This window comes from Stenotrophomonas sp. 169 (genome assembly GCF_014621775.1).
In the GTDB taxonomy this organism is placed as follows: Bacteria; Pseudomonadota; Gammaproteobacteria; order Xanthomonadales; family Xanthomonadaceae; genus Stenotrophomonas.
In genome coordinates, this window is sequence record NZ_CP061204.1 from 3,543,694 (window position 1) to 3,659,036 (window position 115,343).

Genomic DNA, 115,343 nt, shown 5'->3' on the forward strand with positions numbered 1-115,343 from the left:
TGACGGCCGCTGGCCGTCAATCCCGAGCTGACGGCCAGCGGCCGTCACTACCTGACCTGCGGCCGGCATTACCGGAAATCGCGCGAGGGGGCGTTCAGCCCTGCCAGTAGATGGCTGTAATCGCGCAGGTCGCCGGCAATCAGATGGCGGACACCGTCCACGCATTCCCAGCGTCCGCGCACGCCCAGCAGCCGTGATCCCAGCAACGCCTTGCGGCGCCGTAGGGCCAGGTGGGACCACACCACCACGTTGACCATGCCGTGCTCGTCTTCCAGCGTGACGAACACCGTCCCGTTGGCCGTGCCCGGCTTCTGCCGCTGGGTGACCAGCCCGATGGTGTGCACGCCGCGCCCGTGCGCCAGCCCGCGCAACTGGCGCGAGTCCAGCGCGCGTTCCTGCTGCAGGCGGGTACGCAGCAAGGCCAGCGGATGTTCGCCCAAGGTCAGCCCGCTGCTGCGGTAATCGGACAGCATCTCTTCGGCCACGTTCGGGGCCGGCAACACGATGTCCTGCTCATCCGGGCTGCCCTGCAGCAGCGGCATGGCCCGCTCGATGCCGGCCACGGCCCAGCGCGCGGCATTGCGGTTGCCCGCCAGCGCGGCCAGCGCCCCGCCATCGGCCAGCACCTGGCGCGCCTTGCCATCCAGCCGCGCGCGGCGGCACAGGTCGGCCACATCGGCGAACGGGGCCTGTGCACGGGCCGCCATCACCGCCTGCGCCGCCGCTTCGCTGCAGCCGGTCATCTGCCGCAGCCCCAGCCGTATCGCCGGCTGCGTGCGGGCATCACCGCCCTCCAGGGTGTTGTCCCAGTCGCTGATGCAGACGTCCACCGGCAGCACCTGCACGCCCGCCCGCTCGGCACTGCCACGGCGGGCGTCCTGCACGATCTGGCTGGCCGAATAGAAGCCCATCGGCTGTGCGTTGAGCAGGGCACAGGCGAACGCGGCCGGCTCGTGCCGTTTCAGGAAACAGCTGATGTACACCAGCTTGGCAAACGAAGCGGCGTGGCTCTGCGGGAATCCGTAGGCACCGAAGCCCTTGATCTGCTCGAAGATCTGGTCGATGAATTCCGAACTGTAATTCTTCTTTTCCATCAGGCCGCGGATGCGTTCCCGGTGGGAATCCATGTCGCCCCCGCTGCGCCATGCCGCCATCGAACGGCGCAGCTGGTCCGCCTCATGCGGCTTGTAGCCGGCATGGATCACCAGCTCCATCACCTGTTCCTGGAACAGCGGAATTCCCAGCGTCATGCCCAGGATCTCCTCGATGCCTTCGGACGGGTACGTCACCGCCTCATGGCCCTGCCGACGGCGCAGGAAGGGATGCACCATGCCGCCCTGGATCGGCCCGGGGCGCACGATCGCCACCTGGATCACCAGGTCGTAGAAACACCGGGGTTTCAGCCGCGGCAGCATGCTCATCTGCGCGCGCGACTCGATCTGGAACACGCCGACGGTATCGGCGGCCTTGATCATCGCGAACGTGGGCGGGTCATCCACCGGCAGGCGGGCCAGGTCGATACGATGGCCCCGGTGCTGCGCCACCAGCTGCACTGCCTTGCGGATGCAGGTCAGCATGCCCAGCGCCAGGCAGTCCACCTTCAGCATCCTCATCGTTTCCAGATCGTCCTTGTCCCACTGGATGATGGTGCGGTCGGCCATCGCCGCGTTTTCCACGGGCACCACCGTGCTCAACGACGCATCGCTGATGACGAACCCGCCCACATGCTGGGACAGATGCCGCGGGTGGTCGCGCAGCTGTTCCGTCACCGCCATCACCTGCTGCAGCAGCGGATTGGCCGCATCGAAACCGGCCTCGGCCAGCCGCTGCTCCATAGGCGTCTCGCCGTTGCCCCAGCCGAAGCATTCCGCCAGCAGGGCCACTTGGTCCGGCGGCAGGCCAAACGCCTTGGCCACATCGCGCACCGCACTCTTGCCCCGGTAACGGATGACGGTCGCAGCAAGTGCTGCGCGCTCGCGCCCGTATTTCCCGTACACATACTGCAGCACTTCCTCGCGCCGCTCGTGCTCGAAATCCACATCGATATCCGGCGGCTCATCGCGTTCGCGCGACAGGAAACGCGCCATCAACAATCGACTCTCGGCGGGGTTCACCACGGTGATGCCCAGCGCGAAGCACACCGCCGAATTCGCCGACGAGCCGCGCCCCTGGCACAGGATGTCGCGGGAGCGGGCGAAACGCACGATGTCTTCCACGGTGAGGAAGAAGGCCTCGTACTTCATGTCGGCGATCAGCAGCAGTTCGCTGTCGATCTGCGTGGCCACCGCTGCGGGCACGCCATCCGGCCAGCGCTCGTGCATGCCACGCAGCGTCAGCGCGCGCAGCCAGCTGCTGGGCGTATGGCCTGCGGGCACCAGTTCAGCGGGGTACTGGTAGCGCACCTCGTCCAGGCGGAACTGGCAGCGCCGTGCCAGCGCTACGGCCGCATGCAGCAAGGCAGGGGGATGGATGTTGCCCAGCGCGCGCCGCGTGCGCAGGTGATGTTCGCCATTGCGGAACAGGAAGCCACCGCACTCGGACAACGGCAGCACGTGGCGGATCGCCGTCATGGTGTCCTGCAGTACACGGCGACGCCGCACGTCCATGTGCACATCGCCGCAGGCCAGCGCCTCCATCCCGAGCTGCGCGGAAACCGCCAGCAGCTGCGCAAGCCTCGCCGCATCGTCGCGTTCGCGGTGCAGGTGCACGGCCAACCACGTGCGCTGCACGAACACCTTCTGCATCCATCGTGCCTGTTCGGCATCGGGCTGCGCGCCCGGCACCCACAGCGCGAACAGCCCCAGTTCGGCATCGGCTGCACCGCCCAATACCCGCTCCACATCCTGCCGCGCCAACCGATAGCGGCCCTTCCCTGCCGCACGTCGTCCGGCGGTGATCAGCTCGCACAGGCGCACATAGCCACGCTGATTTTCCACCAGCAGCACCAGCTTCAGCCCGCACTCCAGCACGAACTCGCTACCGACGATCAACGCCACGCCGGTGGCACGTGAGGCTTCCAGCCCGCGCACGATGCCGGCCAGCGAGCATTCGTCGGTGATGGCCAGTGCTTCATAACCACACTGCTTCGCGCGCACGAACAGGGCTTCGGCACTGGCCGCGCCACGCAGGAACGAAAAATCGGACAGGCAGTGCAGCTCGGCATAGGCCGGCAGGTCCTGCTCGCGCGGCAGGTCATCATTGGCCGCGGCCAGACGCTCACGGGTTTCCCACGCACGCGGCATGCGTTTGCACGGCGCATCGTCGTGTTGTTCGATACGGCTCATGCGAACCAGCCGTGCAGCATCCAGTCGCCCTGCTGGCCCGGCAAGGCGAAGGCCCAGGCCTGCTGGCCCTGCGAAGTCTCCAGCACGTAATAGTCGCGGCGTGCCTCCTGCCCATCCCACCAGCCGCTTTCCAGCCGCTCCGGGCCCGACACGATGCGCGCACGCGCATCACGCAGCGGCACCGGCGTGGGCAGCAGCCAACACGGACGTGGCGGCCGCGCAGGCGCTTGGGCGATGGCCATGCCATCCCCTTCCACGCGCTGCCAGGCCCGTTCCGGGCGCGGGTCACCGGCCGGGCCCACGCGGAAGACCGATGCATCGCCCAACCGGGCACGCAGGCGCTCGCGCAGCTGCGGCCAGGGCAGCTGCTGCTGGTTGCGGGTATCGAACAGATCACGGCTGGCCGGTACGAAGGTCGGCAGTTCACGCGCCAACAGGCGCACCGCGACCACCGGCCGGTCGATGCTGGCGCGTTCCAGTCGGTTGCGGGTGAGTTCGAACAACAAGGTCGCATCGCGCTCGGCAGCCAACAGGCCCACCTCCACGTCGGTATGGCCCTCCTCATGCTCCAGCCGCAGCACGAAGCGCTGCACGCCCCCATCGCGGATGGACAGGCTGGTGCACAGATCGCCGATCAAGCGCCGCAACGGGAACAGCAGCGCCATGTGGTTTTCCACCTCATAGCCGAGCTCCACGCGCGAATCGAAATGGTCCGGCGGCGCATACCAGGCCAGGGCTTCATCGGCCTGCCCGTACAGCCGGTCCAGATGGTCCAGCAGCGGCAGGCCGAAGCGCCGGCGCAGGCCATCGCGGGGCAGCGCACGCAGGGCGCGCAACGTAGTCACGCCCATATGCTGCAGCCGTGCACCGTGGTCATCGGGCAGCCGCGCGCGGCGCACCGGCACGCGATCCAGCAGGGCATGCATGGCCGCGATGTCTTCCACGGCCATGCCATCGCGGATACCAGCCAATACCATCGCCGCCCGTGCGGTGGGGGCCATTGCGATGCGGTGCTGGAAACCCAGCGCCTGCAGTTCCTCGCGCAGGCGCGCCTGCAATACCGGCCACGGCCCCAGCAGCTGGAAGCTGGCGCGCACTTCCAGCACGATGCAGCCCGGCCACTGGGCACTCACCAGGGAACTGTGCCGATACGCCCAGCCGGCGAGGAAGCGCTGCCAGCGCGCATCCGCCTGCGCATCGTGCTCCACCATCTGGAAATCCGGCAGCAACGCCAGCGCGGCGGTCAGCCGCATGCCGACCTGCAGCCCGGCCTGGACGGCGGCGACATTGACCGCGTGCAGGGTGCGTAGCTGCGCCGATCCACCAATCAACGCCAGCGGCGTGTCCGGATCAGGGTGACGGCGAAGGACGGCATCCAGCGCCAGCTGCGGCAGCACGATACAGGCCCAGAGCATCGGCGTACCTCACCCGGCCCTCAAGGCAAAGGCCTGCGATGGCGCAGGGCCACCCCGGCACTTGCGCACCTGCCACTGCGTGGCGTGGCCTTCGCGCACCGCTTCCAGCCGCAAGGCCGCCGGCGATGGATTGGCTGCGTGCTTGCGGTCGCGCAGCGCGAAGCCCAGGCACTGGCCGGTATCGGCGGCCACCTGCAGGCGGCGCAGTGCCTGCGCATCGGCCTGCTTCGGCCAGCCCAGCACCGCGCCGCAGGCACCGCTGCGCAGGCATTGTTCGAATGCCCACAGGGCATCGCGTGGCGAAGCCTCGATCAACTGCAGGTGCTGCAATGAAACGCCTGCGGCCTGCCACGCCGGGGCATAGGGCAGGTAGGGCGGTGCAATCACCGCCACCGCCGCGCCGGTCTGGCTCAGCCGCGCCAAGGTAGGCAGCAGCAACTGCAGCTCCCCCACCCCATCGGCCGGCAACAGCAGTTCAGTCAGCGCGCGGCGTGGCCAGCCGCGCTGCGGCAGCAACGCATCCAGTGCCGCATGCCCGGTGGACTCGCCTTCCACGCCCTCCTTTGCACTGCCTCGCCCTGCATGCCACAGGGTCTGGCTGGACAGCATCTGCTGCAGGTCGGGCGCGGTGTTCATCTCAGCCCTGCCGGACCAGGCCGCAGTAAACGCCTTCCACGGCGAAATCCTGCCCGGCTTCGATCACGATCGGCGCATGTGCAGGATTGCGCGGCAGCAGGCGCACGCCATCTGCATCCTGTTGCAGACGCTTGATGGTGAGCTCGCCATCGATGCGCGCGACCACCGTCTGCCCATCGCGGGCGCTCGGCGTGCGGTGTACACCGACCAGGTCGCCATCCAGGATGCCGTCATCGATCATCGAATCGCCCTGCACTTTCAGCAGGTAGTCCGGACGCGGCGAGAACATCCGCCGGTCCAGCCAGAGCTGCTGGTCCAGGCCGATATCCGCGCCGATGGGTTGGCCCGCGGCCACCCGCCCCAGCACCGCCAGCGGAAGCAGCTCGGCCGGCTCGCCGGGCAAGGCCAGGCCACGCTTGCGACCCGCCGCCTGCGCCAGCAACCCGGCCTCGACCAGCGCCTGCACGTGTTTCTGCGCGGCATTGCGCGAGGCAAAACCGAAGGCATGGGCGATATCGGCCAATGACGGCGACTGGCCGGAAGCCAGCGCCTGTCGCAACCAGGCCAGTACGGCGGCACGTTGGGGAGGGAGGTCGTTGAGGTCCATGGTGTACATTTGTACACCCTCGCTTTCAGAAAAGCGACAGCCCGATTGTTCAGCCTGACAACCGCTGTCGCTTACGACATGGATCGCGACGCCTGCGTCAGATTATCAAAGCAAGCTATTGATTGAATTATAAAAAACAATTGTTCTTCGGCGTATTCCAGCAGGGATGATCCTGACTCGTTTCCCGGAGTCTTTCCCTATGCGCCATGCCTGCCTGCTGGTAGCTGCCCTGCTCATTCCCGCTGCCCCGTTACTCGCACAGACCACGCTGACCCGCGACAACGGCGCCCCGGTGGGCGACAACCAGAACTCCCAGACCGCCGGTGCCACCGGCCCGGCATTGCTGCAGGACGTACAGCTGATCCAGAAGCTGCAGCGCTTTGATCGTGAGCGCATTCCGGAGCGCGTGGTGCATGCACGCGGCACGGGCGTGCGCGGCGAGTTCACCGCCAGTGCCGATGTTTCCGCATTGACCCGCGCCCTGCTGTTCACCCCGGGCGAAACCACCCCGGTGTTCGTCCGTTTTTCCTCGGTGGTGCACGGCAATCACTCGCCGGAAACCCTGCGCGACCCGCGCGGCTTCGCTACCAAGTTCTATACCCGCGAAGGCAACTGGGACCTGGTCGGCAACAACTTCCCGACCTTCTTCATCCGCGACGCCATCAAGTTCCCGGACATGGTGCATTCCTTCAAACCCGATCCGCGTACCAACCTGGATGACGACGCCCGTCGTTTCGATTTCTTCTCGCACGTGCCTGAAGCCACCCGCACGCTGACCCAGTTGTATTCCAACGAGGGCACACCGGCGGGCTACCGCTTCATGGACGGCAACGGCGTGCATGCGTACAAGCTGGTCAATGCTGCCGGTGTGGTGCACTACGTCAAGTTCAACTGGAAAAGCCTGCAAGGCACCCGCAACCTCGATCCGACACAGGTAGAGGAGGTGCAGGGCAAGGACTACAGCCACATGACCCGTGATCTGGTAGACGCCATCAAGCGGGGCGACTACCCACGCTGGGACCTGTACATCCAGGTGCTGGCACCGGAACAGCTGGCCACCTTCGATTTCGATCCGCTGGACGCCACCAAGATCTGGCCTGACGTGCCGGAACAGAAGATCGGCCAGATGGTGCTGAACCAGAACGTCGACAACGTCTTCCAGGAAACCGAACAGGTGGCCATGGCGCCGTCGAACCTGGTGCCCGGCATCGAACCGTCTGAAGATCGTCTGCTGCAGGGCCGCGTGTTTTCCTATGCCGATACGCAGATGTACCGCATCGGCGCCAATGCCCTGCAGTTGCCGGTAAATCGGCCCCGTGTGGCCGTCAACGACGTCAACCAGGACGGCGCCCTGAATGCCGGCCACAGCAACAGCGGCGTGAACTACGAGCCCAGCCGGCTGCAGCCGCGTCCGCAGAGCGCGCATGCGCTGTACAGCAACCTGCCGCTGTCAGGCACTACCCAGCAGAAAGGCATCGCGCGTGAGCAGAATTTCAAGCAGGCCGGTGATCTGTACCGGTCCTACAGCCGACGCGAGCAATTGGACCTGGTGCACAGCTTTGGCCAGTCGCTGGCCGGCGCGGACAATGAAAGCAAGCACATCATGCTGTCCTTCCTGTACAAGGCAGACCCGGATTACGGCACACGGGTAGCCCGCGTGGCCGGCGGTGACCTGGACCGCGTGATGCAGCTCGCCAGCGAGTTGCAGGACTGACCGTCAACGCCAAGGCCGGGCCCTTTCATCAAAGGGCCCGGCCCCAAGGACAGCCACAATGCGCTACTACCTGACCGGTCTGCTGACCCTTCTGCTGGCAACACCCACCTGGGCCGTTCCACCCACGGCCCCACCGTCGGCCGCCGACGCGCAGGCGCAACTGCGCACCTATTACTTCGATGCCGCACGCAGCGGACAGCAAGCGATGCTGGCCGAGTTCATCCGCGCCGGCTACGACCTGCAGACCCGCGATGAAAAGGGCTATACCGCCTTGATCCTCGCCGCCTACCACGGTCATGCCGAAGCGGTGGATCAATTGCTGGCCGCCGGTGCGGATCCCTGCGCCCAGGACAAACGCGGCAACACTGCGCTGATGGGGGCCATCTTCAAAGGGGAGCTGCGCATCGCCCAGCGCCTGATGCGTGCCGCCTGCTCACCCGACCAGCGCAACCATGCCGGCCAGACCGCCGCCATGTATGCGGCCCTGTTCCAGCGCCGCGACATCCTGCAGCAGCTGGCTGCCCACGGCGCCGACCTGGATCTCAAGGATGCCGCCGGCAACAGTGCAGAGCAGTTGCAACGCGGCGAATTCGCCCGCTGATGAAGCACCCCCACACGGCAACCTGAAACAGCCGGAGACCGCTTACCGCCGCACCCACAATGCCAGCGCGCTGGTACCGCAGGCCAGCAACACCACCGCATGCCATCCGCCCTGTGCCAAGGCCACCGCGCCCAGGCCCCCCCCGCCGCCATGCCCACGAACACGCCGGTGAACAACAGGGCGTTCAAGCGGCTGCGCGCTTCCGGCTGCAGGCCGTAGACCAGCGTCTGGTGCGAAACCAGCGCTGCCTGGAAGCCGAAGTCGAAGATCACCGCACTCACTGCCAGCAGCACCAGGCGCAGCGACGTGGGCAGCACGCCATCCAGCAGCAGGCTGGCAAAGCCGATCAACGCGATGCCAATGGCCAAGCGTGCCACGCGCTGGGTGCCCAGGCGATCAGCGAAGCGACCTGCAAACGGCGCCGCCAGTGCACCGGCCGCACCGGCAATACCGAACGCCCCTGCCCCCGCACTGCCGATACCAAACCGGGCATGCAGCATCAGCGCCAAGGTGGACCAGAACGCACTGAAGCCCATCGCCAGCAGCGCCTGCGCCAAGACCGCACGGCGCAGCGGCGGCAGCTGCATCCACAGTGCGCCCATCGATCGCAGCAGCGCGCCGTAGCCCAAGGTCGTGGTCGGCGCGAAACGTGGCAAGGTGATGCGCAACAGCACCCCCATCAGCACCACTGACCCGGCGGCAGCGAGGAACATCACCCGCCAGCCCCATTGTTCGGCGACTACGCCGCTGACCACGCGCGACAGCAGGATGCCCAGCAGCAGGCCGGTCATCACCTTGCCCACCAGCGCGCCGCGATGTTCCGGCGCGGCCAGCGTAGCGGCTGCCGGCACCACGTCCTGCGCCACCGTGGCCATCAAGCCGACCAGCAGACTGGCGATCAACACACCCGGCAGGTGGCCGGACAGGCCCGCCGCCAGCAGCGCGGCACCCAGCAGCAGCGACTTCACCAGGATGATCCGCCGCCGTTCGAAGCGATCACCCAGTGGCGCCAGCAACGCAATACCTGCAGCGTAGCCGAGCTGGGTAACCGTCGGCACCAGACCGATGGCCGCATCTCCTGCGCCCAGGGAGGCCCCCATCGCGCCCAACATCGGCTGCGCGTAGTACAGCGACGCCACGCTGAAACCGGCGCCGGCGGCCATCACCGGGACCAGCATGGCAGGCAAGGCAGCCGGTGCAACGGAGCCCAGGGTGGGAGCAGGAATGTCATGCGCAGTGGACATGGGAAGATGCCTTGGAGGGGATGCCGCGCAGTCTCCTCCTGCCTCGATGCGACGTGTAGTAGGCTTTGCCGCATCAGCCCCATACGCCAGACGCATGACCAAGCCGGTAACCACCCTCAACGCCGACCGCATCGATCTGCTGCGCACCTTCGTGCGCATCGTCGATGCCGGCAGCCTTTCCGCAGCGGCCAGCCAACTCGGCACCACCCAGCCGACCATCAGCCGCCGCCTGCAGGCACTGGAGCGGCATTTCGGCCTGCGCCTGCTGCAGCGTTCCACCCATGGCATGCAACTGACCCATGACGGCGAGCGTTGCCTGCAGCACGCGCGCCAGTTGCTGGACAGCTGGGAGGGCATCGAGCAGGACCTGCGTGGCGCGGCCCAGCAGCCCAGTGGACGCCTGCGGGTGATGGTCCCGCATGCATTCGGCCAGGCCCAGTTGATGCCGCCGATGCTGGCGTTCCTGCGCCGGTACCCGCAGATCAGCCTGGAATGGCGGCTGCACGATGGTCCGTCCGATCTGGTTGCCGAAGGCATGGACTGCGCCATCCGCGTAGGCCCCCTCGAGCAGCAGGACGTGGTGGCCGTCCATGTGGCCGATGTACCGCGCATCGTGGTCTGCGCTGCATCGCAGATGCCGGACCCGCTGCCAACGCACCCCGCCGCCCTTGCCGCCCTGCCGTGGGTATCACTCACCAGTTTCTATCGCGAGAGCGTGCAACTGCAGCGCTGCCAGGGCGCAGGCACCGGCAAGACCAGCGAACGCATCGCCATCCAGCCCCGCCTGCTGACCGACAACCTGTTCGTCCTGCACCAGGCCGTTCGCGAAGGACTGGGCGTGGGCATCGGCTCGGCCTGGCTGATGGCCGACGATCTGCGCAGCGGCCGCCTGCAGCAGTTACTGCCCGGCTGGGAAGCCGCACCGCTGCCGGTGCATCTGGTGTTTCCCGCGGGTCGCCATCGTCCGGCGCGCCTGCAACTGTTCCTGGATGCCATCCGCGAGAGCATTCCGGGCATCGAAGGCATGCGCCTGCGGTAGCGCCGAGCCATGCTCGGCGGCGCTCTTCTCACAGCCCTCGAAACATATCCATGCGCACCTCGGTGCGCTGCATCTCGCCACGCATCCGCAGGTTCTCGCGCACCTCTTCATCGTAGCCCCTGCCGTTGCACACCAGCCCGGAAAGACACATCTCATCCGCCATGGCAGATTCCGGCCCGCACTCCAGCCCACGCTCGCAGGCGAGCAAGCTGACCGCATAGGCGTCCTGCTCGGACAGTTTCATGCCCACATCGGGATCAATCTCTTTCACAAGCAGACTGGACAACAGCACCCCCATCTCCTTCAGGGCTTCACCGTCCCCACCCGCCAGCGCCTCGTCGAGTAGCCCGGTCACCGCCTCACCGCGCCCTGTGGCAGTCCGCTCGATGATGCGTGCAGAGAGATCGCCGGCCTCTGCTGCCTGCCTACGCCACTGATGCGCGATGGCCTGCATCTGATCCGGGGCGAGCCGCAACGCGTCGCACTGCAGCTTCAGACGCCCGGCGGCGGCGCGGTACTGCGCTGCGGTGACCTGATCACCACGTGCAAGGTTCGCCGACACCGAATCCACCGTGCTGTCGAACCTTGACCGTGCGTAGCCCATTCCCACGCAGCGCGCACCGATCCCCGCCAGCTGCCGCATGGCCGCAGCATCACCGGCTTGCGCTGAGCGCTTCAGGGCGCTGACCGTGTGAACCTGTGCCTGGGCTTCCGGCATCGGCACCTGATGCACAGCCGGGTCCACAGATGGCACAGATGCAGGGATTGGTGTTCTGTCCGGCCGACTTGTCTCCGGCGAGCCGACCACGTCCATGACTGTCCGCTCCTGCCTCCCCATGATCAGCAGAATCACGATTACCAAGGCGGCACACCAGGCGATCACGCTGCTTCTTCGCGCACTTCGTTTGCGCATTGCTACATCCGGCCCGTCATCAAGTACGTTCACCACCGGATGCTAGCATCGGGCGCTCATCCTCAAGGACGATCACCATGGGAAGTTTCAGCATCTGGCACATCCTGATCCTGTTGAGCCTGCTTTTGATCCCGGTCGGTATCGCGCTGGTCGTCTGGTTCATCGTGCGCATCTCGAACAAGCGCTCGCCGGTGAGTCAGTTGCCACCGCGTACGCCCACTGACGACAACCCGCCGTAACGCCGAACGAGCCCGCCCAGCTGAATTGGGTAGTGACGGCCGCTGGCCGCCAGTTTCTGCATGACGCCATCCGCGACCGGCGGCAGCCTTCAAGCACCCGCCCGCCCATCGACCGGCTTGACCAGCTCGCGACTCGCCACCAGCAGTCCCTCAACCAGTTCCTGCCCAAGAATCGGCTCACTGCCGCCGTCGTGCAGACTCAGGTGTTCGGCGTGGAGTATTTCGAGAATGGCCGACAGCCCATGCAGCCGGCGCTGTTCCACTGTCGAGTTCGCACGCCGGTTTGATGCGGCAAGCAGCCACGCAGCGCGCGCCGCCGGATCGCACAGACACGCCAGCACCGGGTGATCGGCAAGCAGCGCCTCAAGTTTTTCGACGGCACGCGCAGGCAGGTCGAGTACGGCGTCGCCGATCAGCGCATGCAGGCGGTGGGCGGGCGGATAGTGACGTGACATGGCAGGCTCTCGCAGCACGGAAGCGCCACCCGCGCCGAAGCGCAGGGTGGCAGGCGATGCGGGTTGACGTACCGGCCAAGTTGTCGCCGAAAAACCGGCGGATCGGGTGATCCCCGCGCACCGCCTGCCGCAGAACCGGCATGGCAGTACATTCTCCGCCGTACCCGGAGGGCCACAACAGAGGTAAGCGACAACAACTTGATTCGGAACGTCAATTCCGGCTGGAGCGAAGGCCCCAGCCCCGTTATCGTGCACAGCCGCTGCGGCTTTTCGCTATCAGGCTTCCTGCAATCTTGAGATCGATCGCCGATATCTCACTGCCCTGACCCGCCATCCCGACCTGATCCGTCGCTTCGACGGCGTTTCCCCCATAGCGACCACAGCTTCAAAAGCTCGCCAAGGGCCATCAAGACCATCAGCAATGCGGGCGAAAAACCGGCCCAACCCATGTGTGCCAGGAAAAATACCGACGGCATCACGAGCAGTATTCTGAAAGGCAGTTGGGCAATGACGACGTAACGCCCCAGCCTGGAACGCTTCACCAGCAAGATGCCAGATAGCAGCATCGACAGCAGCAGGGTGGCATCAAGAATCGACACAAGTAACGGCAGCATGCTGCCGTGGCGCTGCTGTATCGCCATGCCCGACGCGATGTCATGAGCCACCGGGATCCCTCCCTGGTAAACGCTGCTCACCGCATATAAAAGGAGAGCAGCAAGGTCCATCGCTCCCCAGAGCATCATCCATCGATTGTCAGCGACACGGCCCATTCCCTTGCTCACAGTTTCTCCTTCCCACATACATTCCATGGATGATCCAACACAAGACGGACCGACACCGGTAGCGCCGAGCCATGCTCGGCGGCAGCGCGCGCTCCGCATCAGTGCCCCGAATGCATCTCATCAAGCAGTCTGCGCAACCACTCAAGGCGCTCATTCACCCGCTCCATTTCACCCTCCCCCTGGGCCTGCTTGCGCACCATGCCTTCAAACGTCTCACCGCACATCAAACCTATGAGGCACGTTTCATCGTGGCGAACCGATTCCATCCCGCAGTCCATTCCACGTTCGCAGGCCAAGAGAATCAGCGCCGTGTGGTCGTACGGGGTGCTGCCAATACCAAAGCGGGGAGGCGCCCTCTGCACTGTCGGTAAGTAGATCATCGACAGCTCATACAATGCGCGCGGATCGTCGGAAGCCAGTGCGTCGTCGATGAGGGTGTCCGCATCATCCGGCAATGCCGCCTGCGTCTCCGGCGTAAACGCGCGGCCGCGTTGACGCAAGCGCGCCAGCAGATCACCACTTTCCGCAGCATCAGCAAGAAGCTGACGGTACAGCAGCACGTGCTCCTTTTGGCTGCCAAGCCGGAGGTTCTCGCACTGCGATCCCACGCGGGTGGCGGCAGCGCGCAGCGCGGCCTGATCGACAGGATTCAACCGCGATGCCGTGGACTCAACGCCGCTCCAGAAATCGCTCCCCCGGTTGAGTCCAAAACTACAATTCAGGATCAGCTCGGAAAGCTCGCGCATGGCAACCGGGTCGCCGGCTTCCGCGTCGCGCCGAAGTTCCAGCACACGCGACGCCGCCGTCGCTGGATTGCTGCGCGGTGTCTCCGCCGCACCGCTCTGGCTCCCGGACACTCCAGTCGATCTCGTGACCGCTACGTCCCCGTCATTCGCGGGTTCGACGGAAGATGTGCCCTGCCCTGACCACCAGACGACAGCGGCAACCACACACAGCAGAAGCCCAACGAGGGTGAGCGCGCGTTTGAGCGGCCCCTTTGGCGGTTGATCCCTGCGCATGTGTCGTCCTTGATTCAATCCCTGTCCACTTTACCCGGCAGGCGCGACATGTCATCACCCGCCGCTGGCGGCAGCCCGTATTACAGTGGATTCCACGCTCATCCTGAGGCATGCCCATGCGCGCATCCCACGGCCTGGCCGGCCTGTTCCTGTCCCCCCTGCTGTGGAGTGGCATCGCCGCTGCCGCCGATCCGGTACCACCCGATCAACAGTTGCAGCCGCTGTTTCAACAGGTCCAGGGCGCTCATCTGTTTCCCGACCAGAAGACGTTTGCTGACGCGATACCCCGCCGTGCGCCTGCCGACGTGCTGGGTGCCTGGCATCGTGAGCAGCTCCAACCGGGCTACGCACTGCAGACCTTTGTCAGCGACAACTTTGAGATGCCTGCCGAGGCCAAGGCATACACCCCGCCGGCGGGCGAGACACTGCGCGCGCACATCGACGGTCTGTGGCCGGTGCTGACCCGGCAGACTGGCACGGTGGATCCACACGGCTCGCTGCTGCCCCTGCCCAAGCCGTATGTCGTGCCCGGCGGTCGCTTCCGCGAGGTGTATTACTGGGACAGCTACTTCACGCTGCTTGGGTTGGCGAGCAGCCAGCAGTGGCAGCTGGTACGCGACATGGTGGACAACTTCGCCTACCAGATCGATACCTACGGCCACATTCCCAACGGCAACCGCAGTTACTACCTCAGCCGCTCGCAACCGCCCTTCTTCAGCCTGATGGTGGATCTGCTGGCGACGCACGAAGGCGACGAGGCCTACCGACGCTACCTGCCCCAGCTGCGCGCGGAGCATGCGTTTTGGATGTCCGGCGCTGAGGCCCTGGCGCCCGGCACCGCACAGACCCGCGTGGTGAAACTGGTCGACGGCAGCGTATTGAACCGCTACTACGATGCCCGCGCGGTGCCACGCACCGAATCGTGGACGGATGACTTGGCGACGGCCGCGCAGGCGCCTCAGCGTGCACCGTCACAGGTCTACCGCGATCTGCGGGCCGGCGCTGAATCCGGCTGGGATTTCAGCTCGCGCTGGCTGGATGATCCGTCGGCGCTGTCCAGCATCCGCACCACCGATATCGTGCCAGTGGATCTGAACAGTCTGCTGTACCACCTGGAAGTCACGATCGCGCGTGCCAGTAGCGCGGCCGGTGACCGTGCGGGCCGCCGCGCCTTCAAGCAGAAGGCCGACGACCGTGCCCGCGCCATCAACAGTGCCCTGTGGGACGCGGAACAGGGCTGGTATGTCGACCGTGACCTGCGCAGTGGGCAAACGCGCCCGGCCCTCACGGCGGCGGCACTGTTCCCGCTGTGGCTGAAGGTGGCAACCCGGCCGCAGGCACGCCGCACGGCCGATGCGGTCGAACAGCAGTTGGTGAAACAGGGCGGCCTGCTGACCACGACCATCACCACCGGCCAACAGTGGGATGCGCCCAACGGCTGGGCGCCGCTGCAGTGGGTCGCCGTGGACGGGCTTCAGCACTATGGCCAGGACACGCTGGCGCGGCAGGTCGGTGTGCGCTTCCTGCGGACCGTGCAATCGGTCTACGACGGCGAACAGAAACTGGTGGAGAAATACGTCGTGGATGGGTCCGCCGGCGGTGGTGGTGGCGGCGAATACCCGCTGCAGGATGGCTTCGGCTGGAGCAACGGCGTGACGCTGGCGCTGCTGGATCGGCTGTGTGCACCGAAGAAGCGCTGTGACAGTGCAGCCGACGTGGAAGAAGGCAACGCGCCTTGAAGCCGCACGGTCCCACTCCATGAAACCAGCGTGAAACGGCCCTTCGAAAACTTTCACAACCAAACGCGCAGCCTCATGGCGCACGCTGCATCGGCAGCGCACAGATACGGAGCGTCATCCCATGAATACCCGCAGCGATTACGAAGATCGCAGACCCCTCGGTGCCGATGTGGCAACGGTTGTCAGCACACCGGCGATCGTCGCCCCTACGCACGAAAGCGCCGTCTCCTGGGGCGCCATCCTTGCCGGCGCCATCGGTGCTGCCGCGCTCTCGCTGATCCTGCTGATCCTTGGCGTCGGCCTCGGTCTGTCGTCGGTTTCCCCGTGGTCATTCGATGGCGTGTCGAAGGAAACGTTCGGCTGGACCAGCGTCGCGTGGCTGACCTTCACCGCCATCGCGGCATCGGCGCTCGGTGGCTATCTGGCCGGCCGTCTGCGCACCAAGTGGGCGGGCCTGCACGGTGACGAGACCTACTTCCGCGATACCGCACACGGCTTCGTGTCGTGGGCCGTTGCCACCCTGCTGACCGCTGCGCTGCTGACCTCCGCCATCGGCGGCATCCTCGGTGCCGGGGCAAAGGTTGCCGGTGCGACTGCAGGCGCTGCGGCGTCCACCGTCGGCGTTGCCGCCGCAGGTGCAGGCTCGGCCGCGATGGGCACTCAGGAAGGTGATCTGGACTACTGGGTCGACTCGCTGTTCCGCAACGCATCGACCGATCCGGCAGCGCCGCCGCCGGCTCCGTTGGCACCGGGCGCCATGCCGTCGCCGACCGCAGCGGCCCCTGCTGCACCGGGTAACGTCCCGCCGCCGCCGCGTCCGATGCCGGGCAACGAGCGTGGTGCAGATCGCCGCGAAGTCCGCAGCGAAGTGAACCGCATCATCGTGTCCAGCCTTCGTTCGGAAGGCCTGAATCCGGCCGACACGCAGTATCTGGCCCAGCTGATTGCCCGCGAAACCGGCATGAGCCAGGCTGAAGCACAGGCGCGCGTCACCGACGTGCAGACCCGCATGCGTGCAGCGCTGGAAGAAGCCAAGACCACCGCCATGAAGGCGGCCGATGACGCCCGCAAGGCATCTGCCTATGCCGCACTGTGGCTGTTCATCACCCTGCTGATCGGCGCGTTCTTCGCCAGCCTCAGCGCCACGTGGGGCGGCCGTCGCCGTGACCTGTAACTTCATTTCCCACCAAGGAGAGCTTTCATGAAGACCTTGCTGCTGTGGTTCCTGGGCGTGCCGATTCCGCTCTTGATCCTGTACGCGATCTTCTTCTGAGATCGCAGACCTGCATCGCATCAGGCCACCTTCGGGTGGCCTGATGCGTTTCGGCGGTCAGCTTTCCTGGCTGAGCTGCTGCACCAGATGGCGCGTCAACCGGCGGCGCGCGAAGAAACCCTGCAACTGCCGCGCCTTGATGGTGGTCGGGCGCAGACGGACTCCGTTCCCGGCAGTTTCCTCCACGCGGTAACCGCGTGACGCCGCGCAGAGCTCCGCCCGCGCAGCGGTAATCACCACCACCGTGATTTCCAGTGAGGCCAGCGGCATGTCCGCAGTGATATCCGGATTCTCCGCGCAGGCCCGGTTGATCATCGTAGAGAATCGCCCGATGTCGATCTCCTCGCCACTGCTCAGCGGCCCCACGTTGGTCGCCCGCCGCGCATCGCCCGAATCGGGCTCGTCACCACTGGCCCACTGCTCGTTACGCTCGGGAATGATCGCGCGGATGCGGGTGCCATCGGGCTGGGTGAGGTCGAACATGATGTCCAGAAGGAATACCGGCTCCAGACCAAGGTTGGTGACGAAACAGTGCGCATTCATGCCCCGCCCTGCTCCGGAGGTAATCAGGATCGACGGTCGCCGCTGCCGCCGGTAGCTGGAGAGGAAGACGTTGAGGTAGACGATCCAGATAAGGGCCGTCACGCCTGCCATCACGGCGGTAATCAGGGGTGCGTAGTGGAGCAGGGTCTGGAGCAACGTGGGATCCTCGTGCGTCTGTCAGGGCGCCCGCCGCAGGTGGAGTGAGGCGGCAGCGCGAGCGGCCCAATCTGCAGCGTATGCCGTAAGCACTGCGAGAAGCCAACATGAAATTCCGAGCCGGACCGCTGGAAAATCGGTCCGCCGTTGGGTAACGTCGTGCATCGGAACAGGGCATGCAAGGAGCGACGCCGCGATGGCAAGAGGGTATTCAAAGCAACGGGGCGATGGCACGGTCGCCTACTATGATTCCGAAGAAGCCATGCGGGCCGACGTGCCACCCGCGCCCGGAATGTTCGAGTTTTCCGTTTTCTGGGCCGTCATCGGATTCTTCATGTCCGTGGTCGCCGTGGCCCTGATCAACTACGCCGTGGAGCCGGGCGTGGCCTGGTCCAAACCCATCCGCTTCAGCCTGTCTCTACTGGGCGTAGCAGCAGGCACGTACGTGATAGGTCGTGCAGGTCAGTTCCTGTTACATGCTTGCTGGCTGCTGATGGGCATTCTGATCGTGCTGGGCATCCTGGGCACCGTCGTTGCCACGCTCTGGCATTTCGCCTGAGCCTCCCTTTCCCCATGTGGAGTGCCGACTCATGCTGCAGATGCGCCCCCATTGCGAATGCTGCGATGTTGATCTTCCTGCAACCTCGACAGATGCCTGGATCTGCTCGTTCGAATGCACGTTCTGCACCCATTGCGTGGAGACCGCGCTGAAGCAGCGATGCCCGAACTGCGCCGGCGAACTTTGCATAAGGCCCACACGCGTGGGCGACGCGTTGGCGCGCAATCCAGCCTCAGGGTAGAGCCGACTTCAGTCGGCTGCCGTCCCCTTTTCCTGCCGGACTCACTCCACAGGTGGTTGCCGCGCGGCTTCTTCTTCCCGCACTTCCCTGTACAAGGCCTCGAGCTTTGCCTCACCGGCGGCGCGTGCAAGGGCATCCGCTTCGCTGTTCTGCCGTGCAGTTTCCTGGTATTCCGCCCAGCGGCCAGGCGGCAGGACCTCAAGCTGGTTGTCAGGGCGTAGCTGGAGCGACGCCGGGGTCTTCATCGAGACGGCGAAGTTGTCCAACAGCCACTTCCGCCGCACGTCGGGCGATGCATGAAGCAGGTCGGCCTCGGCGTACGTCTGCATGGGCAGCAGTTGCTCGGCAAGCACCTCATCGGTGGATACCCGCACGAGCCTGACAATCAGCCGCTCTCGATCCGAGTCGTCGTTGTAGAGCGCGACGACGTCGCCCTCTATCCAAAGCACCCACCAGTACCCCGCTATCGGATAGACATGGAACGGCCGCTCGCGCACCAGCAACACATTGCTTGCCTCGTCATAGAGTGTCTGCCAGCCGGGCGCTGTCTCACTCGGGGAGCAGTCAGTCGAGCTTGTCTTGATCCTCTCGACCCTGGCCTTGCCCTTCCCCGCGAGCAGTCGCGTCGTCCAGCAGCGCGTCGAATCGCGATTGTGCGACGCCAGCAATATCGCATCATCGGCGAGCACGACTACATCGCTGTGCACGAACGTATCGTTGGTGGCTTGCGGGTCCTGCAGCAGCGAGGCGAACGCCTTGTCGGACAGCTTTTCGCCATCGAGGTACAGCACGTACGTCGTGTAGTGCCGGTACTCACTGATGTTGATGTCCAATCTGCTCTCGGTAACCGCGACGACCTTCAAGGTGTCGGAGGAGAGCACTGGTTCCTTGCTGGTCCAGGCGCAGCCGGTCGAAAGCAGCAATGCGGCGATGCCCAAGACTCGGATAACTCTGGAGGTCATAGTGTTCCGGTCTGCCAAGACGTGGTGATGAGGTCGCGGCGCGCCAAGAACCGCATGACAGCCTACATCGAAGTCAGGGACGTTAGGAGTGCCCAGCGACCACCATGGCACGTCCTGTCCATGCTCATTGGCAAAGCGCACCCGAGCCGAGGCATGCCCGCCGGGGTAACCTTCACACTCATCGCGGCAAAGCTAGCGACTGAAAGCTGGGCTGGAACGCGTGGCATCGCGGACGCTTCGACCCTGGACAGCGCCAACACCGCGCTCCACCTGGGCTTCCATCACAGCTCACTCCTATGTGTCAGGCCTCGCGACCGTTCCTTTGACCAGCAGACTCTGCATACCACGGCCGGACAATTGCGGACCTACGGCTCGACCTCCATTTGCCGCCTTACCTCAAGAATGAGCTGCTGTGCAGCTGCATTGGCTTTACTTGCATCGGATCGCCTGGCCGCCTCCAAGGCATCAAGCAGCATTGCATGTCGCTTCGCTGCATCGCTCTCACGCCTTGCCGCCAAGACCGTACTTGATGCGTAGAAGTACAGCTCGTTCGAATCACCAAGCTCGCGAGCGGTTGCCTTCCACTTCTCGGCAAGTTCGTCGCTCCCCGAGAGCGCCTCATAGTGCGCGATCAAGCGCCTCACGGATTCGAGATCGCCCTTCTTCGCGGCCGCCTCCACCAATGCACGCTCCTTCTCCGGAATCATGTGCGCATCGCTTGGACTCATGATCTCATTATCGTCGGGGACGCCTCGCTCGCCTTCACAGCCAGCTAGGGCGAATGCAACAGCTATAAGCAACACCACGGGCCAACCTTTGCCGTCTATGTAGTGCCGGATGCCGTTCTGCCGGAAGAAACGCAGCTGGCCATCCCTCCGCGGGCTGCGCGCCATCGCTTTGATCTCGTCGCGTGTCAAGCAGAGCTTTTCTGGCATCAGACTACCGCCTTGTTGGAGCGCCCTATCGGAAGGGGCGAGTCAGGTCGTACTGGAGCCCCGACCGCTTGCCGTAGGACGATGCAAGTGGACTTCGCTGGACGCCTGTAAACGTCAATGTCCCACCAGCAACCAAATAGAAAGCGCATCTTGTTGTTTCTACTTTAATATACATCCGCCAAATAGGAATTCGACTCACTTTCTGACTCACTTTTGAGTCAGAAAGGTTCGGACGTATGCGGACGATGCTGGACATTCTGGGCGCCAAGCGCCCGCAACCAAGTCCCTTCTCGCTGCGCGGTCTTGGATGCGCTTGGAGCACGCAGACGCAGGCTCGGCGGTTGCGACTAGCTTATGGCCTTGCCGCCCCCAGCTTCATACTATATAGATCGCGGCTTTATGGCCTTTTCGAATTCCTCCTTCATTGACTGCGGAAGCTCTCGCCCGGTTATTAATTGGAAGAGCAGTTTTATTTCGCCGTTAGGAAAGTAATTGCAAACTTCCTTGCAGAACTCCGCCGCCATCCTACTAAGTTTTGGGTTGCGCACTTCTGGACCAGACTTCCCGCTTGGAAAGTCTTCATCAAGGACCAGCATCCGACTTGCCCACACATCAGCCAAGCCTATGGCTTTCGACAGGTCGTCACCGATGAAATCTGCGTCAGCCTTGAAGCGCGCCCACCTCATTTGATCCGCCACTCTGGTGTCCTGCAATTTCCCAACACCAGACCCCAACCCACCATCAGTGTCCGCTTTCTCAATCAGCTTGAAAGCAGACCTTGCACAATGTCCGCTCATCAATTTCGACCTGATAGAAGTGCCGAAATCATCGGTAAGACTCCCAGGCAAAACCTCAAGACTCTTCCTGACCTGATCTACGCCCCCAGGAATACTCCCAAGCGCATTTCAGTTGTAAGCAATTTGAAACATCCAATATATTGCAGGGGAAACATCCTTATGCAGGAGTTTGTAACTCCTGTTTAGCTTAAGGTTGGCCAGTGTGATGGGGCATTCCTTGAGGTCATCCTCGTTGAACCAAATGCTCTCCCGCGTGAGTGTCTGCTGGACCGGGAAGTAAAGAATGGTCTGGGCCTTGGGCTCCCTGTCGATATAAGCTTCCTTGATCATTCCTTTCGGAGTGAAGAAGAGTGAGATGAGAGGGGAAAGCCCGTTTTCATTACGCTGAGATTTCAGGAAAGTTGTTTTGATCATGTACTTCCGAATCAAAATGCACTTTTCGAACTTGTCCGGAGCCAGTATGTCCGGGCCATGCTCCTGACGCGCATACCAAAGACCGTACTTCCCAAACGACTCTCGCTGCGACTCGCCCGTGGCCAGCACCTCGGAAATGAGTTCGTGATCCAAGGCAAAAAGCTGCAACGACTCACAGAACTGTACAACAGGCCAATAGTCACCACGCTCCTTTACGGCCAGCGCCACGAGCTGGTTCCGGTCATCGATGCGGCCATAAAGCTGGCGCCCATTTTTTGATCAGGAATAGAAGTGGATCTTGTCCAGAGGGTGAGTATTTTTTCCAATCGATATCTGCGATGCGCCTCATACAGTACCGATTGGGCTGTCCGATGCCTTCACCGCCGTCAAACTCTGTCGCTGGTTTCGTTTTTTCCGCGGCGAAAAGCGGCTGATCTTCTACTGCGAAATAGCTCGGCCCCAAATCGTCGACAGTGAACTTCAGTTTACGGTAGGGGAACGGCTTCCCTTTGTGCGGCGACCCCATTTCGGAATGCCGCCTGACTCTGGCGGTGACTACCGGTGGCACTTCCTGCGACGGCTCCGCACGCAAGGGTTCAACGAATCCATCTTGGGCTGAGCGAGACTTGGCTGCGTTGGATTTCTTGTCGTTCATGTAGGCAAAACGAATGGCAGTGAGCGCTGGTCAGGCGTTGAGGAGGGAGGCAACTTTGCTGGCATCAGCATCCGTCGACTTCATCAGCATGTACTCCATGCCGCTGGCGACGGCGATTTGGTTGGCGAAGTCTTTCTTGGCTTGCACCACGGCATCGTCGATTTGGTAGTCGGCCTTCACTTCGACGATGACGTACTTGGTACTGCCATCATCCTCGACACGCTCGAACAAGAAGTCCGGGTAATAGCTACGGACAGTGTGGCTAACCGGGTCGATGTACTGGATGAAGAAGTCGGACTGCCCGTGGGTCAACATGCCGGTGAAATACACCTTCTTGACCTTGTTGCTGCGGATCAGCTCCCAAAACACCTTCTGCTCGGAGCCAGAGTCGAAACAGTAGGCATCCAGATGGAAGCTCTTGCCCTTGAACTCGTCGGTGACGTTGCTGTCGGCTTGCCGCACAATCTTGTCCTTAGCGGCATTGACCTCATAGTAGCCCTGTGGTGGCAGCTTGATGAGCTCCACCTCGTGCTCCTCGGTTTCCTTTGTTTCGTCCAAGTCGTAGAGCAGCTTGAACAGACGCGGGATGATCTCGTCGTAGAGCAGCTCGTTGAACTCGTTGGTGATGGCGACTAGCTCCTCAGTGCCTTCCTTGGTGGAATCCAGCAGGTCTTCCACATCCAACGGATTGCGGTTGAGGTAGCGAGCAATCTCCGCTACCAAGGTTAGCCGCGAGAACTCGCGCTTCTGGCGGCGGTTGGTCAGGTCGCGGGTTTCGATGTTGCCGGACTGCATGGCATCTTCGAGACTCAGACCCTCCTGCCGAATCTCCAACAGGTGGTATTTCTCAGTCAGATCTTTCCAGGCTTCTGCCTCCGACCGATCCATGCCTAGGGCGACGCCATGCGTTAGCGCCTTCTCAGTAACGTTGAACTGCTTGCGTACGCGCACCAGCTTGATCTGTACCGGCGGAAGCACAACCTTGATCTTCACGCACTCCTTGTTGGTGTCCTTCTTCTGCAATTCGTCGGCGCTGACGCGGAAGTTCTGCAGCAGCTCTTCGTTGAGAATATTCAGGTTGTCCTTGGAGAGGAAGACGTGGCCGGTGTATTGGGCCTGACCGATTTGGCGAAGACAGCGCATGGTGGCTTGCAGAACGAAGACCTTGGACTTCGGTTGACGGAACAATCCGACGCCGAACAGGGAACGGCAGTTCCAGCCTTCGCGGCCTTTGTTTACTAGCAAGATGAACTGCTTCTCGGAGCCTTCGGTGTCAAGTCTGTTGAACTCACGGATGTCGTCGTTTGAGGTGATCTTGTCGTCACCCACATTGACTAGGATGCGTGAGGTGGGGATGCCGTGCTTGATGAGCGCGGCCTCAACGGCAGGCTTCAGCTCGGCGGTCAGCTCGTCCACGGTGGCGGCGAAGAAGGCTAGTTTTGGGCGTAGGCCTTCGGGATTCAGGTCGGTGGTTTGCTTGAGAAACTCCTCTATGGCGATGTCCACGAACTCGTCGGTACGAGTGTTGGTGTAGCCGTGCAGTTCGACATTCTTCAGAAATCCTTTGTCTATGGCTTTCTTCAGGCCATAGGCATACACCACTTCCGGCAGCACTTCGCGTCCGACATAGGGCGTGCCGGTGTAGTTGAAGCAGGCCACGACGTGCGTGCCGGTGTTCTTCAGACTCTTGGCCAGCTCGTCGATCGTGGTGCGTAGGCTGGTGTCGGTTTCCTTCTGACCAACGCCCATGTCCTTGGCCAGGCTCTTGCCAAAGGCGTGGTGGGCCTCGTCCACATAGACGCCCAATTGCTCCAGCCGGCGAAGCTTCTCGAAACGCTGGTTGGTGGTCAGGTCGGCCTCGTCCTCGGGCTGGTCGAAGCCGTAGAGGTCGGCGTTATCGTCGTACACGGTAGACGGCGCGAGGACTTCCGCCGTAGCCCCGAACAGCTTATCGGTGGCATTCTTGTCCTTGTGCTGGCGCTTGAGAATGATCTTCTGTGTGTTGGAGACGATGATGTTGAACTTGGACTTGTCCATCGTGTCCAGCGAGGTGCCGGCTTCTTCCAGGTAGTGGAAGTGCAGGTTCACTGTCATCCACGCAACGTACTCCGGCGGCACAACCAGCGACAGGTCGAACCCTTCGATCTCCTTCAGCGATTGCAGCACCGTCTTGTCCGGGGCAAACACCAGTGCGTTGTGGCAGAAGTGGGCGTCCTTCGGGAATTTGTTGGCGAGCAGGAACTCGTAGAAGATGCACGTCGCCATCAGAATGGTTTTCCCCGTGCCCATTGTCAGAGCGAAGATATAGTTGGGGTACATCCGGCTGTTCTTGCGCATCCGGTCAAACAGGGTCTTGTACGAGGTCAGCTCCAGTTCATCCGAGTCGCCGAACTGGAACATCTCCTGCCCAGCAGTACCACGGAACGAGCCGAACAGGCGGCCTTCAAACTTGCCGCTGCGCTCATACCACGCCTTGAAGATTTCCTCGACCTTGGCGTTGCCCAGGAACTCTTTCAGGAGGACGTAGGTTTCCAAGGCTTCGAACTGCGGTTGGCGCAGGAAGGCCTTGGGGTTCTTCTCCGGGTCGTTGTGGTCGAGGAACTTGCGGGTCAGCTCGCGATAGTTCTGGCGGATCTTGCCCTTGTTGGCTTGGTAGAACTGCCACAGGAAACGGAAGAACGCGAAGTCGAGCGAGGCGGCCACGCTCGTCGTGGTTTCCTTGGCCTTGCGCGTGCCTTTAGCCATTGTCGATGCTTCCTTCCCACGATTCGGACAGCAGGTCGGTGATCTTCACGCGGATGGTGCCCGCGTCGGCCGGCACTTTGTACTTGCCGGAGGCGAGCTCGTTCTTGTCCGGGATATCTACCTCAGCCGGTTGCAGCACCGCGCCGTCGTAGTTCCAGTCGATCAGCACGGATTCGACCAGCTCGCGCCAGTCGCCGGTCGATTCCTTCTGCAAGGACAGCTTTTGCAGCAAGTTCATCGGGTAAAACTTCTCGATGACCAGCTCGCCGTTCTTGATGATGACCTTGGCTTCGGAATCGCGCTTGAACTCAAGGTTGGACTTGTCGCGCAGGATGTCCACCACTTGCACGTCGATCATGTAGGGCTTGGCGGCCAGCACCAGTTGCGCGGCCAGGTCGGGCTCGTGACCCATACAGACCAGCGTGACCTTTTCGACCGGGCGCGTGGGTGCTTCGGCCTTGCGACGTTCCCAGGCCTTGTAGTCGAAGCCGGCGATCAGCTCGTTTAGATCGGCGCGGGTGGCGATACGGTTGACCGGCATGATCTTGATCATGCGGCCGTCCTTCTCGCCGTCGAACACTGTGCTGAACTCAAGCTTCTGAATCTCAAGTGCCTCGATCAAAAGGTCTATCGCTTGAGCGGGGTTGCGAAAAACGTCGTAGTGATTGACGTTGTAGACCTCAAATCCTGCTTGCGAGAACTCATCTTCATCAATGGAGTGCTGTTGACTCTCTTCCTGAACTCTAAGAAGCCGTGCGGATGCCGTTTGAATGGAGCCGAGGTTGATATCTGCACCGATGAACCTTCTGCCCAGCTTCTTGGCAACGGCTTGTGTGGTCCCCGACCCCATAAAGCAATCAAAAACAAGCGCGCCCGGCTTAGTGGAGGCTGAGATTAGCTTGTAAAGGAGCTGCTCTGGCTTTTGAGTCGGGTAGTCAGTTCGGTTGTCTGAGGATTGATTTTCAATGTCAATGAAAAAATAGTCGTTAGCTACTTTGCCCTCACGCAAGTAGTCCCGAACTACCAATTCCGGATGCGAAATTTCCCAATTTTGGTCAACATCCTTGGCGCCCTTAATTGGGCTTTCTTTGAGAAATCGACCGTTTAGCCGATATTTTCCGTTCTCGTCTTCCAGCCTATATTTCTTAATGGTGGCCTCGGACAGAGGCTCAATCACCATCCCATCATCCCAGTTATAGACTGGGTCTTTCCTCTTCTTGTAGAAATGAATGTCGTGATGACTACGCTTCCACGAAGTTTTAATTGAGCTTCTGGTTCCAAACATCCAAACGATTGAATTGAGGAAGTTGTCCTTCCCAAAAACCTCATCCAAAAGACAGCGAAGCTCATGAGATTTCCGGTAATCGCAATGTAAATAGATTGCGCCCTCTTCGGAAAGCAGCTCTCTCAGCAGGATCAAACGCTCGAACATGAACTGGAGGTATTCATCATTACTCCAGATGTCCGTGTATTGTTTTTCCTCAAACGTCGTGTTGCTTGATTCGACATCCTTCTTTCTGACTTTTATTTTTTTCCGATAGTCAGCTTTCGAGTCGAACGGAGGATCGATGTAGATCAGATCGACCTTGCCGCGAAATTGCTTCAGCAGATGGCCCATCACCTGAAGGTTGTCACCCCAGAAAATCTTATTGCGCCAGCCGTCCACCTCCTCGCCGTGGACTTCCTTCAGCTGCGCCGGATAGAACTGCGTCGCTGTAAACGGACGCTTGCCGCGCCAGTTCAACATCGGATAGCCCTTGATCGGCTCGAACTCGTATTTCTCGACGTTAGTGCCGCCGTCCGGCGTGCCCAGTCCAAGATTGCCCTGCTCGGTGGTTGTTATCTTGCTCATGTTCCCGTCTTCCTGAATTTCCAATTCTTGTTGTCGCAATAGGCCCGCATGTCGCACTCGACGCATAACTTGGCCGGCCGCGCCGCCATCTGATAGTCCTGCCGCTCGATGCGTGCCACGATGTCGTCAAACCGCGCGATGGTCTTGCCGATGGCGCGGTCGTCCTTTGGGAAGGAGACGTAAGGGTTGCCGCCTTCTTCGCCGGTGTAATAAAGGTGCATCCGGCTGACCTTCTGTCCGGTGCGCTCCTCGACCAGATGGGCGTACACCTCCAACTGGCTCTGGTATTGCTTCAGCCGTTCCTTGTCCCTCTCCATGTCGGGCTTCTTCTCCGACTTGAAGTCGATGATCTCGACCGTATCGTTCTCGCCTCGGATCAAGTCCACGCTTCCCTTGAGAATGTAGCTGTCCTTGACCAGCGAAATCTCGACCTCGGCCTCCCTGATCCTGTCCCAGTGGCCCTTCTCGCGCTCGAAGTAGCGCAGGATGTGGTTCAGTGCCGCCCGCTGCGAACCAGTTGCCAGGTAGACACGCTCCTTCTTCGAGAGCGTGGCGTAGTTTGCCGAAAACCAGCTTTCGATAATGCCCGCATTCAGCGCAGCCTGCTCGCCGCGCAACACAGTCTTGTGGATGTCCTCGATGGTTTGGTGTACCAACGTACCGAACAGGATCTGGCTCTCGCGGATAGGCGCGAAGTCCAGCTCTTTAAAGAAACGGTATTGCTCGGCGCAGTTCTCGAACACAGTGATGTGCGAGGTGAAGGAATACTCGCGCTTGAGGTTGATCTCTTTTACCGACTCGTAGTCGAGACCCCCCAGGTCCACGTCCCCCCACTTCGGCAACGCATCAAACATGCACTCGAAATACTTCGACGGAGCACGGCGCTGGCCCTTGCCTTCGCGCTGCTGAGCGGCCAGCACCAACAGGTTCTGCGCCCGCGAGAAGGCGGTGTAGAACAGCCGCCAAAAATCGAAGGTCTTGATGCGTTCCAGCGGCTCGAAGGTTGCCTTGGACAAGTAGCCGCCTTCTTCCAGCAGCACATCCATATCGCGATGCTGCTTGCGTGGCGTAGATTCCATCGACCCGCACACCACCACCGGAAATTCCAGTCCCTTGGCCTGGTGGATGGTCAAGAAGCTCACGCAGCCCTTGGGCGCGTAGTCGGCCACGTCCTCGTATTCGCCGATGCCGCCGTCCTTGAGGAAGCGGAAATACTGGTTGAACAGGGCGATCAGGTTCCGATCCAGCCACTCCGGGTTCAACACGCTGACGTGATGCAGATATTCGAATTTTGTCAACAGGCTGGAGAAGCTGGCAAGGTTGCGCGCCGCACGGCCCTTGTCCACGCCTTGCGTGGCCTCCTCGCCCAGATAGCGGGCGAACAGCGGAAACTGCAACAACTGGTAGAACAGCCCGGAGAAGGCGTAGTCCGTACTCTGCGTCAACACGATGTGGCGCTTCGCGATCGGACGTGCCCATTCCAACAGCGCCTTGTTCTCCGGCTTGCGCAGTTCGTCGGTGAAGGGCTTGTAGCACTGGTGGTCGAAGTAGCCCCAGATCGGCAGGGTCGCACCCTCGGCCCACACCCGCACCTTGGAGTACTGCGGAAACAGGAAGATCAGCGCACCGATCATCAGCCGCACTTCTTCGCGCTCGAAGAACATATTGGACCGCGGCGAATACACCGGCACACCTGCGCTTTCGAGGAATCGCGCCAAGTCCTGCGCCCGATCGCTCTTGACCGACTGGTAGAGGAAGGCAACCTGGTTCCAGTCGGTCAGCTTGCCGGCCTCTTTCAGCGCATTGAGGAAAGCCAGCACTTCGCCGTACCAGTTGGCACTGTCGCCCACAGGGTCGGATGCCCTCAGCTTGAGGACGGCCGGCACTTCCGCGAACTCAGCCTCACGCGGCAGGATCTGCTTGTCGTAGCGGAACTGACGTTCGCCATCGCCCCACGCCTGCTCGCGCATCCACTCGTTGTAGAAGCGGATGATGTCCGGGTGTGATCTGTAGTTGACCGCCAGCCTGACCTGCTTGCACTTGCCCTCTGCAAACAGCTTGGGGAATTCGAGGATGTTGCGAATGGTCGCGCCACGGAAGCGGTACAAGCCTTGGTCGTCGTCGCCAACCACACACAGGTTCTGTTTCTCGCCAGCCAGCAGCAACAACAGCCGCTCCTGAATGGTGTTGGTGTCCTGATACTCGTCCACCATCAGGTAGGACAGCTTGGCGCGCACAGCCTCCAATACGTGCGGATGCTGTTCCAGCAGTTTCAGCGCTTCGAACTGGATGCCGGAGAAGTCCAGCGCATTGTTCTCGGCCAGCATTTCCTGATAACGGCGGAACAGCAGCCCCAGCGCCTTCACCTCAACTTCCGGAGCCTCTGCCAGCGCGTCCGAGTCCAGTGGTTCCTCGCTGACCTTGTTGAGCCAGTGCAACAGGTTCTCGGACTGGTTCCAGCGGCCAATGCCGTCGTCGCCCATGACCAGATTGGCGTCCGCGATGGCGCGGAACTCCTTGATGCGTTGATACAGGAAGTATTGCTGGTCGAATTGGTCGAACAGGGTGAAGCTCCGCTTGAGGCGGGTGTATTCCTGATGCTCTTCCAGAAGCCGCAGACAGATGGAGTGGAAGGTGCCGAGGTACATCTCGTTCAGATTGAACTTGATGTCCATTTCGGCCAGTCGGTTTGAGATACGGGTGGTCAGCTCCCGCGCCGCCTTGTCGGTGAAGGTGACGACCAGCAGCGATTCGGGGGCTACCCCCTTCTGGGTGATGAGATAGACGATGCGTTCGACCAAGGTAAAGCTCTTGCCCGACCCTGGCCCCGCTATGATGAGCACCGGGCCTTCCGTAGTCAGGATGGCTTCCCGCTGCCGCGGGTTGGCCTTGCTCAACAGTGTCGCCTCGTCCCCCGGCATCCCCATCCCCTTGATTTTCCTAAAAACCCCGCTGGCAAGACTTTTTCGCCCTTCATGCGGAAACTGCTGCCGATCTACCCTTCTGTGGCCCTCAATGGTCGCATGATATGGCGAGAATGGGTAATGTTCAGCTACCTTGACGGGCGGCAGAACGGGAACGGATTTTAGGGGGAAGACGGTGGCATCAGATTACGAGGAAATTTGCCGGCAGAACCGCGAGGACTACGGCAAGAAGGGGGCGAAAAAGTCCGGCGACCTAGCTGCCGGCCTTTACGATGACGAAACCCATTTCATCTACGAGTTGCTCCAAAACACCGAGGACGCGCTCAAGCGCCGTGACGAGGGCTGGAAGGGCTCCCGGCAGATCAACTTCATCCTGGACGATATCCGGCTGGTGCTGTCCCACTACGGCCACCCGTTCACAGAGAACGACGTGCGCAGCGTGTGTGACATCTCCGAAAGCACCAAGGACGAGAGCTCGATTGGCCGTTTCGGGCTGGGCTTCAAGTCGGTTTACAAGGTTTCGGACTTGCCAGAGATCCATTCCGGCGACGAAGACTTCGTCATCGAGGAATACCTGTTCCCCAAACAGGCCGAGCGGACGCGCCGCGATGCCGACGAAACCCAGATCCTCCTTCCGCTGAAGGCGGATTCCGCCAAGTTCAAGGCGCGTATCGGTGCAGGCCTCAAGGCGCTAGGGGCGAGCTCCTTGCTGTTCCTACGTCACATCCGGGAAATTTCCTGGCGCATCGAGGGCGGCGCATCGGGCTTGTACTTGCGTGACGATCCTGAAGTGTTGGGCAACAACGTCAGCCGGATCAAGCTGATCGGCCAAGCCACCGGCCAAGCGGACATCGACCAAGATTGGCTGGTGTTCCACCGGGACGTGGGCAAAGGCCGCGTCGAACTGGCCTTCTCGGTCATCACCGACAAAGACGACAAATCCAAGTGGGGTGTGCAACCACTACCGGCATCGCCCTTGGTGGTGTTCTTTCCGACGGCTTACCAAACCAACCTCGGCTTCTACCTGCAAGGCCCGTTCCAGAGCACGCCCAGCCGCGACAACATTCGAAACGATGAGCCTTGGAATCACCGGCTGATTGCTGAAGCTGCGTCCCTGCTGGTCGAAGCGATGACTTGGCTGCGCGACAACAACCGATTGGACGTGAATGCTTTGCGCTGTCTGCCGCTGGACAGAGTCAAATTCCCCGATGGCAGGCTGTTCTCGCCGATGTTTGAGGCGACGCTGGAAGCCTTCAAGGCACAGCCCTTCTTGCCGAACAACGATGGCGGCTATTCGCTTGCCGAAGAATCGAAACTAGCTGATTCAGCAGGATTGGCCGAACTTTTCAGTAGCGATCAGATCTCAGCATTGTACGAAATCGAGAATACTCATTGGCTCACTGGGAAAATCACAGATAGGCGCACGGCAGATATCTGGAACTACCTGACTAAAGAGCTTGGAGTCAAGGAAGTTCGCCCCCGCGACATCTTCCCGACGTTGACCAAGCAATTCCTTGAGGCGCAATCCGATGAGTGGATTGCTGGCATGTACGAGTTCTTGAAGGATCAGGGAACAGTCAAGTCGCTACTGTCTAACACACCCATCGTCCGACTCGAGAATGGCTCGCACGTATCAGGTAAAACACCCGGAGGCGAGCCTCGGGCCTTCCTGCCGACAGGATCCCCCACTGGCTTTCCTACGGTTCTGGCTTCAGTTTGCCAATCCGAAGATGCTATCGAATTCCTAAAAGCCCTTGGCATCGGCGAACCTGATCCAGTTGACGACGTAATCCGAAATATCTTGCCGAAATACGAAGCCGAAACCATTGAGATCGACGATGAGGCGTATGCTTCAGACATCGGAAAGATTGCATCCGCGTACCAAATGGCGGACTCCACAATCAAGAAATCCCAGCTCGTTGAGCGACTGAAGCGAACTTCGTTCTTGATGGTAGTAGATTGCGGCGATGGCAACGGGTACAGAGGACTCCCTGGCAATACCTACATAGCCACGGATCGCATGAAGCGGCTCTTTTCAGGGGCCGTAGGTATCTTCGTGGTGGATGACGACTACGATTGCTTGCGAGGTGAAGACGTTCGCAACGTTCTGGTCGCGTCAGGAGCATCGCGCTATCTGCGTCCGAAGGAAATCAGGAATTCGTTGGATTTCACCAAGCGCCGTGAATTGCAGATTGCATCCGGTTATCCAGCATCAACCTGGCGCACGGACAAAGATCAGGACTGGGTAATCGAGGGGCTTGATCAGATTGTTGCGCTTCTTCCGACGCTCCCAGCAGATGAGTGCATCGCGCGTGCGAAATTAATCTGGGAAACGCTGGAGGAGCTTGAATCCAATGCTGCCAAGCACTTCTTTACTGGCACCTATTGGTGGACAAATAGAGCCCCCTATCATGCGAACTTCCCGCCTTCCTTCGTTCGACTTCTGACGGAATCCTCCTGGATTCCCGACAGCAAGGGCGAGCTCTATCAGCCGAAGAACATCGCCTTCGAGGCAACGGGCTGGAAAGCCAATCCCTTCCTGCAATCCAAGATCATCTTTAGACCCGACCTCATTGACCAATTGGCGGAAGAAATCGGCATTGATCCAGGTGAACTGAATTTACTGCTTAAACTGAAACGACAAGGAATTTCCCTTGCATCGCTGGTGGATGACAGCCTAGACGCTGCAACGTCTCCTGAGGGCCGCCCTGCGCCACAAGCACCTGACGCACCTGCGCCCGCCACTGCTGATGATCCTGACCGTCCTGCGCCAGGAGATTCCGTCTATGACAAGAACATCGACTTGTACGGGCCTGATGTGCCTGAAATCCCCGAAGGCACTTACGATCCGGACAGCGGCGATGCTGAAGCCGATCGCCCCACGCATCCCATCAACGAAGGTGCTGGCCGCGGCGCATCGCCGGGCGGCGATAGCCGCTCAGATGGGAATGGAGGTTATCACCCCGGTACGCCTTCTGGTGGCGGCCCGCCCTTCGGCACGCGAGAGCATGGCAAGCGCACTCCCGGCAGTTTGGGCGGTCGGCGTTTCATCTCCTACGTCGGCACTCGTCCCGATGAGGCAGAAGACGATCCTGATGGACTCGACCAGTCGCAACGCATGAGTATCGAAGCCGAGGCAATCAAGCACATCATCGAAGCAGAGCCGCACCTGCACAAAACAGAAGCCGGCAACCCCGGCTTTGACCTGCTGGAGAAGGATGCCAGCAATCTGCCCGTTCGCTGGATAGAGATCAAAGCGATGACCGAATCACTTGAGCATCGCCCGGTCACGTTGTCCCACACTCAGTTCAAGCACGCCCTCCAAAAGCAGAACAGGTATTGGCTGTACGTTGTCGAATTCGCTACGGTCCCGGAACAACGCCGCATCCTGCGCATCCAGAACCCGGCGGGCAATGCCAAGTCCTTCACCTTCGACAAGGGTTGGAAGCACATCGCACTGACCAATCCGCCCACCGAGGGCGCGTGACATGCCGACAACTTCCGCCGAACTGCTCAAGTCCCGCCACCGCTTGATCCGCGACGGACAACCCGAGACTCTGCGTCTACGCATCCACGCTGCCGGGCCTTGTGCGAAGTACCAAAGATTGTCGGGTGTCAGTCGTAGGGATCGACCATGCCACCGCATCGACTGCAGGCCGCGCTTGTGGTGCATCTCATGACACCGGCCAGCACGGCCGTGGCCACGACCATCACGCAGTAAATCAGCTCGACCTTGCTCTTCATCCTCATCCGCTCCCCTGTGGGGCGCTACCCGCGCAGCGCCGTGCGCGAAGCCAGAACCGACCAGCTTCAAGGAGGTAGTATGGTTTTGAAACTAAGTTCAATCGCGAATCCGGCGACTAACTACCTGCAGTCTAGAAACTGAAGACTCGCTGGTTGGCCGTAGTCAGAACATCGCGACCACCAATTGTGCTGGCGCGAAGCCTTCGCGCCCCTGTTGAGGAAGTAATGACAATCTCCTTGTACGACACCAACTGTTCCAGCGCCATTCTGTACTTTGCGCTGTCCGCTGGAGAACTATTGCAGTGGCTGGAAAAAAGTTCCCCAAAGGAGATGCCATCGGGACGCGCATGGACCAAGGGCGATATCTGATTGACTAGGGCATTGACGGTGGCATCACCGGCAGCACCGTCAAAACAGAAGCCAAGCTCGTTCTGGCCTGTGAAGGACTGATCATCACGGGTGCTGTATCCCAACGCACGGAACATATCCAGCCCCGCGCCGCCGTAGTGGATGAAGTGGTTGTTCTTGTTCCAGTGAACGGTGGTCATGACATCGCGGGCGCGCGGATGCTGCGACAGATGTACTAGCCAGTAATCTCCATGCCCGGTGGTGCGAATAAAGAAGACAGTAAAGAACTTGGCACCGCAGCGCTCAACCAAACCCTGGTATAGGCAACTTTGGATGTAGAGCCTGACATCCCTCTCGTTCCGCTTGATGTCTTCGAAAGTTCGCCCCTTGAGGACGTCTGGAAGGTCAAGCTTCTCAAGTTTTCGTTGTGTCGCCGCGGAGTCGCTGGCAAAGTTGATGAAGGCATCCACAGCGAAGGTCAGGATTACCTCGGCGGTAGGTAGCGTCTGGAAGATCGACCGAATTTGCGACGTCGGAACCTGCGCATAGCCGTACTGATCGAGCAGGAAGATGGAGCGCCCCTTTCGCGGGCTCTTCTGCCCGACGAACCCCATGATCTGTTCAACGTTTTTCTCGAACGTACCGTGGATGAGATGGATATCCTTGCCGACACTGTCACCATAACCATGCTCGGTCAACTCTGACGCCAGGAGCTTATGGGCGCTACGGTTCCTCTCGACGAAGAAGTAATCCAGATTCCAATGCAGGGGCTTATTCCGGCCCAGAGCGACCAGTGCCTGAGCTTCCTTCGCAGCTTCGAGAAATACGAAGGGTGATCCCAGGACGAGTTCACGAGTGTCTTCGTGGATGTAAATTCCACCGCCCGCGAAGCCATCAACCAGTGTGACCGTCAGAACATCCTGAGCAGGTGAGACGACAAGGGTCTGAAGGTAAGCGACCAGATACTCTCGCAGCACCTCATGCTTGGCGATACTGTGTTGCTGGATCGTGGCAGGCTTCCCTTCGTCCCAGCGATACTGAGAAATTGCCATCGTGCCTCCCTACATTGGAGCGTGCGCTGGCATTTCGTCCCAGGTACGGCCGTTGAGCAGCCTTCCGTTCTTGGCCTTGGCTCGGCGTTTGCCATCCGCCCCCCAGCCGCCCCACTGCTTGAAGAAGAAGGCCACCCCCTGCTCCTCGCACTGGATGCGAACCACATCGGCCCACTCTGGTTTCATTGGGCGCGCCTTAGGACCTGATTCGCCACCTACAATGACCCAATGGATGTCGTCCAAATCCAGCACACCGACATCCTCCAGCAGGGGCTCCACTGACAGGAATCGGATCCGCGCGTCAACCGAACGAAGGTAGTCAATGCGCGGCACGCCATGGCGACGGTTCTCCACAGACACTCCGAGCCACACGTTCTCGGGCACCGGGCGGGCCTTGAAGTATCTCGCCATGCGAGCCGCACGCTTGGTTAGGATCTGATAGCTGTGCCAATGGGTGCGCGTAATCACGTCCATCACCTGATCGATATAGTCCACAGGGACCTTTTCGTGGAAGAGGTCGGACATCGAGTTGACGAAGTAGATTGTCGGCTTCTTGCGCTTGAGCGGGTCGCTGAGGCGCTCGGGAATAAGCCGCAGGGCGAAGCCGTTCTCATAGCCCGGGGTGCCCATGGCTTGGAGGCGACGGGCCATGAGCTCGGCATAGCAGTGCTTGCACCCCGCGGATATCTTCGTGCAGCCCACAATGGGGTTCCACGTTTGCTCGGTCCATTCGATGCGGGAAGACGTAGTCATAACTGGACTCTCCGGTTGGCGAATATTACTCGCAACTTGGGTACGACGGGGATCGGCGCCAGCTGGTACGCCTTGCGGCAGGAGCAACAACGACCGCAAGTTGCACCCGAACTGACGAAAACGGATCTAAAAATCAAAGCGATGCTGAGCAGTCACATTGCTGACCTTTCCCCAGAAGGCCTGGCCCAAGGCGCTTTTCGATGCCAGCACAAGCCAGTACAGCGGCTGATTCTTGGAGCCCGACACGAGCTCGACATTGTCGCTCACGTCCTGATAGCCCAACTTCTTGATCAGCCCGCACCAATGCCGAAAGACAGCCAGCACGGCAACATCGTTTCGCACGGCGGGATCCACGTGATCACGCCAGCCTGGTGCAAACACGTCCAGCTTCCCATTCGACATTAGCTGCTTGACGTTACGCTGCATGTCCATCGCACTGAAATGAATCAGCAGATCCATTTTGGGCAGCTCTGCCAAGGTCTGAATGACCTCGAATGGCAGAGCTTGGACACTGTAGGGATCCAGAAACGCAAAATGCAGTCCTGAAGGCGATAGCTTTGAGACGACCTGTCGTGCTGTCTCCTCTGCCTTCCCGATGTATGTGGAAATCGGCCCTAGTCCTTCGCCGTTCAGTCGGTCCCGGCAGGCACTGACGTTGACAGCATCAAGGTCGGCGATATGAATCGCTCCAAATGAGGCGTGTCGCGCTGCCTCGGCGCAGGCCGCGATCGCACTGCCAGGGATAACTTCGCCCGTATCCTTGACGGCAGCCCGACCCGGCCCGCAGTACAGGTCAGTAAAGGTCGAATTGCGGCCAAACTTCCGCCTGGCGGCTCGACTGATATCCACGTAATGACGCAGGCGCAGATGCTTCTCCTGCGCCCAACCACCGACGATCTCACGCCGACTGCCGTCGACCGGATCTATGTCGTAACGTTCTTCCGGCCGCTTTGTCGGCATGGACGTTCCTCTCCCACTAGAGGCGTGCGCTGGTCGCGGAGCCAGCCTACCGCATGTCTGGCCAAGAATGGGCCGCGTTGAGTCGGGAGTTGCGCCCCGCCCTAACCAGCCTTTCGCTTGATCGAAACGACCTTTTCCAGGCTTTCTCGAAGCTGATCAAGGTAGTTGGCCCACGCCTGCATCATCTTCTTTCGCTCAGCCAAGTGCGCGGTACGGCTGTAGGCACGCCCAAGCGGATCCCTGACCGCATGCGCCAGTTGATGCTCGATGTAGTCCGGCCGGAATCCCAATACCTCGTCCAGGACCGTTCTCGCCATGACCCTAAAGCCGTGACCAGTAATAGCGTCGCTATCGAAGCCAAGTTTCCGCAACGCCGCATTGATCGTGTTCTCACTCATCGGGCGGCTCGAACTTCTAACCCCCGGAAAGACAAATTCGCTCCGACGGGTGAGAGGCCTCAGGTCCTCGAAGATCTCTTTCGCCTGGGACGAGAGGGGCACGATGTGTGGGGTTCCTGTCTTGCTGGCCACAAAACGCCACTCTGCCTTCTCAAGATCGACATCCTCCCACCGAGCCTTTCGCAATTCCCCGGGCCGCACGAAGAGCATCGGTCCAAGCTTCAGCGCCGCCAAGGTCACGGGCGATCCCTGTTAGGAATACATTGCCCGTAACAGATCGCTGATCTGGGCAGGATCGGTCATGCTGGCGAAGTGCTTGGTCTTGGGTTGCTCCAGCGCTCCGATCAAGCTTTCGGCTGGATTTGATGTCGCCCGTCCAGTGGCAATCGCATAACGAAACACACGACTAGCAAGCGAGCGCGTCCTGTGCGCTGTCTCGGCAACGCCGCGCTTCTCCATCTTGCGCAACGCCGCCAGCAGCACCGGCGCCGTCACATCAGTGATCGGGATATCGCCGATGCTCGCTAGGTCCTTTTCGATAAGGCGGCGCTCGCGCTTTACCGACCCGGGAGTCAGGCCCTCCTTGGTTCGCTTCTCCAGCAGTTCAATGGCGATCGCGCTGACGGTGGATTCAGCTCGCTCGGTCTGCGCGGCGCGCTCGATACGAGCCACCTGGGCTGGGTTGGCTCCGCCCTTAACCAATGCCCGTAACCGGTCCCGCTCGGCTCGCGCCTCGCTGAGCGACATGATCGGATACTCGGCCAGCGTAATCATGCTTGCCTTGCCCGAGTGCCGATAGCGATAGCCGCCACACCTTCGCCCCGGACGGTCGCACTTCGATGCATAGGCCATTTGTGTCGGCGACACGGTAGGCGTCTTCACGTGGTTTCAGGGAGCACAGCTTGGTATCGGTCAGCATGTGAGTCAGGTGATTGTGAGTCATCGAGCATAGCCCACGCCCGTTGACTCACAGCCTGACTCACTTCCGCCCCGGATTTAAGTGGACCAACTTGGACCATGGCGCACAAAACCCCCGAATTTAGCGGGAATCTACGGACTAATTCGGACTGCCTTGGATTGCTAAGTGGTGGGCCCACCAGGATTCGAACCTGGAACCAAAGGATTATGAGTCCTCTGCTCTAACCGTTGAGCTATAGGCCCGCTTGCCGAGCGTCAGTGTAATGCAAGGCCCCTGTCGGGCTCCAGATACCCATGCGTCGCCACGTGTGTCGCCCGCTCCTCTAGCGCACGCCCGCGTGGGTCACCCAGCATGGAGGCCCACCTTCCAGGCTTCGTTCATGCCCCTGTTCCGATGGACACGGTTGCCTGCTGGATCCTCCGTCGTTGACATAGATCAGCGGCTCTCGTGGCCCCACACCGTCATTCTGGGCACGCAGTACTTCACCGTCATGCTGGGGGCCATGGTGGCCGCCCTGCTCATGGGGTTCGATCCCAACCTTTCTCTGCTGATGTGTGGGATTTCCACGCTGCTGTTCTACGTGGTCACGGCCGATCGGGTACCAAGCTTCATCGGCACCAGCGGCGTCTTTGTCGGTGCGGTGATCGCACTTACCGGCTACGACGGCCAGGGTGGCAACGCCCACCTGGGAGCCGTACTGGGCGGCATCCTCTTCTGCGGCGCGGCCACGTTCCTGCTGGGCATCGCCGTCCGCCGTTTCGGCACCCGCTGGATCATGGCGCTGCTTCCGCCGGTGGTGACCGGCACCATACTGCTGCTGCTCGGTACCAGCCTGGCGTCGATCCCGGCGACGATGCACGATGGCACGCCCTTCGGCACGGGGACCCTGCTTGCTACGGCGGCCCTGCTCGCCGTACTGCTGACATCGCATCATCAATTCGTGCGGCGCATCGTGCTGCTGGCGGCTCTGGTCATCGGTACGCTCGTCCATGCCCTGTTCGGCAGCATGCTGGCGCTGGCAGCGCCGATCTCCCTGCAGCCGTTGCGTCAGGCAGCGTGGTTCGGCGTACCTGCCTTCCAGGCTCCACGACTGGACGTGGCGACGTCCATGACGCTGCTGCCATTGGTGCTGGTGCTCGCGGCGGAGACATTGACCCACGTCAAGACGGTCGGCGACATGACCGGACGCGACCTTCAGGGGCAGATGGGAAATGCGCTCATGGCGGATGGTGTGGGCACCCTGCTCAGCGGGAGCAGTGGTGGCCCGCCGATGACGGCCTACGCCGAGAATGTCGGACTGATGGCGACAACCCGTGCCTACTCCACGGCCGTACTTGTGGTGGCGGGCATCTTCGCCGTTGTACTCGGTCTGTCGCCCAAACTGGGGGCCGTGCTGCGCTTGATACCTGCGCCCGTGCTCGGCGGCGTGGTGCTGGTGATGTTCGGGATGATTGCGATTGCCGGTATCCGCATGCTGCACGAGCACGCCGTCGATCTACGCCAGCCACGCAATCAAGTCATCGTACTTGTTCCGCTGATGCTGGGCGCTGGCCACTTCTCGCTGTCACTGGGAGCACTTACCTTTGACGGGGTGTCTGTTGCCTCAGTCGCGGCCATTGCCCTGCAGGCGATGGTGCCACGGCGCGCCGGCCCCTGAGAGACCGGCGCACAGTAGAACCAGATCACGCGACCGCGTAAGGCCCTTGCGACTCGAAGTAACGCCGCAGACGCGTGCACGCTGGCGTCAGCACCGTTTCCAGATCGCGGCTGGCATCCGGCTGCCACCGCAGGTTGACCACCCCCGCCAGCTCAGCCGTACCGCCGTGGCTTTCCACCAGCACCACTCGGTCACCGCCGAGCACACCCAGCAGCACGCCCACTTCCAACAGCACTTCATCGCGCGATGCCGGCCATGCCGCATCACCGGCGGTGCGCGCATCCTCGGTTCCCGCAAGCACGACCGCGAAGTCCACGCCGGCGGCGGTTTCCTGCAAGCGCTGCACCGCCAGCCCACCACTGCGCGCCAGGCCGTCCTGCCACAGGCGCACGGTGAAGCCTTCACTGGCCAATGTTTCCTGCAGCACCTGTGCGGCATCGGTCGACTGCGCCGAGGCAAGCACGAGCACCTTCGTGCGTTCGCGTGCGCTGCCCACGTAGTCATTGCGTTGGAACAGGCGGCGCGCGAGCTCCTGCGCGACATGACGATGGATCAGCGGGAACTGCTGCGCCAGGTCGTCCAGACGGGCCGCACTGAGACGTGCGACCACACTGGGTTCGGCCGCGACCACGGTGGCCGAGCGGATCTGCGTCGGCTGCACGGCGGCCATTTCGCCCACATGCTCGCCCGCTTTGCGGTGCGCTACGCGCTTGCCGTTGACGAAGACATCGAACGAACCGGTAACGATGAGGTAGACGTCATTGTCCACTCCACCCTGATGGATGACGGCGGCACCGACCTGTGCCTCCAACAAGGTCACACTGCTGGCCAATGCCTCGGCAAGTGCGCTGTCACCCCGAACGAGTTTCTGTTCGGACAGCGCATACAGCAGGTTGCGGCGACCTTCGTCGCCGGTGAATCGAGCCAACATTGACGTCCCCCTGTGGACTGCATCCGATATGGATGTCACGCGCAGATTACCCCCAAATATGTGACGCGGAGCACGCATTTTTGGCAAATTAATAGGCACTTGCTGAACAGGATGAACGCGCTCAGCCTCCGAATTGCCTTCCCAAGACGCCCACCCGGCGGGCGTTTTCCGCCGCCAAGTCGCGCACCGTGGATGAGCGTATCAAGTTGGATGCTGCCACGCGCTCCCAGAACTGTCGCGCCAGCGGTGCCGCCCACTGCAGGTGCACCAGATCCCGGCTGCTGGTGGGCGCGGGCGGTTGCAGCCCGGACGCTGGACGCAGGATGCCGGTACGCGAGGGCGCCAACGACATCGGCAGCATGTCGTACGCTGGCGCCAGCAACAGCGGGCCGCTATCGACCAGATGGAAACCCAGGTTTCCTTGATGCATGTCGGTGTTGCCGATGAGGCGGCCGAATGCCTGCAGGCGTCCAATGTCCGCCACGGTGTCGGCCGTCAGCCAGCCTTGGGCCTGCAGCAGGCCGGCAGCACCCGTCCACTCTTGTGATGCCTCACCCGTAAACGCCGAAGACAGCGCCGACAACGACACGAATCCGTGTCGCCCGAGCAGGTTGGGCGTGCGGTCGAAGCGCTCGACTTCCAGGAAGGTGTGCGTGTCTGTGGTCAGCAGCGAAGTGGCCGATGCAGCCACCCCCGCCGCACTTAGCGTATCCAACGCCAGATGCTCGCAGACCAGCAGATCTGCCCAGCGCTCGGCTGCGTCCCCGGCTCCCTGCTGGGCAAATTTCACCAACACGGCGCGACGCATGCCGTCCTGCTCCAGCGTTGCGGTGAACTTGGGTTGCTCACCGCCCGGTGACGACCCGACTTCCTCGCCTTCCAGCGCAGCCAGTGCGCGGCGTGGGTACTCCCGGATGCGCTCACTCACCGCCATTCTGTCAGGTGGCGACTCAAGGACCTGAAGGGCCTGTTGCGCGGCCGTTCCACCGAGCAGCAGATCGCCCGACTGGGTGCCCCCCGCATTGACCAAGGCCAGCAAGGTATCGCTCAGCTGCCAGCGGTTGAGGTCGTTCGGCACGTCAAGCGAGCGCGCCGCGCGGTGTGCGAACGTGTGCCCGAGAAAGCCCTGCGGCCGCAGTTCGTCGAGGTACCACGGCAGACCGGGGAAAAACGCAGGCACGTCGCCGTCAGGCGAGCGGGTGAGGTTGGGCCGCACCGCATTGGCTTGGAAATGGAAGGTATCGCCTGTCAGCGCGTGCAGTTCTCCCAGCGCTTCAAGCGTTGCATCGGCGCGAAGCCGATAAAGCGGCCACTGGCTGCCAGCGGGTGTCACCTGGCGTGCGGCGTACGCCGTGCTCCGGGTCTGGCCGATACGGACGACCTGGTCACCGGCCTTGGCGACCAAGCGGCTCAACGCCATCCGGTTCACACCCAAGCGCTCAGCCAAGGCGCCGGCCGCGATGGGATCACCGGGCGACAGCTGGGCCAAGAGGGTCTGGATGGTCGGGGATGTGGGCGTGGACATGCGTGCAGTGTTACATGATTTGTTACGTAATATTTTGGCTTGGTGGGGGACAGCCTATTGCGGCGCATGGCATTTTCGGAATTTTGTTACGAATAATGTTACGTAATATCGGCTATGGGGCACTGGCACTGGCACTGGACGGTAGAGCCGACTTTAGTCGGCTGCCCCGGAGGGCGGTGCGGACTGAAGTCCGCACTACCAGAGGCGGCTGCCCCGGAGGGCGGTGCGGACCGAAATCCGCATTACCAAGCGCAGGGGCATCAAGCGCAGACGTACCAGAGGCAGCCGGCAGACCATATTCCGCGCAAAGAAAAACCCCGCCGAGGCGGGGTTTTTCAGATCCTCGAGGAACCGACCGGAATCAGTCGATATCGAGGAAGCTGCGCAGCTGTTCGGACCGGCTCGGATGACGCAGCTTGCGCAGCGCCTTCGCTTCGATCTGGCGGATGCGCTCGCGGGTGACGTCGAACTGCTTGCCGACTTCTTCCAGCGTGTGATCGGTGTTCATGTCGATGCCGAAGCGCATGCGCAGCACCTTGGCTTCCCTCGGGGTGAGGCCAGCCAGCACGTCACGCACGGTTTCTGACAAGTTGATGTTGGTGGTGTTCTCGATCGGGGACTCCACATTGGTGTCCTCGATGAAGTCGCCCAGATGCGAATCCTCGTCGTCGCCGATCGGGGTTTCCATCGAGATCGGCTCCTTGGCGATTTTCATCACCTTGCGGATCTTGTCTTCCGGCATGTCCATTTCCTTCGCCAGCTCCTCCGGCGTTGCCTCGCGGCCGTACTGCTGGAGCATCTGACGGGAAATGCGGTTCAACTTGTTGATCGTTTCGATCATGTGCACCGGGATACGGATGGTGCGTGCCTGGTCGGCGATCGAACGCGTGATGGCCTGGCGGATCCACCAGGTCGCATACGTGGAGAACTTGTAACCACGACGGTACTCGAACTTGTCCACGGCCTTCATCAGGCCGATGTTGCCTTCCTGGATCAGATCGAGGAACTGCAGACCACGGTTGGTGTACTTCTTGGCGATGGAGATGACCAGGCGCAGGTTGGCCTCGACCATTTCCTTCTTCGCCTTGCGGGCCCGGGCTTCGCCGTAGGCCATCGCGCGGCTGATTTCCTTCAGGTCATCCAGGCTCAGCAGCGTGCTCTTCTCGATATCGATCGTAGCCTGCTGCTCGGAGATGATCTGGTCCTTGACGTCACGCAGGGCCGAGGACCACTTCTGCTTGCGCTTCAGTGCGTCTTCCACCCACTCCAGGTTGGTCTGGTTGCCTTCCCACGAGCGGATGAAATCCTTGCGCGGCATGCGGGCAGTGACCGTAGCCAGGTTCAGCACGCGACGCTCATGCGACTTGATGCCGGCCATGGTGTCGCGCAGCTGGCGGGTCAGCACGTCGGTCAGCGGCAGCGGCAGCTTCAGGGTGACGAACACCGCCGACATCTCCTCGCGGAGCTTCAGCAGGTGCTTGCCTTCGCCCTTGGCGGCGGCTTTCTTGAAGGCGTTGAAGGCATCGGCCAGGGCCTGCATGCGCGCGGCGACTTCTTCCGGGTCCGGACCGGTCGGGCCGGCTTCTTCCTCGGCGTCGTCGGCGTCGTCTTCTTCGTCCTCATCGGCGTCGTCATCGTCATCGCTGGTGTCTTCCACCACCGCCGGCGCCGGGACTTCGTCGGACAGGTCGTTGAACCCGACGATCACTTCAGCCAGGCGCTTCTTGCCTTCCTTGTGGGCCTCGTAATCGGACAGCAGCGATTCGACCGACACCGGGAACAGACCGAGTGCGGCCTGTACCTGACCGAGGCCTTCTTCGATGCGCTTGGCGATGGCGATTTCGCCTTCGCGGGTCAGCAGTTCCACCGTACCCATTTCGCGCATGTACATGCGCACCGGGTCGGTGGTGCGGCCACCTTCGGTGTCGAGTGCGGTCAGTGCGGCAGCGGCTTCTTCAGCGGCGGTGTCATCCACCTCGCGATTGCCGGTGTTGCCGTCATTGAGCAGCAGGGTTTCCGCATCAGGGGCCACTTCATGGACATCAATGCCCATGCCGTTGATCATGCCGATGATGTCTTCGATCTGCTCCGGATCGACCATGTCGTCGGGCAGGTGATCGTTGACTTCGGCATAGGTCAGGTAGCCCTGTTCCAGGCCCTTGCTGATCAGTTGCTTGATTTCGGATTGGGCAGGACGTTCGTTGGCCATGGATGCTCGCGCCACCGGCTGGAGTAGGAAAAGGGAACGTAGCATTATACCAGCCCCTCGCCCGGCCTGCCCGGGCGGTGGTCCCGGGGGTCAGGGCCTGAGCAGGAAGGTCACGGGACCGTCGTTGACCAGGCTGACGACCATATGGGCACCAAAGCGCCCCGTTTCCACCCCTGTTGCATGCTTTTCACGACAGATCTCGACAAATCGATTGAACCCGCGTTCAGCCTCGGCCGGCGGGGCCGCGCTGGTGAAGCTCGGCCGCATGCCTGATCGCGTGTCGGCAGCGAGGGTGAACTGGCTGACCAGTAACAGCCCGCCGCCGGTGTCGCGCAGCGAGCGGTTCATTTTTCCGTCGTCATCGGCGAACACACGGTAACCCAGCAGCCGATCGGCCATCCGCTGCAACTGCGCGTCGGTATCGCCCGGCTCCATGCCCACCAAGGCCAGCAACCCGGCACCGATCTGCCCGATGGACTGGCCATCGACGTGCACGGCGGCCTGGCTGACGCGCTGGATAAGAACAAGCATGGGGACCTCGATCAGGGGAGCAACGGGCCACCTTAGCAGCGGCCACGCTAGACTTGCCGGGATGAACCCGCACCGCAAAGCCCGGCTGGCCTACCGTGCCGCCAACCTGCTCACCCGCCTGCCCTGGCCCATGTTGCGCGCCCTCGCCAACGGCCTGGCCTGGCTGTGGATGACCTTCAATGCCCGCGAAAGCCGGGTTACCCGCCGCAACCTGGAGCTCGCCTATCCCGCGCTGGACAGCGCCGAGCGCACGCGCCTGCAACGTGACGTGCTGCGCTCCACTGCCTTGCAGGCGCTGGAGACGCTGCGCCTGTGGACCCGCCCGGCGGCCCACAACCTGCGCGACCATCTGCGCGAGCGCCATGGCGAGGCGTTGTACGACGCCGCGCTGGCCTCGGGAAAAGGGGTGATCGTGGCGGCCCCGCATTTCGGCAACTGGGAGCTGTTGAACCAGTGGCTGGCGTCCCGCGGCCAGATCGCGATCGTCTACAAGCCGCCGGAAGATGCCGCCGGCGACGCGTTCCTGCAACTGGTGCGTGGCGGTGACAACGTGCAGCAGGTGCGCGCCGAAGGCACCGCAGTGCGCCAGTTGCTGAAAGTGCTCAAGGACGGCGGTGCGACCGGCATCCTGCCCGACCAGCAGCCCAAGGCCGGCGATGGGGTGTTCGTGCCGTTCTTCGGCATGCAGGCGCTGACCATGACCCTGGTCAACCGACTGGCCGCGCGCACCGGTGCGACCGTGCTGTACGGCTGGTGCGAGCGCACCGGGCCGGGCATGCAGTTCGCCCTGCACATCGAAGCGTCCGCGCCCGCCCTGGCCGACCCGGATCCACTGGTCGCCGGCACCGCATTGAACGCCGGTATCGAGCGCATCGCGCGCCGTGACCCGGCGCAGTACCAGTGGACCTACAAGCGTTTCACCCTGCGTCCGGATGGCAGCGGCGAGGCCGACCCGTACGCCACCGCGACCCATCCGCATTGATTCCGTCGCACTCAACCCCATGTGATTGACCACGATGTCTCCCCTGCCCGGTCCTGCCATGCCTGTTGCTGCCTCCTCCCTGTTCGGTGATCCGGCGGCCATCCGCTGCGAGCGCGCGGTGGCCGAACTGCGTTCCGGGCGGCCGGTCGTGATCACCGATGACACCGGCCAGCGCATGGCCGTGATTGCGCTGGACAGTGCAACCGCGCGCAGTTTCGAGACCTTCGCCGGGCTGGCCGACGACCGCCATTACCTGTTCCTGACTGAAACCCGTGCCCGCGTGCTGGGGGTGGAGGGCATCGAAGCTGCCCAGGGCGTCCGCATTCCGTTGGCGGGCATCCCCTTCGATGCCCTGCCGCAGCTGGGCTACCTGCGTGAGCCCGGCCCGTTGCCACCGCAGTGGAACCCCGGCGATGCACTCGATGCCGGCGCCGTGGAGCTGGCCCGCCTGGGCCTGTTGCTGCCTGCGATGGTCGGCCTGCCCTTGGCCAGCGACGATGCACGTTTCGACGGTGCCGCGCAGGTCGCCCTGTGCGACCTGGCCGAAGGCGCGGCCCACGCCGCCCACGATTACGAGCTGGTGGCACGCTCACCGGTACCGCTGCGCGAGGTGGGGATGACCACCTTCGCGGTGTTCCGCGGCGGCGTGGCCCAGCGCGATCAGGTGGCGATCATCGTGGGCGAGCCCGACCTTGCAGCGGTGGTCCCGGTGCGCGTGCACTCTTCGTGCCTGACCGGCGACCTGTTCGGTTCGTTGAAGTGTGATTGCGGCGACCAGCTGCGCCGTGGTCTGCGCAAGTTGAAAGAGCTCGGTGGCGGGGTGCTGTTGTACCTGGACCAGGAAGGCCGCGGCACCGGCATCGCCGCGAAGATGCGCGCGTATGGCTACCAGCACGATGGGCTGGACACCATCGACGCCGATGCACAGTTGGGCTTCGGCGCGGACGAGCGCCGCTACGGCAGCGCGGTGGCGATGCTGAAAGGGCTGGGCATCGCCCGCATCGCCCTGTTGAGCAACAACCCGACCAAGGTCCAGCGCCTGCGCAATGCGGGAATGGACGTGGTCGACTGCATCCCGGTGACCGGCGACATCACCGTGGAGAACGAACAGTACCTGCGCACCAAGGCCGAACGTGCCGGCCACCTGCTGGACGTGGACGCACTGATCCAGGCCGCGCAGTAACCGGCGGACCAGCGGTAGCGCCGAGCCACGCTCGGCGAGCGCAGCGGGCTTCCCTCCAAAAGCCGACGCACCCTCCGTCCATCCGTAGCGCCGAGCCACGCTCGGCGAGCGCAGCGGGCCCTTCGCGGATCGACCCCACCGGGGCAGGCTTCTGCGCTACACAAGCCACCTGCTACCTTCTGCACATGCCTGACACCCCCATGACCTCATCGCCCTCCCCTGACGCCACGCCGGACGGCTGGCAGCTGTTGCCGGTGCGCGCCGCGCGGCTCGCGGCACTGGGCGGCCTGCCCGCGGGCGCCCTTTTCCCCGGCCTGCCTTTCGCTGCTGCGTGGTGGCTGCTGGACCTGCCTGGCGGCCTGCCCGCCGCTGCAGCGTGGCTGCTGGTCGGCGCACTGATCGGCGCGCGCATCAGCTGGCGCCGCGTGCGGCGCACCTGGTGGCGGCTGGATGACAGCGGGCTGGGCCTGCGCCGCGATCTGTGGTGGCAGCGCGACACCCGCGTGCCGACATCACGCGTGCAGCACCTCGACGTGCGCCGCGGCCCCCTGCAGCGACGCGCGCGGCTGGCGACGCTGGTGGTGCATACCGCGGGCAGTCGCTTCAGTGCGGTGGTGCTGGATGGATTGGACGAGGATGACGCCGAGCGGCTGCGCGATACGCTTGCCCGCCAGCTCGACCAGGACGCCGACGCCCTGTGAGCAGCGTGCCACCGCCGATTCCCGCCACCGATGCCGAACGCCGCCTGCATCCGTGGTCCTGGTTGTTCGTCCTGATCATGCAGCTCCGGCAGTACCTGCTGCCGCTGGCGGCGCTGCTGGTGTTCGGCCAGCGCGGTGACCGCGATCCGTTATGGGCGCAACTGATCCCGCTGATCGTCATCGCCTGCCTGGTGCTGGCGTCGGTGCTGCAGTACCTGAGCTACCGCTACCGCATCGGCGAGGACGGCATCACGATCCGCAGCGGCGTGTTCGCGCGCAACCGGCGCGAAATTCCGTTCGCGCGCATCCACAACGTGGTCGTGCACCAGAACCCGTTGCACCGGCTGTTCGGTGTGGCCGAGCTGCGGCTGGAGTCCGCCGGCGGCAATCGTCCGGAAGCGGAAATGCGGGTGCTTCGGATGGACGAGGCCCTGGCGCTGGAACAGCGCGTGCGCCATCGCGGCCCGGTGATGGCGAACCCCACACCGGACGGCGATCCGGGCACGCCCCCGCCGTTGCCGGAAACCGACACGCGCCACGTGCTGCTGCGCATGAGCAGCATCGAAGTCATCAAGCTGGGCATGCTGTCCAACCGTGGCTGGGTGATGGTGGCCGCCGCGCTCGGCGCGCTGGTGCAGGTGGTACCGCGCGACCGCATGGATACGTTCGTGGAGTACGGCGGGCGTGAGGCCTTCGGCTATGCCAACGGTCTGCAGCCCGGCATCATCGGCATGCTGGTCATTGCGGCGGTGCTGCTTCTCGCCGGCTGGGTAGCACTGCGCGTGCTCTCGGTACTGTTGGCGCTGCTGCGCTATTACGGCTTCGAGTTGAGCGAACAACAACGACGGCTGACGGTCAGTACCGGCCTGCTGAGCAAGGTGCGCAGCAGCGTGGCGCTTCGCCGCATACAAGCCTGGACGCTGAGCGAGACCACGCTGCAGCGCTGGGCCGGGCGGCGCCAGCTCAGCGTGGACAGCGCGGCCAGCCAGGGCAACGATGAGCAACAGCAGCGCGGGCTGCGCGAGCTGGCTCCGTTGGCCGCACCGGCTGACTGCGATGCGCTGGTGCAGCACCTGCTGCCCACCGTGCAGTGGCCGCCAGCGCTCTGGCATCCGGTAGCGCTGCGCGGCAGCTGGCGGCTGTGCGTGACCAGCCTGTGGCTGACCCCGCTGCTGGCGGCGGGCCTGACATGGCGCTGGGGCGGGATGGGCCTGCTGGTGTTGGCCTGGTTGCCGGTTGCGCTGTGGACAGCGCGCTTGCAGATGGCGCGCATCGGCTGGCATCTGGATGATCGCTACGTCGCGCTGCGCGGCGGCTGGTGGCGGCGCTGGTGGCGCTGGGCGGAACTGGACAAGTTGCAGGCGCTGCGGTTGTCACGCTCGCCGTTGGATCGCCTGCTGGGGACCAGCAGCGTGTGGCTGGATACCGCAGGTGCGCGCGGTGATGTGGCGCTGTGCCTGCGCTACCTGCCGCAGGCGCAGGCCGCCGAAGTATTGGAGCAGTTGGGCCGTGCGCTGGCGCGGCGGCAGTTGCGTTGGTAAGGGAGCGGGTAACGCGCCGGCCGCTGCGCTCGCCGACCATGGGTCGGCGCTACCGGGATGATCGCCGTAGCGCCGAGCCGTGCTCGGCGGGATGCAGGGATCGCGCGGGGTGCGGAGCAGCCGACTGAAGTCGGCTCTACCCTGCCTTGGGCGTCAGCCCTTCGGGCCCCAATAGCCCAGGTCCTTGCGGATCTGCAGATTGCGCAGCCAGCTGCCCAGCGGCTTGCGTGCCAGCGTCCCCAACGCGCCGGACACGAACGCATCAGTGGCTGCGATCACCCGCTCGCTGGATCGTCCGTCCCGCCACGGGTGGATCGCATCGGCATACCGCGTGATCTCGGCCTGCAGCGCGGCCGTGGGGTGCAGCGCCTGCTCCAGCATGGCCGGCAACTGCGCCGCATCATCGAAGTCGATCATGTGCGGCTGCGGCACGCGGTTGCGGAAGGTCACCACCGGCTTGTGCTGGACGATGAACTCCGAAACGATCGACGAGGTATCAGACACCAGCACGTCGGCTGCACGCTGCGCAGCCATCACCTGCTCCGGCTCGACGAAGCAGGCATTCGCGCCGGCCAGCGCGCGGTACTGCGCGAACAGCTCCGGGGCGCACTTGGGATGCAGCGTCAGCAGCCAGTAGCGCTGGCCCGCCGCGATGTCGGCGGCGATCTGCGGGTACAGATGCGGGGCTGCGCTCAGGCGCTCGGTGAAGGTGGAGCCGAACAGCACCACCGGTCGCCCGGCCGCCGGAGCACGCAGTGCGGCGCTGGCTCCACCGTCGTCGCGGAACAGGGGGTCCAGCTTCGGCCAGCCGGTTTCCACCACGGTGAAATGACCCTGCTCCGCGGCCATCGCCTGGAATGGCGCGGTGGTCGCCGGGCCCTGTGTGCAGTACAGATCGAACATGCCGCGCACCCGGAAGTGCCCCCGCGCACTGTCCCGCTTCTGCACGTTGAAGCCATGGAACAGCTGCACCTTGGCACCGGACAGGAAGGTCGGCACCCAGTTGGCGGCACTGAACACGGCCTGCGGGCGCATCGCCAAGGCCTCGCGCAGGCCGACGCTGGCCACCCCCGGCAACCGGCTACCGGCGGCGCCATCTTCGAACCAGGCGGCAACCTCATGCCCGGATGCGTGCAAGGCCTCGGCCAACGGGGCGAGAATAGGCAGCGCGTAACGCTCCGTCGCAAACAACAGGTACCCGGCCATATGTCCTCCACGACCGCCCACAACGAACGGCCTCGCATTTCGGCCTGCATTATCGCGTTCAACGAGGCGGGGCGCATCGGCGACTGCCTGGCCTCGCTGGCATTCTGCGATGAGGTGGTGGTGGTCGACTCGCAGTCCACCGACAACACGGTGGCCCTTGCCGAGGCGGCCGGGGCCCGCGTGCTGCAGCGCCCGTTCCAGGGTTTCCGCAGCCAGAAGGCCTTCGCCGTAGAGCAGGCACGCCATGACTGGGTGCTGTGCCTGGACGCCGACGAGCGGGTCAGCGATGCCTTGCGCGCGGCCATCGAGCAGGCCCGCGACGGCGGGTTCGCGGAGCACCACGGTTACCGCTTCGCCCGCCTGTCGGAGTACTTCGGCCGCTTCCTGCGGCATGGCAATGCCTATCCCGACCGCGTGTTGCGACTGTTCGACCGTCGCCATGGCGGCTGGCGCGGCAAGCGCGAGATCCACGAAGCCGCCAGCGTGGACGGCCGCGTCGGCACCCTGCGTGGCGACCTCATCCACTACCCTTATCGCTCCCTGCAACAGCAGCTGGCGAAAACAGAAAAGTACGCGCGGATGATGGCCGAGCATGAGTTCGCGCGCGGCAAACGGGCCACCCTGCCCAAGCTGGTGCTCGCACCCGCTTGGCGTTTCTGGCGTGGTTTTGTGTTTCGAGGGGGCTTCCGCGATGGCTGGCACGGGCTGGTCTACGCCTACGTGCGCGCCAACTACGTGCGACAGAAGACCATCATGCTGTGGATGCTGCAGCACGGCCAGCCGGTGGCCGACCCGCCGACACCGTAGCGGGATCGCCACTCCGCAGGACGCCTGACGCTTGGCCGCATTGCCGCAACGCGTCGCCATGCGCACGCCACTGTCAGCAACACCCCGCCTTTTTGCAACATTCCTCATAGAAGAGGATCGCAGCGGGCCATAGCATGCCCGCCCCATGACCCCATCGACTGCCCTCGTCCGCGATGCGCGTTCGCGGCTGCTCGTTGCAGGCCGTGGCTGCGTGGTACTGGCCCTGTTCTGCGTCCCGCTCAACAAGCCACTGACCTCCTGCTTCATCGTCCTGGCCGGCTTGGCGTCGCTGGCCGGCGCCGAAACGCGCGCGCGCTGGCGACAGGCCTGGCATGACCCCATCGCCAAGGGGATGCTGGTGTGGGCCGCCGTGCTGCTGGCCAGTGCGCTGCACGCGCTCGCGGCCGGCCATGGTGGCAGCGCGCTGCGGGGCTCGTCGCTGTGGACGTTCCTGCTGCCGATGGTGGTCGCTTCCCTGCTGCAGACACCGCAGCAGCGGTGGCGCGCGCTGTACGGCTTCGCTGCGGGGACGACGCTGGTGTTACTGGCGTCCTGGTTGATGGCTGCCGGGCTGCTGCCCCAGCGCGCCATCGCCGAACAGATGGCCAGCATGCGCAACACCGTGTTCAAGGAATACACCCAGCAAGGCCTGGCCACGCTGTTGCTGGCCGCGTTCGCGCTCTCACGCCTGCCGCGTGCCGCCACCCGGCCGCGGCACTGGCTGGCCATCGCCATCGCCGTGCTCGCCCTGCTCAATGTCGCCCTGCTGCTGGGTAGTCGCACCAGCTACCTCGCGGCCGTGCCCCTGCTGCTGTACTGGCTGTGGGTCGTGTGTCGTGCGACCGCGTGGCGGTGGCGCCTGCACCTGCCGGTCATTGGCCTGTGCCTGGTAGTCGGCGGCAGTGCCATTGCCGTGTCGGACATCGGCGAGCGGTTGCTGCGCTCGGTATCCACCGAAGTGAGCCGTTACGCGCAGCACGGGGATGCGACGTCCAGCGGCACCCGGCTCTGGTTGTGGCAGCACACCGTCGACATGGTCAGCGAGGCCCCGATGCTCGGGCGGGGGCTGGGCCAATGGCGGCCGCAATACCAGACGCGGATGGACGACATCCAAGGTGCAGCGCCGTTCATTGTCGCCCACCCGCATCAGGAATACCTGTTGGTGCTGGCCGAAGAAGGCGCGCTGGGTTTCGCTGCCCTGCTGATCCTGCTGGTGCTGCTGGCCCGCGTGATCCAGCGGCTGCCAGCACCGCAGCGTCACTTCTTCAACAGTGTGCTGATCCTCTACCTGGTGGCCGGGCTGGGCAATGGGCTGGTTTCGGACTACACCCACCGCAACACGTTCGTGCTGCTGCTGTCGTGCATGCCCGCCGTCGCCGTGTGGGCGCGACGAAACGCCCGGGTCGACCGCCATGACTGACCCGACGCTCACGCGCGTGACCGTTGTCTGTGTCACCTACAACAGCGCGCCGGTCCTGCCCGCCCTGGCCGTCACCCTGGCGCGCTTCCGCAACGTGGTGGTCATCGACAACGGCAGCCGCGACGACACGTTGCACCAGTTGCGCGACCGCGTGCCGCATGCACGGGTGATCGCCCGCACCGACAACGCCGGCTTCGGCGTCGCCAACAACCAGGCGATGCAGCAGGTTGAAACCGAGTACGCGCTGCTGCTGAATCCGGATTGCCAGATCGAACCGCACGCCGTGGACCTGCTGGAGCAGACTCTGGATTCACATCCCGATGCAGGCATCGTCGCTCCACAGGGCTGGCGCAGCCTGACCGTGCCACAGAAATCATGGCGGCCCGCCTTCTTCAGGTCGCAGCCTCCCGGTCAGTACTGTGTGCCGGATCAACTGGTGGCAGCCGAGTGGCTGCACGGCAGTTGTCAGTTGGTGCGCACGCGTGCGTTCGCCGCGATCGGCGGGTTCGATCCTGCGTTCTTCCTGTACTACGAAGACGATGACCTGTGCCTGCGCATGCAGCAGGCGGGGTGGCGCTGCCTGCTGCAACCGGCCGCACGTGCCTTGCATCCCGGTGGCGCCTCGTCCGCGCCCAGCGTGCGCACGACCTTCATCAAGCAGTTCCACTACGCCCGCTCACGACAGATCGCCCTGCAGCGTTATGTCAGTGGCGGCGCAGCGTTTGCGCATCGCGCGCGCCTGCTGGTGGCCTGGCTGCCGGCCACTGTCCTGTATGCGCTGATCCTGCAGCGCCAGCACGCCAGCAAATGGTTTGGCTGGGGCTTGGCCGGGCTTTGCGCTGCGTTCCACCTCGACGGTATCGCCAACCGGATCCGTTGAGACGCTGTTACGCCCGGTTGCGCTGGTGACGCAGGCCTTCCACGCGTGACAGGCCGGCCAGCACGCCGACGATGGACGCATAGAAGCTGGCGGTGATCTGGTGCGCGAACATCGACTGGGTCAGGCCGCACAACACGTAGCAGACCACGATCATCACGCCTGCGGCCGCCGGGCCGCGGAAGGTCGCCCGTCCGCTGTGCCGATGCAGCCCCAGGAACAGCCACAGCGGCACGCCATAGACCGCCAGCAGCAACAGTGCGCCCAGGACACCCTGGGTTGCGCCCCACTCGGCCAGATCGTTGTGCGCGTGCCCAAGGTGGCAGCGTGCCTCGAGTGGATCGTCACGGCACACCGGCAGGCGCTGCATCGCGTTGTCGAAATGGCCAACGCCGACGCCGGTCAGCGGGTGGTCCAGGAACGTGTCCCACGCCACCTGCAACCGCTCCACGCGCGCCCCTGCGGAGGAATCCGCATCGCCGCGCTCCAGCCGCTGCACATCACTGTGCAGCTCTGTCAGGCGCACCTGGTGGCGCAGCTCCGGCACACTCACCACTGCCACGACCGACAGGCCCAGCAGCGCCGCCAGGATCAGCAGGCGCCGCTGCAGCGATCCCCAGCGCAGGGTCAGCGCCATCACCAGGAACACTGCTAGCAGTGCCAACAGCGCCCCGCGGCTGCCGGTGAGCACCAGCGTGGCGCAGCCCAGCGCCGCCGCTGGCAGGCCCCACGCCCAGCCCCGCACGCCGTGCGGACGACAGAACAAGGCCAGCACCAGCAGCATCACCACCATGTCGGCGAGCACGATGGCATTGGTGAACAGGTCAGCACGCGGCGCACCGCCCAGCACCTGCCGCAGCGACAGCCCGAACACGAGCAGCAGGCCCACCACGGCACCGCGCCACAGCCAGCGCAGGCGCAGTTCCAGCGCGCACACCCACAGCGCGATCCATGGCATCACGAAGAAACGCGAGCGGTTGTCCACGTCGCGGAATCCATGCTCGAACAGCACGACCGACAGCACACCGGCCGCCAGCACGGCCAGCATCAGCCAGGCCAGCACGCGGATGCTGCGCCCCGCATCGGCGCGGGCGCGCCACAACAGGTCAGGCACCATCACCGTGCTGACCAGCAGCAGCAACCCGAACGGCAGCAGGTTGGCCGGGGTGGAGACCACCAACGCCGGCAACAGCAGCAGCCCCAGGTGGCCGAGCCCCTGGGCGAAGCGCACGCGCGGCGGCTGCGGCAACCGCGCACGGGGGGTGGAGGAATCGTAGGGCGGCAGGCTCACGGCAGGATCATCGGATCAGGTCGGCAACGGAAAGGGATACTGCACAGTGAACGCCCAACACGCGCTGTCCAGCAGTACCAGCGGTCAGCGCGGCGGCGTCAGCGGTCGCCTTCACTCGTTGGCCTGCCGCGACTGCATGGCGTGCTCACGCACCAGGTCCTCGGCGGTCGCCTCGCAGGGCGCGGTCACCGCTTCGGCCCGCACCAGCCACCAACGACGCCGATTGGCGATACCGGCCAGCTCGGCTCGACTACGGTCCACGCAGGCCAGCAGGGCATCTTCCTGCACCAGCAGCCAGCGCGTGGCCGGTGCCTGCGCCTGCCACGCCACGCCTTCGCGCAACTGCAGGTCCCATTTTTTCTGGAAGCCGAACGTCGCGGCGGGTCGGTCGGCCATCAGCAGGTTCTGTTCTTTCCATGCCACCAGGCCCAGCTCGGCGTCGACACCGATGCGCTCACCGACACGGTGCATGAGTCCGCGTGCCGAACTGGAATCGTTCAGATGCGGGTAGCCGACCAGGCTGTACAGCACCCAGATCACCGTCAGCGCCGATACCACGCCGATGTGGGCGCGCGGCCCCCGCCATACCAGCAGGCTGGCCAGTGCCCAGCAGCCCATCGCTACCGCCGCCCAGGCCAGCGACGCGGTCACTGAACTGTCGATGCCGCGCGACCCCATCAGCTTCGTTTCAAAGCCCGGCTGGCCCGTCAGCATGGCGATGCCCGCGCCCAGCGTCAGCACGGCAAGCAGTGCGGTGAAGCCGGTCAGCATCCACTGCACGCTGCGCTTGCGCAGCAGGCCGGGCACCAGCGGTGCCAAGGCCAGGCAGAACATCGGCAGCGACGGCAGGATGTAGACATCGCGCTTGCCATCGGGAATGGAGAAGAACAACACGATCAGCGCCCACCAGCCCAGCAGCACCAGATAACGGGGGTCGCGCCGACGCAGGCGCCGCCACCAGGCCGGGATCGCCCATGGCACCGCCAGGAACGCCGGAATCCACATGGACGGCATCGTGGCGAGGAAGTACCACCATGGCTGGTGGTGGTCCCACGACTGCGAATACCGCTTGGCCGTCTGCCGGAACAGGATGTCGTCCATGTAGGCGCGGTACTCGGCCGAGCCGGTGGACAGCGCGGTGACCACCATCGGCACCAGCCACAGGGCGATCGCCAGCAGGAACACCAGCGGTGCCACCCAGAACTGCCAGCGGCGCACGCTCAGGCCCACGCCTCGCCAGCCCCACACCGATGCCAGCGCGGCCGGCACGATCATCAGCAACGCGACCACGCCCACGCCCTTGGTGATCACCCCCAGGCCGGCGGCGAACCAGCCCAGCCACCACCAGCGCCACGCCGGGCCCAGCAACAGGTGCCGGATGAGGCCATAGTTGGCCAGGGTGATGAAAAACACGATCAACGGATCGATCTGTGCCTTCTTCGCCTGGAAGGTGAAGTGCAACGCGAACAGCAGGGTCCACGCGGCATACAGGCCGACCCGGCGGGTCCACAGCCGGCGCCCCAGGTCATGCACGCACCAGAGCGTGCCCAGCGCAGCCAGCAGGGACGGCAGCAGGAAGGCGATGCGCCAGTTGCCGATCAGCGAATACAGCGTGGCCTGCCACCACATCAGCATCGGCGGCTTGTCGGAGTACAGCTCCAGGCCGCGATGCGGGAACAGCCAGTCGCCGCTTTCCACCATCTGCCGTGCCACCAGCGCGAAACGCGGTTCGTCCGAGGGCCACGGATCGCGCAGGCCCAGGCCGGCACCGAGCACCAGCAGGGCCATGACGATCAACAACCAGGATTCGCGGGAAGCGCGTGTCTTCAGCATGGGCACGGCAGTGATAAGGAAAGGGTCAGGCGTTTTTTAACAGACGCGCGTAGAAAAAGCCGTCGCCGCCATCATCACCCGGCAGCCGCTGGCGACCAACCCCTGCGCAGTCCATGCCGAACCCGTCATCGAGCGCGTCTGCAGTGGCGTCTGCGTGCCACTTCAGGAAGGCCTGCACCTGATCCACGTTTTCGGCGCGCAGGATCGAGCACGTGGCATACACCAGCACGCCACCCGGGCGCAGCATCGTCCAGCACGCTTCAAGCAGGCGGGCCTGGATACCGACCAACACGTCGATGTCTTCGGCACGACGGTGGAACATCACATCCGGCTGGCGGCGGATGATGCCGGTCGCCGAACAGGGCGCATCCAACAGGATCGCGTCGAACGGCGTTCCGTCCCACCACGAACGCGGATCACTGGCATCGGCGGCACGCACCTGTGCCTCGGCGCCGACGCCGGTGCGGGTGAATGTGTCCTTGACCCGCGCCAGCCGACGCGCGTCGATATCCAACGCCAACAGGCGCAGCGACGGATCGCGTTCAAGCAGGTGCGCCGACTTGCCACCCGGCGCGGCACAGGCATCCAACACCCGGGCGCCGGCAGGCGGGGCCAGCGCATCGGCCGCGCACTGGGCCGAAAGGTCCTGCACCGACAGTGCGCCTTCGGCAAAGCCGGGCAGCTGGTTGACCGGCGTGGACGCGGCCAGGCGCACGGCATCGGCGCTGACAGGACTGGGTTCGGCCTCGATGCCGACGGCGGCCAGCGCGGCCAGCGTCTGCGCACGGTCACCCTGCTGCCGGTTGACGCGCAGCCACAAGGGGGCCGGCTGCAGGCTGGCGGCGAAGATGGCATCGGCCTGGCCGGGCCAATCCGCTTCGATGCTGTCGGCCAGCCACGCGGGGAACGCATCGCGCGGCGGCTGCGGTGCGAAGCCTTCGCGCTGCGCACGGCGCAGGATCGCATTGACCAGGCCGGCCTGGCGCTCACGGCCGAGTGCACGTGCCGCATCGACCGTGGCCGACAGCGCCGCGTGGGCGGGCAGCTCCAGCACATCCAGCTGGGCGAAGCCCACCATCAGCAGGGTGCGCAGGTCGGCATCGCGTGCGGACAGGGGCTTCTGCATCCAGCTCGCCAAGGCGGCATCGTAGGTGCTGCGTCGACGCAGCACGGCGAAACACAGCGCCTCCAGCAGCGCGCGGTCGCGCGTGTCGGCCAGCTTGGGCAGCGCCCAGTTGAGCTCGGCCTTCAGTGAACGGCCGCGGGTGAAGACCTGGGCCAGCACGCGCGCAGCGAGCATGCGCGTGGCAGCGCCCGGCGCGGCGTTGGACACAGACAGATCAGCTTGCTTGCTCACCGGCTCAGGCTCCCGCACGCAGGTCGCGTCGTGCGTTGAGGTAGTCGGCGGCGGTGATCGCCTTGCCGCCTTCGCGCTGCAGCACACGCAGTCGCAGCGCGCCGTGGCCGCACGCGATGTCGATGCCCTCGCGTGCAGCGGCGATCACCGTACCCGGGGCATGGCCGCCGTTGTCCTCCAGTGCGACCGCGCCGTGGATGCGCACGCGCTCACCCGCCAGCTGCGCTTCGGCGATGGGCCACGGATTGAACGCACGCACCGTGCGCGCCAACACGTCGGCATCGGCCGTCCAGTCCAGCCGGGCTTCGGCCTTGTCCAGCTTGTGCGCATAGGTCACGCCTTCGGCCGGTTGCGGCTGCTTGACCGGGATCAGGCCTGCGCGCAGCAGGCCCAGGCCGTCGGACAGCACCTGCTCGCCCAGTGCGGCCAGCTTGTCGTGCAGCTGTCCGCCCGTGTCGGTGGGGCTGATCGGCAGCGCCTGCTGCAACAACACCGGGCCGGTATCCAGGCCCGCTTCCATCTGCATCAGGCAGACACCGGTCTGTGCATCGCCGGCCTGGATGGCGCGCTGGATCGGCGCGGCACCGCGCCAGCGCGGCAGCAGCGAGGCATGCACGTTCCAACCGCCATGGGTCGGGATGGCCAGCACGGCCTTCGGCAGGATCAGCCCGTAAGCCACCACCACCATCAGGTCCGGCTGCAGGTCACGCAGTTGCTGCTGGGCCGCCTCGTCCTTCAGCGATTCCGGCTGGTATACCGGAATCCCACGCGCCACCGCTTCCAGCTTCACCGGCGAAGGCGCCAGGCCACGGCCACGGCCGGCTGGACGGTCCGGCTGGGTGTAAACGGCCACCACTTCGTGATGGCGTGCAGCCGCGCGCAGCGACGACACCGCGAACTCCGGCGTACCGGCAAAGACAATCCTCATGGTCACCCCGTTATGCAGGTGGAAACCTGCAGGCAGAAAATGGGCGCCGATGTGCGGCGCCCCTGGGTCCGTCCGCGCACGCCACTGGCAGGCAGGCGGACAGTGGGCACCACCGCGGGTGGCGCCCCGTTGTTACGGTCAGGCGACGTGCCGGCGCTGCTTGGCCAGCTTCTTGCGCACCATCTCGCGCTTCAGCGGCGACAGATAGTCGATGAACAGCTTGCCGTCCAGGTGATCCATTTCGTGCTGCACGCAGACCGCCAGCAGACCCTCGGTGGTCAGCTCCTGCGGCTGGCCCTGGCGATCCAGGAAGCGCACGGTGATCTGGTTGGCGCGGGTGACGTCGGCAAAGATGCCGGGCACCGACAGGCAGCCTTCCTGGTACACCTGGCCACCGTCGTGGGCGACGATCTCCGGGTTGATGAAGACCATCGGCTGGTTCTTCTCTTCGCTGACGTCGATCACCATGAAGCGCTGGTGCACGTCGACCTGGCTGGCGGCAAGGCCGATGCCCGGGGCGTCGTACATGGTGTCGAACATATCCGACAGCAGGGTCTGGAAGGCCGGCGTGGTGACCTCGGCGGCATCGATCAACACGGCCTTGGTGCGCAGGCGCGGATCGGGGAACTCGAGAATGGGAAGCAGTGCCATGGCTGTAATCGTCTGGTGGGGGCCGGTCAACGCCGGGCTGCGTTGCAATTCTATCGCCAACGCTTGCCCTGCGCCCCGGTTTCTGGACTATAGTGCGGCAACCTGTTGGGGAATCAGGGCTGACCACTCTTATGTTGCTACGAATCCGCACGGTCGTCGCCGCGGCGATGTTGACCGTTGCCGCCTATGCTACCGCCGTTGAAATGAACGGGCACCCGACCACCTATGTCGTCCAGAAGGGCGACACGTTGTGGGATATCTCTGCGCGTTTCCTGAAAAAGCCTTGGCTTTGGCCGGAAATCTGGCAGGCGAACCCACAGGTGGCGAACCCGCACCTGATCTATCCGGGCGATGTACTCAGCCTGGCGTACCTGGACCGCGTCGTCGCGAGCCAGCAGCCAGGGCCGCGCCAGGAGGCACCGATCACCGGCATTCCATTGTCGGAAGTCGAGCCGTTCCTGAAGCAGTTGAGCGTCGTCGATCGCATCGACAACCTGCCGCACGTCGCTGGACTGGAAGACAACCGTCTTCGGGCCACGGCCGGCCAGGTGGCCTATGTGAAGGGGTTGGACCAGGCCGCCGTGGGCCAGCGTTATGCGGTGGTGCGTCCCACCGTCCGCTATGCGCTGCCGAAGGCGACCGAGGACCTGACCGCCAATGGCCATGTCACGCCGGGCAGCGGGAACCTGTGGAAGGACTTCACCGTCCCGAACAAGCGTCCGCACCAGGTGCTGGGCTACGAGCTCGCCAAGGTCAACGTCGGCACCATCACCGCGGTGCCCTCCGGCCGCGTGGACGTGGCGACGCTGGCACTGCAGGGCAGTGGCGATGGCCGCGAAGTACGTGCCGGTGACCGCCTTGTGCCGGTGGAAGCCACACCGTACGACCTGCAGTTCTTCCCGCATGTGCCGGCTGCCGGCACCGAAGGGCTGGACGTGCGCGTACTGGCGGTAACGGACATGTTCCTGTCCGGCGGCCCGCGTGACGTGATCGCGCTGTCTGCCGGCCGCCTGCAGGGTGTGGACAACGGCACCGTGTTCTCGATGTGGCGCTTCGGCAGCCACGTGAAGGACCGGATGAAGGCGCCGAACTCGTCGCAGATGGACGATGCACGTGCCGACGGCAACAACCGCGTCAGCCTGCCGGACGAGTACGCCGCGCATGCGATGGTGTTCCGCACCTTCGACAACGTCAGCTACGCGCTGGTGATGGAAGGGATCAAGCCGGTGCAGCTGGGCTACAGCGCGCGCCACCCGGACGCCACGCAGTAACCGCTGCCGGATTCGTCCGACAGCAGATGCCAACGGCGCCCTAGGGCGCCGTTGTTGTTTCCGCGCCACGCTGCGGCCATGGACGAACACACCCCAGCCCTGCTCACGTTGATCCTGGCCGGGGGCAGTCTGGCCTCGCGGCGGGCCCTGGCCGCTGCCCGGCCGACCGTGGCTGCGGCATTGCACGCGGGCCCCGTCGCCTGGCGGCAGGCCGGCTGTTCGGCCGCCCAGCAACAACACTTGGCCAGCCCCGATCACGCAGCCATCGAACGCGCCCTGCGATGGCTGCAGCAGCCGGGCCACCACTTGATCGCCGCCGACGATGATGGATTCCCGCCACTGCTGCGCGCAGCACCGGAACCGCCCTTGGCGCTGTTCGTGGACGGCGACCCCAGCCATCTGTGGCATCCGGCCATCGCCGTGGTCGGCAGCCGCTCGCCGACACCGAGCGGCCGGGCGCTTGCGGCAGAGTTCAGCACGGCGTTCTCCCGCGCGGGCCTGGCGGTGACCAGCGGCCTGGCGGCCGGCATCGACGCCGCCGCGCACCGTGCCGCGCTGGATAACGACGGCATCACCGTCGCCGTGGTGGGCAACGGGCCGGACCATGTCTTCCCCCTGCATCACCGCAGCCTGCAGGCTGCCGTCGCCAGCCGCGGTGCGGTGGCCAGCGAGTACCTGCCCGGCACCCCGGCGCGGCCCGCCTACTTCCCGGCCCGCAACAGGTTGGTGGCCGGGCTCAGCCTGGCCACGGTGGTCGTCGAAGCAGCAAACCGCTCCGGCGCGCTGATCACCGCCCGCCTGGCGGCAGAAGCCGGTCGCGAGGTCTGCGCCCTGCCCGGCTCGGTGCGCAATCCCCGCGCGGCCGGCTGCCATCGGCTGATCCGCGAGGGTGCCGCCCTGGTGGAGTCGGCGGATGAGGTCATGGCCCTGATTGCCCCCGCCTTGGCCGACGCCGTCCCCGACTTGCAAAGGCATCTGGCCACCCCCACTGAACAGGGACGGCGAGCCCGCCTTCCGCCCACACTGGCCTCCGACCCGGACTACCAGTGCTTGTGGAAACTGCTCGACCACGACCCAACCCCTGCCGATTCATTGATCACACAGTCCGGATTGACGGCCGCTCGGCTGTCCTCCATGCTGCTGGCCATGGAACTGGCGGGTATCGTGGTGTGCGAACACGGCCGCTACTGTCGAAACCCTGGTTTCCCAACCTCCACAGCGTCGATGACGCAGGCCGAGGGGCAATGAAAGAGAGCATTCTCGATGTACTGCTGTACCTGTTTGAACACTATTTCAGCGAAGACGCTGACCTCATCCGTGACCGCGATTCCCTGCAGAACGGCCTGATCCAGGCGGGCTTCAGTCCAGCCGAGACAGCCAAGGCGTTTGATTGGCTGGATGCCCTGGCTGCCCAGCGGCCCGCCGTTTCGCATACGCGCGTCGACGGCCCGGTGCGCATCTATCACGGTCCAGAGCTCGACAAGCTGGACGTGGAGTGCCGGGGCTTCATCCTGTATCTGGAACAGCACGGCATCCTCGATGCGGACCAGCGCGAGCTGGTGCTTGATCGGGCGATGGCGCTGGACCAGGACGAATTGGATCTGGACGACCTGAAGTGGGTCGTGTTGATGGTGCTGTTCAATCAGCCTGGCTCGGAAGCCGCTTATGCGTGGATGGAAACCCAGATGTTCATGGACGAGCCAGAACCCCTTCACTGACCGTACACTGCACCCCTTGCGCATACAGGGGGCGTTCACGTGAGCGAGTGGTTCCACGCCGAGGGCAGTCGGCAGGTCGGCCCGGTTTCCAGTGAGGAAATCGGGTCGCTGTTCAGAGACAACCGTATTGGACTGGACACGCTGGTGTGGCGCGAGGGCTTGCCTGCGTGGCAGCCCCTGCGCAGCGTCGTGGCCGAACTCGGCCTGACGGCCGTGCCACCTGCTCCGCTGCCCCCTCCCGTGCCACCGGCGCCCGATCCCACGATACCGCCACCGGTCTCGCCGGCGTCGATCGTGCCTGACAGCAGCCCGTACGCCGGGCCCGGCGTCAGCCGCGTACCGCCCATGGCGATGCAGCCTGCGAAGAAAGGGCTGTCCGGCTGCGCCTTGACGGCCATCATCGGCGGCGGCGCCTTGCTGGTGGTGGTGCCGGTGTGTGCGATTCTCGCGGCCATCGCGCTGCCTGCCTACAACGACTACACGATCCGCGCCAAGGTGGCGCAGTCGATTGCCACGTTGCAGCCGCTGAAGGCGCAGGTACAGGAGTTCCACCAGATTCACAGCCGCTGTCCGAGCAGCAGCGACCCCGGCTTCCCGGCGCACGACGCGTTCACGGCACAGGGGCTGTCCAGCGTGCAGCTGGGCCAGTTCGAGAACGCGCATTGCGGCATCGAAGCGACGCTGGGCGTGGGCAAGCCCCAACTCGACGGCGACCTGCTGTGGCTCGAATACAGCCCGGCTGATTCGGCCTGGGAATGCAGCAGCGACACGACCGATAAATACCTTCCCGTGAACTGCCGCGGCTGATGCCGGCGCAGGGGAAAACCCTTTTCACCAACACGATTTGACAGGGAAAAACGATGAGCGAGTGGTATTACGCCGAAGGCCAGCAGCGCCAGGGTCCGGTGCCGGACACCGAAATACGCCAGTTGTTCCAGCGCAGCCAGATCACCCTGGACACGCTGGTCTGGCGCGAAGGCATGGGCCAATGGGCGGAACTGCGCAGCGTGGTCGATGAGCTGCAGCTGCAGTCACTGGCGGCCGTTGCGGCCGAACCTGCCACCGGCTTCGACCTGCGCGGCGACTACGCGGCCATCGACAACGGCACCGCGCCGCTGCCGGGCACCGGGCCGCTCAGCGCCTCGCCCTACAGCGCCCCTGCTTCGGACGTCGGCTTTGCCGGTGCGATGCCGGTACACGGCGCCGAAGTGGTCTACGCCGGCTTCTGGAAGCGCCTCGCGGCCTACCTGATCGACTATGTGATCCTGACCGCGTCTTCCATGGCGATCGGTGCCATCGTCGGCCTGGGCATCGGCGGTGCGGCCAGCCTGGCGGGCGGCGGATCGACCACTGCCGGGGTGATGAGCCAGGTGATCGGCGCGCTGATCGGCTTCGGCATCAGCCTGGCCTACTATGCGTGGTTCCACGCCTCCAGCGGCGGCGCCACGCCGGGCAAGATGGCCATCGGCATCAAGGTCGTACGCAGCGACGGCGACCGCATCACCATGGCGCGTTCGATCGGCCGCTACTTCGCGACCCTGCTGAGCAGCCTCACCCTGCTGATCGGCTACCTGCTGGCGGCGTTCACCGAGCGCAAGCAGGCCCTGCACGACATGATCTGCGACACCGTAGTCGTCGACAAATGGGCCTTCACCGACCAGCCGCAGCGCCAGCGCCACGAGCTGGGCGCGGTCACCATCGTCATCCTGATCATCGGCGGCATCCTGACCGCTGGCGTGATGGTGGCCATGGTGGTGGCCATCGGCGCGATCGCCAAAATGGCCGGTTGAGCCGGCGGCGGGACGTGTCCGGCGCTTGACAGAGCGCTCACGGCATGATTCCTCTAATAAGGAGAAAGCTGAACGCCCGGCTCACCCCCGGGCGTTCAGTTTATGTATCTCGACACCGCCGCTTCACTAATGCGGCCATTTGCTCCACCCTAGCGGCCCTCACCCCTGCCGTGCGCACAGAACCCGACCCTCATGCCCAAGCACCTGCTCATCGTCGAATCGCCCGCCAAGGCCAAGACGATCAACAAATACCTCGGCAAGGACTTCACCGTCCTGGCCTCGTATGGGCATGTGCGTGACCTGATACCGAAGGAAGGCGCGGTCGACCCGGACAACAACTTCGCGATGCGTTACGACGTGATCGAGAAGAACGAGAAGCATGTCGAAGCCATCGCCAAAGCCGCAAAGGGCGCCGATGACATCTTTCTGGCGACCGATCCGGATCGCGAGGGTGAAGCCATCAGCTGGCACATCGCCGAGATCCTGCGCGAACGCGGCCTGGTCGGCGACAAGCCGATGCAGCGCGTGGTCTTCACCGAGATCACCCCGCGCGCCATCAAAGAGGCGATGAACCACCCACGCGCCATCGCTGCCGACCTGGTCGATGCGCAGCAGGCCCGTCGCGCACTGGATTACCTGGTGGGCTTCAACCTGTCGCCGGTGTTGTGGCGCAAGGTGCAGCGCGGCCTGTCGGCCGGCCGCGTGCAGAGCCCCGCGCTGCGCATGATCGTGGAGCGCGAAGAAGAGATCGAAGCCTTCATCGCCCGCGAGTACTGGTCCATCGCCGCCGCGTGCGCGCACCCGTCGCAGCCCTTCAGCGCCAAGCTGATCAAGCTCGATGGGCAGAAGTTCGAGCAGTTCACCGTCACCGACGGCGACACCGCCGAGGCGGCGCGCCTGCGTATCCAGCAGGCCGCACAGGGCAGCCTGCATGTCACCGACGTGGTCAGCAAAGAGCGCAAGCGCCGCCCGGCGCCGCCGTTCACCACCTCCACCCTGCAGCAGGAAGCCTCGCGCAAACTAGGCTTCACCACGCGCAAGACCATGCAGGTCGCGCAGAAACTGTATGAAGGCGTGGCGATCGGTGACGAAGGGACGGTCGGCCTGATCTCGTACATGCGTACCGACTCGGTGAACCTGTCGCAGGACGCGCTGGCGGAAATCCGCGACGTGATCGCCCGCGACTTCGGCATCGCCTCGCTGCCGGACCAGCCCAATACCTACCAGACCAAATCCAAGAACGCCCAGGAAGCGCATGAGGCCGTACGTCCGACCTCCGCGCTGCGCACGCCGGCACAGGTGGCGCGCTACCTCACCGACGACGAGCGCAAGCTGTACGAGCTGATCTGGAAGCGGTCGGTGGCGTGCCAGATGATCCCGGCCACGCTCAACACCGTCAGCGTGGACCTGTCGGCCGGCAGCGAGCATGTGTTCCGCGCCAGCGGTACCACCGTCGTGGTGGCCGGCTTCCTGGCCGTGTACGAAGAAGGCAAGGACACCAAGAGCGCCGACGACGAGGACGAGGGCCGCAAGCTGCCGTTGATGAAGCCCGGCGACCGCGTGCCACTGGACCGCATCAGCGCCGACCAGCACTTCACCCAGCCGCCGCCGCGCTTCACCGAAGCGGCGCTGGTGAAGGCACTGGAAGAATATGGCATCGGTCGCCCGTCGACCTACGCCTCGATCATCCAGACCCTGCAGTTCCGCAAGTACGTGGAGATGGAAGGCCGCAGCTTCCGCCCGTCCGACGTGGGGCGCGCAGTGTCCAAGTTCCTGTCCAGCCACTTCACCCAGTACGTGGACTACGACTTCACCGCCAAGCTTGAAGATGAGCTTGATGCCGTGTCGCGTGGCGAGGAAGACTGGATCCCGTTGATGGCCCGCTTCTGGGACCCGTTCAACAAGCTGGTGCAGGAAAAGAACGAATCGGTGGACCGCGCCGAGGCCAGTGGCGCGCGCGAGCTCGGCACGGATCCGAAGACCGGCAAGCCGGTCAGCGTGCGTTTGGGCCGTTTCGGGCCCTACGCGGCAATCGGCAGCACCGCCGAGGACGCCGAAGACAAGCCGAAGTTCGCCTCGCTGCGTCCCGGCCAATCGATGCACACCATCCGCCTGGAAGACGCGCTGGAGCTGTTCCTGATGCCGCGTGCGCTGGGCCAGGACAAGGGCGAGGACGTCAGCGTGGGCATCGGCCGCTTCGGTCCGTTCGCCAAGCGCGGCAGCGTCTACGCCTCGCTGAAGAAAGAAGATGATCCGTACACCATCGACCTGGATCGGGCCGTCTTCCTGATTGAAGAAAAGGAAGAGATCGCGCGCAACCGGATCATCAAGGAATTCGATGGCAGTGAAATCCAGGTACTGAACGGCCGGTTCGGCCCGTACCTGAGCGATGGCAAGATGAACGGCAAGATCCCGAAGGATCGGGAGCCCGCCTCGCTGACGTTGGCCGAAGCACAGCAGTTCATGGAAGAGACCGGCAAGCCGGTGCGCAAGGGCTTCGGCAAGAAGGCGGCCAAGAAGACCGTGAAGAAGGAGGCCGCGCCCAAGAAGGTGGCCGCCAAGAAGATCGCGGTGAAGAAGACCACCAAGAAAGCCACCAAGAAGACCGCCAAGAAGGCGGTGAAAAAGGTTGCCAAAAAGGCGGCGGCGAAGAAGACCGCGGGCTGACACGGGGGCGTTGGCGCCGCGCACTGCGCGGCAGATCGACGTCTGCGTGGCGCACTCGCCGGGCTGGGCCGGGCGCTATCCGTTTGTGCTGCACAGGCGGATACTGGCGGTATGAAAGAACTCACCCTGCTGACCGCCGTTGCCCGCCTGCGTGCCGGGGGCGTGATCGCGTATCCCACTGAAGCCGTGTGGGGACTGGGCTGCGACCCGGGCCACCAGATGGCTGTGCATGCCCTGCTGAAGCTGAAACAGCGCCCGGTGGAAAAGGGGATGATCCTGGTCGCCGCCGATCTGCATCAACTGCAGGGATGGGCGCGCCTGGATGCGCTTCCCGATGAACGACAGCGCGAAGTCCTGGCCAGCTGGCCGGGCGCGAATACCTGGATACTGCCTGCCGGTCCGCGTGCGCCCAAGTGGGTGACCGGTGATCACAGCGGGTTGGCGGTGCGCATCAGCGCGCATCCGCTGGTTGCCGCATTGTGCCGCGCCTGGGGCGGGCCGCTGGTATCCACCAGCGCCAATCTGGCCGGAGAGCCACCGGCGCGCACCCGCGACGAACTGGATCCGCGCCTGCTGTCGCTGCTGGACGGCGTACTGGACGGGGATACCGGTGGACTGGCGCAGCCCACCCCCATCCGCGATGCATTGAGCGGAAACGTCCTGCGCTCATGATGTGGGCCGACGGCCGCGGCGGTTGATGGCCGACGGCCGCTCCGGTTGACGGCCCGCGGCCGTCACTACTGGCGCCGGGTGCGGTGATACCGCACGATGTGGGCATGCGCCTGCCCCCTGCCCTGTTGTTGTCCCTGCTGCCCCTATGGGCCTTCGCCGTGCCTGTTGCGTCCGCTGAAAACGTGCGGATCTACCGGTGTGTCGGCAGCACGGGCGCGGTGACCCTGCAGGACAGCCCGTGTACCAGCGGTCGGCAGGAAGTCCGGGACATGCAGCGGCCGCAGGATCCGCCCCCCGTCGCGCCAGTACGGCCGACGTCGCCACGCCGGCGGCACCGTCCACCCAGGCGCCGCGCGAGATCCGCCATGTCTACATCCAGCCGCCACAGCCCATGTACGAATGCGTGACTGAAGAAGGCCGGCGCTACATCAGCGACAACAACGAAGGCAATCCACGCTGGGTGCCGCTGTGGACCACCGGCTGGATCCCGGGCGGCGGCGGTCACCGCCCCTGGCAGGGCGGTCCCGGCCTGCCCCCCGTACGTGCGGAAGGACAGGGAATCGCCGGTGGTCATTACCCGCCGTCCCACGGCATCGGTCACAGCGTCAGTTTCCCTGCCGGCAACATCCTCGTGCGTGACACCTGCAACGCGCTGCCACCGCGCGAGGTCTGTTCCCGCCTGCGCGACCAGCGCTGGGACCTGGATCGTCGCTATAACAGCGCCCTGCAGAGCGAGCGCCAGGACATCAGCCGCGAGCAGCGCGGCATCGACGCACGCCTGGACCAGGATTGCGGTCGCTACTGAGCCACGCCGCTACAATCAGCGGATGAAACTCCTGACGTCCGTAGTGCTGTTGATGGCGCTGTCGCTCACCGCATCGGCCGACGATGCCGTGGTGTTCCGCTGCACGGACGCCGAGGGCGCAGTGAACGTGCAGGACACCCCCTGCCCCGCTGGCACCGCGCAGATCATCCAGCGTCGTGGCGCATCGGCCACGTCGACCGCCAGCACCGCGCTGGGCGACCCGGCGCCCGTGGCGGCCGGCGTGCTCGACAGCGACCTGCTGCCGACCCTGCAGGCCGCCCCCGCGGCAGGCGATGGCAACGACGCCATCCTGGACAGCGATGTGTTCCGCGCGCGCGCAGCGGCGGCAGCGGCCAACACCGACCAACCGCCGAAACCCCCGTTGCCGGAGATCTACCAGTGCGTGGGCAAGGACGGCAACCAGTACCTGCATGAGCTTGAACCTGCGCCTCCGCGCTGCGCGCCGCTGGCACTGACAGGTCTGGGCGGCAGCCTCGCGCCGGGCAATGCCGAGAGCTGCGAGGTGCAGCGGGATACCTGCACCGCCTTGGTCGAAGACCAGCGCTGTGGCGCGTGGCAACAGCGCCTGCGCGATGCGCGCGGTCGCGAGCGCTTCGTGTTGGCCGAAGGACAAACCGCCGCCACCGCCGAACGCGAACGGCTGCAGGCTGTACTTGAAGCCAGCGATTGCGCGGTGCCCTGAGATCAGGGATCGACCCTCCAAGGCCAGCGACGCCACTGCCCCGCGATGATGCCGCTCAGAACCCGTAACGCAGGAACCCGCCGTCGACTGCGATGCATTCGCCGGTGACATAGCTGGCTGCCGGCAGGCACAGGAATCCAACCGCCGACGCCACCTCTTCCGGCTCGCCGATACGCCGCATCGGCGTGCGGTCGATCACCTGCTCGTAGTAATCCGGATCCGCCAGCGCACCCGACGTGCGTCGCGTGCGGATGTACCACGGCGCCACGGCATTCACCCGGATGCCATCTTCGGCCCACTCCACCGCCAAGTTGCGGGTCATCTGGTGCATCGCCGCCTTCGTCATGCCATAGACCGCCCCACTGCGTACATGGGTCAGGCCGGACACGCTTCCCACGTTGACGATGGCCGATGCGGCATGGCGTGCCAGCAGCGGATGCGCGTAGCGCGACAGTTCGAACGCGGAAAAGAGATTGGTCTCGAAGATGTTGCGCCACTCGTCTTCGGTGTAGTCGATCGCCGGACGGGTGATGTTGCCGCCAGCGTTGTTGACCAGGATATGCAACCCGTCTGCATGATCCTCCACCCAGTCGAGGATCTCGCGTCGGTCTTCGTCATCGGATACGTCTGCAGCGAGCGCATGGATCGCCTGCGCGGGATATTCATCGGCCAGGTCGTCGCGCGCGCTTTCCAGCATGTCTAGATCGCGCCCCACGATCATCACGTCGGCACCAAAGCCGAGCAGTTCGCGGGCGATCGCCAGCCCGATGCCGGCGCTTGCGCCGGTGATGAGTGCGGTCTGTCCATCCAGCCGCCAACGCTGCGCAGTCACGTCTGTATCTCCTGCCGGGCCATGCCCGTGTAACGATGACGCAAGCATAGCGCCGCTGCCCCCGTCACGGCAGTCGGCCCTCTGCGTGGCACACTCCGCACTTCACCGTCCGGGAGATCCGTGCATGCCTGTCTTGAAGATCACCGCCGCTGCCATGGCGATGTTGATGCTCGCCGCCTGCCAACGGCCGCCGGTACCAGCGCAGGACAAACCGCCGGAACCGAAAGCACTCACACGCAGCGTGCAGGCCCCGTTGGAGAAGGCGCGCGGCGTGCAGCAGACAGTGGATGACGCAGAAAAAGAACGGCGCGCCCAGGAAGAGCGCGCCGAACAATGAGCCGACGGTAGAGCCGACTTCAGTCGGCTGGTGTGTCGCGGGCGATGAGGAAAGCCGACTGAAGTCGGCTCTACCTGGTCGGCTGGTGTACCGCAGGTGATGAGGGAAGCCGACTGAAGTCGGCTCTACCCCCGCCGGGTGTCTCAGAAGCCGCAGAAGCAGTACGCCAGCGCCTTCACCGGGGTGCCCTTGCCCTGCTCGCGCGCGGCGTCTTCGACGAAGCGCAGCTGGGTATTCACTTCCGGCATCGTGCGCGCCAGCACCATCCGGCCCACGCCGGATTCGGCCAGCATCCAGCCACCGGCATGGGTGCCGGCGAAGCTGCTGACGAACTGCGCAAACGGCGTGGCCGCCTTTTCGATGTAACGCACGCGGTACTTGTCGTCGGCGCCGAGCTTGGCCCGGCCCGCCGCATCGGCCACTGCATCCTTCAAGCCACCAAACGCGTCGACCAGACCGCGTTCCTTGGCCTGCGCGCCAGACCAGACGCGGCCACGTGCCACTTCGTCCACGGCTTCCACCGGCTTCTTGCGCGCATCGGCCACACGACCGGTGAAGTCGGCATATCCCTTGTTGATCACCGACTGGATCACCTGGCCTACGGCCGGATCCAGCGGCTTGGTCATGTCGAACGCGCCGGCGAAGCGGGTCGTACCCACGCCATCGGTGTGCACGCCGATCTTGTCCAGCGCGCGGGCCACGTTCGGCACCATGCCGAAGATGCCGATCGAGCCGGTGATGGTCGATGCATCGGCATAGATGCGGTCAGCGTTCATGCTGATCCAGTAACCGCCCGATGCCGCCAGGTCGCCCATCGACACCACCACCGGCTTGCCGGCAGCCTGCAGTGCGACGACTTCGCGACGGATCTGCTCGGACGCGAACACTTCGCCACCCGGCGAATCCACCCGCAGCACCACGGCCTTTACGTTGTCGTCGTCGCGCGCTTCGCGCAGCAGCGCGGAGGTCGATTCGCCACCGATGCGACCGGCCGGCAGATCGCCGCCGCTGATCTCACCGGCCGCGACCACCACCGCTACCTGCGGACGCGAATCCACCGGGCTGCGGCGTGCGTCCAGCTGGCCCAGATAGGCGCCCAGGTTGACGTTGCGGAAGCCGCCGTCTGCATCGCCGTCGGCAACGCCGCGCTCGATCATCAGGTCTTCGAACTCTTCGCGCGTCTTCAGCGCGGTGACCAGCTTCTGCTGGAGCGCGAACTTGGCGAGATCACCACCGGCGGCGGCGACGCCTTCCGGCAACGTATCGATGCCAGCGGCCAGCTGCGCCGGATCCAGGCGACGGGCCTTGGCGATATCGCCGAGGTAGCGCTGCCACACATCGTTCATCCAGTACAGGTCGGCTTCCTTGGCCTGCGGGGATGCGGCGTCGAGCACGTAGGGCTCGGCGGCGGACTTGTACTCGCCAACCTTGAACAGGTGCACATCCACGCCCAGCTTGTCCTGCAGGCCGGTGCGGAAGTACTGGCGGTAGCGACCCAGGCCTTCCAGCAGCACCGCGCCCATCGGATCGAGGTACACCTCGTCGGCCTGCGCGGCCAGCAGGTACTGCGACTGGCCCATGCTCTCGCTGTAGGCCACGATCTGCTTGCCCGACGCGCGCAGCTGCTGCAGCGAGGCGGCCACTTCACGCAGCGACGCGAAGCCGGACGGCTGCAGCTTGTCCAGCTCCAGCACGACACGCTCGATCTTCTTGTCGTCGCGTGCCGCGTCGATCGCGCGGATCAGGTCGCGCAGCTGGATTTCCTCGGCATTGGTATCGCCCATCGCCTTGGCGAAGGCACGGCTGACCGGGTCGGTACTGAACTGCTCCACCAGGCGGCCTTCCGGCGCGATGACCAGCGTGGTGCGGTCCTGCAGCGACTTGCTGGCGCCTGCACCCATGCCGGCGGCCACGACCAGCGCGACCAGAATGAAGAACAACAGGCCGAAGAACAGCACGTTGAGGATCAGCCGGCGGGTGAAGTTCATCACGTCCCACAGCCCGACGAAGAACGCGGCGATAGGATTGCGACGCGCCGGGGGCAGCGGTGGCACGGTTTGGTTCATGGGGTGCTCCGGTTGGCATCTTGCCGAGGAATTTGCGGGATCAGCATAACGGGTGTGGTTGTCCGCAGCATCGGACACAAGTAAGGGGGTCTGCGTGAGGAATGTGGGCGCAGCGAGCGTTCAGGCCGGCAGCGACTGCCCCACCCGGGCGCCACTGCGGTGCAGGCGCCACCCCATCAGGATGGCCGCCGCCGTCAGCCCGACAATCAGGCCGATCCACATGCCCTGCGGGCCCATGCCCAGCCACAACCCAAGCCCGGCGCCGAGCGGCATGCCCAGGCCCCAGTACGCGAACATGGCAATGAACATCGGCACGCGCGTGTCTTTCAAGCCACGCAGCGCACCGGCGGACATCACCTGGATGCCATCCGGGAACTGGAAGGCCGCGGCGTACAGCAGCAACGTCGACGCCAGCCCGGCGACGGCAAGGTCATTGGTGTACACACCGACGATGGCGTCATGGCCAAGCAACAGGGCCAACGCGGACACGGTCTGCGTGCCCAGGATGATCGCGTAGCCCGCCCAGGCCGCGCGGCGCACGCCGTGGCCGTCACCGCGCCCGACCGAATGGCCGACACGTACGGTGGTGGCTTCGGCCACGCCCATCGGAATCATGAAGCACAGCTGGGCCACGTTGATGGCGATCTGGTGCGCTGCCGCTTCGTTGGCGCCGAGTCGTCCGATCAGCAGCGCGGTGACGATGAACAGTCCACCCTCCATCAGCACGGTGATACCGATCGGCAGGCCGGTACGCAGCAGCTCCCAGATGGCGCGCCAGCGTGGGCCCTCGAAATGGCTGAAAAGCTGCAGGTGCTCGAAGCGCTTGGTCTTCCACAGGTAGGTGCCGAAGCAGAGCGCCTGCAGCCACATCATCACCGCCGAGGCGATGCCCAGCCCTTCCGCGCCCAGCTCCGGGAAGCCCAGCTTGCCGTTGGCCAGCACATAGCCCATCGGGGCCAGCACCAGCAGCCCGCCGAAGCCGATCAGCATGGTCGGCAGCGTCCAGTGCATGCCCTCGCTGAGATAGCGCATGCAGAAGTACAGCGTCAGGGCCGGGCCACCCCAGCGCACCGCGTGCAGGAACGCGGTGGCCCCTGGCACGATCTCCGGCGCGATGCCGAATGCCGGCAGCAGCGGCGGCACCACGCTGAGGAACGTGAACATGATCAGTCCCAGCCCGAGCGCCAGCCACAGGGCCTGGCGGAACAGCGGGCCGATCTCACGCTCGCGGCCGGCCCCGTGCAGCTGGGAAACCGACGCGGTGAGCGAGATCAGGGTTCCGATCGGGATCAGCATCGGCAGCCACAGCAGGGCCGTGCCGATGGTGACCGCAGCGAGCGTATGGGTGCCATGGTGGCCGGCGATCACGTTGTCGACGAACGAGATCAATCCGGTAGACACGTGGCCGAGGACAAGCGGCAGCGCGAGGATGCCGGTGGCGCGCACTTCCTGGCTGAAGCGCGGGGCGGGGGATGCGATGGACATGGATGCGGCGGAGGTCGCCAACTGCGGCTGCGCGCGAAGGGCACAGGCACCGGGTTGCGGGGCGCCATCTTACCTGTTCTTCAGCGAGCTGGAGCCAGCCGGCTGAAGCCGGCTCTACCAGAAAACGGACAGACCGCTTACGCCGACCCACCGGTAGCGCAGCGGCCGCGCGATGAAGGCACTGCTTACCGGCCTACCTGGCGGGTCAGCCAGGCGTCGCGCTGTGCGGGTGCGACCGCCAGGAATTCGCTGCGCACGGCGTCGCGCTGTTGCGGCGGCGTGCGCTGTGCCACCAGCGTCAACTGCGACACCTGGGCAGGAGTCAGCTGCCGCAGCATGGCCAGCGTCGCGTCGCGCTGGTCTTCCGGCACATACCCGAACATGCCCTGCAGCCGACCGAAGTGCTCACCGAGCAAGGGGCCAAGCCGCCACCCATCGCGGAAGGCCTGGTCCTGTGCAGTGAAGCTGTCCCGCAGAGCCTGCTGGCGCGCCGGCGGCAACGCCGAGAACTGGCCGGCCGCCTGCCGTACGCGTTGCCGTTCCGATTCGCTCATTGATCGCCACGCGGCATAGTCGCTGCGACGCTGACGCTTCTGCTCGGGGCTGAGCTGATCCCAGGCCGGGAGCGCGGGCGCGGGCGTGACCGGGACGCCGGCGGGGCCACTCGATGACGAAAGCGGCAGCACATTGCGGTCCGGCGCGGCCTGCGCTGCGGTCGACATCATCATCCCAACCAGCAGCAGCCTCCCGACCGACTTATTCATCGGCCGCGGCCGTTTCAAGCCCAGCAGCCACCGGCTCCGGACGGGTCGGTTTTGCCTGCGACTCGTCCACCGGCAGCGGGCCACCCGCGGCTGACCAGGCATGCAGGTCCGCGTCGGCAAGCAGCGGGAAATCGGGGTCGGCCAGCATCGCGGCATCTTCGGTGGCCATCGGGTCGGTGCCGGCAGGAGCCACCTTGGGCGCATCCGTGTCCAGCGCCTCCACCTTCACCGGCCCGGCGTCGCCCACGGCACCCTCCGGCACGATCGCGGGGGCGTCCGGGGTACGGCCCTGCCACGCGCGCCAGCCGAGTCCGGCCACCAGCAGCACCAGTACAGTGGCCAGCAGGATCGCCGGGCCACGCCAGCGGCGCTGCTGCGAGGGCCGACGACGCGGCGGCACCGGCGTGCTGCGCTGCTCGTTGGCCGGCGCGCGCCAGCTCTTCGACGATGCCTCCTTCTTGCCCGCCGCCACCGGTTGCTGCAGCTCTTTCAGGCGCTGCGCTGGCAACTCCCGGATAAGCTGCTGCACCTCTTCGGCCAGGACCCGCCAGCCGTGGGCGTCGGGCTGCCCACCCGCGTCGCGGGGACAGGCCGCGGCAAGCGCTTCCTGATAACCATCCACGTCGGTGTCCAACAGCCGTGCGGCGGTATCTTCATCCAGGCCTGCGCCGATGCGCAGCAGGAGTGCCAAGCGGACCAGCGGGTCGAGTTCACCCAGATGTGCCACCCCGCCGTCCCAGCGGCCGGTGGGCGTGTCACGCAGGGCCTGGCGGGCCGCCAGCAGCGCCCAGAAGCGCGGCGGCCACTGTGCCATGGGCAGGTCGCTGGCCACGGCGGCGAAGGCCCGCATGACCGCCACGAGGGCTTGCTCAGCCCGCGCGGGGTCGCCGGTCTGCAGCTCAGCGACGACCAGCGCCCGGCGCTCGACGCCTCGAAGGAATGCCGACAGTGCACCGGCCGCAGTGGGGGAAACAGGGGCGGACGCAGCCGTCATCGGGTACTCCAGGAATTCACGCGGAATGATAACGGGTCGTCACTGGTGCCGCCGAGGGCTTGCGCGTTTGCGGGGATCGTGCTGCAGGTTGTGCACAGCGTCATGGACCGTCATGTTCGCTGATGCCCAAACGCAGCCCGGCTCATGTTTCCACGGCATTTCACATTCATCACGTTGATTTTAAAGACAAATATTGTGTGGCTATTTTTTGACCAAGAGAACAATGCGGCTGTCGGCATCGGGACTTGGCGCGTTACACCGCCGCTAACACACAGACTTATCCACAGAAGATGTGGATAACCCTGAATATCCAATGGAGTCTTATATTTAGCTCGTGTTTAGGCTGTCTTCACTGAAGTGTGAGATCGCTGAACCCGGGTCGCGAGTCGGCTGAACGGGCCGCTACACTGAGTGCATGGTCGCTCTGTCACCCACCCTGCGCGTTGCCCTCCCCGTCCCGCTGCCGCAGTTGTTCGACTATCTGCCGCCCGATGGCGCGGCCGCGGGCGACGTCGTGGGTTGCCGCATCAAGGTGCCGTTCGGACCCCGCGAACTGGTGGGGGTCGTGGCCGGACACGGTACGGCCGAGGAAGGCGCCTCCCTGCGTCAGGCCATCGCATGGCTGGACCCGCAGCCGGTGCTGCAGGGCGAGCTGTGGCAGAGCCTGCAATGGCTTGCCCGATACACCCATGCCCCGTTGGGCGAGGTGCTGTCGATGGCCCTGCCCGGGCCGCTGCGCCACGGCGAACCGATGCCGGACACCCATCACTGGGGCTGGCAGCTCACGCAGGCCGGGCGCGATCAGCGTGATGGTCTGCGCGCAGGCAGCCGGCCGCGGCAGCTGGCCGAACTGCTGGCCGACGCGGTCGTTGACGAGGACGTGATCGCTGCGCGGATGGAGGACTGGCGCCCCGCCGCACGCAGTCTGGGCAAGCGCGGCCTGGCCGAACGTGTCGCGCTGAGCGTGGCGCCGATGCAGGCCAGCCCGCTGGGCGGCCCGACGCTGAATCCGGATCAAGCGGCGGCCGTTGAGGCCATCACCACCTCAACGGGATTCGTGCCTTTCCTGTTGGACGGGGTGACCGGCAGCGGCAAGACCGAGGTCTACCTGCAGGCCATCATCCAGTGTCTGGCACAGGGTCGGCAGGCGCTGGTGCTGGTGCCGGAGATCGGCCTCACCCCACAGACCCTCGCGCGCTTCCGCGGTCGCCTCGGCATCGCGGTGCACGCATATCACTCGGGGTTGAACGACAACGAGCGCGCGCGCGTCTGGGCGGCCGCAGCGCGCGGCGAAGCACGGGTGATCGTCGGCACGCGCTCGGCGATCTTCATGCCGTTGCCCGAGGCGGGGTTGCTGATCGTCGACGAAGAACATGACAACAGCTACAAGCAGCAGGACGGCATCCGTTACCACGCGCGTGATTTCGCCCTGGTCCGCGGCAAGGCGCTGGCCGTACCGGTCGTGCTGGGCAGCGCGACCCCGGCTCTGGAATCCCTGCACAATGCACACGCCGGCCGCTTCACGCATCTTCGGCTGAAGCAGCGCGCCGGCGAGGCGCGGCCGCCGCGCGTGCGCATCCTGGATGTGCGCAAGCGCCCGCTGCGCGATGGCCTGTCGCCGCAGGTGCTGGAGGGCATCGCCGAACACCTGCGCAACGGCCAGCAGGTGCTGGTGTTCAAGAACCGCCGTGGCTACGCGCCGGTGCTGCTGTGCCACGACTGCGGGTGGACCGCACCCTGCCAGCGCTGCGATGCGCCCATGACCGTGCACGGTGCCGGCCGCCGCCTGCAATGCCATCACTGCGGTGCCCGCCAAGCGGCGCCGCTGGCCTGCCCCGCCTGCGCCAGCCTGGCCCTCCAGCCACAGGGCATCGGTACCGAACGACTGGAAGAGCATTTGCTGCAGGCGTTCCCGGACGTGCCGGTGCTGCGAATTGATCGCAGCACCACCTCGCGCCGCGACGCGCTGGAGCAGCAACTGGCCACGCTGGGCGACCAGCCCGGCATCCTGGTCGGCACGCAGATCCTGGCCAAGGGCCACGACCTGCCCAAGCTGACCCTGGTGGTGGTGGTCGGCATCGATGAAGGCCTGTTTTCGTCGGACTTCCGCGCCACCGAGAAGCTCGCCCAGCAGTTGATCCAGGTAGCAGGTCGCGCCGGCCGCGCGCGCGATCCCGGTGAAGTCTGGCTGCAGACCCACCATCCGGGCCATCCGCTGCTGGAAACCCTGGTGAACGGCGGCTACCACCCGTTCGCGGCGGCCGAACTGACCCAGCGCCACGCGGCGGGCTTTCCCCCGTTTGCCCATCTCGCCCTGCTACGGGCCGAAGCCCAGCAGGTCGAGCAGGCCAACGCGTTCCTGCTGGCTGCACGCGGCCTGCTGGGCGAGCAACCGCACCTGGAAGCATTCGGCCCGATGCCCGCGCCCATGCCCCGGCGTGCGGGATACCAACGCACGCAATTGCTGCTGTCCAGCGCGCAGCGGCCACTGCTGCACGCCGTACTGGACCACGTCGCCCCGTTGCTGCACGGCCTGCCGGAAGCACGCAAAGTGCGCTGGTCGCTGGATGTGGATCCGATGGACCTGTACTGAGCGCGTCAGGGAACGGGGCGGACGGGTATCGCCCGCAGGTATCGCCGATTGGTAGAGCGGACCGGTAGAGCCGACTTCAGTCGGCTGCATTCCGCGAGATCCCACCGCAGCCGACTGAAGTCGGCTCTACCGGGACCGCCCCCCGGCGCAGCCTCCCCCCCGGCGCAGCCTCCCCCCGACGCACCGAGGCGCACGAGCGCGCGGCCGTCTCAGCTCATGCCAGTCATCACACCGCGCTGGTAGGCAGGGCGCTCGCGCAACCGCGCGTACCACTCCGCAAGGTGCGGCAGGTCGGGGCGCTGGATCGGCATCTCAAACCACGCATACACCAGCGACCCGAGCGGAATGTCACCCATCGCGAAGTGGTCGCCGGACAGCCAGGGCTGCTTGGCAAGCTCCGCATCGGCCATCGCCAGCAGATCGCCCGCCTTCACCAGTGCCGCGTTGATGCGCGCTTCGTCGCGGTCTGCCGGCGCGGTGCGCATCACCCCCCAGATCAGCTCGCTGTACAGCGGCGCCATGCGGGAAGTGCTCCAGTCCATCCATTTCTCGCTCTGCGCCCGCACGATCGGCGATTCGTCGTACAAGCTGCCCAACGCATAACGCGCCGACAGATAGCGCACGATCGCATTGGATTCCCATAGCGGCAGGCCGTGGTCTTCAATGACCGGCACCAGTCCGTTGGGATTCATCGCCTGATACTCCGCTGCCTGCGTACCGCCGAAACTGCCGCCCACTTCGATGGACTCGTAGGTCAGGCCGATCTCTTCGGCACACCACAGCACCTTGCGCACATTGCTCGAATTGCGACGGCCCCAGATCTTCAGCATGTTGGTTCTCTTGCGGGCAAACGGGCGCCCGGCAGGCGCGGGACCGCTACGATACGCCGATCACGCGACATCTGGCTTGCCGCTTTTTGCTGCCTGCTTCCTCGCCTGTTTGGCGACGGGTTTCGGCGCTTGTCCTGCGGCAGGTTTTGCAGCCGGCTTTTTCGCCAGCGCGCGTACGAAGGACGATTTGCCTTCCTTCTTCATGTCGAACAGGCCGATCGCCGCCAGCAGGTCACTGAGCTTGCCGTAGCCATAATTCCGTGGATCGAACGACGCTTGGTTGCCGATCTGGCTACCGACCGGCCCCAGGTGCGACCAGCCGTCCTCACCCTCCGCCGACGCCACCGCACGGCGCAGCAGGTTCACCAGTTTGGTATCGCTGCGCATCTCCGCGCCGGTCTTGCGCGGGCGCGCCTCGCTGCTCGTTTCACCTGCGGACACTGCACCCGTTTCGATCTCCGGCGCGCTGACATGCGCCTGGCCCAGCGCTTCGACATAGGTGAACTTGGAACACGCGTTGACGAAGGGCTCCGGCGTCTTCTTTTCACCGAAGCCGTACACCTTCACCCCATCGGTCAGCAGGCGCATCACCAGCGGGGTGAAGTCGGCATCGCTGGAGACGATCGCGAAGCCATCCAGGTTGCCGGCGTACAGCAGGTCCATCGCATCGATCACCATCGCCATGTCGGACGCGTTCTTGCCGCGGCTGTAGGCGAACTGCTGGATGGGGCGGATCGCGTACTCGTGCAGCACCGCTTCCCAGCTTTTCAGGTTCGGGCTCTTCCAGTTGCCGTAGGCACGGCGCACGTTCGCCACGCCGTGGCGGGCGACCTCGGCCAGGACTTCCTCGATCTTCGCGGCAGGCGCGTTGTCGGCGTCGATCAACAGGGCAATGCGCTTTTCAGACTCGGACATACCGACTCCAGGCTGACGATGGGCAGAGGACAGTATGTTCCAGCGCGGCGTACCCCGCCGTGACATGCGATCATCCCCACGCCCCCCTACTGGAGCCACGCGATGTCCCGCGAGCGCACCCCCCACCTGGTCATCGTCGGCGGCGGTTTCGCCGGCCTCTGGGCGACCCGCGCCTTGGCCAGCGAGCGCATCCGCATCACCCTGATCGACCGCCGCAACCATCATCTGTTCCAGCCCTTGCTGTACCAGGTCGCGACGGCAGGTCTTTCCGCACCGGATATCGCCGCACCGCTGCGGCATATCCTCGGCCAACAGCGCAACGTGGAAGTCCGCCTGGGCGAAGTCAGCCGCATCGACAAGGTGACGCGCAGCGTGCATCTGGCCGATGGCACCTCGATGACGTACGACTCCCTGCTGCTGGCCAGCGGCGCCACCCATGCCTATTTCGGCCATGACGAATGGGCCAAGGATGCGCCCGGCCTGAAGACGCTGGATGACGCGATTGCCTTGCGACGCAAGCTGCTGTTGGCCTTCGAGCGTGCCGAGGCCGAGCCGGATCCGGAAAAGAAGGCGGCGTGGCTCAGCTTCGCCGTAGTCGGCGGTGGCCCGACCGGCGTGGAACTGGCCGGCACGCTGGCCGAAATTGCCCGGCATACCCTGCGCAACGAGTTCCGCCACATCGACCCGGCGTCGGCCAAGGTGCGCCTGGTGGAAGCCGGACCGCGCGTGCTGTCCACGTTCCCGGACGTGCTCTCGCTGAAGGCACGTCGGCAGCTGGAAAAACTGGGCGTGGAAGTACTGACCGGCACCCCGGTGACGTCGATCGACAGCCTCGGCTTCCAGCTGGGCGATCAGTTCGTTCCTGCACGCACGGTGGTGTGGGCGGCAGGCGTCGCCGCATCGCCGTTGGGCGCCACGCTGGACGTGCCGCTCGACCGCGCTGGCCGCGTGCAGGTGCAGCCTGACCTGACCCTGCCCGGCCACCCGGAAGTGTTCGTGGCCGGCGACCTGGCCGCGCTGACCCAGGCCGATGGTCGACCGGTGCCAGGCGTCGCACCGGCGGCAAAGCAGATGGGCAAACACGTAGCGGACACCGTTCGTGCGCGCCTGCACGGCAAGCCGGGGCCGGGCGCGTTCACGTACGCCGACTACGGCAACCTGGCCACCATCGGCCGCATGGCCGCGATCGTGCACCTGGGCAAGCTGCAGCTGTCCGGCGTGCTGGCGTGGTGGTTCTGGCTGGCCGCCCACGTGTTCTTCCTGATCGGCTTCCGCAACCGCATGGTGGTGTTGTTGAACTGGGCCGTGGCGTACTGGAGCTACCAGCGCAGCGCACGGATCATCTTCGGTGACGTGAAGCCGCCGAAGGATCCGCCACCTTCGGTGTAGCGGCGCGACCGCTGCGCTGACGCGTGGGGTTCATGGGTGGGGTCTGCGGATGGGCCCACGGGTTGGGGCCACGGATGGGCCTACGGGTGGGGCTTACGGATCGGGTCTACGGATGGTGCCTACCGGTAGAGCCGACTTCAGTCGGCTTGCGCGGTGGTGCGGTAAGAACAGCCGACTGAAGTCGGCTCTACCGATCGGCTTGCGCGGTGGTGCGCTAAGAGCAGCCGACTGAAGTCGGCTCTACCAGGCGGCTCTACCGGTCGTGCGTCACGGGCCGATGGCGCCGCTGAGCCATGCGAGCTTCTTCGCGCGCGGCAGCTGCTTCAGTTGCCACTCGGCGCGCGAGGCTTCCGCGCGGTCTGGATACTGGCGTACGGCCAGGATCTGCAGGGGTGGGCGCGCGCGGGTGTAACGCGCCCCCTTGCCGGCCTGGTGGGCGGCGAAGCGTGCCTGTACGTCGGTGCTGATCCCCGCGTAATAGCTGCCATCCCGGCATTCAAGCAGGTACAGAAACCACGGGGCAGTCAGGCAGGGCATGCGGCGATTATCGCCCAACGGCGGCCAGCAGCTACACTACGCGCCGGATGCAGGAGAGTGGTGCCACGCTGGCACCCGCCGAAGGCGCAGGCTCCCATGATCGCTCAGGCCGGTGGGATGGCATCCCACCAACCATGTATCCGATTCGCCGAGCTGGAGAGAGGTCCGCAAGGATCCGCCGAAGGGGCACGCGGTTTCATCCGCTGAACTCTCAGGCAAAAGGACAGCGGGAGCGGCACCGGTCACCTTGATTCGTCGATGCGCGCGCATCGGTGCGAGCCTTGCGTGGCCGTCCGTCAGCCGACTCACGTCGGTTCTACCGTCAGCGGCGTCCCACCGCGTCCGGAGCCTGCCCATGCTGTTGTCCATCATCTACCTGATCGCTATTTCCGCCGAAGCCATGACCGGCGCCCTGTCCGCAGGACGCCGCCGCATGGATCTTTTCGGCGTGGTCATGATCGCCTGTGTCACCGCGTTGGGCGGGGGCTCACTGCGCGACATCATCCTCGGCCATTACCCCTTGGCCTGGGTGAAGCACCCGGAGTACCTCGGATTCACCGTCTGCGCTGCGTTGATCGCCACCTGGGTGGCGCGCTGGATGCACCACTTCCGCCGCACGTTCCTGGTGCTGGATGGTCTGGGGCTGATCGCCTTCACCCTGATCGGCTGCGCGATCGCCCGCGAGACCGGACACGCCACACCGATCGTGCTGATCGCCGGGATGCTGACCGGTGCGTTCGGCGGCGTGCTGCGCGACATCCTGTGCAACGAGGTGCCGCTGATCTTCCAGAAAGAGCTCTACGCGATCATCTCGTTGCTCACCGGTGCTGCGTATCTGCTGCTGTTGCGCTGGAACGTGGCCGACAACATCGCCATCCTGTGCTGCCTGGGCGGGGGGTTCGCGTTACGCCTGCTGGCGATCCACTACCGCTGGGAAATGCCGAAGTTCGTGTACCACGACGAAGTGCACTGACGCGTTTGGACTGTTGACGGCCAGCGGCCGTCACTACCGGTGATACCAGCGCGTGCTTACCGGTGAGGGCCAGCGGCCGTCACGCGCCGGAATACCGCCCCCATGACCTTGGTCATGCGGAAATATGCCGTGCGATTAGCTACCATGACGGCCCCGTCGCTGCGTGCGGCGGCATCCAGCCACGCTGCCTCTGCGGCCCCGCCAGACAACCCTTCCCCCCAGTTGCCAGGCCATGCAGTCGTGTCCCTGGCGCAGTACTACCCTGCGCCAGCGCAGGGTGCAGGATGCCCCATGTCCGTTGCCGAACCGTCGCGCCTCCGCCGTAACCGCATGCTGCTGCTGGCAGCTTCCCTCGTCGCGCTTGTTGCGCTGATCGCATGGTGGGCGTGGCCGCACGCTGCTCCGGCAACCGATGAAGGCGGCCGCAAGCCGACTCCGGTGCGCGTGGCGCGCGCCAGTGCCGAACCGCTGCAGTTGCGGCTGAAAGCCATCGGTACCGTGACCCCGTTGCACAGCGTGGTGGTGCGCAGCCGCGTCGATGGTGAACTGCTGAAGCTGCATGTCGACGAAGGCCAGCACGTCCGTGCAGGCGAGCTGATCGCGCAGATCGATCCGCGCCCGTACGAGGTGCGTCTCGCCCAGGCACAGGGCACCCAGCAGCAGAACCTGGCCGAACTGGAAAATGCAGAGCGCCAGCTGCAGCGGTTCCGCGAGCTGCAGGCAAAGAACTATGTGTCCGGGCAGGAACTCAGTGACCAGCAGAGCAAGGTCCGGCAGCTGCAGGGGCGACGCTTGAGCGACCAGGCCACGGTGGACGAAGCCCGCCTGCAGTTGCAGTACACCCGTATCACCGCACCGGTGAGCGGTCGGCTCGGCCTGCGACGGGTGGACGTAGGCAACCTGATCCGCAGCAGCGATGCCGATGGCCTGGTCACGCTGGCGCAGACCGCGCCGATCAGCGTGCTGTTCACCGTGCCCGAACCGGAACTTCCGGCGCTGCTGGATGCCGTGCGCGCCACGCCGGCGTTGGCGGTGCAGGCCTGGGACCGCGAAGAGCGCGCCGCGCTGGGCGACGGTGTGCTGTCCAGCGTGGACAACGTGATCGACACGGCCACCGGCACCTTGAAGCTGCGCGCGCAGTTCGACAACGCCGATGACGCGCTGTTCCCCAACCAGTTCGTGAACATCCGCCTGCAGCTCGGTGCGCACGATGCCGTGGTGATTCCCGATGCCGCCGTGCAGTTCGGCAGCAAAGGCAACTACGTGCATGTGATCGACCAGGATGACAAGGCGCAACGCCGTGATGTGGTGCTGGGACCGGCCGATGGCAGCCGCGTCTCGGTGCGCAGCGGGCTCAAGGCCGGCGAAAAGGTGGTGGTGGAAGGCATCGACGGACTGGAAGACGGCGGCGCCGTGCGCATCATCAGCGAGGACGCTGCGCAGGACGGCGCATGAATCTGTCGCGGCCTTTCATCCTGCGCCCGGTCGCCACCACCCTGTTGATGGTGGCGCTGCTGCTGGCCGGCGTGCTGTCGTATCGGCTGCTGCCGGTGGCGGCGCTGCCGCAGGTCGATTACCCGATCATCCAGGTCACCACGCTGTATCCCGGTGCCAGCCCCGAGCTGACCACGCGGATGGTCACTGCCCCCCTGGAGAAGCAGCTGGGCCAGATCCCGGGACTGAAGCAGATGTCCTCCACCAGTTCCGGTGGCGCGTCGGTGGTGACGCTGCAGTTCGGGCTGGAGGTGTCACTGGGCGTGGCCGAACAGGACGTGCAGGCGGCGATCAACACCGCCGGCAGTTTCCTGCCCGACGACCTGCCGGTGCCGCCGGTCTACCGCAAGGTCAATCCGGCCGACACCCCGATCCTTACCCTGGCGGTGACCTCGCAGGGCATGGCCCTGCCGCAGGTGCACGACCTGGTCGATACGCGCGTGGCGCAGCGTCTGTCACAGTTGCCGGGCGTCGGCCTGGTCAGCCTGGCCGGCGGCCAACGCCCTGCCGTACGCATCCAGGTCAACCCTGCCGCATTGGCCGCCAACGGCTTGGGCATGGACCATGTCCGCACGGCGATTGCCGCCGCCAACGTCAACTTGCCCAAGGGCAGTTTCGACGGGCCGATCCGCGCGGTGATGCTCGATGCGAACGACCAGATGCGCAGCGTCGCGGAGTACCGCGCGCTGGTGCTGAAGTGGCGCGACGGCGCGCCCCTGCGGCTGGGCGACGTGGCCAGCATCAGCGACGGTGCCGAGAACCGGCAGTTGGCAGCGTGGTCCGGCACCACGCCTGCGGTGCTCGTGAACATCCAGCGCCAGCCGGGGGCCAATGTCATCGCGGTGGTGGAGCACGTGCGCGAGCTGCTGCCGCAGTTGCAGGCGGCGCTACCCAAGGGCGTGGAACTGCAGGTACTCAGTGATCGCACCGAGTCCATCCGCGCGTCGGTCCGCGGCGTACAGAAGGAGCTGGTGCTCGCCATCGGCCTGGTGGTGTTGGTGACCTTCGTGTTCCTGCGCAGTGCCTCGGCCACGCTGATTCCCAGTGTCGCGGTGCCACTGTCGCTGGTGGGGACGTTCGCGGTGATGCTGCTGGCCGGCTTTTCGCTCAACAACCTCACTCTGATGGCACTCACCATCGCCACCGGTTTCGTGGTCGACGATGCCATCGTGATGCTGGAAAACATCGCGCGGCACCTGGAAGAAGGCGAGACGCCGATGAACGCAGCGCTCAAGGGCGCCAGCGAGATCGGCTTCACTCTGGTATCGCTGACGGTGTCGTTGATCGCCGTACTGATCCCGCTGCTGTTCATGGCCGATCTGGTGGGCGCGCTGTTCCATGAGTTCGCCATCACCCTGGCCGTGGCCATCGGCATCTCGCTGCTGGTCTCGCTGACCCTGACGCCGATGCTGTGCGCACGCTTCCTGCGCCCCGGCGCGAACAAGCACGAAGGGGTCAGCGGCCAGCGCGGCGACATGTTCGACCGTGTCATCGCCGCTTACGACCGCCAGCTGCACTGGGTGCTGCAGCGCCAGCCGTTGATGCTGATCGCCACTGCGGCGACGTTGCTGCTGACCGTGGCGCTGTACTTCGCTGTCCCCAAGGGCTTCTTCCCGGTACAGGACGCCGGGCTGGTGCAGGGCATCAGCGAGGCGCCGCAGGCGATTTCGTTCCAGGCGATGCGCCAGCGCCAGCTGGCCCTTGCCGCGGCCATCGAGCAGGACCCGGCGGTGGCCAGCCTGTCGTCGTACATCGGTGTGGATGGCAACAACGCGGCCCTCAATACGGGCCGCCTGCTGATCGAGCTCAAGCCGCACGGCCAGCGCAGCGAGGGACGCGGCGACGTCGCTTCGGTGATGGCCCGCCTGCAGCAGCGCGTGGCCGACATCCCCGGCATCACGTTGTATCTGCAGCCCGTGCAGGAACTCGGACTGGAAGACCGCATCAGCCGCAGCCAGTACCAGTTCACCCTGACCAGCCCGGACACCGATGCACTGCAGGACTGGACGCCGCGGCTGCTGCAGGCGTTGCAACGTTCGCCGGTGCTGCGCGATGTGGCCAGCGACCTGCAGATGCAGGGCCGCCAGGCGCGCGTGGTGATCGATCGCGATGCAGCGGCCCGGCTGGGCGTGTCCGTGGAAGCGGTCGCCGATGCGCTGTACGACGCCTACGGGCAACGGCAGATCTCCACCATCTTCACCCAGGCCAGCCAGTACCGCGTGGTGCTGGAGGCGGATCCTGCGCACCAGCCCGGACCGGATGCGATCGCCGGCCTGCGCGTGCGCAATGCCCAGGACCAGACCGTGCCGCTGGGCGCGGTGGCGCGCATCGAACAAGGCCCTGCGCCCCTGCTGCGCAACCATGTCGGCCAGTTCCCGGCCGCCACGTTGTCGTTCAACCTCGCGCCCGGTGCATCGCTGGGCGCCGCCGTCGCCGCGGTCGAGGCCGCGCGGGCGGATATCGCGCTGCCGGCCAGCATCGAGCTGCGCCTGCAGGGCGCGGCTGCGGCCTTCAACGGATCGCTGTCCAGCACGCTGTGGCTGATCCTGGCGGCCGTGGTGGTGATGTACATCGTGCTGGGCGTGCTCTATGAGAGCTTCATCCATCCCATCACCATCCTGTCCACGCTGCCCTCGGCCACGGTAGGTGCGTTGGCCGCGCTGTGGATCAGCGGGCGCAGCCTGGACCTGATCGCGGTGATCGGCATCGTGCTGCTGATCGGGCTGGTGAAAAAGAACGCGATCATGATGATCGACTTCGCGCTGGATGCGCAGCGCAGCCGGGGCATGGCGCCGCGCGAGGCGATCCACCAGGCGGCGCTGCTGCGCTTCCGGCCGATCCTGATGACCACGTTGGCGGCCCTGTTCGGGGCGATACCGCTGATGCTGGCCAGCGGCTCGGGCGCCGAACTGCGCCAGCCGCTTGGCTGGGTGATGGTGGGTGGATTGCTGGTCAGCCAGGTACTGACCTTGTTCACCACGCCGGTGATCTATCTCGCCTTCGACCGCCTGCAGCGCCGTCGCGTGGCCGCTCCGATCCCGGCCGACGGCGGGGCCAAGGCGTGAACCCGGGCGCGCGCATTGCCCAGGCCTGCGTGCAGCGGCCGGTCGCCACCACGTTGCTCGCCGTCGCCCTCGTGCTGGCCGGCCTGATGGCGCTGCGCCTGCTGCCCGTGGCACCGCTGCCGCAGGTCGATTATCCGGCCATCGAGATCAGCGCCAGCCTGCCCGGCGCCTCGCCCGAATCGATGGCGGCCACGGTGGCCACGCCCTTGGAGCGCGCACTCGGCAGCATTCCCGGTATCACGAACCTCGAATCATCCAGTTCGCAGGGGCAGACGGAGATCGAGCTGGAGTTCGTGCTCGACCGCAACATCGATGAAGCGGCGCGCGAAGTGCAGGCCGCCATCAATGCGGCACGCGGCCAGCTGCCCAGTGGCATGCCCGGCATGCCGGAGTACCGCAAGGTCAATCCATCGCAGGCACCGATCCTGGCCCTGGCGCTGACCTCGGACGTACTGTCGCCGGGCCAGCTGTATGACATCGGCTCCACCGTCCTGGCGCAGAAGCTGTCACAGGTACCCGGCGTGGGGGGGGTGCAGGTCGGCGGCAGCGCATTGCCCGCCGTGCGGGTATCGCTGGACCCGAACGCGTTGAACCACGCCGGGCTGGCCCTGGATGACGTATCGCAGGCCATCGCGCGTGCGAACGCATTGCGGCCGCTGGGGGCAGTGGGCAACGCGCAGCAGCAGTGGCAGTTGGAGGCACCGCTGCAACTGCGCGAAGCGGCGCAGTACCGCGAACTCGCCCTTGCCATCAAGGACGGTCGCCCCTTGCGGCTGGGTGACGTGGCACAAGTCGCGGACGGCGTAGAGGATCGCTACGCCAGTGGTTTCCACAACGAACGTCCCGCCGTGCTGTTGATCATCAGCCGCCAGCCCGGCGCGAACATCATCGCCACCGTGGACGCCATCCAGCAGCAACTGCCCCAGCTGCATGCGCTGCTGCCGGCGAACGTCGACATGCAGTTGGTGATGGATCGCTCGCCGGTCATCCGCGCCACCCTGCACGAGGCCGAGCTGACCCTGCTGCTGGCGATCGTGCTGGTGGTGCTGGTGGTGCTCGGCTTCCTCGGTCACTGGCGTGCCGCACTGGTGCCCAGCGTGGCCATCCCTGTCGTGTTGTTCGGCACGCTGGCCCTGATCGCGCTGCTGGGCTTTTCGCTCAACACGCTCTCGCTGATGGCACTGATCGTTGCCGCCGTGCTGGTGGTGGACGACGCCATCGTGGTGCTGGAGAACATCGCACGCCATCGCGAGCTGGGTGCCGATCGGTGGCAGGCGGCGATACGCGGTGCGGGTGAAGTGTCCGCAACGCTGGTGTCGATGAACCTCGCGCTGGCAGTGGTTTTCGTCTCCATCCTGTTCATGGATGACTTCGTTGAACGGTTGTTCCGCGAGTTCTCGCTGACCCTGGTGGCCGCGATGGCGGTATCGGTGGTGGTGGCACTGAGCCTGGTGCCGATGCTGTGCGCGCATCTGTTCACCGATGCACAGCGCACGCCATCGCGATGGCAGCGCGGCAGCAACGCGTTGTTCGAGCGGGTGCGCGCGGGTTACCTGCGCACGCTGGACAAGGGCCTGCAGCGGCTCCGCTGGCCGCTGTTGGCCTTCGTCGCCGTGATCGCGCTCAATGCCTGGTTGCTGCAGAAGGTACCCAAGGGCATGGTGCCGCAGCAGGATACCGCGCAGCTGCGTGGCTTCGCGCGTGGCGATGACGGCCTGTCATTCCAGGCAATGCAGCCCAAGATCAGTGCCTACCGCCAGCTGCTGCTGGATGACCCGGCGATCGAGGACATCATCGGATACATCGGCGGCGGCATGGGGGTCAACAATGCCTTCATCATGATCAAGATGAAGCCCTTGGCCGAACGCAAGATATCCAGCCAGCAGGTGATCGAGCGCCTCCGCAAGAACCTGCCACCGCTGCCTGGCGGCAACCTGTACATGTGGGTGGACCAGGACATCCGCCTGGAAGGCGCCGGCGACAGCGGCAAGCAGGAACTGCAGTTGCTGGCCGCCGACCTCGCGCCGTTGCGTGAGTGGGCGCCGAAGGTAAGCGCCGCGCTGAAGTCCTTGCCGGAACTGGTGGATGTGGAAGCGCAGGGCGAGGCCGGCATGCGCCAAGTGGTGCTGGACATCGACCGCGAAGCCGCCGCGCGCCATGGCGTGGACCTGCGCACGATCGCCACCGTGCTCAACAACTCCTTCAGCCAACGCCAGGTCGCCACGCTGTACGACACCCTCAACCAGTACCGCGTGGTGATGGAACTGGACCCGCGGCATACCCAGGACCCGACCACGCTGCAGCAGTTGCAGGTGGTCGGCGCGGAAGGCCAGCGCATCCCGTTGTCCAGTGTGGCCACGTGGCGCTATGGCATGGCGTCGGACCGTGTCTCCCACAGCCAGCAGTTCGCCTCCATCTGGATCGAGTTCGCGCTGGCACCCGGGGTGGGTCTGGAGCAGGCGGTCACCGCCATCAACGGCGCCATGGCCACGCTGATGCTGCCCGCCACCGTGCAGGCGAAGCTGTCCGGTGAAGCGGCCGGCCTGGAGGAGATGCGGCAACGGCAGCTGTGGCTGCTGTTGGGCGCCACGCTGGCGGTGTACCTGGTGCTGGGCGTGTTGTATGAAAGTTTCCTGCAGCCGCTGGTGATCCTGTCCACGCTGCCTTCGGCCGGCGTCGGCGCCCTGCTCGCCCTGCTGCTGTTCGACAACGAGCTCAACCTGATCTCGCTGTTGGGGCTGTTCCTGCTGGTCGGCGTGGTGATGAAGAACACCATCCTGCTGGTCGACTTCGCCCTGGCCGCCGAGCGGCGCGGTCTCAGCGCGCACGATGCGGTGATGGAGGCGGCACGGCTGCGCCTGCGACCGATCCTGATGACGTCCATCGCCGCGCTGCTGGGCACCCTGCCGCTGATGCTCGGCGGCGGCGAAGGCTGGGAGCTGCGCCGCCCGCTGGGCATCGCCATCGTCGGCGGGCTGCTGGTCAGCCAGCTGCTGACCCTGTACACCACCCCGGCGATGTATCTCGCGCTGGCAAAACTGCAGCGGCCCCGGTAGAGCCAACCTGGTAGAGCCGACTTCAGTCGGCTGCTCCCGCGCTCGCGACCCGCACGCAGCCGACTGAAGTTGGCTCTACCAGGGCGGCTTTACCCCCGCCCGCCAGATCGCGAACACCACCTCGTCCACCACCCCGGCGATGAACCTGGAACGGGTTCATTGCATCCCGTTCCAGGCGCATCGCCGATGCGGCCGCGATGGCTGCCAACTCCGCCAGCCACCGCTGAAGACGGCGCGCCCCCGCAGGCAGCAACCGTCTTCCACACACGTTGCACCGCTCAGGCGGCTTGCGCTTCCACTTCTGCTTCCCGCGCCGCCACGGCCTCGCGGCGCGCACGCACGGCAGCGGCCAACCGCTCCAGCACCACTTCGGTGGTCGCCCAGTCGATGCAGCCATCCGTGATGCTCTGGCCGTGCACCAGCGGCTGGCCTTCCACCAGCTCCTGCCGACCGCCGACCAGGTTGCTCTCGATCATCACCCCGACGATGCGCTGCTCACCGCCGGCCATCTGCGCGGCGATGTCATCGACTACCTTGGGCTGGTTGTCCGGATTCTTCAGGCTGTTGGCGTGGCTGGCATCGACCATCAGGCGCGTGGGCAACTGCGCCTTGGTCAGCACCTGACAGGCATCGGCGATGCTGGCCGCATCGTAGTTGGGCTGCTTGCCGCCGCGCAGGATCACGTGGCAATCCGGATTGCCCGCCGTGGCGACGATCGCGGTATCGCCCTGCTTGGTCACCGACAGGAAATGATGGGGGTTCATCGCCGCGCCAACGGCATCGGCGGCGATCTTGATGTTGCCGTCGGTCCCGTTCTTGAAGCCAACCGGGCACGACAGGCCGGACGCCAGCTCACGATGCACCTGGCTTTCGGTGGTACGTGCGCCGATCGCCCCCCACGCCACCAGGTCGGCGATGTACTGCGGCGAGATCACATCAAGGAACTCCACGCCGGCCGGCAGCCCCAGCTTGTTGATGTCGCGCAGCAGGCCACGGGCAATACGCAGGCCCTTGTTGATGTTGAAACTGCCGTCGAGGTCTGGATCGTTGATCAGCCCCTTCCAGCCCACCGTGGTACGCGGCTTTTCGAAGTACACACGCATGACGATTTCCAGTTCGCCCGCCAGCGCATCGCGCAACGGCTTGAGCTTCTGCGCGTATTCGATTGCGGCGGCCGGATCGTGGATCGAACACGGCCCCACTACGACGGCAAGACGGTCGTCCGCCCCGTGCAGGATGGCATGCAGCGCGCTGCGCGAGGCACTGACGGTGTCGGATGCTTCATCGTCGCAGGGCAGCAGGGCCAGCAGTTCTGCCGGTGAGGCCAGCGGTTCGATCTTGCGGATGCGGAGGTCGTCGGTATGGGGGGGCATGGCGGGGATCTCGGTAAGCGGGTGGGGTTCCCCAGCGCGGCGACAACAAAAAAGCCGCCAGGTTCGCTGGCGGCTTTCGGGAATGCGTCTGAAGGTTTCTTCAGGGTGAACGCAGTCCTTCCTCCGCCTGGGGCTTCGGAAAGTAATACCAATAAAAGTTGGCGTGGGCTGCGTGCATGGTCAGTATTGTTAGCACAGAAATGCGCCAGTGCAACAGTTTCAATCGCAACATCGAACCGACGTGAATCAGTGGTTCAGCGCCGTCCGGTCGGAGCGGGTGCGACACAGGTCATCCTGCTTCTCGCGCAGCCGACGCTGCTTTTCGCTGAGCTTTTCCTGATGCTTGCTGATCTTTCCCTCATCGTTCCGTGCCCGTGCGTCGCGCAGGTTCTGCTCCGCACGGCGCACATCCTCCTGCGATCTGCGGACATCTTCCTGCGCACTGCGCACCTTGCGCTCAGCGCGCTCCGCCTGCCCCGCATCGGTGCAATGGGCCTTGGTCTGGGTCAGCGCAGTCTGCAGACCGGCCGCCTGGTGGACATTGCCCTGCTGACGGGCTTCATCCATCTGACGCTGGATCGCGTCGATCTTCATGGCGCAGGTCTGCGTTCCGGCGAAGGCGCTGGATGCGGACAGCAGGGCGAGCGGCAGCAACGCGGTGAGGGTGATCTTCTTCATGGTAGGTGTCTCGGTGGGAAAAGCGTCAGGCGTACGCCCTGGCACCCAGTGAAAACGAGACCGCGCGCATCGGCCATCGGACGTGGCTGTAAGAACGCAGCGAGACAGAGGCACGCACCACTGCAGCCCGGCATCGCGTTGCCGGAACGGAAAGCCGCCGAGCATGGCTCGGCGCTACCACGGCAGTGCAGCCCGGTAGCGCCGAGCCACGCTCGGCGAGCGCGCAGCGCGGCCTGCGTCAGGTATCGCGTTGCCGGAACGGAACGCCGCCGGGCCAACAAAAAACCCCGCCGTTTCCGGCGGGGTTTTTGATGATGCAGGTGCTACGGGACGCGTTGGACTTAGAAGTCCATACCGCCCATGCCACCCATACCGCCCATGCCACCAGCGCCGCCGCCAGCAGACTCTTCCTTGCGCGGGGCTTCAGCCACCATTGCTTCGGTGGTGATCATCAGGCCAGCGATCGAAGCGGCGTTCTGCAGGGCAGAACGGGTCACCTTGGTCGGGTCCAGGATGCCGAATTCGACCATGTCGCCGAACTCGCCATTGCCGGCGTTGTAGCCGTAGTTGCCAGTCCCTTCCTTCACCTTGTTCAGGATGACCGACGGCTCTTCACCGGCGTTGGCCACGATCTCGCGCAGCGGGGCTTCCATGGCGCGCAGGGCGATCTGGATGCCGTGGGTCTGGTCTTCATTGGCACCCTTCAGGTCGCCAACGGCCACCAGGGCACGCACCAGGGCCACACCGCCGCCCGGGACCACGCCTTCTTCGACGGCTGCGCGGGTAGCGTGCAGGGCGTCTTCAACGCGGGCCTTCTTTTCCTTCATTTCGATTTCGGTCGATGCGCCGACCTTGATCACTGCAACGCCACCGGCCAGCTTGGCCACGCGCTCCTGCAGCTTCTCACGGTCGTAATCGGACGAGGTGTCTTCGATCTGCGTCTTGATCTGGGTGACGCGCGACTGGATCGCTGCACCGTCGCCGGCACCGTCGATGATGATGGTGTTTTCCTTGGAAACCTGCACCTTCTTGGCGCGGCCAAGATCGGTGATGGTGGCCTTCTCCAGCGACAGGCCCACTTCCTCGGAGATCACGGTACCGCCGGTCAGCACGGCCATGTCTTCCAGCATCGCCTTGCGACGGTCGCCGAAGCCCGGTGCCTTGACGGCCACGACCTTGACGATGCCACGGATGGTGTTGACCACCAGGGTCGCCAGCGCTTCGCCTTCGACTTCTTCAGCGACGATCAGCAGCGGCTTGCCCGACTTGGCGACGCCTTCCAGCACCGGCAGCAGGTCACGCACGTTGGAGATCTTCTTGTCGTGCAGCAGGATGTACGGGTCATCCAGGTCGGCCGTCTGGCCCTGCTGGTTGTTGACGAAGTACGGGGACAGGTAGCCGCGGTCGAACTGCATGCCTTCGACGACGTCCAGCTCGTTGTCCAGGCCCGAGCCTTCTTCAACGGTGATGACGCCTTCCTTGCCAACCTTCTTCATCGCTTCGGCGATGATGTTGCCGATCGACTCGTCCGAGTTGGCCGAGATCGTACCGACCTGGGCAATCGCCTTGTCGTCAGCGGTCGGCTGGGAGATCTTCTTCAGCTCGGCAACCGCGGCGATGACCGCCTTGTCGATGCCGCGCTTGAGGTCCATCGGGTTCATGCCGGCCGCGACGGCCTTGGCGCCTTCGCGGATCAGGGCCTGCGCCAGCACGGTCGCGGTGGTGGTGCCGTCGCCAGCGTCGTCATTGGTGCGCGAAGCAACTTCCTTCACCATCTGCGCGCCCATGTTCTCGAACTTGTCAGCCAGTTCGATTTCCTTGGCAACGGAGACGCCGTCCTTGGTGATGGTCGGCGCGCCGAAGCTCTTTTCGAGCACGACGTTGCGGCCCTTCGGACCCAGGGTTGCCTTCACGGCATTGGCGAGCACGTTGACGCCGCGGACCATGCGGGCGCGGGCGTCTTCACCGAAACGAATATCTTTGGCAGCCATTGCGATTACCTTTTAATTGAAATGCGGTTGTAGCGCCGGGCGACGCCCGGCGGCTTGATGCGCGGATGCAGCTCAGCCGATGACGGCGAGCACGTCGTCTTCGCGCAGGACCTTGTACTCCACGCCAGCTTCCTTGTAGCTGCTGCCGGCGTACTGGCCGTAGATCACCTTGTCGCCAACCTTCAGCGACGGCGCGCGCACGCTGCCGTTGTCCAGTGCCTTGCCCGGACCCACGGCAACGACTTCACCCTTGGTCGACTTTTCCTTGGCCGAATCCGGGATCAGGATGCCGCCGGCGGACACTTCCTCGGCTTCGATCGGCTTGACTACAACGCGGTCGTGAAGCGGCTTCAAGTTGCTCATGTGAGACCTCTCAAGTTATTGATTGTGCTGAAAAAGTCCGGCGATTTTAGCACTCACCCGAGGTGACTGCCAGAACCGCTCGTGAAAAAAGCCCGAACTGATCGGGACACAGCAGAGATGGAGCCCGGCCTTGCCCTTTCAAGGGGCTCCTTCAATTTCTTTTTTGGTGATGCCGATCACGCCCCCCATAAGAAGCGTGCCGAATACGACAGAAATGTCATGGAATCGGCTTAGATTGCCGTCAGGGGATCCGCTCACAAGGAGTAGTCGATGCGATTGCTGTCACCACTAGCCGCTGCCTGCCTGCTGGCACTGGCCACCTCGCCCGTCCGGGCCGAGGTCTTCATCAATGAACTGCACTACGACGACAGCACCCCGGCCGGGGACGTCGGCGAGGCGATCGAGGTCGTTGCCACGGCCGGCGAGGACCTGTCCGGGTACCGCCTGTACCTGTACAACGGCAGCACGCCGTCGGCAGCCAGCGTGTACGCCAACACTGCGGTTCCGGCGGGCACGGCAGCGGCCTGCGGCAGCGCCCGCATCGCGGTGGTGACCTACCCGACCAACGGCATCCAGAACGGGGCCAACGACGGCATCGCGCTGGTCGACGCCAGTGGCAAGGTGGTGCAGTTCCTCAGTTACGAGGGCACCATCACCGCCGGCAGCGGCCCAGCCGCCGGCATGACCAGCCAGAACATCCCGGTTGCGGAAAGCAACAGCACCGCGCCGGGCACCTCGCTGCAGCTGACCGGCAGCGGCAGCCAGTACACGCATTTCACCTGGGCCGAATCGGCCGCGCAGACGTTCGGCGCCTGCAACACCGGCCAGACCTTCAGCGGCAGCCCCGGCACCCCGGGCCCGAACACGCCGCCGTCGGTGTCCACGACCCTGCCCGCTCAGGGCAGCAGCACCTTCCCCGCCGCCGGCGATCTGGAAGTGGTGTTCAGCGAGAACGTGACCCTGGCCAGCGGCGCGTTCGCGCTGAGCTGTGGCCAGTCCGGCAGCGTGCCGCTGAACCATCCGTCCAGTGGCCGCACCCTGAAGATTTCCACCAACACCGCCCTGGTGGCCGGTGAAGCGTGCCGCTTCGACATCCGGGCCAGCCGCATCAGCGACAGCCAGGGCGCGCGACCGGCGGCCGATTCACGCATCGCCTTCACCGTGGCCAGCACTACCGGCACCCCCGATCCGGGCAATCCGGGCAACCCCGGTGCGTACTACTCCAAGGTCAACACCTCCAGCCCCAGCCAGCTGCGCTGCTCGTTGCACGCCACCATCAAGGGCCACACCGCGTATCCGTACAGCGGGTCGGGCACCAGTACCTGGACCATCCTGGAAATCGCCGACGAAGATCCCAACAACGCCGGCAACGTGCTGGATGCCTACCGCAACCGCAGCTACGTCAAGGGCAGCGCGCGCGCGGGCACCGGCAGCGGCCTGACCTACAACCGCGAGCACACCTGGCCGAACTCGCTGGGTTTTGCCAGCACCTCCGGCGACAAGGGCCTGCCGTACGCGCCGTATACCGATACCCACATGCTGTACCTGACCGATGCGCAGTGGAATGCCGACCGTGGCAACAAGCCGTTCGCCAAGTGCGACAGCAACTGCGGCGAGCGCGCCACCGAGTCGAACAACGGCCAGGGTGGCGGCAGCGGCGCCTATCCCGGCAATTCGAACTGGGTGCGCACGCCGGATGGCAACCAAGGCACGTTCGAGGTGTGGGGCAAGCGCAAGGGCGACATGGCCCGCGCGGTGATGTACATGGCCATCCGCTATGAGGGGGGCAAAGATGCCGCAACTGGCCAGTCCGAACCCGACCTGGAGCTGACCGACGACCGCAGCAAAATCGTCAAGACCAGCAGCTCGCCGGCTTACATGGGCCTGCTGTCCACCCTGATCGACTGGCATCTGGCCGACCCACCGACCGACGCCGAGCGGGCCCGCAACGAGGTGATCTACAGCTTCCAGGGCAACCGCAACCCCTTCATCGACCACCCCGAGTGGGCCACCCCGGCCCTGTTCACTTCAGCGAAGCCGGCCAGCTGCCAGCTGGCCAACTGATGCGCTGCTGATCTGCCTGATGCCCCGGTCCGGCCTCCTGCGCGGACCGGGGCCCTATACTCGGCGGCGATGTCGACCGCCGATCCCGTGCTGCTGTTGTTCACCACCTGCCCTGACCTGGCCACTGCCGAGCGCATCGCGCACGCATTGGTAGGTGAGCGGCTGGCGGCGTGCGTTACCCGCCAGGAGGGCGCGCGGTCCACGTACCGCTGGCAGGGCGAAGTGACCACGGACACCGAGCTGCAGCTGCTGGTGAAGACCACGGCCAGCCGACTCGATGCCGCGATGGCGCGGCTGGTCGAACTGCATCCGTATGAACTCCCCGAGTGCATCGCGGTCGAAGCACGCGCCGGCTTGCCGGCCTATCTGGATTGGATCCGGGCGCAGACCCGGGAGGAACACACTTGAACACCTTTGGATTGATGACGCTTGTCCGTCGCGGCGCTGCCCTGTGTGCGCTGCTGGCCCTGTCCCTGCCCGCGTGGGCACTGAGCGAGAAAGACCTGCTGCCGGTGGATGAAGCGTTCGCGCTCAGCGCCACGGCCCCGCAGCGCGGCCAGATCGAGCTGCAGTGGAAGATCGCACCGGGCTATTACCTGTACCGCCATCGCACCAGCGTCAAGGCGGATCCCGCGTTCAATGCAGGCACCCTGAAGATGCCGGCCGGTGATCGCCACCACGATGATTTCTTCGGCGAAGTGGAAACCTACCGGCAGCAGCTGGTGGCGACCCTGCCCGGCCAGCCGGCAGCCGACGCCGGCACGGTCAGCGTGGAAGTCCGCTACCAGGGCTGCGCCGATGCGGGCGTCTGCTACCCGCCGCAGAAGCGGGTGATCCAGGTCGCCCTGCCCGGCGCTGGCGCTGACACGGGAACAGCGGGTTCAGCGGTCCGTAGCGGCGGCGCGGCGGCCCTGCTCGGCAGCCCGCTGGGCAGCACCGGTGGCGGCCTGCGGCTGCCCGGGACGGCCAGCGCGACGCAGTCGTTGCCGCTGCCGGCGGAGAAAGCCTTCGGCTTCGACGCCATCGTCGACGACGGGAATGCGCTGCTGCTGCGCTTCACCCCGGCCAAGGGGTATTACCTGTATCGCGACCGCACTTCGCTGAAGCTGGAAGGCGCCAACGGCGTGCGCCTGCAGCCGCTGCGTTGGCCGGCGGCGCGCTCGCACCGCGACGAGCACTTCGGTGATGTCGCGGTGTATTTCGATCAGACCGATGTGGCCCTGCCGTTGCAGCGCACCCGTCCGGGCCCGGTCGATGCCACCTTGGTCGTCACCTTCCAGGGCTGCCAGACCGACGGCATCTGCTATCCGCCGATGACCCGCCGGGTGAAGCTTGCGATCCCCGCCGGCACCGTCGACAACGGCGTTGCCGGCACCACAGCGGCGACCGAGCTGCCGGCCGCGCTGCCGCGCGAAGCACAGCGCACCGACGGCGGCGGCAGTGGTGGATCCACCGATGGGCGGCGCCTGGTTGCGATGACGCCGGACCCGCTGCCCGATGACAACACCGTGGCCCGGACCGCCGATGCCGCAGCTCCCAGCCCCGACGCCAGCGCAGGCAATGCGCAGCGCACGCCGCCGCCTACGTCGGCGCCGACGACCACCTTCAAGGGTCTGCTGATGGTGCTGCTGCTGGCGCTCGCCGGTGGCCTGGTACTGAACCTGATGCCCTGCGTGCTGCCGATCCTTTCCCTGAAAGTGCTGGGCTTGGCGCAGAGCGGTGAAAGCCGCCAGCGCGCGCGGGCGCATGCCCTGTGGTACACCGCCGGCGTGCTGGTGGCCTTTGCGGTGATCGGCGCGTTGGTGCTGGCATTGCGCGCCGCGGGCCAGGCGGCCGGCTGGGGGTTCCAGCTGCAGCATCCGTGGTTCATCGCCACCCTGGTGTACCTGATGTTCGCCGTCGGCCTCAGCCTGTCCGGCGTTTTCACGCTGGGCGGCAGTGTCGGCGGCATCGGCCAGTCGCTGGCCTCGCGTAGTGGCCCGATGGGCGACTTCTTCACCGGCGTGCTGGCCTGCGTGGTCGCCAGCCCGTGCGTTGCGCCGTTCATGGGCCCGGCACTGGCCTATGCCTTCGCCGCACCGGCGGTGCAGTCGATGCTGGTGTTCCTGGCATTGGGCCTGGGCCTGGCGCTGCCGTTCCTGCTGGTCGGCTTCGTGCCCTCGCTGGCCCGCCGCCTGCCGCGTCCGGGAGCCTGGATGGAGACCCTCAAGCACGTCCTGGCGTTCCCGATGTATGCCACCGCCCTGTGGCTGTTGTGGGTGCTGGGCAAGCAGCGCGGCGTGGACGCGATGGCCTTTGTACTGGCCGGACTGGTGCTGCTGGCGCTGGGCCTGTGGTGGTTCGAGCGCAGCCGCTGGCGCAGCCAGCGCATGGGTGCGGTGCTGGCCGGCGTGGTGATCCTGGCGGCGCTGGTACCGGTGTGGGGCGTGAGCCGACTGGCGGCGCCGGTTGCCGGTGCACAGGCCGCCGGCGAGAACGCGGTGGCCTATTCACCGGAGATGCTGGACCGGCTGCGCGGCGACAACCGCGTGGTGTTCGTCAACATGACCGCCGACTGGTGCGTCACCTGCAAGGCCAACGAACGCGCCGTACTGTCGCGCCCCGCGTTCCAGGACCTGCTGCGCAGGACCAATGCGGTGTACATGCGCGGCGACTACACCAACGTGGATCCGCAGATCACCGCGTTCCTCGATGAGCACAAAGCCGTGGGCGTGCCGCTGTACGTGGTGTATGGCCCCGGCGCACCGCCGATCGTGCTGCCTTCGGTGCTGACCCAGGCGCTGGCCGAAGAGGCCTTGCTGCGTACTGCGCGGTGACGCGCCTGCGGCCCGCACTGCTGTGGACGGCGGTGCTGGCCGGTGGCCTGGGCCTGTGGGCCGGGAACGTGATGGAAGAGCGTGGGGCGGCCCCCGTTCCCCGGCAGGCGAAGGCTGCAGATCCCATCGGATCGCCGCTGCCCGCCATCGTGCTGCCGGACCTGTCCGGGACCCCGGTGGACCTTGCCGCGTTCCGTGGACGGCCGCTGCTGATCAACGTCTGGGCCAGCTGGTGCGGCCCCTGCGTTGAGGAAATGCCCGAGTTGGCTCGCTTTGCCGACGCGCAGGGCGACCAGGGCGTGCAGGTGCTGGGCCTGGCACTGGACACCAGGGAAGGCGTGCAGGACTTCCTGCAGCGGGTGCCAGTGGGCTATCCCATCGTGCTGGACACGCCGGGCCGCGACGACGCCAGCGTGCGCCTGGGCAATACGCAGGGCCTGCTGCCCTACAGCGTGCTGGTGGATGCGCAGGGCCGCATCGTCCGCCGCAAGCTCGGGCCTTTTTCCCCAGGTGAGATCGAGGAGTGGGCGACAGGCCGTTGATCGCGCTTGACCCTGGAGCCTTGGACCGGAACACTGTGCGAGTGATTCTCATTTGCTAATGGCAAGAATGCCATCCGCATCGCCACTTCCTGCGCAGCAGCCAGCCCCCACTGGCGGTACCGGTTCCCCCTCCCCCGATGTTCAAGAACGTTCTTTTCCAGGTGCACTGGTTCCTCGGCATCACTGCCGGCACCGTGCTCGCCCTGATGGGCCTCACCGGCGCCACGCTGTCGTTCGAGGACGAGCTGCTGCGCGCGCTGAATCCCGGCTTCGCCGCCGTGGCGACCCAGCATGCGGACGGGCAGCAGGCATTGCCGTTGAGTACCCTGGTGGACACCCTTGGCGCTTCGAGTGACACCCCGCTGCAGCGGCTGCGTGTGGACGCGACAGGTCAGCGCCCCTCAGTGGCCCGCTTCGAAGGCGGACGCGATAACTGGGTTTATTTCGATCCCTACACCGGCGAGTCGTTCAGTGCGCTGCGGGGACAGGCGTTCTTCGATTTCATGGAAGACCTGCACCGTCGCCTGGTGGCCGGCGAGCGGGGGCAGCTGGTCACCGGTATCTGCACGATCTTCCTGCTGGTGTTCGTGCTGTCGGGCATCTACCTGCGCTGGCCGCGGCAGTGGTGGAACTGGCGCAGCTGGTTCGCCGTGGAGTGGAAACACCGTGGCCGCAGCTTCCTGTGGAGCCTGCATTCGGTGATCGGCACGTGGGTGCTGCCGGTCTACCTGCTGATCGTGCTCACCGGGTTGTGGTGGTCGTTCGACTGGTACCGCGATGGCCTGACCCGCGTGCTGGGCGGCGAAAGGGAAACTCCGGCCGTGCTGCAGGGCGAGGGGACGTTGAACCTGCAGCGCGTGCAGGCCACGTTGTACGCCCTGCCCGGCGTACGCGAGGGCTATATCGACCTGCGCTTGCCGGCCCGTGGCGACCGGCCGCTGACCGTGCGCGTGATGTCGGCCACCAGCACGCACCACGACCGCGCCCACGACGTACTGCAGCTTGATCCCTCCAGCGGTGCGCTCCTCGAACAGCGCGCCTACGGCAGCCTGGATGCAGGCGGCAAAGTGTTGACCAGCATGTTCGCACTGCATTCGGGCAGCTTCTTCGGCCTGCCCGGCCGCCTCATCGTGATGCTGTCCAGCCTGATGATGGTGCTGTTCTTCGTCACCGGCTGGATGCTGTACCTGGATCGTCGGGCGAAGAAGCGCGCGGTACGCGCCTCACGTGTCGACCTTCCTGCGCTCGATGTCACCGGCGATGCCGGCGGGCCGGCGTGGCTGGTGTCCTTCGCCAGCCAGAGCGGCCAGGCGGAGCAGCTGGCCTGGCGCGCGGCCGGCCAGTTGCAGGCGGCCGGCATGCGCGTGCAGGTGCAGCCGTTGGCCCGATTGGATGTGGCCACCCTGCAGCAGACCGAACGCGCCCTGTTCGTGGTCAGCACGTTCGGCGACGGCGAAGCACCGGACAGCGCGCGGGTGTTCGAACGCAAGGTACTGGCGCAGGCGCAAGCGTTGCCCGGACTGGGCTACGCGATGCTCGCACTGGGTGATCGTCAGTACGCGCGCTTCTGTGGATTCGCGCGCCGGGTGGAGACCTGGCTGGGCGAGCAAGGGGCGGCGGCGCTGTTCCCCTGCGTCGAAGTGGATGGCGATGATGCACGCGCGCTGCAACGCTGGCAGCAGCACCTGGTGGCGTTGACCGGCATCGAGGCACTCGAGGCGGATGCAAGCCCGAGCGCCCTGCAGGAATGGTCACTGATGGAGCGCGTGCTGCTCAATCCGGGCAGCCAGGGCGGTGCGATCTGGCAGATCACCCTGCAGCCACCACCCGGCACCGGCTGGCAGGCCGGGGACATCCTGCAGGTAGCCCCCCGGCAGGGCGATGCGCACGTACAGGCCGTCCTGCACGCCGCCGGCGTGGATGCGGATGCGTGGGTGCATGTGGATGGCGCAACGGTACGCGTCGGCGATGCAGCCGCACTGCGCGTGTTGCCCGATGCCACCCAGGTGCAGGCCGTGCACGACGCGGTGCACTGGCTGGATGAGCTGCCGCGGCTGCCGCCACGCGAATACTCGATCGCCTCGTGCGCGGCCGATGGCACGGTGCAGCTGGTGGTACGCCTGGTATACGACGCCGCTGGTCGCGCGGGGCTGGGGTCGGGCTGGCTGGCACACCACGCGCCGGTGGCGGGACCCGTACATGCGCGCGTTCGCCGCAATGCCGGTTTCCATCGGCATGCCGATGCGCCGCCGATGATCCTGATCGGAAACGGCACCGGTATCGCAGGGCTGCGCAGCCTGTTGCGCGAAGCCCATGCAGCGGGGCACCACGGGCACTGGCTGCTGTTCGGTGAACGCCAGCAGGCCTGCGATGCGTTGTACGCCGATGAGCTGCGTGATTGGCAAGCACAGCGCCACTTGGCGCGCGTGGATCTTGCGTGGTCGCGCGACGGCGAAACGCGCCTGTATGTGCAGGACCTGCTGCGTGCGGCCAGCGCAGAGCTTCGCCACTGGATCGCCGATGGCGCCTGCCTGTATGTCTGCGGCTCGCTGCAGGGCATGGCGCAGGGCGTGGATGACGTACTGCGCGAGACGCTGGGCGAAGACGCCTTGGACGCCCTGCTGGCAGAAGGCCGCTACCGCCGCGACGTGTACTGAGCTGTAGCGGAAGGGGTAGAGCTGACCCGGTAGAGCCGACTTCATTCGGCTGGCATTTCGCGCACCACGTCAGCCGACTGAAGTCGGCTCTACCAGTCGGCTACCGTTCCCCGCAGACCGGCCGCAGATGCGGCTGCAGCAGCGCCGCTACCCAGTCCATGAATACTCTCACGCGCGCGGGCAGGTGCCTGCGCTGTGCATACAGCAACGTGACCGGCATCGGCTCGGCCGGAAACTGCGGCAGGATCTCCACCAGCACCCCGTCATGCAGCGCCTGCCGCACGCCCAGGCGCGGTACCTGGATGATGCCCAGTCCCGCTGCTGCCGCGGCGCTGTATCCATCGCCGCTGTTCACCGTCACCGCGCCGGCCATCGGCAGGATGCGGTACTGCTGGCCATCGAAGTATTCAAAGCCGGACGGACGCTGGCCCAGCGTGCTCACGTAGTGCACCAGCCGATGATCGTGCAGCGCTTCAAGCGTATGCGGCGTGCCGTAACGGGCCAGATAGCTCGGGCTGGCGCAATTCACCACCTCCATGCAACCCAGCGTCCGCGCCACCAGCGTGTTGTCATCGAGCGGGCCGACCCGAAGCACGCAGTCGAATCCCTCCCGCACCAGGTCGACGCGGCGATCGGTGCCACTGAGCTCGATTTCCAGCCCAGGATGCTGCTGCAGGAAATCCGGCAACGTCGGCACGACGAGGTGCCGCGCAAGCCCGCTGGACATGTCCACGCGCAGGCGGCCACGCAGGGTGGCGGTGTCGCGGCGGAACATCCCCTGCAGGTCCTCCACATCGTCCAGCAGATCGCGTGCGCGCTGGAACAGCTGCTCGCCATCGGCGGTCAACTGCACGCGGCGGGTGGTCCGGTGCAGCAACTGCGTGCCCATCGCGGTTTCCAGCTGCTGCACGGCGACCGATACGCTGGCCTTGGGCAGGCCCAGTCCTTCAGCCGCGCGGGTGAACGATCCGCGCTCGGCCACATGCAGAAACGCGCGAAGCTGCGCCAGGCTGTCCATTGATTGTTGTTCCAGATTGAACAGTCATATCAGCATCACGCGATTTATTCGCGCCTGCAAGCCCAATACGCTGGCCCCCTACCCGCTGATGGAGTTCGCCATGACTACCGCTATCCGTACCGTATTGATCACCGGCGGCAGCCGTGGCCTGGGTCGCAATGCCGCACTCGCCCTGGCCGCCGACGGGGCCGACATCGTACTGACCTACCGCAGCCAGTCCGCTGCGGCCGATGATGTGGTGGCACAGATTGAGGCGCTGGGCCGTCGGGCTGCCGCGCTGGCGCTGGACGTGGCCGACAGCAGCGCGTTCGCGACATTCAGCGAACGCCTGGAGCTGCAGTTGCAAGCCTGGGGCGTGGAGCGCCTTGACGGCCTGGTCAACAACGCCGGCGAAGGCCACTACGCGCTGATCGCCGATACCACCCCAGCGTCGTTCGATCATCTGGTCAACGTGCACTTGAAAGGGCCCTACTTCCTGACCCAGACGCTGTTGCCGCTGCTGGCCGATGGCAGCCGCATCCTCAACGTGTCCAGCGGACTGGCCCGCTTCTCGCTGCCGGGCAGCTCCGCCTACGCGATGATGAAGGGCGGCATCGAAGTGTTCACCCGCTACCTGGCCAAAGAGCTGGGCGCACGCGGGATCAGTGCGAACACCCTGGCGCCGGGCGCGATCGAGACCGACTTCGGTGGCGGCCGGGTGCGCGACGATGCAGGCACCAACGCGATGGTGGCCTCGTCCACCGCGCTGGGCCGCGCAGGCAAACCGGACGACATCGGCCCGGCCGTGGTCGCCCTGATGTCACCGGGCACGCACTGGATCAACGCCCAGCGCGTGGAAGCATCGGGCGGCATGTTCATCTGACGCGTCGACACGACGTTATCGCAGCATCCCGGTAGCGCCGAGCCACGCTCGGCGAGCGCATCGGCCCAGATCACGCGGCCACGGCGAATCGCAGCACCCCGGTAGCGCCGAGCCACGCTCGGCGAGCGCAGCGGGAAGAACCTGACGGCCAGCGGCCGTCACTAACAAGGGCAGCGGCCCAGGTCACGCTGCCACGGCGCGTGGCGCGGCGCGCAGCTGGAACACGGCCACTGCTTCGGCCAGCAGATCCGCCTGGTCTTCCAACGCACGGGCCGAGGCCGTGGCTTCTTCCACCATCGCCGCGTTCTGCTGCGTGCTGGCGTCCATCTGCACGATGGTCTGGTTGACCTGGCTGATGCCATTGCGTTGTTCCAGCGACGCATCGCGGATCTGCAGCATGATCGCCGCCACCTGCTGCACGCTGGCCTGCAGCTCGGTCATCGTCGCGCCCGCCTGGCCAACCGCCTGCGTACCCTGCCCGACCTGCGCCACCGAATCTTCGATCAACCCCTTGATCTGCTTCGCCGCATCCGCGCTCCGTTGGGCCAGGCTGCGTACTTCGCTGGCGACCACCGCGAAGCTGCGCCCCTGCTCCCCTGCGCGCGCAGCTTCCACGGCTGCGTTCAAGGCCAGGATATTGGTCTGGAACGCGATGCCATCGATCAGCGAAGTGATCTCGCCGATGCGACGCGACGCCGCCGAAATATCACTCATCGAACGCTGCACGCGACCCACCGCGTCGCCTCCGCGTGCGGCGACCTCCGCACTGGCCTGCACCAGTACGCTGGCCTGGCTGGCCGCATCGGCATTGCGCGATACGGTATCGGTCAGCTCGTGCATCGATGCAGCGGTCTCTTCCAGATTGGCAGCCTGCAACTCCGTCCGGGTCGACAGGTCGGCATTGCCTGCGCTTATCTCACCAGCCGCCTCGCCGATGGAGCCCGCGGCCTGCTGGATGCGCGCCACGATCCCTGCAAGTTGCTGCACCGTCGCATTGGCATCGTCGCGCATGCGGGCAAACACCCCTTCGACCTCACCGTCCATGCGCACGCGCAGGTCACCGCGGGCCAGCGCCGCCAGCAGCGTCTGCAGGTCGCCCAGATTGTGTTCGAAGGTTGCCAACAGATGGTTGATGCTGGCGGACAGACGGTGCACGAAGCCCGCCTTGCCCTCCAGCGGAATCCGCCCGGCCAGTTCACCGAGCGCCGCTGCGTCGACCAGCGCCGCCACCTCGGTCTCCAGCAGCACCTCCAGCGCGCGACTGCGCCACTCCACCACCTCGCCCAGCGCGTGTCCATCGTCGAAGATGGGTGTCGTCACTACGTGCCAGGTCGTGCCGGCGTGCTGGATGTCAAAGTCCCGCCTTCCACTCCCACCCACGCTGGACAATGCGGTGTGCACGTCGCGGGCCGACGCGCCGATCACCTCATCTGCGGCACGTGACAAGGTCAGCAGCAGCGCCGGGTTGGCATGCGTCACGATGCCCTGTGGGTCTATCACCATCAATCCCGTGGACGCGCTGTCCAGCGCTTGGCGTGCGCGTGCATTCTCCTGGGCGACGGCGCGGTCCCGCTCGATGCGTGCGCGCAGTTGCTGCTGCATATGACCAAGTCGCTGGGCAAGCTGCCCGATCTCATCGTGTGGATTGTGCACACGCAGCTCGGTATCCAGCCGGTCTTCGGCAATGTCCTGCGCAAATCGCAGTGTGTCCTGGATCGGTCGACGCACCGCGCGCAGCACCATCAAGAGTGTGCCGATCAACACCAGCGCAACCGTCAACAGGCTTGCGGCGAACATCACACCCAGCCGCGACGCCTGCGCCTGCTGTCGTTCGCGCGCCTGCTCCAGGTTGCTGGCCTGCACCGTCTGGAATGCCTGCAATGCCGGCGCGATGCTCGACGCAGTGTCCACCAGCAGCTGTGCCTCGACATCCAGTCCGACACGCGCCGCGGTGTAGGACAGCAAAGCGCCCTGATACGCATCCATCAGCGCGCGAAGCTGCTGTTGCGTATCGGCAGACAGGCCCCCCAGCGCGAGATCGAACGGCAGTTTTTCTTCGCTGGCCTTGTCGGCATGGCTGGAGTCACCGTTCAACAGCAACAGACTCTCCTGCCGGCGCATCTTCTGCACGTGCATCGCCAGTAAGGGGCAATCGGTTGCATCCACGGCAGACTGCAAGGCGTCGGCGGCGGTATCAAGCTGCACCGCCAGCGCCTCATCACCGCGTCCCATCTCATCCACGCGGGCGTTCAAACCGGCAATCCCTTCGGAGAATGCGGCGGCATGGCTGGCCACCTCGTCGAGCGCTGTCTTCCGTGCACCGTCCATCGGCAGCGCACGTAGCTGCTCCAGCGTGGCCTGCAGGCGCTGCTGGGCCTGTTGCAGCAAGGTGCGATCAGCCGCGTCGAACGTCAGGGCATACTGCGTCTGCAGTCTGCGGGCTTCGGCGACCTCCGCCGCCAGCGTGGAGGCAAGACCGGTGCCCTGCTGATGGACAGCGAACGTGCGCGCGGCCCGATCACTGACATGAGTCGTCCAGGCATACATCGCGGCAACGGTGACCAGGCCGATGCCGCAGACCAGCAGGCTGCCTTTGATCTTGGCAGCTACACTGAGGCGGGCCGAACGGTGAACATACCCGTGGGCGATGGCTGGGATACCGCGCAGGCGCGCACGCAACGTTCGCAGGAGGGGCGGGACAGCCAACATGACAGACTCCGAGGCAGAATGACGCATCGGTATCGGCCGTCAGCTTGCGTACTTTAGCCCCGGTAGCGCCGAACCCTGCCCAGTGAGCGCAACGGCCTGCGCCCCTGCCCCGTGGGCATAGAGGGAACCGCCACGCATGCCGCAGCGGTACCGGGGGACGTTGTAGCAACGGTGCAAGACGCGCCGATGACAGCGCGCGGGAACATCAGAAACGCACATCCGCCTTCATGCCAACCACCACCGCACCCTTGCGCGAGGTGAATCCGCCGGGGTGGCGGACAAACTGGATACCGGGCTGCAGATCAACGCCGACCAGCGGCTTCCAGCCGTAGAACACTTCGGCCATATGCTCGCGACGCGCGGACGCCGTGCCAACACCTTGCTGGCCAGAACGCGCAGCACGTGGATTGACCCGGGTGGTTGCCAGGCCAATGCCGATCCGATCGTCAGGCCGCGTGTGCATCAGTCCGGTCTGGATCAACTGCACGTTGAACATCTGATCGATATCGCCGGTACGCCGGTCGCCTTGTGCGAACGCCACCTGGCCACGCAGCCCGGACCGTTCGTTGGCGCCACTGCCGCGCGTCAACTGCTGCTGCGCGCTGGCCCAGCCGCCGTAGGCCCCCGTGCGCAGTTCCTGCTGCTGCGACATTCCCTCGGCAGGAAGCCGCTGCACCGCATCGGCGCGCCGTGCACTGCTGTACCAGCCACCCACTGCGTAATGACCACTACGGCCGTCGAAGGTGGGCTCCCAGCCCAGCTCCAGCGGCGTCAGCGTGCCCACCGTTCCAGAGGGTGCAAACCGCAGTCCGCCGCCTTGGGTGTCGGCGTAACGCGGATTGACCTGATACGCCCCTGCACGCACGTACACCTCCTGCACGGGCCGCCAGGTGAACACGCCGCCCCATTGACTGATAGGTGAGTTGAACCAGTAGTCGCCGCCGAACACGGCGGGCTGACTGCCGCAGAGCGCGAGATTCATGGCGATGCAGTCCAGCGCGTTGAAGTCATCACCGACCGATACCCTGCCGAGCTTCAGGTCGAACTGGCCGTCGGCAGACTGCTTCGCCAGCCACAGGCTGCGCAGCCGTGCGATGTTGCCGCGCCCATAGATTTCCTGGTTCTGCAGCAGGCTGCCCAGCCCCGCCCGTTCTGTCAGGTTGTGTCCGTCGCGCAGCGATAGCGATGCAGCAGCGCGCGTGCCCTCCCAGCCCCACAGACGCTGCAGGTCGAACTGTCCGCTGGCCGATAACTGGCCGGCGTGCGCCGAGGTGTGGCGTAAACCGCCAGACAGGTTGCGTGCGGCTTCGACGGTATAGCCCATGTCCAGCTCGATTCCGTCGCTGGCGAGCCGCTCGCGTGCCCCGTTCCAATCCCCCGTGATGCCCTGTGCCGCCACGGCTACCCCACAGCTTCCGGTGGCGGACATCAGAATGAGGCACCTCAGGGCGCCGTGAGGGATCAGAGGCTTCTTCATTGAAATTTCCTTGCTGCGAGGAGCCTCAACGTGGCATGCCCGCGCGCGCCCTCGCGGCGCGTAAACGCGCGGACTGCGAAGCAGGTCACAGCCCTTGCCGCTAAAGGCGTAAACACGCAAAGTCCGCTGTCGCTTTCCGCGGTGCGCACCTCGCCAACCACGACATGCCCGCGCAGTCGGCGGCGTGATGGCGGCGCTTGATTAACGGATCGGGAACCACCGGCAACCTGTGATGAACCGCACACTCTGTGGTGAGGGCGCCGTTGACGGCAGACTCGCAAAGCGCGCTCTAGCCTCGCGGGTGATGATCGATATCCCCACCCTGCTCGGCTTCAGCGCCGCAGTCCTGGTTTCCATTGCGATCCTGTTGCTGCTGACCCGGCCTCGGGGTGGCGCGCGCCTGTGGCTTGCCATGCCATTCCTGGCCGGCGCGTGCTGCTGTGCCCTGCTGTTGTGGCCCGCACTCAAGCAGGCGCCGGCGGCCGGCTACATTGGCACCTTCTTCGCGTTGCTGGCGTTTGCAGCAGGTTGGCAGGGCATCCGATCCATCTTCCACCTGCCGCCACGCTGGGGCCTGCTGCTCGCGCCGCCGCTGTGCTGGCTGGTTTTGGTAGCGGCAGTGTTCGGTCCCGGCGAGATGTCATCGTTGAACGCGGCGGGGCGCGCCGCGCTTGCGGCGCTTTACTGTGGTCTGTCGGCGGTCACGCTGGTCCAGCGCCGCGACCCCGCACTGCCGTCGGCGCGGCTGCTGGCGCGCATCCTCATGGCGTCGGCCGCCCTGGCCGCCGTCGCGATGACCCTGTCGCCCTGGCTGCCGGAGCCACTGGGTGCCGGCGCGCCGCGCACGTGGGCCGTGGCGGTATTCAGCGGCATTGTGCTGATCGATGTGCTGCTGGTCTGCGGACTGATGGTTGCGGTGCTGAAGGAACAGGCGGCCAGCCGCCTCTACGACGAGGCCACGCGTGACCCGTTGACCGGGTTGTACAACCGACGTCTGCTGGATGAAAAACTGGGCATCTGGGATCAGGAGGACCGTGTCAGCGGGACCGTGCGCGCGGCGTTGTTCTTCGATATCGATCAGTTCAAGACCATCAACGACCGCTTCGGCCACGACATGGGTGACAAGGTGATCTGCCAGGCCGCGAGGGCGGCGGAGCAGGCGGTGCGCCGCGACGACCTGATCTTTCGTTACGGCGGCGAAGAGTTCCTGTGCATCCTGCCCGACTCGAGCCTGAAAGCCGGGATGGCCGCAGCGGAACGCCTTCGCTCCACCTTCGAGCGCTCTGCCCAGGAGGTAGCCGGGCACCGCATCGATGCGACGCTCAGCGTAGGCGTGGCCATCAGCCAAGGCCGCCGTTCGAACGCGGGTGCCTTGGTGGCCGCAGCGGATCGGCAGATGTACCGCGCCAAGCACGCAGGCCGCAACCGTGTGATGGGCAGCGACGGCGACTGACCTCTGTATGTTGATTGGCGCCGGATGGGCGTCACCCGTACCAGCGCACCACATGCGCAGGCAGCCACGGTCGCGGATCGATGTCGAGCGCCGCGTACGCGTCGAGCTGGTCACGCAACGCGTTTTCCACGGAGGGAGTGCGGTAGCGCAGGCTTTCTTCTTCCGGTAGTTGTGCGGCGGCCCAGTCGTGCAGCCGGTCCACCCGTTGCAGCATCACCTGATGCAGCCACGGACGCAGGGCGTACACGTGGTGACCATGATCGGCCAGTCCCGCCACGGCATCGGCCAGCAGCGCGTTAGCCCCCCGCACCCACTCGGTCTTCCCACCGGCCTTTTCCTGCACGGTGAGTGGCGACGGCGCCTTGTGCAGGGCCAAGGGACGCCGCAGTTGCAACTCCAGGTCGCGCGCATCGCGCTGCGTCTCCGCCTCCACCAACCATCCCGCTTCCAGATCGAAGAACTCGAACCACCGCCGGTGCAGCGCACTGATGCGGCCCAGCGGATCGCGCGAGAAGCCGATCTTGCAGAAGTCCTCCCATGCGCAGGGAAATACATAGGCGAACCAGTGCCCATCCGTTCGCAGGTTCATGGCGCGGGCTGGCAGACGGGGCAGAAGAACGCGCGGCGCTGCGTGGTACCAAGATACTGCTTGCTGATGGGTCCGCCGCACTGCGGACAGATGCGCCGGGTATGCACCTGCCAGTGCTTCTTGAGCTCGAACGCCTTCTTCCATGCCAGGAAATCAAAGCTGTAGTCGCGGGCCTGCGCAATCACCTGGCCCAGCCTGCGTGGCGCGATCGCGTGAATCGGTGTGGCGGGATGCACGCGCGTACGGAACAGCACCTCGTTCTTGATGATGTTGCCTACGCCGGCAAAGATCGACTGGTCCAGCAACGCATCGCAGATCAACGTGTCCGGCTGGGCCTTCAAGCGGCGGCGCGCAAGCCGGGGATCCCACTGCGGGCTCATCACATCGGTCCGCCAGTCGTAGGCATCGTCCAGGTCGCCTTCGATGTACTTCAACGAACACGTGTAGAGATTCAGCTCGCCGTTGTCGAACACAAGCGACGCACGTGCCGGGTTCGGCTTGCGCTCATCGATCCGCCAAGTACCAAACATCAGCAGGTGCGCGCGCAGGCTGAAGCCACGGAACTCAAGCAGGAAGTGCTTGCCCCAACTGCGCACGGACACGATCCGGCGGCCCTCCATGCGCGACAGGTCCAGGCTGCTGTTGCCGCTGGCATGGCGCACGGTCTTGTTGCGGAAATGCGCTGCGGCATCGCGCAGGATGACGATGGAGGGACCTTCAGGCATCTTCCTGCTCCAGGAAGGCCTGCAGCCGCAGGGCGTTGTCGATCGCAAAGCCGTGCGCGGTGTTGTCGAAGATCACCCAGCACGGCGTACCCGGGGTGGTGCTTGCGCGAAGCTGGCCGGCCAGTTGCTGCAGCGCCTCGTCGCTGTACGCGCTGTAGTAGATGCGCGGGCTGCCGTGCCAGCGCCAGTATGCCCACGCCGGACGGGCGGCGGGAACCGCACCGGCCGGAACGCGCGGGGGATCCACGCCAACCCGGCTGATGTCATGGCGTTGCAGCAAGGCATCGGCTTCAGGCAGGAACCAGCTGGGGTGGCGCGGCTCGCAGGCTACCGGCAGCGCTGTACGCCGGCGCAGCATCGCAAAGAACGTCGACGCCACACGTGCATCGAACGATAGCGCCGGCGGTAGCTGCAGCAGCAGACCGCCCAGATGGTCATCCAGATGGAGCGCTTCGCCCAGAAAACGGTCCAGCGGCGCACCCACCCCGCGCAACGCCAGCTCATGTGAAATGAGCTTGGGGACTTTGACCGAAAAACGGAAGTCTGGCGGTACGGCCGCCGCCCAGCGCGCATAGGTCGCCGGCTGATGGGGGCGATAGAACGAGGAGTTGATTTCCGCGACGCTCACGCGTGTAGCGTAGCGCTGCAACGCGCTGGCGCCTTCGCCGAAGCGATCTGCGTAGCGGCTGGGAATCGACCAACCGGCGCAACCTATCCGCACTGCCGATGCCACCGTCCGCTCTCCTCTGTTGGTGATTGACCAAGGTAAAGCGTCCGCCGCCGCGCGTTACGGAACGGCGAAGCCCTGTGAAGCCGCAGCTGATGCGGGGCCTGGGTATCAAGCCGTGCTCGGCGGAATGGTCCTGCCGACGGACCGCTGCGCTCGCCGACCATGGGTCGGCGCTACCGATGGCGGCGCTGTGGTAGCGCCGAGCCGTGCTCGGCGGAATGGTCCTGCCGACGGACCGCTGCGCTCGCCGACCATGGGTCGGCGCTACCGATGGCGGGGGTCCACACGCTCCCTGTTGACCGGCCCGCTACGCCGTCCGGTGCATGCTGCGCCCATGTTCGAATTCACTGACGAATCCTGGTCCGTCCTGCCGCGCGACTTCTACAGGCGCCATCCGGCGGCGGTGGCCCCGGAACTGCTGAACAAGATCCTGGTCAGCGCGGACGGACGCGCGGCACGGATCGTCGAAGTGGAGGCCTACGCCGGCAGCGAAGATCCCGCGGCGCACTCATTCCGCGGCATGACCGCACGAAACGCCACCATGTTCGGCGCGCCCGGGCACCTGTACGTGTACTTCACCTACGGCATGCACTGGGGCAGCAACGCGGTGTGTGGCGAAGTGGGGGAAGGTGTGGGCGTACTGCTGCGTGCGGCTGAGCCCTTGCAGGGCATTGAGGCGATGCAGCTATCACGGCCCAAGGCGAAACGCGAGCGCGATCTGGCCAGTGGGCCCGGCAAACTGTCGCAGGCATTCGCGATCACGCGCGCCCTGGACGGTGCCGACCTGGTTACGGCCGACAGAGGCATCACGATCGTGGACGATGGCACGCCGCCGCCGTCGCACCCGGTCGTCGGACCGCGCATCGGCATCAGCCGCGCGATCGAGTTGCCGTGGCGCTGGCACGTACGGGACAACCCGCACGTCTCGGTGCGTCCACCGCGAAAGGCCTGATGGGTCGCAACGCCCGGTAGCGCAGAGCCACGCTCGGCGGACTGTTCCCGCCGACGGCCCGCTGCGCTCGCCGAGCACGGCTCGGCGCTACCGATGCCCGCGATTCTCCGTAGGGCAGAGCCACGCTCGGCGGACTGTTCCCGCCGACGGTCCGCTGCGCTCGCCGAGCATGGCTCGGCGCTACCGGTACCCGAGACGCTCGCTCATCCCTCCCATGACAAGCCGCGCGGTGCATTACGGAAACCTGCTGCGCGCAGGGCATCGGTGATCGGCCCGCGACCGATCACCTCATCGTTGATGAGATCCAGGGTGAACGACAACCGCTTGCCCCGTCGCAGTGCGATGGCCACCGCCTGTGCCGCACTGGTCACCATCGCGGCGTGCGCAGGGTCATCGCCCTCGAAGAAGGTGAGCAGATTGCGTCCGCCCTGTGCCAAGTACATGCGCAGCTGCCCTGCGCCGATCACCACCAGTGCACCGGCGCGGCGCACGGGCCGTTGCCGTGCCGGGTGCGCCGGCCAAGGCAGCACCGTCCCATAAGGATTGGCAGGGTCGAGTACCGAAAGTCCAATAGCAACGTCCCTTCCCGCGGATACGCTGTCTTCGGCGAACTCGCGGAGCCGATCCACGCTGCCGCGCTCCGCGAACTGCGCGCCGCCCAAGCCGTGCACGAAGCGTCCGCGCAGCACGCGCCCCGCATCCTCCATCCCCCGATAGACCTGTTGCAAGGCGGGGAAACCCCCTGCGATGCCCTCGGCCACTGCCGCGCCCCGGGTGACCACCCCGTGGCGATCCAGCAGCGCATCAGCCAGTGATACTGCACGCACGGTATCGCTGGCGGAGCCGCGCTGCAGCAACGACCAGCGACCCGCCAACGACGGGGCATCGTATGTAGCCGGCCCCTGCACCCCAACGGACGCAGCCGGCCCGCTGTCTGCCATCTGGAATCCGGCAAAGCCACGGCGTCGACGCGACACACTGGCGGCACGGATGCGCGATTGCACACGCGCCCCGGACAGCGCGCGCAGTGGCGCCCAGATGTCCGTCGTCAGTTGTCCTGTCCAGACCAGATCCCACAGCGCGGCATGCAGGTTTTCAGGCGACAGCTCCACGCATGGCGAACCGTCGGGGTCGGTCTGCATGCGCGCATGCACGCCCGCCGCAAGCTGCCGCGCGAAGAACGCACCGCCCCCCTCCAGCACGGACAGGATCAACTGGTGCAGGGGCGATGCCGTATCTGCTTCCGCGCCACCAGATGCTGCAGGCAGCGTCTCGGCGGCCACCTCCTGCAGGTGGAGCGAGACCAGCCCGTCGTCGTCACCCAGCCTGCCGTGCCCACACCACAGCACCGCGCCCGTGGCCAGCAACTCATCCAGCAACGCGGGGACATAGTCCCGAACACGGGCAGGCAGGATCTGGTTTTCCCAGATGGATATCGGCAACGGCACGCCGGCCAGCTGCTCGACCACGCGCACTACTCCGTCCACGCCCTCCATCGTCCCTTCACTGGCGCCGACATCGGGCAGAGCGGCATGTCCCACCGCGCCGCTCATCACGCCGTGCCGTTCGAGCAGCAACCGCGCGTACGCGTCCCCGGGCACGGGGCGGGTGGCCTCACGCGCTGCCTGCAGCGAGCGCACGCGCAGCCGCCGGAAGACGTCTTCGCTCACCCACTCGTGATACGCCAACGGACTGATGTCCGTGCAGGCAGCAGCACCCGCTGCGACATTCACCGTGCCGAACGTGCCGCTCAACACCTTGCCCTGCTCGCCGAGACGAGACAATGCCGCATCGGCTACTACAACGCCCAGGCCGAATCGCTCGGCCACGTCCGCAGTGAA

General features: G+C 65.2%; 93 protein-coding genes, 1 tRNA gene, 2 pseudogenes and 2 riboswitches (1 of these 98 running past the window's edge). Of the genes and pseudogenes, 41 read left to right on the forward strand and 55 right to left on the reverse strand.

Features of this window, described 5'->3' with window-relative positions:
- Positions 1 to 68: 68 nt before the first annotated feature.
- Genes ICJ04_RS15595 through lexA form a run of 4 tightly spaced genes read right to left on the reverse strand, consistent with a single transcriptional unit; the run spans position 69 to position 5,951 of the window.
- On the reverse strand, positions 69 to 3,284 hold the full coding sequence (locus ICJ04_RS15595) for an error-prone DNA polymerase (RefSeq protein WP_188325087.1): 3,216 nt from the start codon (positions 3,282 to 3,284) through the stop codon (positions 69 to 71).
- Positions 3,281 to 4,699, reverse strand: coding sequence for a DNA polymerase Y family protein (locus ICJ04_RS15600; RefSeq protein ID WP_188325088.1), 1,419 nt, complete (start codon positions 4,697 to 4,699; stop codon positions 3,281 to 3,283). The genes ICJ04_RS15595 and ICJ04_RS15600 overlap by 4 nt, the downstream gene beginning before the upstream one ends.
- A 9-nt stretch (positions 4,700 to 4,708) precedes the next feature.
- Positions 4,709 to 5,335 (reverse strand): translesion DNA synthesis-associated protein ImuA, encoded by a 627-nt coding sequence (gene imuA / locus ICJ04_RS15605; RefSeq protein WP_188325089.1) that lies wholly within the window; start codon positions 5,333 to 5,335, stop codon positions 4,709 to 4,711.
- 1 nt (position 5,336) lies between these two features.
- The gene (gene lexA, locus ICJ04_RS15610) at positions 5,337 to 5,951 is read right to left on the reverse strand and encodes a transcriptional repressor LexA (RefSeq protein ID WP_188325090.1); all 615 of its coding nucleotides are present in this window, start codon (positions 5,949 to 5,951) and stop codon (positions 5,337 to 5,339) included.
- Positions 5,952 to 6,141: 190 nt separating this feature from the next.
- Between lexA and ICJ04_RS15615 the strand changes: the two genes are divergently transcribed.
- Positions 6,142 to 7,656 carry a catalase gene (locus ICJ04_RS15615; protein WP_188325091.1) on the forward strand — a complete coding sequence of 505 codons (1,515 nt, stop codon included), beginning with the start codon at positions 6,142 to 6,144 and terminating at the stop codon, positions 7,654 to 7,656.
- Between the two features lie 58 nt (positions 7,657 to 7,714).
- A complete protein-coding gene (locus ICJ04_RS15620) occupies positions 7,715 to 8,257 on the forward strand; it encodes an ankyrin repeat domain-containing protein (RefSeq protein ID WP_188325092.1) in 543 nt (180 codons plus the stop codon).
- A gap of 200 nt (positions 8,258 to 8,457) precedes the next feature.
- On the opposite strand, the pseudogene ICJ04_RS15625 reads toward ICJ04_RS15620, so the two are convergent.
- Positions 8,458 to 9,660 (reverse strand): annotated as a pseudogene (locus tag ICJ04_RS15625) (MFS transporter); the annotation flags it as partial.
- Between ICJ04_RS15625 and ICJ04_RS15630 the strand changes: the two are divergent.
- A complete protein-coding gene (locus ICJ04_RS15630) occupies positions 9,596 to 10,540 on the forward strand; it encodes a LysR family transcriptional regulator (RefSeq protein ID WP_188325093.1) in 945 nt (314 codons plus the stop codon). The pseudogene ICJ04_RS15625 and the gene ICJ04_RS15630 overlap by 65 nt on opposite strands.
- A 28-nt stretch (positions 10,541 to 10,568) precedes the next feature.
- Here ICJ04_RS15630 and ICJ04_RS15635 read toward each other — a convergent pair whose 3' ends face one another.
- Positions 10,569 to 11,486, reverse strand: coding sequence for a hypothetical protein (locus tag ICJ04_RS15635; RefSeq protein ID WP_188325094.1), 918 nt, complete (start codon positions 11,484 to 11,486; stop codon positions 10,569 to 10,571).
- A 44-nt stretch (positions 11,487 to 11,530) separates the two neighbouring features.
- Here ICJ04_RS15635 and ICJ04_RS15640 point away from each other — a divergent pair, with 44 nt between their 5' ends.
- Positions 11,531 to 11,692, forward strand: coding sequence for a hypothetical protein (locus ICJ04_RS15640; RefSeq protein WP_188325095.1), 162 nt, complete (start codon positions 11,531 to 11,533; stop codon positions 11,690 to 11,692).
- Between the two features lie 89 nt (positions 11,693 to 11,781).
- Here ICJ04_RS15640 and ICJ04_RS15645 read toward each other — a convergent pair whose 3' ends face one another.
- The 3 genes from ICJ04_RS15645 to ICJ04_RS15655 all read right to left on the reverse strand — a co-directional run bounded on the left by ICJ04_RS15645 (position 11,782) and on the right by ICJ04_RS15655 (position 13,786).
- Positions 11,782 to 12,147: a hypothetical protein gene (locus ICJ04_RS15645; RefSeq protein WP_188325096.1), complete on the reverse strand. Its 366-nt coding sequence runs from the start codon at positions 12,145 to 12,147 to the stop codon at positions 11,782 to 11,784.
- Positions 12,148 to 12,461: 314 nt separating this feature from the next.
- On the reverse strand, positions 12,462 to 12,929 hold the full coding sequence (locus ICJ04_RS15650) for a hypothetical protein (protein WP_188325097.1): 468 nt from the start codon (positions 12,927 to 12,929) through the stop codon (positions 12,462 to 12,464).
- A 98-nt stretch (positions 12,930 to 13,027) separates the two neighbouring features.
- Positions 13,028 to 13,786 (reverse strand): hypothetical protein, encoded by a 759-nt coding sequence (locus ICJ04_RS15655; protein ID WP_188325098.1) that lies wholly within the window; start codon positions 13,784 to 13,786, stop codon positions 13,028 to 13,030.
- A gap of 278 nt (positions 13,787 to 14,064) precedes the next feature.
- Between ICJ04_RS15655 and treA the strand changes: the two genes are divergently transcribed.
- Together treA and ICJ04_RS15665 are read left to right on the forward strand one after the other, a co-directional pair.
- Positions 14,065 to 15,687, forward strand: a complete 1,623-nt coding sequence (treA, locus tag ICJ04_RS15660) for an alpha,alpha-trehalase TreA (protein ID WP_188325099.1) — start codon at positions 14,065 to 14,067, stop codon at positions 15,685 to 15,687.
- A gap of 121 nt (positions 15,688 to 15,808) precedes the next feature.
- Positions 15,809 to 16,861 carry a hypothetical protein gene (locus ICJ04_RS15665; RefSeq protein WP_188325100.1) on the forward strand — a complete coding sequence of 351 codons (1,053 nt, stop codon included), beginning with the start codon at positions 15,809 to 15,811 and terminating at the stop codon, positions 16,859 to 16,861.
- A gap of 156 nt (positions 16,862 to 17,017) precedes the next feature.
- Here ICJ04_RS15665 and ICJ04_RS15670 read toward each other — a convergent pair whose 3' ends face one another.
- Positions 17,018 to 17,659 carry a hypothetical protein gene (locus tag ICJ04_RS15670; protein ID WP_188325101.1) on the reverse strand — a complete coding sequence of 214 codons (642 nt, stop codon included), beginning with the start codon at positions 17,657 to 17,659 and terminating at the stop codon, positions 17,018 to 17,020.
- 334 nt (positions 17,660 to 17,993) lie between these two features.
- Here ICJ04_RS15670 and ICJ04_RS15675 point away from each other — a divergent pair, with 334 nt between their 5' ends.
- Positions 17,994 to 18,218 carry a hypothetical protein gene (locus tag ICJ04_RS15675; protein WP_188325102.1) on the forward strand — a complete coding sequence of 75 codons (225 nt, stop codon included), beginning with the start codon at positions 17,994 to 17,996 and terminating at the stop codon, positions 18,216 to 18,218.
- 40 nt (positions 18,219 to 18,258) lie between these two features.
- A complete protein-coding gene (locus ICJ04_RS15680; RefSeq protein WP_223203085.1) occupies positions 18,259 to 18,459 on the forward strand; it encodes a DUF1272 domain-containing protein in 201 nt (66 codons plus the stop codon).
- Positions 18,460 to 18,500: 41 nt separating this feature from the next.
- Here the strand turns inward: ICJ04_RS15680 and ICJ04_RS15685 are convergent, their stop codons facing one another.
- The 8 genes from ICJ04_RS15685 to ICJ04_RS15720 form a co-directional block, all read right to left on the reverse strand.
- Positions 18,501 to 19,397, reverse strand: a complete 897-nt coding sequence (locus ICJ04_RS15685; protein WP_188325104.1) for a hypothetical protein — start codon at positions 19,395 to 19,397, stop codon at positions 18,501 to 18,503.
- Positions 19,398 to 19,786: 389 nt separating this feature from the next.
- Positions 19,787 to 20,356, reverse strand: coding sequence for a DUF4224 domain-containing protein (locus tag ICJ04_RS15690; RefSeq protein WP_188325105.1), 570 nt, complete (start codon positions 20,354 to 20,356; stop codon positions 19,787 to 19,789).
- Between the two features lie 380 nt (positions 20,357 to 20,736).
- Positions 20,737 to 21,153, reverse strand: coding sequence for a hypothetical protein (locus ICJ04_RS15695; protein ID WP_188325106.1), 417 nt, complete (start codon positions 21,151 to 21,153; stop codon positions 20,737 to 20,739).
- 108 nt (positions 21,154 to 21,261) lie between these two features.
- Positions 21,262 to 21,795, reverse strand: coding sequence for a hypothetical protein (locus ICJ04_RS15700; protein WP_188325107.1), 534 nt, complete (start codon positions 21,793 to 21,795; stop codon positions 21,262 to 21,264).
- Between the two features lie 13 nt (positions 21,796 to 21,808).
- On the reverse strand, positions 21,809 to 22,222 hold the full coding sequence (locus tag ICJ04_RS15705) for a hypothetical protein (protein WP_188325108.1): 414 nt from the start codon (positions 22,220 to 22,222) through the stop codon (positions 21,809 to 21,811).
- A gap of 30 nt (positions 22,223 to 22,252) precedes the next feature.
- Positions 22,253 to 24,967 (reverse strand): TnsA endonuclease N-terminal domain-containing protein, encoded by a 2,715-nt coding sequence (locus tag ICJ04_RS15710; protein WP_188325109.1) that lies wholly within the window; start codon positions 24,965 to 24,967, stop codon positions 22,253 to 22,255.
- A complete protein-coding gene (locus ICJ04_RS15715; RefSeq protein WP_188325110.1) occupies positions 24,960 to 26,819 on the reverse strand; it encodes a site-specific DNA-methyltransferase in 1,860 nt (619 codons plus the stop codon). The genes ICJ04_RS15710 and ICJ04_RS15715 overlap by 8 nt, the downstream gene beginning before the upstream one ends.
- Positions 26,816 to 29,716 carry an ATP-dependent DNA helicase gene (locus ICJ04_RS15720; protein WP_223202913.1) on the reverse strand — a complete coding sequence of 967 codons (2,901 nt, stop codon included), beginning with the start codon at positions 29,714 to 29,716 and terminating at the stop codon, positions 26,816 to 26,818. The genes ICJ04_RS15715 and ICJ04_RS15720 overlap by 4 nt, the downstream gene beginning before the upstream one ends.
- 202 nt (positions 29,717 to 29,918) lie before the next feature.
- On the opposite strand from ICJ04_RS15720, the gene ICJ04_RS15725 reads away from it, so the two are divergent.
- On the forward strand, positions 29,919 to 33,230 hold the full coding sequence (locus ICJ04_RS15725; RefSeq protein ID WP_223202914.1) for a DUF3883 domain-containing protein: 3,312 nt from the start codon (positions 29,919 to 29,921) through the stop codon (positions 33,228 to 33,230).
- 128 nt (positions 33,231 to 33,358) lie between these two features.
- On the opposite strand, the gene ICJ04_RS18510 is transcribed toward ICJ04_RS15725, so the two are convergent.
- The 8 genes from ICJ04_RS18510 to ICJ04_RS15750 form a co-directional block, all read right to left on the reverse strand.
- Positions 33,359 to 33,487: a hypothetical protein gene (locus tag ICJ04_RS18510; RefSeq protein WP_275138268.1), complete on the reverse strand. Its 129-nt coding sequence runs from the start codon at positions 33,485 to 33,487 to the stop codon at positions 33,359 to 33,361.
- 131 nt (positions 33,488 to 33,618) lie between these two features.
- Positions 33,619 to 34,887: a three-Cys-motif partner protein TcmP gene (locus ICJ04_RS15730; protein ID WP_188325113.1), complete on the reverse strand. Its 1,269-nt coding sequence runs from the start codon at positions 34,885 to 34,887 to the stop codon at positions 33,619 to 33,621.
- A 9-nt stretch (positions 34,888 to 34,896) separates the two neighbouring features.
- Complete coding sequence (locus ICJ04_RS15735) at positions 34,897 to 35,640, reverse strand: phage Gp37/Gp68 family protein (RefSeq protein ID WP_188325114.1); 744 nt, start codon at positions 35,638 to 35,640, stop codon at positions 34,897 to 34,899.
- 126 nt (positions 35,641 to 35,766) lie between these two features.
- Positions 35,767 to 36,600, reverse strand: coding sequence for a three-Cys-motif partner protein TcmP (gene tcmP / locus ICJ04_RS15740; protein ID WP_188325115.1), 834 nt, complete (start codon positions 36,598 to 36,600; stop codon positions 35,767 to 35,769).
- 101 nt (positions 36,601 to 36,701) lie between these two features.
- The gene (locus ICJ04_RS18395; protein ID WP_223202915.1) at positions 36,702 to 37,238 is read right to left on the reverse strand and encodes a site-specific integrase; all 537 of its coding nucleotides are present in this window, start codon (positions 37,236 to 37,238) and stop codon (positions 36,702 to 36,704) included.
- A gap of 12 nt (positions 37,239 to 37,250) precedes the next feature.
- Entirely contained in the window at positions 37,251 to 37,772 is a 522-nt protein-coding gene (locus tag ICJ04_RS18400; RefSeq protein ID WP_342589180.1) for a hypothetical protein, read from the reverse strand.
- Positions 37,693 to 37,941, reverse strand: a complete 249-nt coding sequence (locus ICJ04_RS18540) for an Arm DNA-binding domain-containing protein (RefSeq protein ID WP_342589181.1) — start codon at positions 37,939 to 37,941, stop codon at positions 37,693 to 37,695. The genes ICJ04_RS18400 and ICJ04_RS18540 overlap by 80 nt, the downstream gene beginning before the upstream one ends.
- Before the next feature lie 142 nt (positions 37,942 to 38,083).
- Positions 38,084 to 38,159 (reverse strand) — tRNA-Ile (locus ICJ04_RS15750).
- 137 nt (positions 38,160 to 38,296) lie between these two features.
- Here ICJ04_RS15750 and ICJ04_RS15755 point away from each other — a divergent pair.
- Positions 38,297 to 39,574, forward strand: coding sequence for a solute carrier family 23 protein (locus tag ICJ04_RS15755; protein ID WP_188325116.1), 1,278 nt, complete (start codon positions 38,297 to 38,299; stop codon positions 39,572 to 39,574).
- Positions 39,575 to 39,599: 25 nt separating this feature from the next.
- On the opposite strand, the gene ICJ04_RS15760 is transcribed toward ICJ04_RS15755, so the two are convergent.
- The 4 genes from ICJ04_RS15760 to dtd all read right to left on the reverse strand — a co-directional run bounded on the left by ICJ04_RS15760 (position 39,600) and on the right by dtd (position 44,770).
- On the reverse strand, positions 39,600 to 40,505 hold the full coding sequence (locus tag ICJ04_RS15760; RefSeq protein ID WP_188325117.1) for a TIR domain-containing protein: 906 nt from the start codon (positions 40,503 to 40,505) through the stop codon (positions 39,600 to 39,602).
- A 121-nt stretch (positions 40,506 to 40,626) separates the two neighbouring features.
- Positions 40,627 to 42,030 carry a type II toxin-antitoxin system HipA family toxin YjjJ gene (gene yjjJ / locus ICJ04_RS15765; RefSeq protein ID WP_188325118.1) on the reverse strand — a complete coding sequence of 468 codons (1,404 nt, stop codon included), beginning with the start codon at positions 42,028 to 42,030 and terminating at the stop codon, positions 40,627 to 40,629.
- A gap of 361 nt (positions 42,031 to 42,391) precedes the next feature.
- Positions 42,392 to 44,239, reverse strand: coding sequence for an RNA polymerase sigma factor RpoD (gene rpoD, locus ICJ04_RS15770; RefSeq protein ID WP_188325119.1), 1,848 nt, complete (start codon positions 44,237 to 44,239; stop codon positions 42,392 to 42,394).
- Between the two features lie 90 nt (positions 44,240 to 44,329).
- A complete protein-coding gene (gene dtd / locus ICJ04_RS15775) occupies positions 44,330 to 44,770 on the reverse strand; it encodes a D-aminoacyl-tRNA deacylase (protein WP_188325120.1) in 441 nt (146 codons plus the stop codon).
- Between the two features lie 61 nt (positions 44,771 to 44,831).
- On the opposite strand from dtd, the gene ICJ04_RS15780 reads away from it, so the two are divergent.
- The 4 genes from ICJ04_RS15780 (at position 44,832) to ICJ04_RS15795 (ending at position 49,177) form a co-directional block, all read left to right on the forward strand.
- Positions 44,832 to 45,752: a lauroyl acyltransferase gene (locus tag ICJ04_RS15780; protein WP_188325121.1), complete on the forward strand. Its 921-nt coding sequence runs from the start codon at positions 44,832 to 44,834 to the stop codon at positions 45,750 to 45,752.
- Positions 45,753 to 45,786: 34 nt separating this feature from the next.
- Positions 45,787 to 46,935: a GTP cyclohydrolase II RibA gene (gene ribA, locus ICJ04_RS15785; protein WP_188325122.1), complete on the forward strand. Its 1,149-nt coding sequence runs from the start codon at positions 45,787 to 45,789 to the stop codon at positions 46,933 to 46,935.
- Positions 46,936 to 47,120: 185 nt separating this feature from the next.
- A complete protein-coding gene (locus ICJ04_RS15790; protein ID WP_188325123.1) occupies positions 47,121 to 47,636 on the forward strand; it encodes a PH domain-containing protein in 516 nt (171 codons plus the stop codon).
- Positions 47,633 to 49,177, forward strand: coding sequence for a PH domain-containing protein (locus ICJ04_RS15795; RefSeq protein WP_223202918.1), 1,545 nt, complete (start codon positions 47,633 to 47,635; stop codon positions 49,175 to 49,177). Before ICJ04_RS15790 ends, ICJ04_RS15795 begins: the two co-directional genes overlap by 4 nt.
- Before the next feature lie 153 nt (positions 49,178 to 49,330).
- Here ICJ04_RS15795 and ICJ04_RS15800 read toward each other — a convergent pair whose 3' ends face one another.
- Complete coding sequence (locus tag ICJ04_RS15800; RefSeq protein WP_188325124.1) at positions 49,331 to 50,383, reverse strand: CDP-glycerol glycerophosphotransferase family protein; 1,053 nt, start codon at positions 50,381 to 50,383, stop codon at positions 49,331 to 49,333.
- Here ICJ04_RS15800 and ICJ04_RS15805 point away from each other — a divergent pair, their 5' ends adjacent.
- The 3 genes from ICJ04_RS15805 to ICJ04_RS15815 all read left to right on the forward strand — a co-directional run bounded on the left by ICJ04_RS15805 (position 50,384) and on the right by ICJ04_RS15815 (position 53,490).
- Complete coding sequence (locus ICJ04_RS15805; protein WP_188325125.1) at positions 50,384 to 51,190, forward strand: glycosyltransferase family 2 protein; 807 nt, start codon at positions 50,384 to 50,386, stop codon at positions 51,188 to 51,190.
- A 145-nt stretch (positions 51,191 to 51,335) separates the two neighbouring features.
- Positions 51,336 to 52,610 (forward strand): O-antigen ligase family protein, encoded by a 1,275-nt coding sequence (locus tag ICJ04_RS15810; protein WP_188325126.1) that lies wholly within the window; start codon positions 51,336 to 51,338, stop codon positions 52,608 to 52,610.
- A complete protein-coding gene (locus tag ICJ04_RS15815) occupies positions 52,603 to 53,490 on the forward strand; it encodes a glycosyltransferase family 2 protein (RefSeq protein WP_188325127.1) in 888 nt (295 codons plus the stop codon). Before ICJ04_RS15810 ends, ICJ04_RS15815 begins: the two co-directional genes overlap by 8 nt.
- Positions 53,491 to 53,497: 7 nt before the next feature.
- Here ICJ04_RS15815 and ICJ04_RS15820 read toward each other — a convergent pair whose 3' ends face one another.
- The 5 genes from ICJ04_RS15820 to def form a co-directional block, all read right to left on the reverse strand.
- Complete coding sequence (locus ICJ04_RS15820; RefSeq protein WP_223203086.1) at positions 53,498 to 54,736, reverse strand: O-antigen ligase; 1,239 nt, start codon at positions 54,734 to 54,736, stop codon at positions 53,498 to 53,500.
- Positions 54,737 to 54,889: 153 nt separating this feature from the next.
- Positions 54,890 to 56,611: a glycosyltransferase family 39 protein gene (locus ICJ04_RS15825; RefSeq protein WP_188325128.1), complete on the reverse strand. Its 1,722-nt coding sequence runs from the start codon at positions 56,609 to 56,611 to the stop codon at positions 54,890 to 54,892.
- Positions 56,612 to 56,636: 25 nt separating this feature from the next.
- Positions 56,637 to 57,968, reverse strand: coding sequence for a 16S rRNA (cytosine(967)-C(5))-methyltransferase RsmB (gene rsmB, locus ICJ04_RS15830; RefSeq protein WP_188325129.1), 1,332 nt, complete (start codon positions 57,966 to 57,968; stop codon positions 56,637 to 56,639).
- 4 nt (positions 57,969 to 57,972) lie between these two features.
- A complete protein-coding gene (fmt, locus tag ICJ04_RS15835; RefSeq protein WP_188325130.1) occupies positions 57,973 to 58,896 on the reverse strand; it encodes a methionyl-tRNA formyltransferase in 924 nt (307 codons plus the stop codon).
- Between the two features lie 138 nt (positions 58,897 to 59,034).
- Positions 59,035 to 59,547: a peptide deformylase gene (def, locus tag ICJ04_RS15840; protein WP_188325131.1), complete on the reverse strand. Its 513-nt coding sequence runs from the start codon at positions 59,545 to 59,547 to the stop codon at positions 59,035 to 59,037.
- Between the two features lie 131 nt (positions 59,548 to 59,678).
- Between def and ICJ04_RS15845 the strand changes: the two genes are divergently transcribed.
- The 9 genes and pseudogenes from ICJ04_RS15845 to ICJ04_RS15885 all read left to right on the forward strand — a co-directional run bounded on the left by ICJ04_RS15845 (position 59,679) and on the right by ICJ04_RS15885 (position 69,173).
- On the forward strand, positions 59,679 to 60,818 hold the full coding sequence (locus ICJ04_RS15845; RefSeq protein ID WP_188325132.1) for a LysM peptidoglycan-binding domain-containing protein: 1,140 nt from the start codon (positions 59,679 to 59,681) through the stop codon (positions 60,816 to 60,818).
- Positions 60,819 to 60,896: 78 nt separating this feature from the next.
- Positions 60,897 to 62,066, forward strand: coding sequence for a DNA-processing protein DprA (gene dprA, locus ICJ04_RS15850; RefSeq protein WP_188325133.1), 1,170 nt, complete (start codon positions 60,897 to 60,899; stop codon positions 62,064 to 62,066).
- On the forward strand, positions 62,063 to 62,536 hold the full coding sequence (locus tag ICJ04_RS15855; protein WP_188325134.1) for a DUF494 family protein: 474 nt from the start codon (positions 62,063 to 62,065) through the stop codon (positions 62,534 to 62,536). Before dprA ends, ICJ04_RS15855 begins: the two co-directional genes overlap by 4 nt.
- A 39-nt stretch (positions 62,537 to 62,575) precedes the next feature.
- The gene (locus ICJ04_RS18465) at positions 62,576 to 63,343 is read left to right on the forward strand and encodes a pilin (RefSeq protein WP_188325135.1); all 768 of its coding nucleotides are present in this window, start codon (positions 62,576 to 62,578) and stop codon (positions 63,341 to 63,343) included.
- A 53-nt stretch (positions 63,344 to 63,396) separates the two neighbouring features.
- Entirely contained in the window at positions 63,397 to 64,326 is a 930-nt protein-coding gene (locus tag ICJ04_RS15865; protein ID WP_188325136.1) for an RDD family protein, read from the forward strand.
- Between the two features lie 192 nt (positions 64,327 to 64,518).
- Positions 64,519 to 66,993 (forward strand): DNA topoisomerase I, encoded by a 2,475-nt coding sequence (locus tag ICJ04_RS15870; protein WP_188325137.1) that lies wholly within the window; start codon positions 64,519 to 64,521, stop codon positions 66,991 to 66,993.
- Between the two features lie 111 nt (positions 66,994 to 67,104).
- On the forward strand, positions 67,105 to 67,665 hold the full coding sequence (locus ICJ04_RS15875; RefSeq protein WP_188325138.1) for a Sua5/YciO/YrdC/YwlC family protein: 561 nt from the start codon (positions 67,105 to 67,107) through the stop codon (positions 67,663 to 67,665).
- Positions 67,666 to 67,769: 104 nt separating this feature from the next.
- A pseudogene (locus ICJ04_RS15880) lies at positions 67,770 to 68,470 on the forward strand (DUF4124 domain-containing protein).
- Positions 68,471 to 68,492: 22 nt separating this feature from the next.
- Positions 68,493 to 69,173 (forward strand): DUF4124 domain-containing protein, encoded by a 681-nt coding sequence (locus ICJ04_RS15885; RefSeq protein ID WP_188325139.1) that lies wholly within the window; start codon positions 68,493 to 68,495, stop codon positions 69,171 to 69,173.
- Between the two features lie 55 nt (positions 69,174 to 69,228).
- On the opposite strand, the gene ICJ04_RS15890 is transcribed toward ICJ04_RS15885, so the two are convergent.
- A complete protein-coding gene (locus ICJ04_RS15890; protein ID WP_188325140.1) occupies positions 69,229 to 70,005 on the reverse strand; it encodes an SDR family oxidoreductase in 777 nt (258 codons plus the stop codon).
- Between the two features lie 124 nt (positions 70,006 to 70,129).
- Here ICJ04_RS15890 and ICJ04_RS15895 point away from each other — a divergent pair, with 124 nt between their 5' ends.
- Positions 70,130 to 70,342, forward strand: a complete 213-nt coding sequence (locus ICJ04_RS15895; RefSeq protein WP_188325141.1) for a hypothetical protein — start codon at positions 70,130 to 70,132, stop codon at positions 70,340 to 70,342.
- Positions 70,343 to 70,485: 143 nt separating this feature from the next.
- Here the strand turns inward: ICJ04_RS15895 and sppA are convergent, their stop codons facing one another.
- From sppA to ICJ04_RS15915, 4 genes are all read right to left on the reverse strand, one after another.
- Positions 70,486 to 72,408 (reverse strand): signal peptide peptidase SppA, encoded by a 1,923-nt coding sequence (gene sppA / locus ICJ04_RS15900; RefSeq protein ID WP_188325142.1) that lies wholly within the window; start codon positions 72,406 to 72,408, stop codon positions 70,486 to 70,488.
- A 120-nt stretch (positions 72,409 to 72,528) separates the two neighbouring features.
- Positions 72,529 to 73,893, reverse strand: coding sequence for an MATE family efflux transporter (locus tag ICJ04_RS15905; protein ID WP_188325143.1), 1,365 nt, complete (start codon positions 73,891 to 73,893; stop codon positions 72,529 to 72,531).
- Positions 73,894 to 74,078: 185 nt separating this feature from the next.
- Positions 74,079 to 74,657 (reverse strand): DUF3106 domain-containing protein, encoded by a 579-nt coding sequence (locus ICJ04_RS15910; RefSeq protein ID WP_188325144.1) that lies wholly within the window; start codon positions 74,655 to 74,657, stop codon positions 74,079 to 74,081.
- Positions 74,650 to 75,651: a hypothetical protein gene (locus tag ICJ04_RS15915; protein WP_188325145.1), complete on the reverse strand. Its 1,002-nt coding sequence runs from the start codon at positions 75,649 to 75,651 to the stop codon at positions 74,650 to 74,652. Before ICJ04_RS15915 ends, ICJ04_RS15910 begins: the two co-directional genes overlap by 8 nt.
- 415 nt (positions 75,652 to 76,066) lie before the next feature.
- Here ICJ04_RS15915 and ICJ04_RS15920 point away from each other — a divergent pair, with 415 nt between their 5' ends.
- Positions 76,067 to 78,244, forward strand: coding sequence for a primosomal protein N' (locus ICJ04_RS15920; protein WP_188325146.1), 2,178 nt, complete (start codon positions 76,067 to 76,069; stop codon positions 78,242 to 78,244).
- Between the two features lie 209 nt (positions 78,245 to 78,453).
- Here ICJ04_RS15920 and ICJ04_RS15925 read toward each other — a convergent pair whose 3' ends face one another.
- Both ICJ04_RS15925 and ICJ04_RS15930 read right to left on the reverse strand, forming a co-directional pair.
- Entirely contained in the window at positions 78,454 to 79,074 is a 621-nt protein-coding gene (locus tag ICJ04_RS15925) for a glutathione S-transferase (protein WP_188325147.1), read from the reverse strand.
- Between the two features lie 60 nt (positions 79,075 to 79,134).
- Positions 79,135 to 79,989: an NYN domain-containing protein gene (locus ICJ04_RS15930; protein ID WP_188325148.1), complete on the reverse strand. Its 855-nt coding sequence runs from the start codon at positions 79,987 to 79,989 to the stop codon at positions 79,135 to 79,137.
- 102 nt (positions 79,990 to 80,091) lie between these two features.
- On the opposite strand from ICJ04_RS15930, the gene ICJ04_RS15935 reads away from it, so the two are divergent.
- Positions 80,092 to 81,378 (forward strand): NAD(P)/FAD-dependent oxidoreductase, encoded by a 1,287-nt coding sequence (locus ICJ04_RS15935; protein WP_188325149.1) that lies wholly within the window; start codon positions 80,092 to 80,094, stop codon positions 81,376 to 81,378.
- Positions 81,379 to 81,645: 267 nt separating this feature from the next.
- Here ICJ04_RS15935 and ICJ04_RS15940 read toward each other — a convergent pair whose 3' ends face one another.
- The gene (locus tag ICJ04_RS15940) at positions 81,646 to 81,915 is read right to left on the reverse strand and encodes a GIY-YIG nuclease family protein (protein ID WP_188325150.1); all 270 of its coding nucleotides are present in this window, start codon (positions 81,913 to 81,915) and stop codon (positions 81,646 to 81,648) included.
- 40 nt (positions 81,916 to 81,955) lie between these two features.
- Positions 81,956 to 82,046, forward strand: a riboswitch (glycine riboswitch).
- A 12-nt stretch (positions 82,047 to 82,058) separates the two neighbouring features.
- A riboswitch (glycine riboswitch) is annotated at positions 82,059 to 82,152 on the forward strand.
- 118 nt (positions 82,153 to 82,270) lie between these two features.
- Between ICJ04_RS15940 and ICJ04_RS15945 the strand changes: the two genes are divergently transcribed.
- The 4 genes from ICJ04_RS15945 to ICJ04_RS15960 all read left to right on the forward strand — a co-directional run bounded on the left by ICJ04_RS15945 (position 82,271) and on the right by ICJ04_RS15960 (position 90,503).
- On the forward strand, positions 82,271 to 82,888 hold the full coding sequence (locus ICJ04_RS15945) for a trimeric intracellular cation channel family protein (protein ID WP_188325151.1): 618 nt from the start codon (positions 82,271 to 82,273) through the stop codon (positions 82,886 to 82,888).
- A 291-nt stretch (positions 82,889 to 83,179) separates the two neighbouring features.
- Positions 83,180 to 84,343 (forward strand): MdtA/MuxA family multidrug efflux RND transporter periplasmic adaptor subunit, encoded by a 1,164-nt coding sequence (locus ICJ04_RS15950; protein WP_188325152.1) that lies wholly within the window; start codon positions 83,180 to 83,182, stop codon positions 84,341 to 84,343.
- The gene (locus tag ICJ04_RS15955; protein WP_188325153.1) at positions 84,340 to 87,447 is read left to right on the forward strand and encodes a multidrug efflux RND transporter permease subunit; all 3,108 of its coding nucleotides are present in this window, start codon (positions 84,340 to 84,342) and stop codon (positions 87,445 to 87,447) included. The genes ICJ04_RS15950 and ICJ04_RS15955 overlap by 4 nt, the downstream gene beginning before the upstream one ends.
- Positions 87,444 to 90,503, forward strand: coding sequence for an efflux RND transporter permease subunit (locus ICJ04_RS15960; RefSeq protein WP_223202919.1), 3,060 nt, complete (start codon positions 87,444 to 87,446; stop codon positions 90,501 to 90,503). Before ICJ04_RS15955 ends, ICJ04_RS15960 begins: the two co-directional genes overlap by 4 nt.
- A 278-nt stretch (positions 90,504 to 90,781) precedes the next feature.
- Here the strand turns inward: ICJ04_RS15960 and ICJ04_RS15965 are convergent, their stop codons facing one another.
- The 4 genes from ICJ04_RS15965 to ICJ04_RS15980 form a co-directional block, all read right to left on the reverse strand.
- A complete protein-coding gene (locus ICJ04_RS15965; RefSeq protein WP_188325154.1) occupies positions 90,782 to 91,876 on the reverse strand; it encodes a 3-deoxy-7-phosphoheptulonate synthase in 1,095 nt (364 codons plus the stop codon).
- Between the two features lie 246 nt (positions 91,877 to 92,122).
- Positions 92,123 to 92,554, reverse strand: a complete 432-nt coding sequence (locus tag ICJ04_RS15970) for a DUF1090 domain-containing protein (RefSeq protein WP_188325155.1) — start codon at positions 92,552 to 92,554, stop codon at positions 92,123 to 92,125.
- Positions 92,555 to 92,895: 341 nt separating this feature from the next.
- A complete protein-coding gene (gene groL / locus ICJ04_RS15975) occupies positions 92,896 to 94,545 on the reverse strand; it encodes a chaperonin GroEL (protein WP_188325156.1) in 1,650 nt (549 codons plus the stop codon).
- Positions 94,546 to 94,617: 72 nt separating this feature from the next.
- Complete coding sequence (locus ICJ04_RS15980) at positions 94,618 to 94,908, reverse strand: co-chaperone GroES (RefSeq protein WP_188325157.1); 291 nt, start codon at positions 94,906 to 94,908, stop codon at positions 94,618 to 94,620.
- Positions 94,909 to 95,178: 270 nt separating this feature from the next.
- Here ICJ04_RS15980 and ICJ04_RS15985 point away from each other — a divergent pair, with 270 nt between their 5' ends.
- The 5 genes from ICJ04_RS15985 to ICJ04_RS16005 all read left to right on the forward strand — a co-directional run bounded on the left by ICJ04_RS15985 (position 95,179) and on the right by ICJ04_RS16005 (position 102,987).
- Entirely contained in the window at positions 95,179 to 96,972 is a 1,794-nt protein-coding gene (locus ICJ04_RS15985; protein ID WP_188325158.1) for an endonuclease, read from the forward strand.
- Positions 96,973 to 97,041: 69 nt separating this feature from the next.
- A complete protein-coding gene (gene cutA / locus ICJ04_RS15990; RefSeq protein WP_188325159.1) occupies positions 97,042 to 97,380 on the forward strand; it encodes a divalent-cation tolerance protein CutA in 339 nt (112 codons plus the stop codon).
- Positions 97,381 to 97,394: 14 nt separating this feature from the next.
- Positions 97,395 to 99,788 (forward strand): protein-disulfide reductase DsbD, encoded by a 2,394-nt coding sequence (locus tag ICJ04_RS15995; RefSeq protein WP_188327368.1) that lies wholly within the window; start codon positions 97,395 to 97,397, stop codon positions 99,786 to 99,788.
- Complete coding sequence (locus ICJ04_RS16000) at positions 99,785 to 100,330, forward strand: TlpA disulfide reductase family protein (RefSeq protein WP_188325160.1); 546 nt, start codon at positions 99,785 to 99,787, stop codon at positions 100,328 to 100,330. The genes ICJ04_RS15995 and ICJ04_RS16000 overlap by 4 nt, the downstream gene beginning before the upstream one ends.
- A 137-nt stretch (positions 100,331 to 100,467) precedes the next feature.
- Complete coding sequence (locus ICJ04_RS16005) at positions 100,468 to 102,987, forward strand: PepSY domain-containing protein (protein ID WP_188325161.1); 2,520 nt, start codon at positions 100,468 to 100,470, stop codon at positions 102,985 to 102,987.
- 100 nt (positions 102,988 to 103,087) lie between these two features.
- On the opposite strand, the gene ICJ04_RS16010 is transcribed toward ICJ04_RS16005, so the two are convergent.
- Positions 103,088 to 104,005 carry a LysR family transcriptional regulator gene (locus tag ICJ04_RS16010; RefSeq protein WP_188325162.1) on the reverse strand — a complete coding sequence of 306 codons (918 nt, stop codon included), beginning with the start codon at positions 104,003 to 104,005 and terminating at the stop codon, positions 103,088 to 103,090.
- Between the two features lie 100 nt (positions 104,006 to 104,105).
- On the opposite strand from ICJ04_RS16010, the gene ICJ04_RS16015 reads away from it, so the two are divergent.
- Positions 104,106 to 104,867, forward strand: a complete 762-nt coding sequence (locus tag ICJ04_RS16015) for an SDR family oxidoreductase (protein WP_188325163.1) — start codon at positions 104,106 to 104,108, stop codon at positions 104,865 to 104,867.
- A 183-nt stretch (positions 104,868 to 105,050) separates the two neighbouring features.
- On the opposite strand, the gene ICJ04_RS16020 is transcribed toward ICJ04_RS16015, so the two are convergent.
- Positions 105,051 to 107,576 (reverse strand): methyl-accepting chemotaxis protein, encoded by a 2,526-nt coding sequence (locus ICJ04_RS16020; RefSeq protein WP_188325164.1) that lies wholly within the window; start codon positions 107,574 to 107,576, stop codon positions 105,051 to 105,053.
- Positions 107,577 to 107,781: 205 nt separating this feature from the next.
- Positions 107,782 to 109,005 (reverse strand): carbohydrate porin, encoded by a 1,224-nt coding sequence (locus ICJ04_RS16025; RefSeq protein WP_188325165.1) that lies wholly within the window; start codon positions 109,003 to 109,005, stop codon positions 107,782 to 107,784.
- Between the two features lie 352 nt (positions 109,006 to 109,357).
- Here ICJ04_RS16025 and ICJ04_RS16030 point away from each other — a divergent pair, with 352 nt between their 5' ends.
- Positions 109,358 to 110,506 carry a GGDEF domain-containing protein gene (locus tag ICJ04_RS16030; RefSeq protein WP_188325166.1) on the forward strand — a complete coding sequence of 383 codons (1,149 nt, stop codon included), beginning with the start codon at positions 109,358 to 109,360 and terminating at the stop codon, positions 110,504 to 110,506.
- Between the two features lie 31 nt (positions 110,507 to 110,537).
- On the opposite strand, the gene ICJ04_RS16035 is transcribed toward ICJ04_RS16030, so the two are convergent.
- The 3 genes from ICJ04_RS16035 to ICJ04_RS16045 are packed head-to-tail and all read right to left on the reverse strand — an operon-like array spanning position 110,538 to position 112,553.
- The gene (locus ICJ04_RS16035; protein ID WP_188325167.1) at positions 110,538 to 111,095 is read right to left on the reverse strand and encodes a GIY-YIG nuclease family protein; all 558 of its coding nucleotides are present in this window, start codon (positions 111,093 to 111,095) and stop codon (positions 110,538 to 110,540) included.
- Complete coding sequence (locus ICJ04_RS16040) at positions 111,092 to 111,820, reverse strand: DNA-formamidopyrimidine glycosylase family protein (protein WP_188325168.1); 729 nt, start codon at positions 111,818 to 111,820, stop codon at positions 111,092 to 111,094. Before ICJ04_RS16040 ends, ICJ04_RS16035 begins: the two co-directional genes overlap by 4 nt.
- Positions 111,813 to 112,553 (reverse strand): DUF72 domain-containing protein, encoded by a 741-nt coding sequence (locus tag ICJ04_RS16045; RefSeq protein WP_188325169.1) that lies wholly within the window; start codon positions 112,551 to 112,553, stop codon positions 111,813 to 111,815. The genes ICJ04_RS16040 and ICJ04_RS16045 overlap by 8 nt, the downstream gene beginning before the upstream one ends.
- 331 nt (positions 112,554 to 112,884) lie before the next feature.
- On the opposite strand from ICJ04_RS16045, the gene ICJ04_RS16050 reads away from it, so the two are divergent.
- A complete protein-coding gene (locus ICJ04_RS16050) occupies positions 112,885 to 113,502 on the forward strand; it encodes a DNA-3-methyladenine glycosylase (RefSeq protein ID WP_223202920.1) in 618 nt (205 codons plus the stop codon).
- 203 nt (positions 113,503 to 113,705) lie between these two features.
- On the opposite strand, the gene ICJ04_RS16055 is transcribed toward ICJ04_RS16050, so the two are convergent.
- Positions 113,706 to 115,343 carry the end of an ATP-dependent helicase gene (locus ICJ04_RS16055; RefSeq protein ID WP_188325171.1) on the reverse strand. It continues 3,156 nt past the right edge of the window, so the window shows 1,638 of its 4,794 coding nt (coding positions 3,157–4,794); the start codon falls outside the window, past its right edge — the gene reads right to left on this strand; it ends in the stop codon at positions 113,706 to 113,708.

Coding starts and splice junctions, on each gene's coding strand:
- ICJ04_RS15825 (WP_188325128.1), bottom strand. CDS start 56,611: ATGCTGAAGACACGCGCTTCCCGCGAATCCTGGTTGTTGATCGTCATG.
- ICJ04_RS16040 (WP_188325168.1), bottom strand. CDS start 111,820: ATGCCTGAAGGTCCCTCCATCGTCATCCTGCGCGATGCCGCAGCGCAT.
- cutA (WP_188325159.1), top strand. CDS start 97,042: ATGTCGACCGCCGATCCCGTGCTGCTGTTGTTCACCACCTGCCCTGAC.
- ICJ04_RS15760 (WP_188325117.1), bottom strand. CDS start 40,505: ATGTTGGCTCGATTCACCGGCGACGAAGGTCGCCGCAACCTGCTGTAT.
- ICJ04_RS15690 (WP_188325105.1), bottom strand. CDS start 20,356: ATGCCAGAAAAGCTCTGCTTGACACGCGACGAGATCAAAGCGATGGCG.
- ICJ04_RS15865 (WP_188325136.1), top strand. CDS start 63,397: ATGAGCGAGTGGTATTACGCCGAAGGCCAGCAGCGCCAGGGTCCGGTG.
- ICJ04_RS15755 (WP_188325116.1), top strand. CDS start 38,297: ATGCCCCTGTTCCGATGGACACGGTTGCCTGCTGGATCCTCCGTCGTT.
- ICJ04_RS16005 (WP_188325161.1), top strand. CDS start 100,468: ATGTTCAAGAACGTTCTTTTCCAGGTGCACTGGTTCCTCGGCATCACT.
- ICJ04_RS18510 (WP_275138268.1), bottom strand. CDS start 33,487: ATGAAGAGCAAGGTCGAGCTGATTTACTGCGTGATGGTCGTGGCCACG.
- rpoD (WP_188325119.1), bottom strand. CDS start 44,239: ATGGCCAACGAACGTCCTGCCCAATCCGAAATCAAGCAACTGATCAGC.
- ICJ04_RS15595 (WP_188325087.1), bottom strand. CDS start 3,284: ATGAGCCGTATCGAACAACACGACGATGCGCCGTGCAAACGCATGCCG.
- ICJ04_RS15815 (WP_188325127.1), top strand. CDS start 52,603: ATGACTGACCCGACGCTCACGCGCGTGACCGTTGTCTGTGTCACCTAC.
- ICJ04_RS15905 (WP_188325143.1), bottom strand. CDS start 73,893: ATGTCCATCGCATCCCCCGCCCCGCGCTTCAGCCAGGAAGTGCGCGCC.
- yjjJ (WP_188325118.1), bottom strand. CDS start 42,030: ATGTCCACGCCCACATCCCCGACCATCCAGACCCTCTTGGCCCAGCTG.
- ICJ04_RS15695 (WP_188325106.1), bottom strand. CDS start 21,153: ATGAGCGGACATTGTGCAAGGTCTGCTTTCAAGCTGATTGAGAAAGCG.
- ICJ04_RS15665 (WP_188325100.1), top strand. CDS start 15,809: ATGAATACCCGCAGCGATTACGAAGATCGCAGACCCCTCGGTGCCGAT.
- ICJ04_RS16035 (WP_188325167.1), bottom strand. CDS start 111,095: ATGAACCTGCGAACGGATGGGCACTGGTTCGCCTATGTATTTCCCTGC.
- ICJ04_RS15640 (WP_188325095.1), top strand. CDS start 11,531: ATGGGAAGTTTCAGCATCTGGCACATCCTGATCCTGTTGAGCCTGCTT.
- ICJ04_RS15620 (WP_188325092.1), top strand. CDS start 7,715: ATGCGCTACTACCTGACCGGTCTGCTGACCCTTCTGCTGGCAACACCC.
- ICJ04_RS15715 (WP_188325110.1), bottom strand. CDS start 26,819: ATGAGCAAGATAACAACCACCGAGCAGGGCAATCTTGGACTGGGCACG.
- ICJ04_RS16050 (WP_223202920.1), top strand. CDS start 112,885: ATGTTCGAATTCACTGACGAATCCTGGTCCGTCCTGCCGCGCGACTTC.
- ICJ04_RS18400 (WP_342589180.1), bottom strand. CDS start 37,772: ATGATTACGCTGGCCGAGTATCCGATCATGTCGCTCAGCGAGGCGCGA.
- ICJ04_RS15925 (WP_188325147.1), bottom strand. CDS start 79,074: ATGCTGAAGATCTGGGGCCGTCGCAATTCGAGCAATGTGCGCAAGGTG.
- ICJ04_RS15680 (WP_223203085.1), top strand. CDS start 18,259: ATGCGCCCCCATTGCGAATGCTGCGATGTTGATCTTCCTGCAACCTCG.
- ICJ04_RS15885 (WP_188325139.1), top strand. CDS start 68,493: ATGAAACTCCTGACGTCCGTAGTGCTGTTGATGGCGCTGTCGCTCACC.
- ICJ04_RS15895 (WP_188325141.1), top strand. CDS start 70,130: ATGCCTGTCTTGAAGATCACCGCCGCTGCCATGGCGATGTTGATGCTC.
- ICJ04_RS15930 (WP_188325148.1), bottom strand. CDS start 79,989: ATGTCCGAGTCTGAAAAGCGCATTGCCCTGTTGATCGACGCCGACAAC.
- ICJ04_RS15855 (WP_188325134.1), top strand. CDS start 62,063: ATGAAAGAGAGCATTCTCGATGTACTGCTGTACCTGTTTGAACACTAT.
- ICJ04_RS15970 (WP_188325155.1), bottom strand. CDS start 92,554: ATGAAGAAGATCACCCTCACCGCGTTGCTGCCGCTCGCCCTGCTGTCC.
- ICJ04_RS18540 (WP_342589181.1), bottom strand. CDS start 37,941: ATGACTCACAATCACCTGACTCACATGCTGACCGATACCAAGCTGTGC.
- ICJ04_RS15955 (WP_188325153.1), top strand. CDS start 84,340: ATGAATCTGTCGCGGCCTTTCATCCTGCGCCCGGTCGCCACCACCCTG.
- ICJ04_RS15780 (WP_188325121.1), top strand. CDS start 44,832: ATGAACCCGCACCGCAAAGCCCGGCTGGCCTACCGTGCCGCCAACCTG.
- ICJ04_RS15800 (WP_188325124.1), bottom strand. CDS start 50,383: ATGGCCGGGTACCTGTTGTTTGCGACGGAGCGTTACGCGCTGCCTATT.
- ICJ04_RS15910 (WP_188325144.1), bottom strand. CDS start 74,657: ATGAATAAGTCGGTCGGGAGGCTGCTGCTGGTTGGGATGATGATGTCG.
- tcmP (WP_188325115.1), bottom strand. CDS start 36,600: ATGCCGACAAAGCGGCCGGAAGAACGTTACGACATAGATCCGGTCGAC.
- ICJ04_RS15950 (WP_188325152.1), top strand. CDS start 83,180: ATGTCCGTTGCCGAACCGTCGCGCCTCCGCCGTAACCGCATGCTGCTG.
- imuA (WP_188325089.1), bottom strand. CDS start 5,335: ATGAACACCGCGCCCGACCTGCAGCAGATGCTGTCCAGCCAGACCCTG.
- ribA (WP_188325122.1), top strand. CDS start 45,787: ATGTCTCCCCTGCCCGGTCCTGCCATGCCTGTTGCTGCCTCCTCCCTG.
- ICJ04_RS15730 (WP_188325113.1), bottom strand. CDS start 34,887: ATGGCAATTTCTCAGTATCGCTGGGACGAAGGGAAGCCTGCCACGATC.
- ICJ04_RS15645 (WP_188325096.1), bottom strand. CDS start 12,147: ATGTCACGTCACTATCCGCCCGCCCACCGCCTGCATGCGCTGATCGGC.
- treA (WP_188325099.1), top strand. CDS start 14,065: ATGCGCGCATCCCACGGCCTGGCCGGCCTGTTCCTGTCCCCCCTGCTG.
- ICJ04_RS15710 (WP_188325109.1), bottom strand. CDS start 24,967: ATGGCTAAAGGCACGCGCAAGGCCAAGGAAACCACGACGAGCGTGGCC.
- ICJ04_RS15630 (WP_188325093.1), top strand. CDS start 9,596: ATGACCAAGCCGGTAACCACCCTCAACGCCGACCGCATCGATCTGCTG.
- ICJ04_RS15790 (WP_188325123.1), top strand. CDS start 47,121: ATGCCTGACACCCCCATGACCTCATCGCCCTCCCCTGACGCCACGCCG.
- ICJ04_RS15965 (WP_188325154.1), bottom strand. CDS start 91,876: ATGCCCCCCCATACCGACGACCTCCGCATCCGCAAGATCGAACCGCTG.
- groL (WP_188325156.1), bottom strand. CDS start 94,545: ATGGCTGCCAAAGATATTCGTTTCGGTGAAGACGCCCGCGCCCGCATG.
- ICJ04_RS16020 (WP_188325164.1), bottom strand. CDS start 107,576: ATGTTGGCTGTCCCGCCCCTCCTGCGAACGTTGCGTGCGCGCCTGCGC.
- ICJ04_RS15805 (WP_188325125.1), top strand. CDS start 50,384: ATGTCCTCCACGACCGCCCACAACGAACGGCCTCGCATTTCGGCCTGC.
- ICJ04_RS15940 (WP_188325150.1), bottom strand. CDS start 81,915: ATGCCCTGCCTGACTGCCCCGTGGTTTCTGTACCTGCTTGAATGCCGG.
- lexA (WP_188325090.1), bottom strand. CDS start 5,951: ATGTACACCATGGACCTCAACGACCTCCCTCCCCAACGTGCCGCCGTA.
- ICJ04_RS16010 (WP_188325162.1), bottom strand. CDS start 104,005: ATGGACAGCCTGGCGCAGCTTCGCGCGTTTCTGCATGTGGCCGAGCGC.
- ICJ04_RS15980 (WP_188325157.1), bottom strand. CDS start 94,908: ATGAGCAACTTGAAGCCGCTTCACGACCGCGTTGTAGTCAAGCCGATC.
- ICJ04_RS16030 (WP_188325166.1), top strand. CDS start 109,358: ATGATCGATATCCCCACCCTGCTCGGCTTCAGCGCCGCAGTCCTGGTT.
- ICJ04_RS15985 (WP_188325158.1), top strand. CDS start 95,179: ATGCGATTGCTGTCACCACTAGCCGCTGCCTGCCTGCTGGCACTGGCC.
- def (WP_188325131.1), bottom strand. CDS start 59,547: ATGGCACTGCTTCCCATTCTCGAGTTCCCCGATCCGCGCCTGCGCACC.
- ICJ04_RS15875 (WP_188325138.1), top strand. CDS start 67,105: ATGAAAGAACTCACCCTGCTGACCGCCGTTGCCCGCCTGCGTGCCGGG.
- ICJ04_RS15935 (WP_188325149.1), top strand. CDS start 80,092: ATGTCCCGCGAGCGCACCCCCCACCTGGTCATCGTCGGCGGCGGTTTC.
- fmt (WP_188325130.1), bottom strand. CDS start 58,896: ATGAGGATTGTCTTTGCCGGTACGCCGGAGTTCGCGGTGTCGTCGCTG.
- ICJ04_RS16025 (WP_188325165.1), bottom strand. CDS start 109,005: ATGTCCGCCACCGGAAGCTGTGGGGTAGCCGTGGCGGCACAGGGCATC.
- ICJ04_RS15705 (WP_188325108.1), bottom strand. CDS start 22,222: ATGAACGACAAGAAATCCAACGCAGCCAAGTCTCGCTCAGCCCAAGAT.
- ICJ04_RS15920 (WP_188325146.1), top strand. CDS start 76,067: ATGGTCGCTCTGTCACCCACCCTGCGCGTTGCCCTCCCCGTCCCGCTG.
- ICJ04_RS15600 (WP_188325088.1), bottom strand. CDS start 4,699: ATGCTCTGGGCCTGTATCGTGCTGCCGCAGCTGGCGCTGGATGCCGTC.
- ICJ04_RS16015 (WP_188325163.1), top strand. CDS start 104,106: ATGACTACCGCTATCCGTACCGTATTGATCACCGGCGGCAGCCGTGGC.
- ICJ04_RS15675 (WP_188325102.1), top strand. CDS start 17,994: ATGTCCGTGGTCGCCGTGGCCCTGATCAACTACGCCGTGGAGCCGGGC.
- ICJ04_RS15945 (WP_188325151.1), top strand. CDS start 82,271: ATGCTGTTGTCCATCATCTACCTGATCGCTATTTCCGCCGAAGCCATG.
- ICJ04_RS15810 (WP_188325126.1), top strand. CDS start 51,336: ATGACCCCATCGACTGCCCTCGTCCGCGATGCGCGTTCGCGGCTGCTC.
- ICJ04_RS15735 (WP_188325114.1), bottom strand. CDS start 35,640: ATGACTACGTCTTCCCGCATCGAATGGACCGAGCAAACGTGGAACCCC.
- ICJ04_RS15915 (WP_188325145.1), bottom strand. CDS start 75,651: ATGACGGCTGCGTCCGCCCCTGTTTCCCCCACTGCGGCCGGTGCACTG.
- ICJ04_RS15845 (WP_188325132.1), top strand. CDS start 59,679: ATGTTGCTACGAATCCGCACGGTCGTCGCCGCGGCGATGTTGACCGTT.
- sppA (WP_188325142.1), bottom strand. CDS start 72,408: ATGAACCAAACCGTGCCACCGCTGCCCCCGGCGCGTCGCAATCCTATC.
- dtd (WP_188325120.1), bottom strand. CDS start 44,770: ATGCTTGTTCTTATCCAGCGCGTCAGCCAGGCCGCCGTGCACGTCGAT.
- ICJ04_RS15870 (WP_188325137.1), top strand. CDS start 64,519: ATGCCCAAGCACCTGCTCATCGTCGAATCGCCCGCCAAGGCCAAGACG.
- ICJ04_RS15615 (WP_188325091.1), top strand. CDS start 6,142: ATGCGCCATGCCTGCCTGCTGGTAGCTGCCCTGCTCATTCCCGCTGCC.
- dprA (WP_188325133.1), top strand. CDS start 60,897: ATGGACGAACACACCCCAGCCCTGCTCACGTTGATCCTGGCCGGGGGC.
- ICJ04_RS15995 (WP_188327368.1), top strand. CDS start 97,395: ATGACGCTTGTCCGTCGCGGCGCTGCCCTGTGTGCGCTGCTGGCCCTG.